The organism is Lacinutrix algicola, assembly GCF_001418085.1.
Lineage (GTDB): Bacteria > Bacteroidota > Bacteroidia > Flavobacteriales > Flavobacteriaceae > Lacinutrix > Lacinutrix algicola.
This window is the reverse complement of record NZ_LIQH01000030.1, coordinates 57672-156324: the sequence shown is the minus strand read 5'-3', so window position 1 is coordinate 156324 and position 98653 is coordinate 57672. Positions and strand designations below refer to the sequence as shown.

The 98653-nt window shown below is 32.0% G+C and carries 90 protein-coding genes and 2 pseudogenes (1 of these 92 running past the window's edge); 35 read left to right on the top strand and 57 right to left on the bottom strand.

What is annotated here, in order from left to right; translation table 11 throughout:
• Together ASC41_RS06195 and ASC41_RS06190 are read right to left on the bottom strand one after the other, a co-directional pair.
• Positions 1 to 4004 (bottom strand): PKD domain-containing protein (locus ASC41_RS06195; RefSeq protein ID WP_055435762.1); only part of this gene is annotated, 4004 nt, incomplete at its 3' end.
• Positions 4005 to 4015: 11 nt separating this feature from the next.
• Positions 4016 to 4486, bottom strand: coding sequence for a hypothetical protein (locus tag ASC41_RS06190; protein ID WP_055435761.1), 471 nt, complete (start codon positions 4484 to 4486; stop codon positions 4016 to 4018).
• A 262-nt stretch (positions 4487 to 4748) separates the two neighbouring features.
• Here ASC41_RS06190 and folE point away from each other — a divergent pair, with 262 nt between their 5' ends.
• The 6 genes from folE to ASC41_RS06160 all read left to right on the top strand — a co-directional run bounded on the left by folE (position 4749) and on the right by ASC41_RS06160 (position 9874).
• Complete coding sequence (gene folE, locus ASC41_RS06185) at positions 4749 to 5426, top strand: GTP cyclohydrolase I FolE (protein WP_055435760.1); 678 nt, start codon at positions 4749 to 4751, stop codon at positions 5424 to 5426.
• Positions 5427 to 5563: 137 nt separating this feature from the next.
• On the top strand, positions 5564 to 7045 hold the full coding sequence (cysS, locus tag ASC41_RS06180) for a cysteine--tRNA ligase (RefSeq protein WP_055435759.1): 1482 nt from the start codon (positions 5564 to 5566) through the stop codon (positions 7043 to 7045).
• Between the two features lie 77 nt (positions 7046 to 7122).
• Positions 7123 to 7344, top strand: a complete 222-nt coding sequence (gene yidD, locus ASC41_RS06175) for a membrane protein insertion efficiency factor YidD (protein ID WP_055435770.1) — start codon at positions 7123 to 7125, stop codon at positions 7342 to 7344.
• A gap of 246 nt (positions 7345 to 7590) precedes the next feature.
• On the top strand, positions 7591 to 8526 hold the full coding sequence (lgt, locus tag ASC41_RS06170; RefSeq protein ID WP_055435758.1) for a prolipoprotein diacylglyceryl transferase: 936 nt from the start codon (positions 7591 to 7593) through the stop codon (positions 8524 to 8526).
• Positions 8526 to 9023: a DUF192 domain-containing protein gene (locus tag ASC41_RS06165; protein WP_055435757.1), complete on the top strand. Its 498-nt coding sequence runs from the start codon at positions 8526 to 8528 to the stop codon at positions 9021 to 9023. The genes lgt and ASC41_RS06165 overlap by 1 nt, the downstream gene beginning before the upstream one ends.
• Positions 9023 to 9874 carry an alpha/beta hydrolase family protein gene (locus ASC41_RS06160; RefSeq protein ID WP_055435756.1) on the top strand — a complete coding sequence of 284 codons (852 nt, stop codon included), beginning with the start codon at positions 9023 to 9025 and terminating at the stop codon, positions 9872 to 9874. Before ASC41_RS06165 ends, ASC41_RS06160 begins: the two co-directional genes overlap by 1 nt.
• Positions 9875 to 10062: 188 nt before the next feature.
• Here the strand turns inward: ASC41_RS06160 and secDF are convergent, their stop codons facing one another.
• The 8 genes from secDF to ASC41_RS06120 all read right to left on the bottom strand — a co-directional run bounded on the left by secDF (position 10063) and on the right by ASC41_RS06120 (position 21907).
• On the bottom strand, positions 10063 to 13086 hold the full coding sequence (gene secDF, locus ASC41_RS06155; protein ID WP_055435755.1) for a protein translocase subunit SecDF: 3024 nt from the start codon (positions 13084 to 13086) through the stop codon (positions 10063 to 10065).
• A gap of 200 nt (positions 13087 to 13286) precedes the next feature.
• Complete coding sequence (locus tag ASC41_RS06150; RefSeq protein ID WP_055435754.1) at positions 13287 to 13886, bottom strand: hypothetical protein; 600 nt, start codon at positions 13884 to 13886, stop codon at positions 13287 to 13289.
• 196 nt (positions 13887 to 14082) lie between these two features.
• Positions 14083 to 15009 (bottom strand): malate dehydrogenase, encoded by a 927-nt coding sequence (locus ASC41_RS06145; RefSeq protein ID WP_055435753.1) that lies wholly within the window; start codon positions 15007 to 15009, stop codon positions 14083 to 14085.
• An 82-nt stretch (positions 15010 to 15091) separates the two neighbouring features.
• Entirely contained in the window at positions 15092 to 16117 is a 1026-nt protein-coding gene (locus ASC41_RS06140) for a DUF6588 family protein (protein WP_055435752.1), read from the bottom strand.
• A gap of 95 nt (positions 16118 to 16212) precedes the next feature.
• Entirely contained in the window at positions 16213 to 18162 is a 1950-nt protein-coding gene (gyrB, locus tag ASC41_RS06135) for a DNA topoisomerase (ATP-hydrolyzing) subunit B (RefSeq protein WP_055435751.1), read from the bottom strand.
• 309 nt (positions 18163 to 18471) lie between these two features.
• Positions 18472 to 19062, bottom strand: a complete 591-nt coding sequence (locus ASC41_RS06130) for a 2OG-Fe(II) oxygenase (protein ID WP_055435750.1) — start codon at positions 19060 to 19062, stop codon at positions 18472 to 18474.
• Between the two features lie 205 nt (positions 19063 to 19267).
• On the bottom strand, positions 19268 to 20932 hold the full coding sequence (asnB, locus tag ASC41_RS06125) for an asparagine synthase B (RefSeq protein ID WP_055435749.1): 1665 nt from the start codon (positions 20930 to 20932) through the stop codon (positions 19268 to 19270).
• A 345-nt stretch (positions 20933 to 21277) separates the two neighbouring features.
• Positions 21278 to 21907 carry a 7-carboxy-7-deazaguanine synthase QueE gene (locus ASC41_RS06120; RefSeq protein WP_055435748.1) on the bottom strand — a complete coding sequence of 210 codons (630 nt, stop codon included), beginning with the start codon at positions 21905 to 21907 and terminating at the stop codon, positions 21278 to 21280.
• A 108-nt stretch (positions 21908 to 22015) separates the two neighbouring features.
• On the opposite strand from ASC41_RS06120, the gene ASC41_RS06115 reads away from it, so the two are divergent.
• The 8 genes from ASC41_RS06115 to ASC41_RS06080 all read left to right on the top strand — a co-directional run bounded on the left by ASC41_RS06115 (position 22016) and on the right by ASC41_RS06080 (position 28620).
• Complete coding sequence (locus ASC41_RS06115; protein ID WP_055435747.1) at positions 22016 to 22714, top strand: hypothetical protein; 699 nt, start codon at positions 22016 to 22018, stop codon at positions 22712 to 22714.
• Positions 22715 to 22812: 98 nt separating this feature from the next.
• A complete protein-coding gene (locus tag ASC41_RS06110) occupies positions 22813 to 24348 on the top strand; it encodes a helicase HerA-like domain-containing protein (RefSeq protein WP_055435746.1) in 1536 nt (511 codons plus the stop codon).
• A 106-nt stretch (positions 24349 to 24454) separates the two neighbouring features.
• Complete coding sequence (locus ASC41_RS06105; protein ID WP_055435745.1) at positions 24455 to 25006, top strand: hypothetical protein; 552 nt, start codon at positions 24455 to 24457, stop codon at positions 25004 to 25006.
• Positions 25007 to 25109: 103 nt separating this feature from the next.
• Positions 25110 to 26084 carry a YitT family protein gene (locus ASC41_RS06100; protein WP_055435744.1) on the top strand — a complete coding sequence of 325 codons (975 nt, stop codon included), beginning with the start codon at positions 25110 to 25112 and terminating at the stop codon, positions 26082 to 26084.
• Between the two features lie 20 nt (positions 26085 to 26104).
• A complete protein-coding gene (locus tag ASC41_RS06095; protein ID WP_055435743.1) occupies positions 26105 to 26470 on the top strand; it encodes a cupin domain-containing protein in 366 nt (121 codons plus the stop codon).
• Positions 26471 to 26522: 52 nt separating this feature from the next.
• The gene (locus ASC41_RS06090) at positions 26523 to 27350 is read left to right on the top strand and encodes an alpha/beta hydrolase (RefSeq protein ID WP_055435742.1); all 828 of its coding nucleotides are present in this window, start codon (positions 26523 to 26525) and stop codon (positions 27348 to 27350) included.
• Between the two features lie 16 nt (positions 27351 to 27366).
• Complete coding sequence (rluF, locus tag ASC41_RS06085) at positions 27367 to 28176, top strand: 23S rRNA pseudouridine(2604) synthase RluF (protein WP_055435741.1); 810 nt, start codon at positions 27367 to 27369, stop codon at positions 28174 to 28176.
• 21 nt (positions 28177 to 28197) lie between these two features.
• Positions 28198 to 28620: a VOC family protein gene (locus ASC41_RS06080; RefSeq protein WP_055435740.1), complete on the top strand. Its 423-nt coding sequence runs from the start codon at positions 28198 to 28200 to the stop codon at positions 28618 to 28620.
• Here the strand turns inward: ASC41_RS06080 and ASC41_RS06075 are convergent.
• From ASC41_RS06075 to ASC41_RS06060, 4 genes are all read right to left on the bottom strand, one after another.
• Complete coding sequence (locus ASC41_RS06075) at positions 28606 to 29331, bottom strand: YwaF family protein (protein WP_152971426.1); 726 nt, start codon at positions 29329 to 29331, stop codon at positions 28606 to 28608. The genes ASC41_RS06080 and ASC41_RS06075 overlap by 15 nt on opposite strands.
• Before the next feature lie 155 nt (positions 29332 to 29486).
• The gene (locus ASC41_RS06070; protein WP_055435739.1) at positions 29487 to 30371 is read right to left on the bottom strand and encodes a bifunctional 5,10-methylenetetrahydrofolate dehydrogenase/5,10-methenyltetrahydrofolate cyclohydrolase; all 885 of its coding nucleotides are present in this window, start codon (positions 30369 to 30371) and stop codon (positions 29487 to 29489) included.
• Positions 30372 to 30438: 67 nt separating this feature from the next.
• Positions 30439 to 31767: a signal recognition particle protein gene (gene ffh / locus ASC41_RS06065; protein ID WP_055435738.1), complete on the bottom strand. Its 1329-nt coding sequence runs from the start codon at positions 31765 to 31767 to the stop codon at positions 30439 to 30441.
• Positions 31768 to 31917: 150 nt separating this feature from the next.
• Complete coding sequence (locus ASC41_RS06060; protein WP_055435737.1) at positions 31918 to 33924, bottom strand: LamG domain-containing protein; 2007 nt, start codon at positions 33922 to 33924, stop codon at positions 31918 to 31920.
• 141 nt (positions 33925 to 34065) lie between these two features.
• Here ASC41_RS06060 and ASC41_RS06055 point away from each other — a divergent pair, with 141 nt between their 5' ends.
• The 8 genes from ASC41_RS06055 to ASC41_RS06020 all read left to right on the top strand — a co-directional run bounded on the left by ASC41_RS06055 (position 34066) and on the right by ASC41_RS06020 (position 43729).
• Positions 34066 to 34581, top strand: a complete 516-nt coding sequence (locus tag ASC41_RS06055; protein ID WP_055435736.1) for an RNA polymerase sigma factor — start codon at positions 34066 to 34068, stop codon at positions 34579 to 34581.
• Between the two features lie 76 nt (positions 34582 to 34657).
• On the top strand, positions 34658 to 35554 hold the full coding sequence (locus ASC41_RS06050; protein WP_055435768.1) for a FecR family protein: 897 nt from the start codon (positions 34658 to 34660) through the stop codon (positions 35552 to 35554).
• A complete protein-coding gene (locus ASC41_RS06045; protein WP_055435735.1) occupies positions 35547 to 37832 on the top strand; it encodes a TonB-dependent receptor plug domain-containing protein in 2286 nt (761 codons plus the stop codon). Before ASC41_RS06050 ends, ASC41_RS06045 begins: the two co-directional genes overlap by 8 nt.
• Before the next feature lie 81 nt (positions 37833 to 37913).
• Complete coding sequence (locus ASC41_RS06040; RefSeq protein WP_055435734.1) at positions 37914 to 38429, top strand: RNA polymerase sigma factor; 516 nt, start codon at positions 37914 to 37916, stop codon at positions 38427 to 38429.
• A gap of 71 nt (positions 38430 to 38500) precedes the next feature.
• Positions 38501 to 39397 carry a FecR family protein gene (locus ASC41_RS06035; RefSeq protein WP_055435733.1) on the top strand — a complete coding sequence of 299 codons (897 nt, stop codon included), beginning with the start codon at positions 38501 to 38503 and terminating at the stop codon, positions 39395 to 39397.
• A gap of 52 nt (positions 39398 to 39449) precedes the next feature.
• Positions 39450 to 41690, top strand: a complete 2241-nt coding sequence (locus tag ASC41_RS06030) for a TonB-dependent receptor plug domain-containing protein (RefSeq protein WP_241489634.1) — start codon at positions 39450 to 39452, stop codon at positions 41688 to 41690.
• Between the two features lie 47 nt (positions 41691 to 41737).
• Complete coding sequence (locus ASC41_RS06025; RefSeq protein ID WP_055435731.1) at positions 41738 to 42904, top strand: M28 family peptidase; 1167 nt, start codon at positions 41738 to 41740, stop codon at positions 42902 to 42904.
• A gap of 126 nt (positions 42905 to 43030) precedes the next feature.
• Positions 43031 to 43729, top strand: coding sequence for a DNA alkylation repair protein (locus ASC41_RS06020; protein ID WP_055435730.1), 699 nt, complete (start codon positions 43031 to 43033; stop codon positions 43727 to 43729).
• A 67-nt stretch (positions 43730 to 43796) separates the two neighbouring features.
• Here the strand turns inward: ASC41_RS06020 and ASC41_RS06015 are convergent, their stop codons facing one another.
• The 36 genes from ASC41_RS06015 to rpsL all read right to left on the bottom strand — a co-directional run bounded on the left by ASC41_RS06015 (position 43797) and on the right by rpsL (position 66292).
• On the bottom strand, positions 43797 to 44711 hold the full coding sequence (locus ASC41_RS06015; RefSeq protein WP_055435729.1) for a dimethylarginine dimethylaminohydrolase family protein: 915 nt from the start codon (positions 44709 to 44711) through the stop codon (positions 43797 to 43799).
• Positions 44712 to 44774: 63 nt separating this feature from the next.
• The gene (locus ASC41_RS06010; RefSeq protein WP_055435728.1) at positions 44775 to 46061 is read right to left on the bottom strand and encodes a citrate synthase; all 1287 of its coding nucleotides are present in this window, start codon (positions 46059 to 46061) and stop codon (positions 44775 to 44777) included.
• A gap of 175 nt (positions 46062 to 46236) precedes the next feature.
• Positions 46237 to 47529 (bottom strand): phosphopyruvate hydratase, encoded by a 1293-nt coding sequence (gene eno / locus ASC41_RS06005; RefSeq protein WP_055435727.1) that lies wholly within the window; start codon positions 47527 to 47529, stop codon positions 46237 to 46239.
• Positions 47530 to 47683: 154 nt separating this feature from the next.
• Complete coding sequence (gene carA / locus ASC41_RS06000) at positions 47684 to 48787, bottom strand: glutamine-hydrolyzing carbamoyl-phosphate synthase small subunit (protein ID WP_055435726.1); 1104 nt, start codon at positions 48785 to 48787, stop codon at positions 47684 to 47686.
• A 97-nt stretch (positions 48788 to 48884) separates the two neighbouring features.
• On the bottom strand, positions 48885 to 49355 hold the full coding sequence (gene rplQ, locus ASC41_RS05995; protein ID WP_055435725.1) for a 50S ribosomal protein L17: 471 nt from the start codon (positions 49353 to 49355) through the stop codon (positions 48885 to 48887).
• Between the two features lie 121 nt (positions 49356 to 49476).
• Complete coding sequence (locus ASC41_RS05990; protein WP_055435724.1) at positions 49477 to 50469, bottom strand: DNA-directed RNA polymerase subunit alpha; 993 nt, start codon at positions 50467 to 50469, stop codon at positions 49477 to 49479.
• Positions 50470 to 50564: 95 nt separating this feature from the next.
• Positions 50565 to 51170, bottom strand: a complete 606-nt coding sequence (gene rpsD / locus ASC41_RS05985; RefSeq protein WP_055435723.1) for a 30S ribosomal protein S4 — start codon at positions 51168 to 51170, stop codon at positions 50565 to 50567.
• Positions 51171 to 51368: 198 nt separating this feature from the next.
• A complete protein-coding gene (gene rpsK, locus ASC41_RS05980; RefSeq protein WP_055435722.1) occupies positions 51369 to 51761 on the bottom strand; it encodes a 30S ribosomal protein S11 in 393 nt (130 codons plus the stop codon).
• Positions 51762 to 51870: 109 nt separating this feature from the next.
• Positions 51871 to 52245, bottom strand: a complete 375-nt coding sequence (gene rpsM, locus ASC41_RS05975; protein ID WP_055435721.1) for a 30S ribosomal protein S13 — start codon at positions 52243 to 52245, stop codon at positions 51871 to 51873.
• 2 nt (positions 52246 to 52247) lie between these two features.
• Positions 52248 to 52364, bottom strand: a complete 117-nt coding sequence (gene ykgO / locus ASC41_RS16595; protein WP_076732133.1) for a type B 50S ribosomal protein L36 — start codon at positions 52362 to 52364, stop codon at positions 52248 to 52250.
• A gap of 5 nt (positions 52365 to 52369) precedes the next feature.
• Positions 52370 to 52585, bottom strand: a complete 216-nt coding sequence (gene infA / locus ASC41_RS05970; RefSeq protein ID WP_007094967.1) for a translation initiation factor IF-1 — start codon at positions 52583 to 52585, stop codon at positions 52370 to 52372.
• A 62-nt stretch (positions 52586 to 52647) separates the two neighbouring features.
• On the bottom strand, positions 52648 to 54003 hold the full coding sequence (secY, locus tag ASC41_RS05965; RefSeq protein WP_055435720.1) for a preprotein translocase subunit SecY: 1356 nt from the start codon (positions 54001 to 54003) through the stop codon (positions 52648 to 52650).
• Between the two features lie 15 nt (positions 54004 to 54018).
• Complete coding sequence (rplO, locus tag ASC41_RS05960; RefSeq protein WP_055435719.1) at positions 54019 to 54471, bottom strand: 50S ribosomal protein L15; 453 nt, start codon at positions 54469 to 54471, stop codon at positions 54019 to 54021.
• 13 nt (positions 54472 to 54484) lie between these two features.
• A complete protein-coding gene (gene rpmD, locus ASC41_RS05955; RefSeq protein WP_055435718.1) occupies positions 54485 to 54667 on the bottom strand; it encodes a 50S ribosomal protein L30 in 183 nt (60 codons plus the stop codon).
• An 11-nt stretch (positions 54668 to 54678) separates the two neighbouring features.
• Positions 54679 to 55203: a 30S ribosomal protein S5 gene (rpsE, locus tag ASC41_RS05950; RefSeq protein ID WP_055435717.1), complete on the bottom strand. Its 525-nt coding sequence runs from the start codon at positions 55201 to 55203 to the stop codon at positions 54679 to 54681.
• 6 nt (positions 55204 to 55209) lie between these two features.
• A complete protein-coding gene (rplR, locus tag ASC41_RS05945; RefSeq protein WP_055435716.1) occupies positions 55210 to 55566 on the bottom strand; it encodes a 50S ribosomal protein L18 in 357 nt (118 codons plus the stop codon).
• Between the two features lie 10 nt (positions 55567 to 55576).
• The gene (gene rplF / locus ASC41_RS05940) at positions 55577 to 56119 is read right to left on the bottom strand and encodes a 50S ribosomal protein L6 (protein WP_055435715.1); all 543 of its coding nucleotides are present in this window, start codon (positions 56117 to 56119) and stop codon (positions 55577 to 55579) included.
• Positions 56120 to 56138: 19 nt separating this feature from the next.
• The gene (rpsH, locus tag ASC41_RS05935) at positions 56139 to 56537 is read right to left on the bottom strand and encodes a 30S ribosomal protein S8 (RefSeq protein WP_055435714.1); all 399 of its coding nucleotides are present in this window, start codon (positions 56535 to 56537) and stop codon (positions 56139 to 56141) included.
• Between the two features lie 60 nt (positions 56538 to 56597).
• The gene (rpsN, locus tag ASC41_RS05930; RefSeq protein WP_055435713.1) at positions 56598 to 56867 is read right to left on the bottom strand and encodes a 30S ribosomal protein S14; all 270 of its coding nucleotides are present in this window, start codon (positions 56865 to 56867) and stop codon (positions 56598 to 56600) included.
• A gap of 3 nt (positions 56868 to 56870) precedes the next feature.
• Complete coding sequence (gene rplE, locus ASC41_RS05925; RefSeq protein WP_055435712.1) at positions 56871 to 57422, bottom strand: 50S ribosomal protein L5; 552 nt, start codon at positions 57420 to 57422, stop codon at positions 56871 to 56873.
• Positions 57423 to 57424: 2 nt separating this feature from the next.
• Positions 57425 to 57736, bottom strand: coding sequence for a 50S ribosomal protein L24 (rplX, locus tag ASC41_RS05920; RefSeq protein ID WP_034061899.1), 312 nt, complete (start codon positions 57734 to 57736; stop codon positions 57425 to 57427).
• Positions 57737 to 57749: 13 nt separating this feature from the next.
• Positions 57750 to 58118 (bottom strand): 50S ribosomal protein L14, encoded by a 369-nt coding sequence (rplN, locus tag ASC41_RS05915; protein ID WP_013869034.1) that lies wholly within the window; start codon positions 58116 to 58118, stop codon positions 57750 to 57752.
• Positions 58119 to 58120: 2 nt separating this feature from the next.
• Positions 58121 to 58378: a 30S ribosomal protein S17 gene (gene rpsQ / locus ASC41_RS05910; protein ID WP_013869035.1), complete on the bottom strand. Its 258-nt coding sequence runs from the start codon at positions 58376 to 58378 to the stop codon at positions 58121 to 58123.
• 12 nt (positions 58379 to 58390) lie between these two features.
• Positions 58391 to 58582 carry a 50S ribosomal protein L29 gene (rpmC, locus tag ASC41_RS05905; protein ID WP_013869036.1) on the bottom strand — a complete coding sequence of 64 codons (192 nt, stop codon included), beginning with the start codon at positions 58580 to 58582 and terminating at the stop codon, positions 58391 to 58393.
• A 13-nt stretch (positions 58583 to 58595) separates the two neighbouring features.
• Positions 58596 to 59015 (bottom strand): 50S ribosomal protein L16, encoded by a 420-nt coding sequence (gene rplP / locus ASC41_RS05900; protein ID WP_055435711.1) that lies wholly within the window; start codon positions 59013 to 59015, stop codon positions 58596 to 58598.
• 20 nt (positions 59016 to 59035) lie between these two features.
• Positions 59036 to 59758 carry a 30S ribosomal protein S3 gene (gene rpsC / locus ASC41_RS05895; RefSeq protein WP_055435710.1) on the bottom strand — a complete coding sequence of 241 codons (723 nt, stop codon included), beginning with the start codon at positions 59756 to 59758 and terminating at the stop codon, positions 59036 to 59038.
• Positions 59759 to 59765: 7 nt separating this feature from the next.
• Entirely contained in the window at positions 59766 to 60173 is a 408-nt protein-coding gene (gene rplV, locus ASC41_RS05890; RefSeq protein WP_055435709.1) for a 50S ribosomal protein L22, read from the bottom strand.
• A 6-nt stretch (positions 60174 to 60179) separates the two neighbouring features.
• A complete protein-coding gene (gene rpsS, locus ASC41_RS05885; RefSeq protein ID WP_055435708.1) occupies positions 60180 to 60458 on the bottom strand; it encodes a 30S ribosomal protein S19 in 279 nt (92 codons plus the stop codon).
• Positions 60459 to 60461: 3 nt separating this feature from the next.
• Complete coding sequence (rplB, locus tag ASC41_RS05880) at positions 60462 to 61286, bottom strand: 50S ribosomal protein L2 (protein ID WP_055435707.1); 825 nt, start codon at positions 61284 to 61286, stop codon at positions 60462 to 60464.
• Between the two features lie 11 nt (positions 61287 to 61297).
• Complete coding sequence (gene rplW / locus ASC41_RS05875; RefSeq protein ID WP_055435706.1) at positions 61298 to 61588, bottom strand: 50S ribosomal protein L23; 291 nt, start codon at positions 61586 to 61588, stop codon at positions 61298 to 61300.
• 8 nt (positions 61589 to 61596) lie between these two features.
• Positions 61597 to 62226, bottom strand: coding sequence for a 50S ribosomal protein L4 (gene rplD, locus ASC41_RS05870; protein WP_055435705.1), 630 nt, complete (start codon positions 62224 to 62226; stop codon positions 61597 to 61599).
• A complete protein-coding gene (gene rplC / locus ASC41_RS05865; RefSeq protein WP_055435704.1) occupies positions 62226 to 62843 on the bottom strand; it encodes a 50S ribosomal protein L3 in 618 nt (205 codons plus the stop codon). The genes rplD and rplC overlap by 1 nt, the downstream gene beginning before the upstream one ends.
• A 124-nt stretch (positions 62844 to 62967) precedes the next feature.
• Positions 62968 to 63273 (bottom strand): 30S ribosomal protein S10, encoded by a 306-nt coding sequence (gene rpsJ, locus ASC41_RS05860; protein WP_007650482.1) that lies wholly within the window; start codon positions 63271 to 63273, stop codon positions 62968 to 62970.
• A 12-nt stretch (positions 63274 to 63285) separates the two neighbouring features.
• Entirely contained in the window at positions 63286 to 65412 is a 2127-nt protein-coding gene (fusA, locus tag ASC41_RS05855; protein WP_055435703.1) for an elongation factor G, read from the bottom strand.
• 6 nt (positions 65413 to 65418) lie between these two features.
• Entirely contained in the window at positions 65419 to 65895 is a 477-nt protein-coding gene (rpsG, locus tag ASC41_RS05850) for a 30S ribosomal protein S7 (protein ID WP_055435702.1), read from the bottom strand.
• Between the two features lie 22 nt (positions 65896 to 65917).
• Complete coding sequence (gene rpsL / locus ASC41_RS05845; protein WP_013869047.1) at positions 65918 to 66292, bottom strand: 30S ribosomal protein S12; 375 nt, start codon at positions 66290 to 66292, stop codon at positions 65918 to 65920.
• 279 nt (positions 66293 to 66571) lie between these two features.
• Between rpsL and ASC41_RS05840 the strand changes: the two genes are divergently transcribed.
• The 8 genes and pseudogenes from ASC41_RS05840 to ASC41_RS05805 form a co-directional block, all read left to right on the top strand.
• The gene (locus ASC41_RS05840; RefSeq protein ID WP_241489633.1) at positions 66572 to 68167 is read left to right on the top strand and encodes a ShlB/FhaC/HecB family hemolysin secretion/activation protein; all 1596 of its coding nucleotides are present in this window, start codon (positions 66572 to 66574) and stop codon (positions 68165 to 68167) included.
• A gap of 117 nt (positions 68168 to 68284) precedes the next feature.
• Positions 68285 to 71371: a SusC/RagA family TonB-linked outer membrane protein gene (locus ASC41_RS05835; RefSeq protein ID WP_055435700.1), complete on the top strand. Its 3087-nt coding sequence runs from the start codon at positions 68285 to 68287 to the stop codon at positions 71369 to 71371.
• Positions 71372 to 71382: 11 nt separating this feature from the next.
• Positions 71383 to 72846 (top strand): SusD/RagB family nutrient-binding outer membrane lipoprotein, encoded by a 1464-nt coding sequence (locus ASC41_RS05830; protein ID WP_055435699.1) that lies wholly within the window; start codon positions 71383 to 71385, stop codon positions 72844 to 72846.
• A gap of 15 nt (positions 72847 to 72861) precedes the next feature.
• Entirely contained in the window at positions 72862 to 73704 is an 843-nt protein-coding gene (locus ASC41_RS05825) for a hypothetical protein (RefSeq protein WP_055435698.1), read from the top strand.
• 11 nt (positions 73705 to 73715) lie between these two features.
• The gene (locus ASC41_RS05820; protein WP_055435697.1) at positions 73716 to 74708 is read left to right on the top strand and encodes a hypothetical protein; all 993 of its coding nucleotides are present in this window, start codon (positions 73716 to 73718) and stop codon (positions 74706 to 74708) included.
• Positions 74709 to 74789: 81 nt separating this feature from the next.
• Positions 74790 to 75523 (top strand): annotated as a pseudogene (gene rlmB / locus ASC41_RS05815) (23S rRNA (guanosine(2251)-2'-O)-methyltransferase RlmB).
• A gap of 172 nt (positions 75524 to 75695) precedes the next feature.
• Positions 75696 to 77321 carry an aryl-sulfate sulfotransferase gene (locus tag ASC41_RS05810; RefSeq protein WP_055435767.1) on the top strand — a complete coding sequence of 542 codons (1626 nt, stop codon included), beginning with the start codon at positions 75696 to 75698 and terminating at the stop codon, positions 77319 to 77321.
• A gap of 4 nt (positions 77322 to 77325) precedes the next feature.
• A pseudogene (locus ASC41_RS05805) lies at positions 77326 to 77569 on the top strand (TrmH family RNA methyltransferase); the annotation flags it as partial.
• A gap of 2 nt (positions 77570 to 77571) precedes the next feature.
• Here ASC41_RS05805 and ASC41_RS05800 read toward each other — a convergent pair.
• A complete protein-coding gene (locus ASC41_RS05800) occupies positions 77572 to 78324 on the bottom strand; it encodes a rhomboid family intramembrane serine protease (RefSeq protein WP_055435766.1) in 753 nt (250 codons plus the stop codon).
• 195 nt (positions 78325 to 78519) lie between these two features.
• On the opposite strand from ASC41_RS05800, the gene ASC41_RS05795 reads away from it, so the two are divergent.
• Positions 78520 to 79797, top strand: coding sequence for a replication-associated recombination protein A (locus ASC41_RS05795; protein ID WP_055435695.1), 1278 nt, complete (start codon positions 78520 to 78522; stop codon positions 79795 to 79797).
• 18 nt (positions 79798 to 79815) lie between these two features.
• Here the strand turns inward: ASC41_RS05795 and ASC41_RS05790 are convergent, their stop codons facing one another.
• From ASC41_RS05790 to radC, 4 genes are all read right to left on the bottom strand, one after another.
• Positions 79816 to 80658: a hypothetical protein gene (locus tag ASC41_RS05790; protein WP_055435694.1), complete on the bottom strand. Its 843-nt coding sequence runs from the start codon at positions 80656 to 80658 to the stop codon at positions 79816 to 79818.
• An 8-nt stretch (positions 80659 to 80666) separates the two neighbouring features.
• On the bottom strand, positions 80667 to 81353 hold the full coding sequence (locus ASC41_RS05785; RefSeq protein WP_055435693.1) for a YjjG family noncanonical pyrimidine nucleotidase: 687 nt from the start codon (positions 81351 to 81353) through the stop codon (positions 80667 to 80669).
• Positions 81343 to 82644 (bottom strand): polysaccharide deacetylase family protein, encoded by a 1302-nt coding sequence (locus ASC41_RS05780; protein ID WP_055435692.1) that lies wholly within the window; start codon positions 82642 to 82644, stop codon positions 81343 to 81345. The genes ASC41_RS05785 and ASC41_RS05780 overlap by 11 nt, the downstream gene beginning before the upstream one ends.
• A 94-nt stretch (positions 82645 to 82738) precedes the next feature.
• Positions 82739 to 83437: a RadC family protein gene (gene radC / locus ASC41_RS05775; RefSeq protein WP_055435691.1), complete on the bottom strand. Its 699-nt coding sequence runs from the start codon at positions 83435 to 83437 to the stop codon at positions 82739 to 82741.
• 157 nt (positions 83438 to 83594) lie between these two features.
• Between radC and ASC41_RS05770 the strand changes: the two genes are divergently transcribed.
• Together ASC41_RS05770 and ASC41_RS05765 are read left to right on the top strand one after the other, a co-directional pair.
• On the top strand, positions 83595 to 84188 hold the full coding sequence (locus ASC41_RS05770; RefSeq protein WP_055435690.1) for an FMN-binding negative transcriptional regulator: 594 nt from the start codon (positions 83595 to 83597) through the stop codon (positions 84186 to 84188).
• 99 nt (positions 84189 to 84287) lie between these two features.
• Entirely contained in the window at positions 84288 to 84848 is a 561-nt protein-coding gene (locus ASC41_RS05765) for a hypothetical protein (protein WP_055435689.1), read from the top strand.
• Between the two features lie 203 nt (positions 84849 to 85051).
• On the opposite strand, the gene ASC41_RS05760 is transcribed toward ASC41_RS05765, so the two are convergent.
• Positions 85052 to 86407 (bottom strand): UDP-N-acetylmuramate--L-alanine ligase, encoded by a 1356-nt coding sequence (locus ASC41_RS05760; RefSeq protein WP_055435688.1) that lies wholly within the window; start codon positions 86405 to 86407, stop codon positions 85052 to 85054.
• A 194-nt stretch (positions 86408 to 86601) separates the two neighbouring features.
• Positions 86602 to 87558: a tetratricopeptide repeat protein gene (locus ASC41_RS05755; RefSeq protein ID WP_055435687.1), complete on the bottom strand. Its 957-nt coding sequence runs from the start codon at positions 87556 to 87558 to the stop codon at positions 86602 to 86604.
• A gap of 174 nt (positions 87559 to 87732) precedes the next feature.
• Here ASC41_RS05755 and ASC41_RS05750 point away from each other — a divergent pair, with 174 nt between their 5' ends.
• Both ASC41_RS05750 and ASC41_RS05745 read left to right on the top strand, forming a co-directional pair.
• Entirely contained in the window at positions 87733 to 93876 is a 6144-nt protein-coding gene (locus tag ASC41_RS05750) for an alpha-2-macroglobulin family protein (protein WP_055435686.1), read from the top strand.
• Positions 93877 to 94087: 211 nt separating this feature from the next.
• Positions 94088 to 98653 carry the 5' portion of an alpha-2-macroglobulin family protein gene (locus tag ASC41_RS05745; RefSeq protein WP_055435685.1) on the top strand. It continues 1908 nt past the right edge of the window, so 4566 of the gene's 6474 nt are visible here — the first part of the coding sequence; the start codon lies at positions 94088 to 94090; its stop codon lies beyond the right edge, outside the window.

Below are 98653 nucleotides of genomic sequence, written 5' to 3'. Positions count from 1 at the left end.
GCTTCTGCATTAGCCTCTGATGTATAATATGTAATAGTATATAATGTAGGATCTAAATCGTTAGTGGCATCTGCATCTAATAGGTTTAGAATTTCTGGCTCTTTGGTTGGTAAATCGAACGTTGAAAAACCATCGGCATTATCATCACAAACTTCTAGCGGTGTTAATACTGCTGCGGTTGTGATTTGTGGTGTTGGGTTTACAATAAGTACCAAGTCTACAAATGTGGCACAGTCGGTTGCTATTGTAGAACTTTCTACACGAATATAAATAGTTTGTGTATTGACTACAATATTGTTATACGGACTTGCTAATGCATTGACATTGTTATCGGCATCAGACATCGTTTCGTGGTAAGTTACTGTAAGTCCTGGTGCACCTCCTGTGATTTCTGCTTCGGTATCCGATAGCATAAACTCGCCAAAGCCATCACTGTCTGGATCACAATATTCTAAATTTGATGGTGTGAAAGCCACTGGTGCTTGTTCTACTACTAAATCTAACGAAGTGGTATCGTAACAACCTGTGTCTGTATTTTGCACGCCCACATAAATAGTTTGCATGTTTGGTACAACGTTAGTATATGGATTTACTAATGGGTTTGCTTGTGCATCGGCATCAGCTTGTGTGAAATAATACGTTACAGCATATGCTGGATTACCACCTGAAATTTCGTTGTTTTTTAGGGTTAAATCTATTTCTGTTATTCCATCTGGTGTACCGTCGTCACAAACTTCTAGTGGTGTTGGTACAACTATGGTTGGTAGTGGATTAATTATAACTGTATTTGAATCAGTTAAAGCACTAGTACAAGTTGTTGTTGGATTATTTATAGACTCTAAAGTCATCGTTTGATCCACAGTTGGAGCTACTATTGTAATAACAGATTCTCCTGCAGCATCAAGTGTAGTTTGTAAAGTTCCTCCTCCATTAATATTATAATCTACAATATTACCAGAAACTCCTATAATAGTAAATACAGCATCTTCACCTATACAAACAGCTGTATTACTCGTAAGTAGTACTGTTGGGTTTGCAAGTACTGTAACGGTTGCAGTATCAGTTAAAATTCCAAAACAAGAAGTAACCGGGTTAGTTACTGTTTCTAATAAAATCGTTTGATCTACAGTTGCAGCTGTAATTATTACAATGGCTTGACCTGTTGCATCTATAGTTACTTGCTCTACAACTCCTCCATTAATAGTATAATCTACAACATCATCTGCAGTACCATTAATAGTAAAAATTGCATCTGTTCCTGAACATATATCTGTATTTGTTGTTAAAGATGTTATAACTGGATTAGCTTCTATAGTTACAGTATTAGTTTCAGTTAAAACACTTGAACATGTAGTAGTTGGATTAACAATAGATTCTAAAGTAATAGTCTGATCAACTGTTGCTCCTGCAACAGTTACCACTCCTTCTCCAGCGGCATCTAATGTTACTTGTAATGTTCCTCCTACATTAATATTATAATCCACAATATTACCAGCATCTCCAGTAATTGTAAATATTACATCTGCTCCAGAACACACACTTGTATTACTTGTTAACACAACTGTTGGATTAGCATTAACTACAACCGTTTCAGTATTTGTTAAAGCAGCAGCACATGTTGTAACTGTATCTACAACAGATTCTAATGTTATTACCTGATCTGCAGTTACCGCTGCAATAGTTATTATCGCTTGCCCAGCTGCATCAAGAGTTACTTGCTGTGTAGCTCCTCCATTTATATTATAATCTACAACATGGTTAGCTGTACCTGTAATTGTAAATATAGCATCCTCGCCAGAACAGATATCAGAATTACTTGTTAAAGACATAACCTCCGGACTTGGGTTTACAATAAGGTCAAATTCTCCTAAAGGATCTGTAGTTACATTAAAACATGTAGCGTCTGCTGTTAATTCCACTCTCACAAAAATAGGTTGTGGATTACTAGTATTATCATATAAACTTACTAAAGCATCTACACCTGCAGCAGCATCTGCAAGAGATGCATAATAAGTTACTGTATAATCTGAAGCTGCTTGAGTTCCTAATATTATTAAGTCTTGAGATTCTAAATCAAAAGGCTCAACACCATCATTAGAAACATCATCACAAAGCACCATATCCAATGCTGGATTGATTACCGGTTGTGCAGTAACGTTTAATGTAAACGAATCTGTTTCAAAACAACCTGAAGTTAAATACTCTATTCTAACAAATATTGTTTGAGGTGCTCCAATTGTAGCCGTTGAAGAATAAGTTGTTGGATTAGTAATTTCATTCGTTGCATTATCTGCATCCGCCTGCGTCTCATAATATGTAATAATTTGGTCTACAGGATCAACTGCTGGTCCATTTATTACATCATCATTTTCTGTTAAATCAAAAATATAAGGTGGAGCTCCTGGATTACATAAAAATAAATTATCAGGTGCTGCTGTTAATATTTCTGGTAACATATTAATACAAACAGTTTCTTCATATTCACATCCAAAATCATCTGTGGTTCTATAAGTATAACAATATTGACCAGCTGTTGGTGGAGCAACAGTAATAGTATTCCCTGCAGTACCAGTTATTGTTGGATCCGCATCCCATCCTTCTGTTACAGTTATTGGTGTAAAAGATAATTCTGGAGGTTGTAAGTTTGGGTCAAATTGTATACTCCAAGAAAAGATAAAACCATTATCTGCTCCTAAATTATCAATAATTTGAATACACCAATCACCATTTAGAGGACTACCTAAAAGTGTATTTAAACTACCTTCTGGCAAATATGTCCCTGGTGTTATAGAGTTATTTGCTGGGTTACTACCTGCATTTATTGTTGGACCATTTTCTAAAGTTACCGTTCCTGCTGTAGAAAAACAATAATCGGCTCCAACTCCTGGTGTATTAGTTCCATCATCATTAGCTCCACCAAGGTAAGTTCCTCCACCTCCTGGATATGCTTTTAGTACTGCTACTGCTCCTAAAGGGCTAATAATATTAATATCTAAATCACCTAAATAAGAATGCTCCATATTAACACATATACCAACAATTTGGTTTATGTCCGTTAACGTTTGAGCAGAATCGTAACAATCTACAGTAACACATGTTGAATAAGAAGCACCATTCCCATCTGGTAAAAATGTTGTCCCACTAACTGGCGGTGTACAATCATTAATAAACTCTGTAGGTGTTACAACACCTGCTATTGTTGTAGTCTCTCCAAAACACAATATACTTTGTGCTGCTTGTGTACCAGTAAAATCTGGTTCTGTACCAACCTGAATAACTTGATTAATTAAATTTGTATTTGAGCAACCTGTTCCGGGCGCCGGATCTGTATTGGAATCTGTAATATTTAAATTCACAATATAAACTCCAGGATTAGGATAAGAAAATGTTGCCGTTTGACCAGCCATAGTATTACCGTCTCCTAAATCCCACTCGTAAGTAGCTCCTGATCCATCTACAGAAAAATTACCACTACCACTAAGTGTAACATCTTCACCTGGACAAACCCAAATGTAACCGTCTCCATTTGGAGCTGGTGTAGAACTATCTAATTGAGAAACTATTGTTTGACAAGGTTCAAAACAAGAAATAGTTGCTGCCCAACCTGTAGTTGTAGCAGCAGCGTCAGAAGTAAACACTATAGTTATACAACCTGTTGCATTATTAGGGGTTGCAGATACAAAACCTGGATTATTTGCTGCTCCTGCTCCAGAATAAGTTCCAAAGTTATTAGCAGTAATATCATCTCCATCATAAAAAGTCATTGTATCACTTCCTGTTTGTGTATTAAATGCTGTAAAATCAAGTTGAACTAGATTTCCAGCAACATCAGGACAGATTGTAAGTGTAAAATTCTCACCATCACCATAGTTTGCTGCTGCTCCTCCAGAATCATATAAAGTACCAGAGCATTGTGTTATTGTTCCTGTTTGCATCAAAACATCTTGAGCCAATGCAACAGTCGAAATAAATAAAAATGTAATTAATAAAGTAAACTTATTCATTGTTGTGTTTTTTATTGGTGTTGAGATAGTATTACGATGAAAAAATTAGTATTCAGAATCCTATAAATTCTTGAGCCTCTACCATGAATCTCAAGATTATATTTTAAAACATTAAAAGTGTTTTTATTATAAGAAGTATCGAAAGCTAATTCTGAATTATAAGCATTAAATAATCCCGCATCAGTTAAAGTTTTATACTTTTCAGTATTACCTACTAATTCTGGCATTTCTCTTATGAGAATTCTATTTCTAAGTAAGTTTTTTAAATCTTTTAATTTTTGTGGTCTATCTAGCACATAAGCATCTAATTTATCTGCGTAAACTTCTTTAAGAAAAGAAAGTTCTTGAGATGTTAATGGTGCCTTAACATTGTCATTATACTTAACCAACTTAAGTGGTTGCATTTTTGATGATTGTGCATTTGCACTAAAGGTGCTAATTGCAAACAATAATGCAAAAGCGTAAAGTAGTTTGAGTTTCATAAATAAATACCGTTTTTAAGATGCTAAAAATAACAAAAAATAATTAACTTTTTGTTAATATTCAATGCTCTAAAATTATAACAACTTAAATATAAAAACTCCTACCTTGTTACACTCATTTTTTTATTACTTATCTTTGCTGAGTTAATAAAATTAAGCTTATACGCTTCAATTCTTATTAAAATAGTATCATTAAAACGAAGCCCTTTTAGTCTACTTTGTTTTAGTGTATTAAATATGACTATAGTTAGAATTTGAACAGATGAAAATTGAGAATACTACAAACAGAAATGACGAGTTAGGAGAAAACCATGTAGGCACATCTACTGATACTCCAATGGCAGCTGATGCTTTTAAGCTTTCGGACAAAGAAAAAATAGAGATAATAAAAGACGATGTTCGTCATATTATGGAAACGTTAGGATTAGACTTAACAGATGATAGCTTAAATGGCACACCAAATCGTGTTGCTAAAATGTTTGTTAATGAAATTTTTGGAGGTCTAGACCCAGAAAAAAAACCAACAGCATCGGTTTTTGATAATAAATATAAGTACGGAGAAATGCTTGTAGAAAAAAACATAACTGTTTACTCTACTTGCGAGCATCACCTATTACCAATTGTTGGTAGAGCACACATTGCTTACATCTCAAACGGTACAGTTGTTGGCTTATCTAAAATGAATAGAATTGTGGATTATTTCTCAAAACGTCCTCAAGTACAAGAACGCTTAACTATACAGGTCGTAAAAGAACTTCAAAAAGTATTAAATACAGACGATGTTGCTTGTGTTATAGATGCTAAGCATTTATGTGTAAACTCTCGTGGTATTCGCGATATTGAAAGTAGTACAGTAACTTCAGAATTTGGTGGACAGTTTAAAAACAAAGAAACTAAACGTGAGTTTTTAGACTACATTAAATTAGAAACTAAATTCTAAAAAGCAAAATAATTAGAACTTCTTTTAAAAGAAAACTATAAAATTATTAGCTTCGACGTCAAAATCTATAACTAATAAATTAACGCATTCGAAAATCACTTTTTAAACAAAGTATTTTCAGCTTTATATTATACAACATGCAACTTTACAAGAATCAGCACATAAAAATCTATAATTCTTTAACCGGAAAAAAAGAACCTTTCGAAACTATTACAGAAGGAAATGTTGGTATGTATGTTTGCGGACCTACAGTTTATAGTAATGTACATCTAGGAAATGTAAGAACATTTATGTCTTTCGATATGGTGTTTCGTTACCTCAAACATTTAGGTTACAAAGTACGCTACGTTAGAAACATTACAGATGCTGGACATTTAGAAAATGATGCAGATGCTGGAGAAGATAAAATCACTAAAAAAGCACGTTTAGAAGAAATTGAACCTATGGAAATTGTACAGCGTTATACTGTCGATTTTCATAACGTATTAAACCAATTCAACTTCTTACCTCCTAGTATCGAACCTACTGCAACTGGTCATATTATAGAACAGATTGAACTTATTAGCACTATTATAGATAACGGTTTTGGTTACGAAGTAAATGGCTCAGTTTATTTCGATGTTCATAAATATAACGAGACTAACAATTACGGTATTTTAAGCAAGCGTAAACTTGAAGATTTAATACATAATACACGTGCTCTGGACGGACAAAGTGATAAAAAAAATCCACAAGATTTTGCCCTTTGGAAAAAAGCAGAGCCTACACATATTATGCGTTGGCCATCGCCTTGGAGCGACGGTTTCCCTGGTTGGCACTTAGAATGTACAGCCATGAGTACAAAATACTTAGGCGAACAATTCGATATTCATGGCGGTGGAATGGATTTAAAATTCCCACATCATGAATGTGAAATAGCACAAAACCAAGCTGCAAAAGGAAAATCGCCTGTAAACTATTGGATGCATGCAAACATGCTAGAACTTAACGGTTCTCGCATGAGTAAATCTACAGGAAACTATATTAACCCTGCCGAATTACTTTCTGGTAAAAACGATATTCTGTCTAAAGCCTACAATCCAAATGTAGTACGCTTTTTCATGATGCAATCTGCATATAGAAGTGTTTTAGATTTAACAGATAATGGATTATTGGCCAGCGAAAAAGGTTTTAATCGCCTAATGAATGCGGTCGATGATTTAGATAATTTAAAAGCTTCAAATACTTCTTCTTTCGATGTTAAAGCATGGAAACAGACTTGTTACGATGCCATGAACGACGATTTTAATACTCCAATTTTAATCGCTAATTTATTCGAAGCCGTAAACCACATCAACGCTATAAAAGAAGGAAGTAAAACCATTTCTAGCGAAGATTTAGAAGTGTTTACAAATGCATTACACACATTTGTTTTCGAACTATTAGGCTTAAACAATGCGAAAGATTCAGCCGAAGGCACAGAAAAACTTTCTGGAGCGGTAGAATTACTTATAAAATTAAGACAAGAAGCTAGAGCGAATAAAGATTTCGCTTTATCTGACCAAATTCGTGATGAGTTAGCCGAAGTTGGTATAACATTAAACGACAGTAGAGAAGGTACAACTTTTTCTACAAATTAGTCCATAACTGTCATTCCTGCGAAGGCAGGAATCCAAAAAAAAAAAAGATTCCTGCCTTCGCAGGAATGACAAATATTGTGAAAAAAATATTAATTGCACCTTTTCTATTTATAATAAAAGTATACCAAACTTTTATATCTCCATTTACGCCAGCAACGTGTAGATACCAACCAACCTGTTCACATTATACCAAAGAAGCTCTAGAAAAACATGGTTTTTTAAAAGGCATGAAATTGAGTATAAAACGTATATTTAGTTGTCATCCTTGGGGAGGCAAAGGTTACGACCCTGTACCTTAAAATTTATTAGGGCGTTTCTTTTAGTCCTTTCAAAAAATTAAAAAACTTATTAAACGAACTAAAAGTCAGGCTCTCAAGGCTCGCTTTTTTTCGAAAATAAAAAAAGAGCTCAAACAAACCTTTCCATCCTTAACGCGCACACCAATGGTTTTGTTTAAAATAAACATTGTGGTTTTGTTAATGATTTGTGATATACTAAAATAAATAGAGCATAAATACTATATTTACAATCACAAAAAACAATCTATGTATTTATTAGAATTCAACTGGAATCCTATAACAGGAATTGATATTATTGGGAATTTCAAAATTCATTTTTACAGCCTAATGTGGGTTTCTGCATTTGTTGTAGGATGGCATATAATGAAACGCATTTTTAACAGAGAAAACGTAAAGATAGAATATCTTGATCCCTTATTTATCTACACTGTTTTAGCAACAATGTTGGGTGCACGTTTAGGTCATGTTATTTTCTATCAACCAGAACTGTTTTCTCAAGATTTCTTTAGCGTTTTCTTACCATTCCATTTTAATCCAAGATTTGAGTTTTCAGGATTTTCAGGACTTGCAAGTCACGGTGCTGCAATAGGTATTATTATTGCTATGTATTTATACCGAAGAAAGTATAATTACAAATCTTTAATGTGGATTTTAGACCGCATTGTAATTCCGGTAGCTTCGGGTGCTGTGTTTATTAGAATTGGAAACTTTATCAATTCTGAAATAGTAGGTAAATTATCTGGAGACTTTCCATTAGGTGTACGTTTTATACAAGAAGAATATACTAAAGGTGAAATTGTAAAATTAACAGGAATAGCAGACTACAAAGAAGCATATCGTGCTGTTTCTAACGACCCAAAATTTATAGACTTATTACAAGCGGTGCCTTATAGACATCCTGCTCAAATGTACGAATCGTTTTGCTACATTTTTGTATTCTTAATTTTATTATATTTCTACTTAAAAACAAACAAAAACAATCAACCAGGTTTCTTATTCGGTCTCTTTTTAGTATTACTATGGACGGTTCGTTTCTTTGTAGAATTTGTAAAAATTGCACAAGTAGATGGACGAGATGATTATATTTGGTTTATGAATACAGGACAAGTACTAAGTATACCATTTATATTAATTGGACTGTACTTTATGTTTATTTACAAACAAAAATCTAACTACAACTAATGAAGACATTTAAAATAGTAATCCTATTATTAAGTTTTAGCTTAACTGTTATAGCTTGTAAAAGCGAACCAAAATCTATTAAGCAAACAGAAGTTACTTTTACTAAAGAAGGTGAACTTACATTATACAAAACTACAGCAGATACAATTATTGCAAAACTAGACATTGAGATTGCGAAGACACCTTTTGAAATTGAAACGGGTTTAATGTATCGCGAATCGATGAAAAAGAACCAAGGTATGTTGTTTGTTTTTGACGAAATTAGAGAACGTAATTTCTATATGAAGAATACGCGTATACCACTTGACCTTATCTTTTTAGATCACAACAAAAAGGTGGTTAGCTTTCAAGAAAATGCACAACCTTTTAATGAAGCCTCTTTACCATCTAATGCTTTAGCACAATTTGTATTAGAGGTTAATGCTGGCTTAGCCGAAGAATGGCTGCTAGAAGTTGGAGATACAATGGATTATTTTGTGTTTAAGATTGAAGAGTAATGGAACAAAAAGTTGTAGAAATAGAACAGTCTAATAAACACTCTGTTTTTACAACTCAATTTACACCAAAAAACTCTAATGCTAAAAGTATTGTAATATCATCTGCTACTGGTGTTTTACAATCTTACTACGGTAATTTTGCTAAATATTTTTGTTCTTTAGGTTTTACCGTTTATACTTTTGATTATTCTGGTATTGGCTTATCTCATGGTAAAACCGTAAAAAACAACACTTCTAACTTATACGATTGGGCTTCTAATCAAGCTTCAATTTTAAGCTTTGTAAAAACAGAAAATCCGGAACATAAGATTACACTAATTACACATAGTATTGGTGGTCAACTTATTGCTTTTAATAAAAATATTAAACTCGTAGATTTTATTATTACTGTTGCTTCGCAATCTGGTTATTGGAATCTTTTTAAGGGTTTAGAAAAACCAAAGATGTTTTTATTCTGGAATGCTATTATTCCAATTACAACTTCTTTAAACGGTTATTTTCCTGCAAGAAAACTAAAGCTTTTCGAAAACCTTCCAAAGCGTGTTGTTTATCAATGGCGTGTTTGGGGAAATAGAAAAAACTACTTTTTAGATACTGCTAAAAAAGAAGATTTACACCTAAACTCCATTACTTGCTCTATTAAAATTTTAAGTTTTCCTAATGATGAATTTGCACCTAAGCAAACGGTAGATTGGCTATCTAAGCTTTTTACTAATGCTAAAGTAGAGCGATTACATTTAGAACCTGAAGTATTAAACGTACCAGATATTGGACATTTTGGTTTTTTTAGAGAACGTTTTAAAACGTCTCTTTGGCTTATGACTAAAGATTGGATTAAAGACAATACTTAGGCTAGCGCGTTAAGGATGGAGCAATTGTTGGAGCTCCTTGAAAAGAGCGACTTGCGAGAGCCTGACCTTGCTTTTCGCAAGGGAACGCCCAAAAGAAAACCATTGAATTCTATTGTACATTTGTTAAAAATAAAAAAAAGCTTCAGTATAAAACTGAAAGGCTTTTTTAATATTATAGAACTTAAGGATTATGCTTGCGCACCTTCTTCTAATTCTTCTTCTTTTACTTTGTCTTTTAATGCATCTGCAGCATCTCCTTTTACTGAATCGAACATAATTGGTGTTGCGATGAATAAAGATGAGTATGTACCTACAACTACACCTACTATTAAAGCAAACATGAAACCTCTAATAGATTCTCCACCAAATATAAAGATGGCTAATAATACTACTAAAGTAGTTAAAGAGGTGTTTAATGTTCTACTTAATGTAGAGCTTAAAGACTTGTCGATTACTTTATCGAAATCCCAATCTGTATGCTCGTTAAAGTACTCACGAATTCTATCGAATACTACAACGGTATCATTTAATGAGTAACCAATTACAGTAAGAATCGCAGCTATAAAGGCTTGATCGATTTCTAATGAGAATGGCATAAACTTGTATGTAATAGAGAATACTCCTAATACGATTAATACATCGTGGAATACTGCTGCTACTGCACCAAGTGAGAATTGCCATCTTTTAAAACGGAATAAGATATAAAGGAATACAACAATTAATGATCCTAAAACAGCCCAGAAAGACTCTTGCTTGATATCATCTGCAATTGTTGGACTTACTTTATACTTCTTCATTAAACCTGCTGTTTTACCTTCTTTATTAGAGATAAAATCTGCATAGCTCATACCATTTAAATGTGGTTGTAAAGCATTAAATAAGATTTCTCTCATTTCATTATCTGCTTCTTCTGATGCTTCGTCAATTCTAAATTTAGTTGTGATTTTCAACTGGTTATCGTCACCAAAAGTTTTAGCGTCTGCACTACCAAAAATCGCTGGATCTGATAATGTAGTACTTATTTCTGAAGAGCTTACTGGCTGATCGAAACGTACTTGGTAAGTTCTACCACCTTTAAAATCTACACCTTGATCTAATCCGTTAGTAAATAATGATGCTAAACTTCCAAGAATTAACACTCCTGAAATGATGTAAGCTAATTTACGTTTCTTTAAAAACTCGATATTGATGTTTCTAAATAAGTTTTTAGTAATCCCTGTTGAGAAGTCTAATTTACCACCTCTGTTAACATACCAATCTACAAGTAATCTTGTAATAAAAATTGCTGTAAATAAAGAAGTACCAATACCTACTAATAAAGTAGTTGCGAAACCTTTAATTGGTCCTGTACCAAATAAGAATAAAATTAAAGCAGTTAAACCCGTTGTAATGTTGGCATCTAAAATAGAAGACAATGCATTACCAAATCCGTCTTTAATAGCAGATTTCTGGTCTTTACCTTTTCCTAACTCTTCTCTAATACGTTCGAAAATAAGTACGTTTGCATCTACAGACATACCTATTGTTAATACAATACCTGCAATTCCAGGTAACGTTAATACAGCTCCTAATCCTGATAAAATACCGAAGATTAATAAAATGTTTAATGCCATTGCAACATCTGCAAATGCACCTGCTTTACCATAGTAGAAAAACATCCATACTAATACTAATGCTAATGCTATTAAAAATGACATTGTACCGCTATCGATAGCTTCTTGACCTAAAGTTGGTCCTACCTCATCACTCTGGATAATACTTGCTCTTGCTGGTAATTTACCTGCACGTAAAACGTTAGATAAATCGATCGCTTCGTTAATTGTAAAGTCTCCTTTAATCTCTGAACGACCACCTGCAATTTTACCACTACTAATTCCTGGTGCTGAATACACAACATCATCTAAAACAATAGCAATATTACTTCCTTCTTTGTATGCACGCTCAGTCATTTCTTCCCAAGTTTTAGATCCAGCAGCATCCATTTGCATGTTTACGACTACATTATTTCCTTGGTCGTAACCTTCTCTTGCATCATCAATACTACCATGTAATGGTGGTACGTTATCTCTATTACCCTCTAAAACGTGTAACGTTGTTACTTCACTATCTTCTTTAGGTTTTTCGAATACAAATCTTACATTCTTTGCAGCAGCTGGACGCATTGCGATAGCTTCTTTAGAATTTAACATTTCTAATACTTTCTTCTGGTCTGTAAGTTTTACTAAACCAGCTCCAGAATAATATCCTGTAGAGTTTACTGCAACTAAATCGTAAAACGGATTAACAACTACTGCTGTTTCGTCTTCTGCTCCAGTTAAATCTCCAATAATATCATCTGCAGTTTCTTCTCCTGCTTCTTGAGTAGTATCTGCTTCAGTATCTACTGCTGCAGTTTCTTGCTTCGCTTTTAAAGCATTGTTTAAGTCGTTAAAGTACTGACCTAAATCTTGTGCTTTGTAACCAAACCAAAATTCTAATTCTGCTGTTCCTGTAATTAATGCTTTTGCACGCTCTACATCTTTAACACCTGGTAATTCAACTAAAATACGTCCAGAAGAACCTAAACGTTGAATGTTTGGAGATGCAACTCCAAATTGGTCAATACGTGTACGTAATACTTGTAATGCAGAGTTTATAGACTCATCTATTTTTTTAGATAATGCGCTTTTTACATCAGCATCACTCATTCCAATTTTAACAGTTCCAGCTTCTACTAAAGAACGTGTTCCAAAAATATCTGGAGATGCTAATTTTTTATCTCCTTTAATAGCATCGAAAGCTACGTAGAAAGACTCAATATAATCATCCTGAGAATTTGTTTGTAAAATATCAGCATCATCTAATGCTTTGTTAAACACAGGATCTTTTGTGTTATTTGCTAATCCTTTTAAGATATCTCTTACAGACACTTGTAAAATTGCTTCTAAACCACCTTTAAGGTCAAGACCCAATTTCATTGCATTGTCTTTAACTTTAGAGTAATCTTCACCTAAAAACACACTTTCTGTTACACCAGAAAGAGAATCAAGATAATTTGCTTCAAACGCTTTACGCTTCTCTTTAAAGTCTTCAACATCTGTACTAAATTTTGCTGCAGCTATTTCTTCTGCATTTTTCTCGATTGCATTGTTTTTAAACGAGAAAGACAATTGGTAAATACTTACCAGTCCAAATAAAACTGCGAACAGCTTTACTAATCCTTTATTTTGCATTGTTTTGTTATTTGCGTCAGTTTTTTATTTCGATTTCTTTAATCGAAGCTGACAATTGTTAGTAATGGTTTTAATATGAATGGATAGTTTTCTGTATCAATTATGAAAACTATAATTTTGAAACAATAACTACAGCCGAAGCTTTACATTACTATTTCAAAAACGTTTATTATTTAGGAAGTTCTATAATACTATTCCTGTTACGAAACTGGTCCAGCTCGACATTCAGGAATTTGGTGAGGAATATTGTTTATTGCAATTGCAATAGTTTTGTTTTGTTTGTAAGCAACTAGTACTTCTATATTTTTTTCGGTTGAAGTAACCTCTGTTGCATAAAGAAATACGTTTGGATTTGAAAATCTGTCGTAATCTTGTTTAAGTTCGAACATTAGCTTTCCACCAGACCCTAAACCTGTATCACTACTTTTGGTGATTTCGAAAACATCGAGATTGTATGTTTGTTCTTTTGGAAAGTCTGACTGATTATCTTCGTGAGAAGCATAGTCGACTGTTAGTGCGGTTGCAGCTAAAGCATCTTTTACGTTAGCAACTGTAATATCACTAAAGTATGAAATTACTAAGCGTCCATTGGATTCCTCGCGAATGTCCACTTTAGAAACACCAATTGTTTTTAATTGCTTTTTTACATTAGCAATAGCAAGCTTAGCTTCGTTTGAAGATATAGTAGTATTAGAAAACTGTAATACAACCTCTTGGTTTGGAATCGTCAAATTCTCTTGACATACACCAAACAAAGCGAGTATTACAATTAAAGTACCAAAATACCATTTCGTCTTCATGCGCCAAATATAAAAAAATTAAGGTTGTATTACTACTGTCTTTGTATAAATATTGTAGCGTTAAATCACTTTAAATCAACTTATAAAGTCTAATAAAAATAAAAAGCCTCACAATTCTATTATTGTGAGGCTTCTTTATGTATTGTTTGAAGTTTGTAAGACTTATAAAATCTTACTGGCTTCTATTATATACTTCTTATAATTCTAATAATCCATTAGTTTTCTTAACACCTTCAGCAGACTCTGCTAATTTTGCTTTTTCAGCATCTGTTAAGCTAATTTCAACAATTTTTTCAATTCCGTTAGCACCTAATACACAAGGTACTCCGATTGCTAAATCACTTAATCCAAATTCTCCTGCTAATAAAGCAGAACAAGGGAATATTTTTTTAGTATCACAAGCAATAGCTTGAACCATTGCAGATACTGCTGCTCCTGGTGCATACCATGCTGATGTTCCTAATAAACCTGTAAGCGTAGCGCCTCCAACCTTAGTATCTTGAACTACTTGTTCCATTCTTTCTTCAGATAAAAATTCAGAAACAACAACACTGTTTCTTACCGCTTTACCTATTAATGGCACCATACCTTTATCGCTATGTCCACCAATTACCATTCCATCTACATCGCTAATAGGTGCTCCTAAAGCTTCAGCTAAACGGTACTTGAAACGTGCAGAATCTAAAGCTCCACCCATACCAATAATTCTTTCTTTTGGTAAACCTGTAGTTTTATGCACTAAATATGTCATTGTATCCATAGGATTAGACACTACAATAATAATTGTATCTGGAGAATGCTTAATTAAGCTAGCAGATACCATTTTTACTATTCCTGCATTAATACCAATAAGCTCTTCACGAGTCATACCTGGTTTTCTAGGAATTCCTGAAGTAATTACACAAACATCAGAACCTGCTGTTTTAGAGTAATCGTTTGTACTTCCTGTTATTTTTGTATCGAAACTGTTTAATGAAGCGGTTTGCATTAAATCCATTGCTTTACCTTCTGCAAAACCTTCTTTAATATCTAAGATTACAACTTCGCTTGCGAAATCTTTAATAGCAATATATTCAGCACAACTTGCACCTACTGCTCCTGCTCCAACTACTGTTACTTTCATTTTAATATATTTTTAGTTTGTGTATAAATTTAAAGTACGAATTTACAAATTTTGCATCAAAAAACGGTTAAAAACTAGACTTTTAAAAGCTGAAATTCATTCCTAATGATGCACTATTAAAATCTGCAATAGTATACGCTGCGTTTAATCCGAAAAAACCTAGGCTTAAATTAGCTCCAACTATTGTTAATACTCCTGTTGTATCCGATTTTATTGAGAATGGATCTTTTATTTCATCAGAATAAACAGTTTGACCTAGAACTTCACCAGAAACACGATATGTTCCTAGTAAATCTGTCGTATTCTTTCCGCTTAAATAACCAACAGAAGCATAAAAATTAATTATTTTTAGTTTTGTGCCAACTATTAATTGGTATAACATTGTATTGGTTTCAGTCTCAATTTGCTGATTTTCTCCATCTACAACTCCTGTATCTGTAAAATCGTAACTACCATCTAAATGCGTATAAGCTATTAATCCAGATATTGATACTGGAAGTACTTTATCTGCTGGTAAAAAAGAGGTAAAATCTTGCTGTATTCCAAAACCATACAATCCTACTTTTACATCTTCTTGATCAACTTTAGGAAAATACCGTCCTTTTATCTGTGTTCCTTTAAAAGGAGAAAAGCTAGCTTGTAGGAATGCTGTTGGGACTAAATTTATGTTTGCAGAACCTATTCCTGTTGGAAGTTCCAACTCGGTTGTTTGCTCCCCAAATATAGGATCATCATATGTTACCTCAACAAAAATAGCCGGATCACTATGTCCTAAAGCCGTAGACACAGGCTTACTTATACTTCCGTCTTGAAAACGTATATTTTCGTAATCATTAGTATCTAATATAAACTGCTTGTCTACATCGTTAATAAAAGTTGCATTACCAATAATTGACAATTCGAAACCAAAACGTTTTGGTGTTTTTGCATTATTAAACCAACCCGTATTTATACCATAAGCCAAAACATCGTTTGCAGGTTTTATATAATTTGAAGAGAAACGCTCTGCATCTGCTACACCAGCAGCTAATAATTGATCTAAATTATCTTGCGCGTTAGTACTTAAAGCCGAAACTAAAGCAACTAGAATTAATCCTATTTTTTTCATTTTAATATATGTTTAGGTTTGGGTTCTACATTTATTAACGCAAAAACACCTTCAATAGTTTTACTGAAGGTGTTTTTTTAGTTTTATATTAAGTGTTATGCATCAATATTTGCATAAACAGCATTCTTTTCTATAAACTCACGACGTGGTGGCACTTCGTCTCCCATTAACATTGAGAATACTCTATCTGCCTCTACTCCGTTATCAATTTGAATTTGACGTAATGTTCTAAACTCAGGATTCATTGTAGTATCCCAAAGCTGAGTTGCATTCATCTCACCAAGACCTTTATAACGTTGTATTTTTGCTCCATCACCATATTCTGCCATAAGTGCTAAACGTGCTTCGTCATCCCAAGCATATTGTTTTTTAGCTCCTTTTTTAACTAAGTATAAAGGTGGTGTTGCGATGTAAATATGTCCATTTTCAATTAACTCCTTCATGTAACGGAAAAAGAAAGTAAGAATTAAAGTTTCAATATGCGAACCATCAATATCGGCATCACACATGATGACTATTTTGTGGTATCTTAATTTTGAAAGGTTTAAGGCTTTACTATCTTCTTCTGTACCTATTGTTACACCTAAAGCAGTAAATATGTTTTTAATCTCTTCGTTTTCAAAAACCTTGTGCTTCATGGCTTTTTCAACATTAAGAATCTTACCACGTAAAGGTAAAATAGCTTGAAATGCTCTATCACGACCTTGCTTTGCAGTACCACCGGCCGAATCTCCCTCGACAAGGTATACTTCACATTTTGCAGGATCTTGCTCAGAACAATCAGATAATTTTCCAGGTAAACCACCTATACTCATTACTGTTTTACGCTGTACCATTTCACGTGCTTTTTGTGCCGCGTGACGTGCTTGAGCTGCTAAGATTACTTTTTGTACAATAATTTTAGCATCGTCTGGATTTTCTTCTAAATAATCAGACAACATTTCTGACACCGATTGACTTACCGCTGCAGAAACTTCTCTGTTTCCTAACTTAGTTTTTGTTTGTCCTTCGAACTGAGGTTCTTGAACTTTTACAGAAATAATAGCTGTTAATCCCTCACGGAAATCGTCTCCAGCAATATCAAACTTTAATTTGTCTAACATTCCAGATTCGTCAGCATACTTCTTTAATGTATGTGTTAAACCACGTCTAAAACCAGAAAGGTGTGTACCACCTTCGTGTGTATTAATGTTGTTTACATAAGAGTGTAAGTTTTCGGCATAACTTGTATTATAAATCATTGCAACCTCAACAGGCACTCCATTTTTTTCACCTTCAAAAGAAATAACATCTTTCATTAAAGGTTCTCTTGATGCATCTAAAAACTTGATAAATTCTTTTAATCCTTCTTCAGAATGAAATGTTTCACCTTCGAAAGAACCATCTTCTTTAGTAAAACGCTTATCAATTAAATGAACCGTAATTCCTTTATTTAAATACGCTAACTCACGCATTCTACTCGCTAGAGTATCGTAGTTATATTCTAAAGTTTGAGTAAAGATTGTAGCATCTGGTCTAAAAGTAACAGTAGTTCCTCTTTTGTCTGTTTCACCAATTGCTTTTACTGGATATAAAGCTTTTCCTTTAGAATACTCTTGTTCCCAAATTTTACCATCTCTATAAACAGTAGCTGTTAAGTGCTCTGATAATGCATTAACACAACTTACACCCACACCGTGAAGTCCACCAGATACTTTATAAGAATCTTTATCAAACTTACCACCTGCACCAATTTTAGTCATTACAACTTCTAGTGCTGAAACGCCTTCTTTTTTGTGTAAATCTACAGGAATACCACGACCATCATCCTCTGTAGTAATCGAGTTATCTTCGTTAATAGTTACTGTAATATTATCACAATGTCCAGCTAAAGCTTCATCAATAGAGTTATCTACAACCTCATATACTAAATGGTGTAATCCACGTACACCAACATCTCCAATATACATTGAAGGACGCATACGTACATGCTCCATACCTTCTAAGGCCTGGATACTATCTGCAGAGTAATTATGCTTATTAAACTCTTCTTTCTTTTCGCTCATATATGTATTATTTTATATTGCTTTATTTAATTTTATTGAAACTGAAAAACTGATTTTTCAGCGACAACCAAATATACGAAAACATTAAGGCCTTACAACGTTGTTTAACGAATTAGCCTATTTTTTATTAACAATTGTTGATTTTGATAAAAGTCGCTTAAATCTCTTAAAAACGTTCTTAAATTTAATTTTGCGTGTTTTTTATTCTTCGTAAAAACAAAAAATCAACAAAATCGCTAAAACATGCGCTATTAAAATCTCGTTTTTGATTACAAATCTCTAAAAGAATCTAATAATTAACATTTAATATTATGATTTTAACCAACCCGTAATACTCATTCTAGAAGTATTAGTGACTAAAACTTCATGCTCAATCTCATTACTTTTAAAGAAAACACATTTAAGATTGTCTGGAGAAATTATATCGATTCCAGTTTCTTGATATAGTTTTAATTCTCCTCCATCCTTAGTCAACCAACCACTATTTAAGTACATGATTATAGAAAAAACACGACTATTATCAGTTTTAAACTGATCTATATGTTTTTTATAAAAAGCACCTTTTTCGTAGAGTGCATAATGAAATTCGTAACTTTTTATTCCGGCAAAGCAAGTTTGATTGAGATACAACACGAATTCGTCTATTAAACTAAAGAATTGCTTCTCATAAATATTATTATCTGCTTTATTCAACCAAAAAATCTTATCTCTTCTTATAGAATTATCGTGATTAAACAAATGAGAATTAGCAATACCTGCTAAACTTAAAGCCTCATTTTCGTAAAGTGATAATAAATTTGATTTTAATTGAAAAGCTAAGTCTTCACTTAAAAAAGCTTTAGATATACCTACACGCTTTTCTAAAAAGCTTGAGATAATTTCCTCGAAGTGCGTTTGCACTAGGTTATTTAAAAAAGAATGTTAAAATTACCATATATTTCATAACACAAGTTATTTAATTACAGCAATTTTGTTAAAAACAAAACCGCTCTATTAGAGCGGTAAATGTATGCTAAAAAACGGTATGCACTTTCGTTTATTGATAGTATTTAATTTATAATAAAATGACAGATTCCATCACTCTTCTTAAAGAACCAAACACGTATTAATATGCTTTATCATGCACATTTGCAATGGCACGACCAGAAGGTTCGTTCATGTTCTTAAATGCCTCATCCCACTCTAAAGCAATAGCTGTACTACAAGCTACACTTGCCTCTTGAGGTACACTTAATGCTGCTGCGTCACTTGGAAAGTGTTCTTCAAAAATTGAACGGTAATAGAATTCTTCTTTATTTTGAGGTGTTTGTATTGGAAACCTATATGCTGCATTCTCCATCTGCTCATCTGTTACTACTGCATCTACAACTTCTTTAAGCGTATCAATCCAGCTATACCCAACACCGTCGCTAAACTGCTCCTTTTGTCTCCAAGCTACACTTTCTGGCAACATGTCTTCAAATGCTTTACGTATAACCCATTTTTCCATGCGTTCTCCGTTAATCATTTTATCTTGAGGATTAATGCGCATTGCAACATCCATAAATTCTTTATCTAGAAATGGCACACGTCCTTCAATTCCCCAAGCAGCTAAACTCTTGTTAGCTCTTAAACAATCGTACATGTGTAATTTATCCAATTTTCTAACCGTTTCTTCATGAAACTCTTTTGCATTTGGCGCTTTATGAAAGTATAAATAACCTCCAAAAATCTCGTCGGCACCTTCACCAGATAAAACCATTTTAATACCCATAGACTTAATAACTCTTGCCATTAAATACATAGGAGTTGAAGAACGAATAGTTGTAATATCATACGTTTCGATGTTATAAATAACATCTTTAATAGCATCTAAACCTTCTTGGATTGTAAATTTTATTTCGTGATGTACAGTTCCAATATGATCTGCAACTTTTTGTGCCGCTGCTAAATCTGGAGAACCTTCTAATCCTACTGCAAATGAATGCGTTTGTGGATACCAAGCCTCTTTTTCGTCTCCAGTCTCAATACGTTTTTGTGCATATTTTTTTGCTATAGCTGATACTACTGAAGAATCTAAACCTCCAGAAAGTAACACTCCATAAGGCACATCGCTCATTAATTGTCTATGCACCGCAGCTTCTAAAGCCTCTTTTATTACTGCAATACTTGTTTCGTTATCTTTAACTGCATCATATTCGCTCCAATCTCTTTTGTACCATTTTACATATTCGCCATCTTTACTAGACATATAATGTCCTGGAGGAAATAATTCTATTTTAGTACAAATACCTTCTAAAGCTTTTAACTCTGAAGCAACATAAAAAGTTCCGTTTTGATCCCATCCTATATATAAAGGAATAATTCCCATATGATCACGAGCAATAAAGTATTCGTCTTTTTCTGTATCGTAAATAGCAAATCCGAAGATTCCATTCATTTCATCTACAAAATCAACTCCTTTTTCTTGGTACAAAGCTAAGATAACTTCGCAATCGCTTTCTGTTTTAAAATCGTACTTGCCTTCAAATTGCTTACGTAATTCTCTGTGGTTATATATTTCTCCATTTGCTGCTAACACTAATTTATTATCAGGACTAAATAGCGGTTGTTTTCCAGAAGCTGGATCTACAATTGCTAAACGCTCATGAGCTAAAATAGCTTTATCGTCACTATAAATTCCGGACCAGTCTGGTCCGCGATGACGAATAGTTTTAGACATTTCTAAAACCTGAGGTCTTAAATCTTCACTTTTTTGTTTAAGGTCGAAAGCACATACAATTCCACACATAACTTATATATTTTAAATTCTTTTATTATTGATTGTCAAGCAAATATTGAATTAATGTTTCATTTATAAAACATATAACAACTAAATGCTTTCATATTAAAACTAAAATTAACATTTTAAATGTTAAATGAAATTATTTCAATTGAATTTTAAGAAAAAAGATTTAAAATTGAAATTCAGAAAACAAATTATTAAGCTATTGCAAGAAACAACAAAGATAAAAGCACTAAAATTCACAAAACACTAAATAAAAAGCATAAAAAAACACGCTTCTTTCAATAAAAAAGTAAGCGTGTTATTTATTATAAATATATAAAGAATCCCTAAAACTAAGGATCTTCTATTTTAAGGAATATTTAAATACTTATGTGTCTGTAGAGAAACTTTCCATTTTGGGTTAGCCATAACATAATCAACAATTAAAGGCACCATTGTATCTCTTTTACTCCATTCTGGTTGCAAATATAAAATGCAATCACCATTTACCTTAGCAGCTTGCTCTTCCGCGAAGCGAAAATCGTCTTTATTAAAAATAATACATTTTAATTCGTTGGCATTATCGTAAACGCCTTGTGTTGGGAGTTTCATCTTTTTTGGAGACAAACAAATCCAATCCCATTGTCCAGACAACTCATAAGCACCCGAAGTTTCAATATGAATACTCATATCTTCAGCTTTTAACTGCTTTGTTAATTCCGTCATGTCCCAAGTTAATGGTTCACCACCTGTAACAACAATAGTTTTACTATATTTTTTTGCGTTTGCAACAATTTGCTCAATTCCTGTAGGAGGATGTAATTGTGCATTCCAACTTTCTTTAACATCGCACCAATGGCAACCAACATCACAACCACCAATTCTTATAAAATAAGCAGCTGTACCTTTATGGAATCCTTCACCTTGTATAGTGTAAAATTCCTCCATTAAAGGCAACATTTTCCCTTGATTTACTAAATCTTGAACTTCTTCCGTCATAGCTTGCAAAGATAGAAATTAAGTTAATCTTTTAAGTCTTTAATTATTCTAATTATTTTTTCTAATTTCGCTTCAATAGTAAAAAATAATTCCCTCAACTAATTCTTAATGAAAAACAATTTTCTGTACCTATTAATAGCATCCTTCCTTTACACATCCTCTATTTATTCACAAGTTGCAATTGGCACAACAAACCCTGACGATGGCTCTGCGCTTCAAGTAGATAGTACAACTGGAGCTTTTGTTCCTCCAAGAATGACTACAGAAGAAATGAACTTAATAACCACTCCTCTAACTGGCTCTTTAGTTTTTAACACTACATTAAATTCTTTATGTGTTTATAAAAACAATAAATGGTCTAGCACATCAAACAACAGTATAATACTAAACAAAAGTTATTCTGCTGGAAATGATGCATTAGAAACTCCAGACAATAACTTTATAAATTTTCCAATTGGAACCGCAGATATTATAACTACAAACTCAAGTATTTATCAAGTTATTAGCAATGGTAAACTTAGAATAAAAGAAGATGGCAATTACCTATTTAGTGCATCACTTTCAACTAGAAACATGCCAAGTGGCAATAAAAAATACATTTTAGCCTTAGAAATTAATGGGAATTTAGTCGCCTATTTATCTAGAGGTTTTTCGAGCTTACCAAGTACTGATTATTGGGGAACTAGTGGAAATGTAATGTATCCTGTATCAGCAAACGACTCTGTTACATTTCGCTATGTATTAAATAATGGAGGAGTTGAGTTAGATGCTAGATTTATAAATTTAGGTATTAGCAAACTTGATTAAACTTTAATTATGCAAATACTTTGAAATCATTTATTTGTAGTTGAAAAATGATATTTTTCTTCTTTATCTTTACTATACTTTTATAAAATTAAACCATCATGAGCAGACAAGACGAATTCTTTAAACACATCACAGACGGAAACACCACCAAAGGAGAATTTATAACCTTAGGCTCAGCAATGTTAGATGGCAAAACCATTAAAGACGCTTTTGTAAAAATACCTTTAAAAACCATGAATCGTCATGGCTTAATTGCTGGAGCTACTGGAACTGGGAAAACAAAAACACTCCAAGTTTTAGCTGAGAATTTAAGTGAAAAAGGTATTCCTGTTTTACTTATGGACATAAAAGGTGACTTAAGTGGATTGGCACAACCAAGTCCTGGTCATGAAAAAATAGACGAACGTCATGCTAAAATTGGTTTAGACTTCGAAGCGAAAGGCTTTCCTGTAGAAGTAATGTCGTTGTCTGAACAAGATGGTGTACGCTTACGTGCTACTGTTATTGAATTTGGTCCAGTTTTACTATCTCGTATTTTAGATTTAACAGATACACAATCTGGTGTTGTTGCAGTAATTTTTAAATATTGTGACGACAATAAACTTCCGCTTTTAGATTTAAAAGATTTCAAAAAAATATTACAATACGCTACTAAAGAAGGAAAAGAAGAATTTTCTGATGAATATGGTAGAATATCAAGTGCTTCTACTGGAGCTATTTTACGTAAAGTTGTTGAAATAGAACAACAAGGAGGAGATTTGTTTTTTGGAGAAAAGAGTTTTGAAGTTGAAGATTTATTAAGAACTACAAGAGACGGCAAAGGTTATATAAACATTATTCGCTTAACAGATGTTCAAGATAAACCAAAACTGTTTTCTACATTTATGTTAAGCCTTTTAGCTGAAATTTATGAAACTATGCCTGAGCAAGGTGATTCTGGAAAACCAGAATTAATTATGTTTATAGACGAAGCCCATTTAATTTTCAATGAAGCCTCTAAAGCATTATTAAGTCAAATAGAAAGTATTGTCAAATTAATACGTAGTAAAGGTGTTGGTTTGTACTTTGTTACTCAAAACCCAACCGATGTTCCTGAAGGAGTATTAAGTCAGCTTGGCTTAAAAATACAACATGCTTTACGTGCTTTTACTGCTAAAGACAGAAAAGCAATTAAACTTGCTGCACAAAACTATCCTGATACAGATTATTATGACACTGCTGAAATTCTAACCTCACTAGGAACAGGAGAAGCATTAGTATCTGCATTAGACGAAAAAGGACGACCTACTCCATTAGCTGCAACTATGATGCGTGCTCCAATGAGCCGTATGGATGTGTTAACTAAAACAGAGTTACAAAATTTACTTGACGACTCTAAACTAGTATTAAAATACAATGAAGAGATAGACAGAGAAAGTGCTTACGAAATGCTTAACAAAAGAATTGACAAAGCAGAAGAAGCAAAAATTAAAGCCGATGCTAAAGAAGAGAGAGAAGAAGCCGCAGCTAAAGCGAAAAAAGCAAGTAGAACGACAACAAGAAGGAAAAGCACAGCACAAAATCCAATTATTAAAGTTTTAACTAGCGCTACTTTTATTAGAAGTGTTTTTGGAATCTTAAAAAAGATGATGTAAAAAAGTAAAGCTAGTTCTGGTACTTACCGAAAACAAATCATACAACCCAAATATAATATTACAAAAAGGTTTCCGTCTTTGCGGAAACAAAAAGCAAATAATACCCATGAAAAAAATAGTTTTTACCCTACTTACAATTTCAATACTAATGACATCTTGCAACACAGAAGTCAACCCATTTTCTATATCTAAGCATAATATTGGCTTATTAACAGATTCTACTCAAGTTAAAGATCTTGAAGCAATTTTCGCAAAAGATTCTATCGTAAAAAAAATAGCAGGAGACGAGTTTTTAGGAAATGTAAATGATATTTTAATATTCGAAAAAGGCGGAAAGAAACTATTAGAATTATCACCAACTGAAGCTTTAGACTCTACTGCAACTATTGGTACCATTAAAGTATTAGATTCTCGTTACAAAACAAAAACCGGTATTACAACTCTTAGCACGTTTGGAGATATTAAAGCAAAACACAAAATATCTAGTATAGAAAACACCTTACGAAATGTTGTGATTTTAGTAAATGAAAACAATACATTTTTCACTATTAGCAAAGAGGAATTACCCGGAGAATTACGTTTCGATATGTCTAAAAAAATTGAAGCAACTCATATTCCTGATACTGCAAAAATTAAATACTTTATGGTTGGTTGGTAATTTAATCTTAAATAGCCTAATGACAATTAAGTTGTTTTTTAGACCAAATAGGTTAAAAACCGAAAAGCTTTATTTTTAAATTAAGACAAAAAACTGCAACGTAATGAATCCACTTTTTTCAAAATTATTAGTAGACGTTGCCCGTAAAAGAATAGAAAAAAAACAACTAAAAAAAGAGACCATAACTCCTCAAGAAATTGGTCCAGTTGTAAACAACATAAAAGTAGAAATAAGTCACGCCATAAAAGAGTCTATTTTTATAATTATTGGCGTTTTTTCTGCTGGATTTGGACTTAAAGGATTTTTACTACCTAATCATTTTATAGATGGTGGAGCTACCGGTATTTCTTTATTAATTCAAAATATAACCTCTTTATCACTTGGCGTTTTATTACTAATAGTTAATATTCCTTTTCTATTATTAGCCACACGAACTATTAATACCAAATTTGCTATAAAAAGCTTTATCGCAATAACTTTTCTAGCCGTTGTGGTGCATTATGTAAATTACCCAACCATAACCGATGACAAGTTATTAATTGCCGTTTTTGGCGGTTTTTTCTTAGGTTTAGGAATTGGTATGGCAATGCGTGGTGGCAGTGTTATTGACGGCACAGAAGTTTTAGCTATTTATTTAAGTAGAAAATTCTCGCTTACCATTGGTGATGTTTTACTATTAATTAATATTGTTATTTTCTCGGTTGGCGCTTATACACTTTCTATTGAAACTGCTTTATATGCTATTTTAACATACTTAGCTGCTGCAAAAACCGTTGACTTTGTAGTAGACGGTGTAGAAGAATATGTTGGTGTTACTATAATTTCTGAACATCACGATGCTTTACAAGACATGATTACAAACAAATTAGGTCGTGCTTGTACTATTTACGCTGGAAAAGGAGGCTATAATACAAAAGAAAAAGGGCATGACAAAGACATTATTTATACTATTGTAACAAGACTAGAGCTTGCAAAACTACACACCGAAATAGACAAGATCGATAAAAGTGCTTTTATAATTATGGGCATTGTAAAAGATTTAAGAGGAGGAATGATAAAGAAAAAACCACTTAAATAGTATTTTAAATTGAAGCCAATATGAAGAACAGAAAATACACTATCCAAAACAGTCCGTTTGTTGTACCAACAACCGATGGCAAAGTTATAGAAGAACATTTTGGACAAGCAACAGACGGCAATAAAGACATTAGTATTGCACATATGATTGCTCCTGCTGGCTGGAGTGAGCCATTTCAAACACCCGAATTCGACGAATATACTTATATAATAAAAGGTAAAAAACAATTTATTATTGATGATGAGGAAATTATTTTAGAAGCCGGTCAATCTATTAAAATAGAAAAAAACACGCGTGTACAGTATTCAAATCCTTTTACCATTGCTTGCGAGTACATTGCTATTTGCACACCTGCTTTCTCAATGGATTTGGTAAATAGAGAGTAACGGTATTTCTTATTAAAACAATTACAATAATTCTAAAAATGATCTAGTATAGATGTCCAATACAATAATAAAAATTATAGGTAACTCTTTAAACGCTATAAGTTATATTTCTCCAAAATATGCTTCGGATAAAGCATTAGATTTATTTGCTACTCCAAGAAAAGGACGCGTTTTAGAGAAACAAAAAGCTTTTTTAGATTCGGCAGAAACACATCAATTAAAACATGAGAATCTTAATATCTTAACATATAATTGGAAAGGTGCAGGTAAAACTATTTTACTCGCTCATGGTTGGGAAAGTAATACACACCGTTGGGAAGTTTTAATTAATCAACTAAAAGCATTAAATTATAATATTATTGCACTTGATGCTCCTGCACATGGCGCTTCTAGCGGAAAACAGTTTAATGCAGTTATGTATTCAGAATGTATTCATCTTGCAGCAGAACATTACAAAGCAGACATAATAATTGGACATTCGGTTGGAGGAATGGCTACAGGTTTTTACCAAAATAAATATCAGAATAAAAATTTAGAAAAACTTATTTTACTTGGAGCTCCATCTGAATTCACAGGCGTATTTAAACGCTATGTAGATATGATGGGTTATAATAAACGTATTGAAAACGGACTAAACAATTTAGTCTTAAAACGTTTTAACAATTTACCGTCTTATTTCTCTTTAGCTAATTTCGCTAAAAACATAGATACTAAAACACTTATTATTCACGATGTTGAGGATAAAATCATCCCATATAATGATGCTGAGATGATTGCAAAAAATCATAAAAATGCTACTTTTATCACTACAAAAGGATATGGACACGGTTTACGAAATGAGATTGTTAACAATCATATTCTAGAATATATCGCTAGTTAAATTGTAACTTTGCATTATGGAAGAAAAACTTACTAGACTTAATAAATACCTCAGCGAAGCAGGTTATTGTTCACGTCGCGAAGCAGATAGACTTATAGATGCAGGACGTGTAACTATTAATGGATCTGTTCCAGAATTAGGAACAAAAGTAACCCAAAACGATGTTGTAGAAGTCGATGGTAAATCGATTACAGAACGTAAAGCAGATTTTGTATATCTCGCTTTTAATAAACCTGTAGGTATTGTTTGCACAACCGATACTCGTGTTGAAAAAGACAATATTATTGATTATATAAAATATCCAAAACGTGTTTTTCCTATTGGTAGATTAGATAAACCGAGTGAAGGTTTAATTTTCCTTACAGACGATGGAGACATTGTAAACAAAATTTTACGTGCAAGTAATAATCATGATAAAGAATATATTGTAACCGTAGACAAACCAATATCGCAAACGTTTATTAAACGTATGGCAGGAGGTATTTATCTTGAAGACCTAGATAAAACAACTAAAAAATGTACGGTTAGAAAAATAGACTCTCATACTTTTAGTATCATTCTAACACAAGGTTTAAACAGACAAATTAGACGTATGTGCGAATATTTAACTTACGAAGTTACCTCGCTTAAACGTACTCGAATTATGAATATTAAGCTTGATGTCCCTGTAGGTGAATACCGTGAATTTACTGCTGATGAATTAAAGACTTTAAACATGCTTTTAGTAGATTCAGACAAGCACTATAAAGAATCTAAACAAGATATCAAGCCTACAGAAACTAAAGAAACAAACAAAATTCATTCTATTAATAGAAGAAAAGAGTAATACTATTTAACGTTATAAATTATGTCACAATTATCGCCATTTCACATTGCTATTCCTGTTCATAATTTAGCTGAATGTCGTGTATTCTATCGCGACATTTTAAACTGTGAAGAAGGTAGAAGTAGTGACCATTGGATAGATTTTAACTTTTTTGGACATCAATTAGTTATCCATTATAAAGAACAATCTTTAGAAGAAACTAAAACCAATACTGTGGATGGTAAACATGTACCTGTTCCGCATTACGGTGTTGTTTTACCTTGGGATAGTTTTCACGCTTTCGCGGAAGACCTAAAACTTAAAAACATTAAGTTTATTATAGAACCATACATTCGTTTTGAAGGCTTAGTTGGAGAACAAGCAACAATGTTTTTTAAGGATCCTGCAGATAATGCTTTAGAGTTTAAAGCCTTTAAAGATAGAAGTCAGTTATTTGCTAAATAGTTTTTTAGCTTTATCAGCAATAAAAAAAGGCAAATAGATAACTAGAAAGTAAGGGATTAAAATCATCTCAACCACTATTAAATACGTTGGCCAATCTCCTAAATAATCTAAAGCAGATGCTGAATTCGGCTTTTTATTTAAATAAGAATAATTAGCATCTAAAAGATAATTAACACAAAAAATAGCAAGCATATACACTTGTATAGCTAAAAAAGACTTAAACATACTCTTCCATGTTGGTCTCATTTTAAAAACAAAAATCGCATAAAAAATAACAACTATTAACCCTAAATGTGCTATCCAATAACGAAAGTAATCTAAACTTGGAAAACCTACCGAAATGTCTGGCGTAATTACACCTTGAGAAGTTCCTGCTATAATCCAAAATAATAAAATTTCGAAAAGCCAATATTTTCTACTATTGGTAAAAAGGAAAATAAAAAGCGCCATAAAGCTACATAGAAACAATGGCAAATCTGTTACTAGATAATAGTTTCCTTTTATAATAAGATTTGCATGAAATACTAAAACTGTTAAAGACACAAAAAGACCTATACCTTTAAAAACAAGCTCTTTTTGCTTATTATTAAATCTGTTTTTAGAGAACCATATTAGAATAGTTGCAAAAACTAAAGCAACTACAATTGGAATAATATGCTGAAGGCTTCCTATTTCTACGGAGCCAATATAATTAAGTTTAGAAAAAATCACGTTACGAATATACTTAATGAATTTTAAAACGATTAATAATAAATTTGAATCACTTCTGGTTGAACTTAAAAAAAAATCGAATTATAACATGAGTTACAATTCGATTTTATATTGAAATAAAAGAAACTATTAAAATGAGTTCTTTTTATAATCTATTAGACGTTTGCTCTGTGACGCTCTCTTGCTAATAATGTATTTTTTAATAACATTGCAATTGTCATAGGTCCTACTCCACCAGGAACTGGTGTAATAAAACTTGCTTTTTTACTTACATTTTCAAAATCTACATCTCCAGTTATTACATAACCTTTTGGATGTGATTCGTCTGGTACACGTGTAATACCAACATCTATAATTACAGCATCATCTTTTACCATTTCTGCTTTTAAGAAATTAGGAACTCCTAATGCCGAAATAATAATATCTGCTTGAGATGTAATTTGTGTAATGTTTTTAGTGTGACTATGTGTTAGTGTTACTGTAGAGTTACCAGGAAATCCTTTTCTTCCCATTAATATGCTCATTGGTCTTCCAACAATATGAGAACGGCCAATAACTACAGTATGTTTTCCTTTGGAATCTACATTATATCTATCTAATAACTCTAAAATACCAAATGGTGTTGCAGGAATAAAAGTAGACATATCTAATGCCATTTTACCAAAATTCATTGGATGGAAACCATCAACATCTTTATCTGGGTTTACAGCCATTAATACTTTTTGAGTATCTATTTGCTCTGGTAAAGGCAATTGAATAATAAAACCATCGATATCATCATTATTATTTAATTCTTCAATTTTATCTAATAATTCAACCTCGCTTGTTGTGTTAGATAAACGCACCATTGTAGACTCGAAACCAACACGCTCGCATGCACGAACTTTACTACCAACGTAAGTTAAACTTGCGCCATCATTACCAACGATAACAGCAGCTAAATGCGGTACTTTTTCGCCATTAGCTTTCATTTTATCAACTTCAGCTTTGATTTCGTTTTTAATATCGTTACTTACTTTTTTACCGTCAAGTATAGTCATTATTGTATTACTTTAATTGGTTGCCTTTATCGAGTATAACTTTATATTATAAATTAAAAAACAGAAATTACTTCATGTTTTTCATTGCATTCATCATTGCTTTTCCTTTTCCACCTTGCATCATCTTCATCATTTTGCTCATTTGGTCGAACTGCTTTAAAAGTTGATTTACTTGTGTTACAGAGGTTCCTGATCCCTTTCCAATTCGCTTTTTACGACTTGCATTAATTACTGAAGGATTAGTTCTTTCTTGAATAGTCATAGAATGAATAATCGCTTCAATATGCTTAAAAGCATCATCGTCTATATCAACATCTTTCATCATTTTTCCTGCTCCAGGAATCATGCCTACAAGATCTTTCATATTACCCATTTTCTTAATCTGCTGAATCTGCTTTAAGAAATCATCAAATCCGAATTGGTTTTTAGCAATTTTCTTCTGTATTTTTCTTGCTTCTTCTTCGTCAAATTGCTCTTGAGCTCTTTCAACTAAAGATACAACATCTCCCATTCCAAGAATACGATCTGCCATACGTGAAGGATAGAAAATATCTATAGCTTCCATTTTCTCACCTGTACCAATAAACTTAATTGGTTTGTTTACTACAGATTTAATAGAAATCGCAGCTCCACCACGAGTATCACCATCTAATTTTGTTAGAATTACACCATCAAAATTTAAGACATCGTTAAAGGCTTTTGCTGTATTTACAGCATCTTGACCTGTCATAGAATCCACTACAAATAGCGTTTCTTGAGGCTCGATAGCTTTATGTATGTTCGATATTTCGGTCATCATGGCTTCATCTACAGCTAAACGACCAGCTGTATCAATAATTACCACATTATGTCCATTTTCCTTTGCATGTGCGATACCTGCTAATGCAATGGCAACTGGATCTGTATTACCTTTATCGCTATAAACATCTACTTTTATTTGATCTCCTACTACATGTAATTGATCTACGGCTGCTGGACGGTAAACATCACAAGCAACTAATAAAGGTTTCTTTGTTTTTTTAGTTTTTAAGAAATTTGCTAATTTTCCAGAAAATGTTGTTTTACCAGAACCTTGTAAACCAGACATTAAAATTACTGTTGGAGTCCCAGAAAGGTTAATACCTGCAGCATCTCCTCCCATAAGCTCGGTTAATTCGTCTTTAACGATTTTAACCATTAATTGCCCTGGTTGTAATGTTGTTAATACATTAGCTCCTAATGCTTTTTCTTTTACGCGATTGGTAAAATCTTTAGCTATTTTAAAGTTAACATCGGCATCTAAAAGTGCACGTCGTACTTCTTTTAAAGTCTCGGCTACATTAACTTCTGTAATGCTTCCATGACCTTTTAGTACGTGTAGCGCTTTATCTAACTTTTCACTTAAATTATTAAACATAATTTTTTCTGTTTTTAAGAAGCACAAAAATAGGAATTTGAAGCTTATTTACGAAGTTTCGGATACAAATAATTCCATAAAAAAAGGTTACTAAATTTAGTAACCTTTCTGTATTGCTAATAATTAACTTAACAAAAAACTATATTTTAACTATAAGCAGTTATAACATTCTCCATTCAAAGTAAATAATGTGTTTACTTCATTTGGGTTAAGTGTTTTTTTATAAACTCTTAAATCGTCTAAATGCCCAACAAAACCTTCTCCTATAATATATGCACTTGCTGGCTGAGAACCAATATTTAAAGTTGAGTTTTCGGTAACATTTCTTTGTATTCCATCTCTATATAGTTTAACGGTGTTATTAGCATCTACTGTTACAACTAGATGATGCCAATCTGTATTTACCCATTCTACATCAACCTCACCATTCCAGTCGTTATCCCAAAGATTAAAATTTGAATTATCAGAAAATAATGGTGTATTTAAATCGTAAACTCCCAACTGAAATCCTTGAGTTGCATTTCCTGGTGACCTAAAGATCATCTCTAAATCTCCAGCATCTGTGTTTTGCATTTTAAACCAAACGCTAATAGAAAAGCTGTCTCCCTGAATAAGTTGATTATCTCCATTTATAGGTATTTCAAATGTATCATTTCCTGTAAATGCCATAGCACACAAAGAGTTCCCGCTTCTATCTTCTATAAATGTATTTGTGATACTTTGTGCATTAAAACCGCTTATTAAATCGTGAGCTTCTTCTGCAAAAGGCATATAAATTATTAAATCGTTTAACAAAACACCTGGATTATCACAACAGTCATTAACAATTAATGTAATTGGATACACCTCATAAGCATCAGGATTTGTAGTTAATCCTACACGAGCATATATCGTTTGTAAATTCACTACTGTATTTATAAAATTACTTGGTGTAGCAATTGAATTCATGTTTGCAACTGCATCCGATTCTGTTACGTGATATGACATCGTAGATATAGCAGGTAAAATACAATTTGGAAAACCTGTAGTTAAATCAAACTCTGCAAAACCATCAACTATATCACCATCGCAAGCACTAATTTCGGCATCTGCATCTTCAAAACAATCAAATGGATTATTTGAATCGCAATCTTGTTCTAAAACCATAGTTTGGTTTCCATTTATCAAAACTAATTCATCATTAGTGCATTCTGCAAAAACCCATGATCCTGTTAAAGGAGCCGAATTAGTATCTATATTCAATATAATCTCTCCGTTTGCAACTTCCAACCACCAATCTCCTCCAAATTGATTATTAAGAACTCCATTTGAAGTAAACTCAGCATCTTCATAACTCGTTAATCCTGAAGGACTAGTTATTGCAATATCCCAAAGACATTCTACAAGCACTAACTCTATAGCATCTTCAGAACATTCAAAATCATCATCATTCCAATCGTAATCATCGTCTTCATCACAATTATCTTCTGCATCTGTAATTGCTGCTTCTAACTCTTGATTACTATTAACAATTACAGTATTACCATTACTTAAAACCATTGTAATAGGAAAATTTAAACTTGCTAAAACACCTCCTTCTATATCGTTAACAAAATTGTATAGTGTTTCATCATCTTCAATAACAACTGTCTCCGTAACTTGAAAATTAGAATTATAAATAGAAACACTTATTGGGTATAGAAAATCTATACATTCTATGTCATCATCATCTTCATTTTCTCCATTACATAACTCTATTTGAGTCTCTAATTCTGCTTGATTATTAATTACTATTTCGGTATAATCATTTAAAGTTACGGTAATAGGAAAAGTAAAAACAATCTCGTCTCCATCATCTGCAAAAGCATCTAAAAGTGTTTCGAGAGTGTTATAATCTGTAGAGCTTTCAATAGTTATAGTTACTCCATTTGCCGCAATTGTTACAGGTAAAACGACTTCTAAACAATTGGCATAATCTAATATATTATCTACAGAACCATCATTAGAGGTTGTTTTACTCATTAAATTAGCTATTGTAGAATTAGCTTCAATAATATCTTCTTCTGGTGGGTTTGTAATCTCTGTCTCTTCCGTTTGACAGGACTGTATTAATGCAAAAATAATAAGCGGTAAAAAAAGGAGCTTTTTAAAATTCATAATTCTTAAAGTTGGTTTCATAATGTTCGATTTTAATTAATGTTTCTTTTTCAAAGCAATTCATTATTAACTTCAATAATAAGACAGGATACTTTTAAAATTCCCTACCCACCAATTAAAAAAAATTATATTTGAGAAAAATAAGCTAACTTTTCCCAACTTATGGACAAAGATCTTTATAAAAATATATGTGAGCAATCGCGCTTTGAAGTCTTTTACAAAAAGCATTCAAAAAACTTACATGATTTTTTGTACTATAAATTTGGTGAGCGCTTAAGTCCACAAGATAAAACACAAGAAGCTTTTATTAAATTATGGGAAAACTGTAAAAAAATAACTCCTGGAAAAGCAAAAAGCTATTTATACACTACTGCAAATAATTTAATGCTCAACGAAGTTGCTCATCAAAAAGTTGTTTTAAAACACACAAAAATAGAACGAACAAACTACTCTAATGAATCTCCAGAGTTTTTAATGGAAGAAGATGAATATAGAAAAAAACTAGAAAAAGCAATTGCGAATTTAACAGAACCTCAACGTATTGCTTTTTTAATGAACAGAACTGAAGGTAAAAGATTCAAAGAGATTGCCGAAATTTTAGACATTAGTACTAAAGCAGTCGAAAAACGTATTTATGGTGCTTTAAAGAAATTACGAAAAGAGATTGATGGTATTTAATACGATATAAATTAAATATTTTTTTACAATGGGTAGGAGATTTTAAAAGTATCCTGTCTTATACATGAAGATTGTTATGGAAAAAGAAGAATTGATAAAAAAATGGTTAGATAAAGACTTGAATCCTCAAGAATTAAAAGCCTTCGAAGCTCTTGAGGATTATCAATCTTTAATTAAGTTGTCTACTTATACAGAAGAGTATAAAGCACCTAGTTTTAATACAGATAAATCTTTTGACATCCTTTCTGAAAAAATTGAGAATAAAAAACAAGCTAACAAAAACTGGTTTAAACCAGTATTAAAAGTTGCTGCTGTTTTGGCTATTTGTCTTGGCTCATACTACTACACAACAACACTTGACACTAAATTTAGTAGTGATTTTGCTCAAAAAGCGAATATAGAATTACCCGACTTATCTTTGGTAAATTTAAACGCATCATCTAAAATCTCTTTTAATAAAAAGGATTGGGACAAAAAAAGAGAAGTAACACTAGATGGAGAAGCCTTTTTTAAAGTAAAAAAAGGAAGCACATTTAATGTAATCACAAATACTGGTAAAGTAACAGTTTTAGGCACACAGTTTAATGTAAAACAGCGCTCTAATTATTTTGAAGTTACCTGTTATGAAGGTTTGGTTGAAGTAACATATAAGGCTACTAAAATTAAACTTAATCGTGGTGAATCCTTTTTATCATTAAACGGAAAAATAAAAAACGACAATACAATTTCTAATGTTAAGCCAGATTGGCTTAATAGCATGAGTACATTTAAAAGCATTCCATTAAGTAATGTATTAAACGAATTTGAGAGACAATACGATATTACTATTGACGCTTCACAAATAGACACTTCTCAAATTTACACAGGAAAATTTACTCACACTGATATCGAAATAGCAATAAAATCGATTACTGAACCAGTACATTTAAATTATATAATAAAGAACAAAACTATTATTTTAACGCTTGAATAAATTTACGCTATTTCTATTTGTTTTTTTTGTTGGTTACTTTTCTGTTTTTTCTCAAAACAAAAGGCAAGCATTAGTTGATGTATTGGACCTTATTGAAAAACAATTTAATATCAACTTTTCTTATGCAGATAAGGATATTAGTGATATTCTAATTATTTATAAAAAAGAAGATAATTTAAAAGCTATTTTAAATTCGTTAGAAAAACAAACCCAACTTAGGTTTAACAAATTAAATAATGAGTTTATTACTATTTCAAAATTAAAAGATAGAGAAAACCACTTTAAGTTTCAAAAACTTGAAGAAGTCGTTATCTCAAACTATTTAACCTCTGGAATCTACAAGAACAATACAGGAAGCATTACCATAAAACCAAAAGAATTTGGCATTTTACCTGGCTTAATAGAACCAGATGTATTGCAAACCATAAAATCCTTACCTGGTGTTTTGAGTGCTGATGAAACTATTTCGAATATTAATATTCGTGGTGGTACACACGATCAAAACTTATTACTTTATGATGGCATAAAAATGTACCAATCTGGTCATTTTTTTGGTTTAATATCGGTTTTTAATCCCTATCTAACAAAAAACGTTTCGGTCTATAAAAATGGAACTAGTGCTAAATATGGCGATGGTGTTTCTAGTGTTATTGATATGCAATTGTCAGACAGTTTAAGTCAAAAATCTAAAGGTGGATTAGGTATTAACTTAATTAATGTTGATGGTTTTACTTCACTCCCATTAAGTGAAAAAACAGAATTACAGGTTGCAGCAAGGCGTTCTGTAACAGATCTTATAAATACACCAACTTACAATGCGTATTTTAAACGTGTCTTTCAAGATTCTGATTTAACAAATAAAGATGATGCTTCTATTTCAAAAAACGAGGACTTTTATTTTTATGATTTATCATTAAAGTTTTTATACGATATTTCTAAAAAAGACAAGCTTCGTTTTAACTTTATAAATATCTACAATGCTTTAAATTACGAAGAACAATCTATTATGAATTCAATAAATGAATCTTCAAAAAGTGAATTAAAACAAAAAAGTTTAGCTTCAGGATTAAGCTACCAACATAACTGGAATAATAAGCTAAGTACGTATGCTCAACTTTATTATTCTAATTACGATTTAGATGCTACAAATTATGACATTTTAAACAACCAACGTTTAATTCAAGAAAACAAAGTTATAGATGCTGGATTTAAACTTGAAACTAACTATAGTCTTAGCAAGTATATTAATTTAAATACTGGGTTTCAATTTTCAGAAATAGGCATTAGCAATTTAGAAGACGTTAACAATCCATTATTTAGACGTTACATTAAGCGTGTTATTCGTAGCTACGCAAGTTATATTGAAACTAATTATTTATCCAAAAATAAAAGCACTTTACTTAAACTAGGAGTTAGAGACAATTATTATAAAAAATTTAATATTCATATTGTAGAACCACGTTTGCATATTAGTCAACAATTTCTGGAACATTTTAGAGTAGAAATTTCAGGTGAATACAAAAGCCAAAGCACATCACAAACTATAGATTTACAAAAGGATTTTTTAGGCATAGAAAAGCGTAGATGGGTCTTAGCAAACAATACTACTATTCCAATTATTAAAAGTAAACAAGTAAGTTTAGGAGTTACCTACAATAAAAACAAATTATTAATAAGTGCCGAAGGCTATATAAAAAAGGTTGATGGAATTACAACTAGAAGTCAAGGTTTTTTAAACCAATATCAATTTATTAATGCTATTGGAAGTTACCAAGTTAAAGGTGTCGATTTTTTAATAAACAAACAATTTAATAATATTTTTAGTACATGGCTAAGCTATAGTTATAGTTCAAATTTATATACTTTTAGTACTTTAAATAAAGGGAAAGAATTCCCAAATAATGTAGACATTAATCACGTTATTAATTTTGCCAGCGCTTACACTTTAAAAGACCTAAAAATAGGCTTAGGATTAAACTGGCACTCAGGAAAGCCATATACCATACCTTTGAAAAACAAGCCTATCTTTGATAACGGAATTAATTACCAATCCCCAAATAGCAGTCGTTTAAATAATTATTTAAGAGTAGATTTCTCAACTACTTATCAGTTTAAGTTAAATAATAACAAAGCTATTATTGGTGCTTCTATTTGGAATATTATTAATAAAAAAAACACACTTGATAGTTATTATTTAATGAATAATGAAACAGTATCTAAAGTCGAAAATACATCACTTGGATTTACACCTAATATTAGTTTCAGACTTAATTTTTAACACACCTTATTTATATAATTGCTAAAAAAATGTGCCATACTATGATTCCTTTTTTTACTTTTAAGAAATTTTAAAACCGTAATGCCTAAAAAATTACATAATAACATTTGTGAAGAACATCTTTTTAATTCTTTATTTAAGAAGCATTCACAGGATCTAAATAACTTTTTGCATTACAAATTTGGCGAACGTTTAAACCCTAAAGACAAGACACAAGAAGCTTTTATTAAGCTGTGGGAAAACTGTAAAAAAGTAACTCCTGAAAAGGCAAAAAGTTTTCTTTTTACAATTGGCAACAATTTAATGTTGAATGAAACCAAACATCAAAAGGTTGTTTTAAAATATCAGCAAACAAAACCAAAACACTATACTAATGAGACTCCAGAATTTGTTTTGGAAGAAAAACAGTATATGAAAAAATTACAAATAGCATTAGCAAACTTAAGTGAAGCACAACGTGTAGCATTTTTAATGAATAGAATTGATGGCAAAAAACATAAAGAAATTGCTGAGGTTTTAGGAATTAGTACAAAAGCTGTAGAAAAACGCATTTATGGTGCTTTAAAAAAGTTACGTAAAGACATTAGTGAACTATAATTTTTATAATAAATTACTTTTAAGGTAGGAGTTTATATACTTATGTTGTTATATAATTGATTACAAATAAAATGGAAAGAGAAGTATTAATAAAGAAATGGTTAAGTAACAACCTAAATTCGCAGGAATTTCAAGCTTTTAAACAGCTAGAAGACTTCAACGAATTAACTAGGCTGAACGCTGCATTACAAGATTTTAAACCTCAAGAACTTGAATCTGATATTGAATTAGAAAGATTAAACATTGCCTTAAAAACAAAATCAAAAAAACAAAATAATTGGTTAAAACCTTTTATGCGTATAGCTGCAATTTTAGCTATTTGTATTGGATCTTACTATTACACTACTACGCTAAACACTAATATAGCAACCGAATTTGCACAAAAAGAAAACATAGTTTTACCCGATGATTCTCAAGTAAAATTAAATGCTAAATCTACTTTAGCTTTTAATAAAAAAAGTTGGGAAGATGCTAGAAATCTTGACCTAAATGGAGAAGCTTATTTTAAAGTTGCCAAAGGCTCTAAATTTACGGTACATACAACGGCTGGAAATATTTCTGTTTTAGGTACTGAATTTAATATTAATAATAGAAATAATCTTTTTGAAGTTATTTGTTATGAGGGTTCTGTAAAAGTAGAACACAACAAAACTAGTCGTATTTTAAAACCCGGAGAAAGTTTTTTAATACTAGACAATAAATTAGTTGAAAGACCAAAAACTGATGATACTAGTCCGTTTTGGATTAACAACGAATCTTCTTTTAAAAGTATGCCTTACGCTCAAGTAATAGCAGAGTTTGAAAGACAATACAATGTCACATTTAGCGTTAATAATATAGACATTAACGAAGTATTTTCAGGTAGTTTTGCACATAATAATTTGGATATTGCATTGCAAGCCATCACTATTCCGCTTAACTTAGCCTATACTAAAAACAACAATAAGATATCGCTAAAGCGTGAGTAAAAAAATTACGTTCACTCTCTTAATTATCCTATTCTTTTTTAGTTTTATTAGTGTGAACTCTCAAACTTTTAAAACTGAAACAATTCCTCTTATAACAGTTTTAAAAGCTTTAGAAAAACGTTTTGACATTAGATTTACCTATGCAGACAAAACTACAGAAGGTGTAAAAATCACAGAACCTTCAACACTACTCTCTTACAATGATGCCATAACTTACCTAAGAACAAACACTAATTTAAACTTTAAAATTATAAACAGTCGTTTTGTTGCCATTGCTCCTAGTAAAAAAAGAACAAGACCAATAGAAGCGCTTGAAGAGGTGCAACTAAATACTTATTTAACAACAGGTATTACTAAAACAAAAACTGGAGAAGTTGTTTTAAATCCAGATGAGTTTGGTATTCTTCCTGGCTTAATAGAAGCTGATGTATTGCAAACCGTACAAGCTTTGCCGGGTGTTTTAAGTATAAACGAATCGGTTTCCAACCTTAATGTTCGAGGTGGCACTCACGATCAAAACTTAATTCTTTGGGATGGTATAAAAATGTATCAATCTGGTCATTTCTTCGGCTTAATTTCTGCTTTTAATCCTAACTTAATTTCTAATGTAGTTATATCTAAAAATGGTACAAGTGCTTTATACGGCGATGGTGTTTCTAGTACAATAGATATGCGTTTGGATACTAATACAAATAAAGAAAGTTCCTATGGCTTGGGTTTAAATTTAATTCAAGCCGATGCATTTACAAAGTTAAAATTACAAGACAATATGGAATTACAGTTATCTGCAAGACGTTCGATTACAGATGCTGTAAATACTCCAACTTATCAGCAGTATTTTGATCGTATCTTTCAGGATTCGGACATTAATAATACTTCTGAAGGCAATAAAAACTCAACCTCTAACGAAAATTTTTATTTTTACGATATAAGTGCAAAGTTACTACATGACCTTTCATCTAAAGATAAATTAAGACTTAGCTTTACTACAGTTTTTAATACATTAGATTATCTAGAAAACAGCACTACAACTGCTTTAATTAGCGGAATTACGCAACGAAATCTTGCCGCTGGATTAAACTATAATAGGCAATGGAGTTCGTTTTTAAGTAGTGAAGTACAACTAAACTTGTCTGACTACAAACTAAATGCTACTAATTTTGATATAGAAAACAACCAACGTTTACTACAAAATAATGCTGTTAAAGATTATGGTATAACACTTCAACTTAAACTAGATTTTAACGAACGCTTACGTTGGACTAATGGTTACCAATATTCTCAAGTAAGCGTCACCAATTTAGAGGAAATAAACGATCCAGAATATAGAAGTGAGATGGAGCATGAGGTTAGTACACATTCCACTTTTAGTGAATTTACTTTTTCTTCTTATAACAATAGAACACATTTAAAAATTGGTACTAGAAGTAATTATTATAAGCCTTTTAATGTATTATTACTAGAACCACGCTTAAGTTTTAATCATAAATTTCTAAAACATTTTAAAGTTGAATTACTAGGTGAGTTTAAAAGCCAAGTAACGTCACAAGTAATAGACCGTCAAAACGATTTTTTAGGCATAGAAAAACGCCGTTGGGTGTTAGCAAATAATACTACCCTACCAATTATAGAAAGTAAACAAACTTCTATTGGCTTACATTACAATAAAAACAAGCTTTTGGTAAGTGCAGAAGCGTTTATAAAACATGTAGATGGTATAACTACAAAAAGTCAAGGTTTTCAAAACCAATATCAAAACATTAATGCCATTGGGAATTATGAAACTAAAGGCATCGATTTTTTAATTAACAAGCAATTTAATGCTTTTAGCTCTTGGCTAAGCTACTCTTTAAGTAATAACGATTATTCATTTTCAACACTAAACAATGCGCAAGCCTTTGCCAATAACACTGCTGTTTCTCATGCTTTAACTTTTGCAGGTACTTACACTGTTAATAATTTAAAACTAGCATTAGGTTTTAATTGGAATTCCGGAAAACCCACTACTACCCCTAATGATGTTCAGCCAATTTTTGATAATAACATTAACTATAATACTGCTAATAAAACTAATTTAGATGATTATTTTAGAACTGATTTTTCTGGAACTTATAATTTAAATTTAGCTAGAAATACGAAAGCTGAAATAGGTTTTTCAATCTGGAATATACTTAACCGAAAGAATACACTTAACAGCTACTACATTTTAAACGAAGATGAATCTATATCTAAAATTGAAAACAAGTCGCTTGGCTTTACTCCTAATTTGAGTTTTAGAGTTCGTTTTAAATAACATACATTTGTTTATATGCATCAAACTTTTTATAAAAATCAACAATAATGAAACAAGTACTACAAACTTTAGTAATCCTTTTTACTTTTAGTATTTCTTCTTTAAGTGCCCAAACATATAACTCGTATTATAACTCTATTGTTACAGATGTTTCTTCTTCTAACATATTGGCAGATTTAATAACATTCGAAAATTTTGGAGTTAAAGAAGCTGGATCTACTGCAATTGGTAATACCCAAAGTTGGATTAAAACAAGATATCAAGACTTAGGTTATACAGATATAGTTGAGCAACCTTTTAGTTACGGAGGCAATACAACTAATAACATTATTATTACCAAAATAGGCTCTGTATACCCAAATACCTTTCTTATAATAGATGCACATTACGATACTATAAACGGACCTGGAACAAATGATAATGGAAGTGGTACAGTACTAATTATGGAAATAGCCAGACTATTAAAAAATGTAAACACAGAGTATTCTCTAAAATTCATTCATTTTAGTGGTGAAGAAGTTGGTTTAATAGGAAGTAATTATTATGTAAATAATACAGTAATACCAGATAATTTAGATATTTCTCTTGTACTTAATATCGATGAAGTTGGAGGCGTTAATGGCTTAATAAACAATACTATTGTTTGCGAAAACGATCAAGATAATACACCAAGCGCTAACAATGCTGCTTCTGTAGTCTCTACTACTATTATGGCTAATTGCTTTAGCTTATATTCTAATTTAGCCACCGAGATTTCTTATGCTTATGCATCAGACTATGTTCCTTTTCAAAATAATGGAGAAATAATTACTGGTCTTTATGAAAAAAATGAAACTCCACACGCTCATACTAGTTCAGATACTTTAGCGAATATGGATGTTAACTATCTTTTTGAAGTTACCAAAGGCGCATTAGGTACTGCTTTAGAGTTTGCTATTGGCATCAATAGTCTAGATGTTACTACTTTTAGCTCAAACAGTACTATTAGTTTTTACCCCAATCCTTCTTCTGGGATATTTAACATTAAATTAAACGATAATATCGTTGAAAATTTTGAGCTAATAATCTTAGATATATTAGGGAAAGAAGTTTACAAATCTAAAATAAACAACCAAATAGAAACTATAGATTTAAGTTTTTTAAATAAAGGTGTTTATTTAGCTTCTCTAAAAAATGATAAGGCTAGAATTACAAAAAAGTTAGTAATTCAATAAAACTAAAAACACGTTTTATCAAAAAATGATATAGTTTACATCACACTTTTAGATCTATACCTTTCTTTGTATCTTAATTAAAGATTCTGTTTTGTAAACAATTACATCTCTAAACTTCAAATTTCAATGACTTACAATAAAATTATTGAACGTCTCTACAGCCTAAAAGATACTGATAAAGTAATCTTTAAAGAGCAAAAATTTGGAGTGATTTCAATTAATTCTTTAGGTATTTATCATAAAGATTTAAAGATTATCGCCAAAGATATTGGAAAAAACAACGAACTTGCATTACAACTTTTTGATAGCGGAATCTACGAAGCACGACTATTATGTAGTAAAATGTATAACCCAAAAGATGTTACAGTACCGTTAATGGAAAAATGGGTTAAAACATTCGAAAACTGGGAGATTTGCGACAGCTTCTGTATGGGCCTTTTCTCTAAAAGCGAATTTGCTATTCTTAAAATAATAGAGTGGACTGAAAGAGTTCCTGAATTTGAAAAAAGAGCAGGATTTACAATCTTAGCTTCTTATTGCATGGCTAATAAAACAGGTGAAAACGAATTATTTGAACCCTTTTTTCAAATAATAAAAAGTGAAGCAAACGATGAAAGACTGTATGTTAAAAAAGCTGTAAACTGGGCATTACGAAACATTGGAAAACGCAATATAGACTTGAATAAAAGAGCTATAAATACTGCTCAAGAAATACTAATGTTTAATAGTAAATCGGCACAATGGATTGCAAGAAATGCATTGTCTGAATTAAAAAAAGAAAACATTAGAATGTCTGACTATCCTAGAAGGATATATCGCAAATAAAAAATACGTGAAGTCAAATTACTAACAACACGTATTATTTAAATTTTCCTTATTCTATAAAACTTATTTAATCTCTAATTAACGGCATAGTACTACATCTAAGCAATCCTTCTTGTTTAGATATTTCTGCATAAGGTACTTCTTCTACTGTGAAACCATTATCACGCAACCAACTATTTAATCTTGTGAAGTTTTTTTCAGAAACAATAACATCTTCAGAAATTGAAAAAATATTACTGTTCATATTATACATTTCTTCTTTAGAAATAATAAAACAATTTTCTTTTCCGAAGTAATTTAACAGCCACTCATACTCTTCTTCCTCAAGAAAACCTTCTTTGTGTAAAATAGCTTTATTTGTACCAATTGGCTGAAAACAGCAATCTAAATGCAGTGCATTATCTCTTGGATTGGTTTGTGATTTTTTTAAGTTAAAAGACTTAACTTTTTTATGTGGGAATGTTTTTTCTAGAAACTCAACACCTTGTCGATTGGTTCGTGCAACAATATAATCTGCATAATCTGCTTCTCTATAGGTACCTACAAAAATATAATCGTTCCAAAGCATAACATCGCCACCTTCTATATGTACTTCTTCTGACGGCCTAACAACCTTCTCTGGATTTACTTGATCTATTACATATTGAATAGCATCTAGTTCATTCTCACGCTCTGGTAATATATTTGCTTTTACAAAGACATCGTCGATTACAAAAGCGATATCTCTAGCAAAAATTTGATTACAATTTTCAATTAATTCTGGTCTATAAACCTTAATATCATACTTTTTAAAAATAGTAGCGACTGCTTCCATTTCTTTAACCATATCTGCTTCCACGGGATAAGTTCCTGCTTTAATATGAAGAGCAGATTTTGGATCGTAAGCTTCATCTAAACTTGGTGTTGGACCATTACTTACAGCAGTACCTAGAACAACAGCTCTAAGGCGTGATGTTTCGTTTTTAACATTGAGTTTTAACATGATTGTGGTATATAAAAAAGCTCCATAATTTCTTATGAAGCTTAATATGAAATTTATTAAATATTATCTTTTTTCAATAGTTTTGAAATCTCTAAGATTTTCACCAATATAAACTTGTCTTGGACGACCTATTGGTTCTTTACGCGCACGCATTTCTTTCCATTGTGCAATCCAACCTGGTAAACGACCTAAAGCAAACATTACAGTAAACATTTCTACAGGAATTCCCATAGATCTATATATAATACCTGAGTAGAAATCTACGTTTGGATATAATTTACGTTTTACAAAATACTCATCACTTAATGCTTCAGAAGCTAAACCTTTTGCAATATCAAGTACTGGATCTTCAACACCTAAATCTGCTAATACATCGTCTGCAGCAACTTTAATAATTTTTGCACGAGGATCAAAGTTTTTATAAACTCTATGTCCAAAGCCCATTAAACGGAAAGGATCTTCTTTGTCTTTAGCCTTAGCCATAAACTTTTTAGTATCTCCTCCATCTTCTTTAATAGCTTCTAACATCTCTAATACTGCTTGGTTTGCTCCACCATGTAAAGGTCCCCAAAGTGCAGAAATACCAGAAGATATAGATGCAAATAATCCTGTGTGTGCAGAACCTACTATTCTTACTGTAGAAGTAGAACAGTTTTGCTCGTGATCTGCATGTAAGATTAATAACTTATCTAATGCGTTTACTAAAATTTCGTTTTGTTTATAATCTTCATTAGGCTTAGAGAACATCATTTTTAAAATGTTTTCTACGTAACCTAAAGAACTATCACCGTAATTTAATGGTAATCCTTTTTTCTTACGCATAGTCCAAGCGACTAATACAGGAAATTTACCCATTATTTTACAAACAGTCTTGTACATCTCTTCTTCAGAATCTACATTTACTGAAGATGGATTAAAGGCTGTTAAAGCACTTGTTAAAGAAGACAACACTCCCATTGGGTGAGCCGACTTTGGAAAAGCGTCTATTATTTTTTTAATATCGTCATCTACTACAGATTGTTCTTTGATATCTGCATTAAATTTATCTAATTGTTCTTGAGTTGGTAATTCTCCAAAAATTAACAAGTAAGCTACTTCTAAAAAATCTGCTTTCTCTGCTAATTCTTCAATAGAATATCCTCTATATCTTAAAATCCCTTCTTCTCCATTTAAAAAAGTGATTGCACTTTCACAGGCTCCTGTATTTTTATATCCAGGATCTATAGTTGTTACACCACCTGTTACAGCTCTAAGAGTTTTAATATCTATTGCAACTTCATTTTCTGTTCCTACTAATAAAGGAAACTCATGCTTTTTTCCGTCGATTTCTAACGTAGCAGTTTTTGACATATTTTTATTGAATTTTTACTTGTTTATGCGGAATGCTAATTTACAAAATAAGTCGGAATTTTTAAAGCTTATTTACAAGGATTTAACAATTAAGATATTGATAAAATTTATTGTATAAAAAAAGCCTTTTAGTAAGTAACTAAAAGGCTCTAAATTTTAAATCGATAATTAATGTTTATCCTATTTTAAATGCATTCATTTTAGGGTAGTAAGCTACTTCTCCTAATTCTTCTTCAATACGCAATAGTTGATTGTATTTTGCCATACGGTCACTACGTGAAGCAGATCCTGTTTTAATTTGTCCGCAATTTAATGCTACCGCTAAATCGGCTATAGTATTATCTTCTGTTTCACCAGATCTATGAGACATTACAGAAGTATAACCTGCATTATGCGCCATATTTACTGCTGCAATCGTTTCAGTTAAAGTTCCAATTTGGTTTACTTTAATTAAAATAGAGTTTGCAATATCCTTTTTTATTCCTTTTGATAAACGCTCAACATTAGTTACATATAAATCGTCTCCAACTAACTGTACTTTATCTCCAATTTGCTCTGTTAAGTATTTCCAACCATCCCAATCGTTTTCATCCATACCATCTTCTATAGAAATAATTGGATAATTACGAGATAATTCAGCTAAATAATCTGCTTGCTCTTTACTAGATCTAACTTTACCTGTTTCACCTTCAAATTTAGAATAATCATATTTTCCGTCTACATAAAATTCTGCTGCTGCACAATCTAATGCAATCATTACATCGTCTCCTAAAGTATAACCAGCATTATCAACAGCCTTTTTAATGGTATCTAATGCATCTTCAGTTCCTCCTTCTAAGTTAGGTGCAAAACCACCTTCGTCTCCTACTGCAGTGCTTAACCCTCTATCGTGTAATACTTTTTTAAGGTTATGAAAGATTTCTGTTCCCATTTGTAATGCATGAGAAAAACTTTCTGCTTTAACGGGCATAACCATGAATTCTTGAAATGCAATTGGTGCATCACTATGAGAACCACCATTAATTATATTCATCATTGGTACAGGAAGCGTGTTAGCACTTACACCACCAACATAACGATATAATGGCATTCCTATTTCTGCTGCTGCTGCTTTAGCAACCGCTAAAGAAACTCCTAAAATAGCGTTTGCTCCCAACTTAGATTTGTTTGGAGTACCATCTATTTCACACATTAAAGTGTCGATATAATTTTGTTCGAATACATTTACTCCTAAAAGCTCTTCAGCTAAAATAGAATTTACATTATCTACTGCTTTAGTAACTCCTTTTCCCATGAATTTATCTCCTCCATCACGTAACTCTACAGCTTCATGTTCTCCTGTTGATGCTCCCGATGGTACTGCTGCTCTTCCTACAAAACCATTCTCTGTTTCTACATCTACTTCTACTGTTGGATTTCCTCTTGAATCGAAAATTTGTCTTGCGTGAACATTGATAATTATACTCATAATTGGTGTTTTAATTTTTTGTTTTACCTCTAAATTTACGGTTTAATTTTGTCTCGTTTATACTATTTATATCAGAATTAAATAAAAATTCCTCTATAACGTTTTAGTAAAATAAAATAAGCAACAGAAAATACATTCTATTGCTTATTTAATATTAGTTTTTTTGAATATTCTTTATAAATTCATCAAATAAATATGAAGAATCATGTGGTCCTGGACTTGCTTCTGGGTGATATTGAACTGAAAACACATTTTTAGATTTCATTTTTATACCAGCAACAGTATTATCATTTAAGTGCACATGAGTAATTTCAACATCGCTATGTGCTTCTGTTTCCTCTCTATTAATTGCAAAACCATGGTTTTGAGATGTGATTTCACCTTTTCCTGTAATTAGATTTTTTACCGGATGGTTTATACCTCTATGCCCATTGTGCATTTTATAAGTTGAAATACCATTTGCTAATGCTATTACTTGATGTCCTAAACAAATACCAAATAATGGTAAATCTCTTTTTATAATTTCCTTTGCTACTCCTTGTGCTTCTATTAATGGTTCTGGATCTCCAGGACCATTTGATAAGAAATAACCATTAGGCTTAAAAGCTTCTAAATCTTCGAATTTAGAATTATAAGGAAAGACCTTTACATAAGCACCTCTCTTAACTAAATTTCGTAAGATGTTCTTTTTTATACCAATATCTAAAGCTGATATTCTAATCGAAGCATTTTCATCACCAATAGTATATGGCTCTTTAGTAGATACTTTAGATGCCAATTCTAAACCATTCATGTTTGGAGTATCAGCTAGTTGCTTTTTAAGGGCATCTATATTGTCTACATCTGTAGAAATTACAGCATTCATTGCTCCGTTATCACGAATATAAGCAACAAGAGCTCTAGTGTCTACATCTGAAATTGCTAAGAGATTATTTGTGTTTAAAAAATCTTCTAAAGAACCATCAGCAGCATCTCGTGAAAAATCATAACTAAAATTTTTACAAATTAAGCCAGCAATTTTTACAGAATCTGATTCTACCTCTTCATTATTTACACCATAGTTACCAATATGTGCATTGGTAGTAACCATTAATTGCCCATAATAAGATGGGTCTGTGAATATCTCTTGATAACCTGTCATTCCAGTGTTAAAGCATACTTCACCAAATGCACTACCCTCTTTACCTACAGCTTTACCATGAAAAATGGTTCCATCTGCTAATAAGATTAATGCCTTTTTTAATTTTTGATATTTCATTTGTATAGTAGTTGTGTCAAAAAGTTTAGCAAAATTGCATAAAAAAAAGGATAAACTAAAATAGTTTATCCTTTTTATATTAAATGCTTATTAACATTTATTCTTCTTCTTCATTAGTTGCTTTAGTCTCAACTGGAGCAGCTGTTGCTTTTCCACCACGACGGCTTCTACGAGTAGTTTTCTTAGCTTTCATATCTGCATTATAGATTTCATTATAATCTACAAGCTCAATCATTGCCATGTCAGCGTTATCACCTAAACGATTACCTAACTTGATAATTCTAGTGTATCCACCTGGACGATCTCCAATTTTAGCTGCTACATCTCTAAATAATTCTGTAACAGCTTCTTTTTGACGCAATTTAGAAAACACTAAACGACGGTTATGTGTCGTATCGTTTTTAGATTTAGTTATCATTGGTTCAACAAAACCTTTTAAAGCTTTTGCTTTAGCAACTGTTGTGTTAATACGTTTGTGTTCTATTAAAGAACAAGCCATATTAGCTAACATTGCTTTTCTGTGAGCCGTTTGACGACCTAAATGGTTTACTTTTTTTCCGTGTCTCATGACATTTGTTTTATCATCTTGCTACTAAACTCAATTATCGAGGAGCAAAATATGATTAATTATTTATTGTGTTGATTAAATTTAGAGTGTGATTATTATATAATAATCACACTCTAAATACTTAATCTTTATCTAATTTGTATTTTGATAAGTCCATTCCGAAATTTAAACCTTTTACATTTACAAGCTCTTCTAGCTCTGTTAAAGATTTTTTACCGAAGTTACGGAACTTCATTAAATCATTTTTGTTAAAAGATACTAAGTCTCCCAATGTATCAACCTCTGCAGCCTTTAAACAGTTAAGTGCACGTACAGATAAATCCATATCTACTAACTTTGTTTTAAGTAACTGTCTCATGTGAAGAGATTCTTCATCATAAGTTTCAGTTTGTGCGATTTCATCAGCTTCTAATGTAATACGCTCATCAGAGAATAACATGAAGTGGTGAATTAACGTTTTTGCTGCTTCAGTTAAAGCATCTTGAGGTGTTATAGAGCCATCAGATTGGATTTCGAAAACTAATTTTTCGTAATCTGTCTTTTGCTCTACACGATAATTCTCAATGCTATATTTAACATTTTTTATTGGTGTATAAATTGAATCTATAAAGATTGTTCCAATTGGTGCTGAAGCTTTTTTATTTTCTTCTGCAGGAACATAACCTCTTCCTTTTTCAATTGTAATTTCCATTGTAACATTTACTTTAGGATCTAAATTACAGATAACTAAATCTGAATTTAACACTTGAAATCCTGAAATGAATTTTTGAAAATCACCTGCTGTAATTTTATCTTGACCTGAAATAGATATAGAAACAGACTCGTTATCTACATCTTCAATTTGACGCTTAAAACGCATTTGTTTTAAGTTCAAAATAATTTCAGTTACATCTTCCACTACACCAGCAATTGCTGAAAATTCGTGATCAACGCCTTCTATTCTAATAGATGTAATTGCAAAACCTTCTAAAGAAGATAATAAAACTCTTCTTAGAGCATTTCCTACTGTTAGTCCGTAACCTGGTTCTAGTGGTCTGAATTCGAATTTACCTTCGAAATCAGTAGAATCAATCATGATTACTTTATCGGGCTTTTGAAAATTAAATACTGCCATGTTTTTTCTTCGTTTTAATTGTTATTTAGTTGCGCGATTTAAAAGTTTGAAGATCACTTAAAAATCCTTTGGCTAAATACCAATATGATTATTTATTATTTAGAGTATAATTCAACGATGAATTGCTCATTAATGTTTTCAGGGATTTGGATTCTAGCAGGAACAGAAACGTAAGTTCCTTCCTTTGTAGCGCTATTCCATGTAATCCATTCGTAAACATTACTTGTATTTGATAATGATCTTTCGATAGTTTCAAGAGATTTAGACTTTTCTCTTACAGCTACAATATCACCAGCTTTTAATTGGTAAGAAGGCACATTTACCAACTCTCCATTTACAGTAATATGTCTGTGAGATACTAATTGTCTACCTGCACTTCTTGTAGGAGCAACACCCATTCTAAACACTACGTTATCTAATCTAGACTCACATAACTGTAATAAAACCTCACCTGTAATTCCAGGAGATGCAGTTGCTTTTTTAAACATATTTCTGAATTGCTTCTCTAATACACCATAAGTATATTTAGCTTTTTGCTTTTCCATTAATTGGATTGCATATTCAGATTTTTTACCACGACGACGTGCGTTTCCATGTTGTCCTGGTGGGTAATTTCTTTTTTCGAAGGCTTTATCATCTCCGAATATAGCTTCACCAAATTTACGAGCTATTTTAGTTTTAGGACCAGTATATCTTGCCATTTTAAATTGTTTTTTTGAGAGTGCTTGGTGAATTAAGGTCTAAATCTTATCCTTCGACTAGCGTTGATCTCTCGTTGATACTTGTTAATAATATTTTTTCAGTTCGCAAATTTACACAAAAAAATTAACATCAACTATGTAAATAGTTGATATTAATTTATCTGATTTGCGTACTAGTATTACGTTTATAAAACGTAATTATACTCTTCTACGTTTTGGAGGACGACATCCATTATGTGGTAATGGTGTAACATCAATAATTTCTGTTACTTCAATACCTGCATTATGAATAGAACGGATAGCAGATTCTCTACCATTTCCTGGACCTTTTACGTAAACTTTTACTTTCTTTAAACCAGCTTCTTTAGCTACAGCAGATGCATCTTCTGCACATAGTTGAGCTGCATAAGGTGTGTTCTTTTTAGAACCTCTAAATCCCATTTTACCAGCAGATGACCATGAAATCACGTCACCTTTCTTGTTTGTTAATGAGATAATAATGTTGTTAAAAGAAGCAGTAATGTGTGCTTCTCCAACAGATTCAACTATAACTTTACGTTTTTTAGTTGCTTTTGCATTTGTCTTTGCCATATTTCTATAGTTCTAAGTAGTTAGTTGATAGTCGCTAGAATCCTAAACCTAAATAATTTCAAACAGATTCTTTCCAACGTCTAAACACTAAAGACCAAATTTCTAATTATTATTTAGTTGCTTTCTTCTTGTTAGCAACAGTTTTTCTTCTACCTTTTCTGGTTCTAGAGTTGTTTTTAGTACGTTGACCTCTTAAAGGTAAACCAGCTCTATGACGTATACCTCTGTAACATCCAATATCCATTAATCGCTTAATGTTTAACTGTGTCTCAGAACGTAACTCGCCTTCAATTGTAAATGTTCCAACAGCATCACGAATGGCTGCTATTTGATCATCGTCCCAATCTTGAACTTTAATACTTTCGTCTACTTTAGCTGTTGCTAAAATTTCTTGTGATCTGCTTCTACCTACTCCGTAGATATAAGTTAATGAGATCACTCCTCTTTTGTTTTTTGGTATATCTACACCTGCAATTCTAGCCATAATTATCCTTGTCTTTGTTTGAATCTAGGATTCTTTTTGTTAATGACATAAAGTCTACCTTTTCTACGTACGATTTTACAATCTACGCTTCTCTTTTTAACTGATGCTCTTACTTTCATCGTAATTAGTATCTATAAGTTATGCGAGCCTTAGTTAAATCATAAGGACTCATTTCTAATTTCACTTTATCACCTGGTAACAACTTAATATAATGCATACGCATTTTACCAGATATGTGTGCTGTCACAATGTGACCGTTTTCTAATTCTACACGAAACATTGCATTTGATAATGCTTCTATAATCGTTCCGTCTTGCTCTATTGCTGCTTGTTTTGCCATATATATTTTTTTTAGTCATCTATTTGCAAATATCTTGCTTAGATTTCTAAACCTTATTTACATTAAGCTACTGCTTTTCTGTTTTTACCAGTTTTCATTAAGCCGTCATAGTGTCTATTTAACAAATAAGAATTCACTTGTTGCATAGTATCAATTGCTACTCCAACCATAATTAATAATGATGTTCCACCAAAAAATAATGCCCAACCAGATTGTACTCCCATTAACTTGAAAACAAATGCTGGGAATATAGCTATTAAAGCTAAAAATATTGAACCTGGTAAGGTTATTTGAGACATAATCTTGTCTAAATATTCAGATGTTTCAGATCCTGGACGTATACCCGGTATAAAACCACCACTACGTTTTAAATCATCTGCCATCTTATTTGTTGGTACAGTAATCGCAGTATAAAAATATGTAAATATTATAATTAACAAAGCAAATACAACATTATACCATAATCCAAACATATCAGAGAAATTTGCAACCATCCATTGTCCAGTTGTAGTTTCTTTTAATAAAGATGAACCTCCAATTAATCCTGGAACAAACATAATAGCTTGTGCAAAAATAATTGGCATTACTCCAGAAGCGTTAAGCTTTAATGGAATAAATTGTCTAGCTCCTCCAAATACATTTTTCTCATATCCACCTGTAGCAGATCTTCTAGCATACTGAACCGCTATTTTTCTTACAGCCATTACTAATAATATAGATCCTGCTATGATAGCAAACCAAATTAATATTTCAAAAAGAATCATCATAGCACCATTACCAGTAGTAAATCTAGCACTCATGTTCTGTAAGAATGACTTTGGTAATGTAGCAATAATTCCTACCATAATTAATAAAGAGATTCCATTACCAATACCTTTATCGGTAATTTTTTCTCCTAACCACATTGCAAAAATACAACCTGTTACTAATATTACTATAGATGAAAAGTAGAATACGCCACCTTGACCTAACAAGAATGCAGAATCTGGAATACCAAACATTGGACCTAAACTTGCTAGATAACCAGGTGCTTGTACTAAACAAATACCAATGGTTAGCCATCTTGTAATTTGAGTTATTTTCTTCTGTCCACTTGCTCCTTCTTTTTGAAGTTTCTGTAAATAAGGAATAGCTATTCCCATTAACTGAACTACAATAGAAGCAGAAATGTATGGCATAATACCTAAAGCAAAGACCGATGCATTTGCAAAAGCTCCTCCTGTAAAGGCATTTAATAAACCAAATATACCTCCACCATCAGCTTTACCTTGAAGGCTTGCTAATTGTGAAGCGTCTATTCCTGGTAAAACAACTTGTGCACCAAAACGATAAACTAATAATAAACCTAAAGTAAATATGATTCGGTTTCTTAGTTCTTCGATTTTCCAAACATTCTTTATCGTTTCTATAAATTTCATATTCTTTAGTAGGTCTTATAAAGTTGCAGCTTCTCCTCCTGCAGCTTCAATAGCAGCTTTTGCAGTAGCAGTAAATTTATGTGCAGTTACAGTTAACTTAGTTTTTAACTCTCCTCTTCCTAAGATTTTTACTAGCTCATTTTTACCAGCTAAACCTAAAGAAACAATTGTTTCAAAATCTAAAGTATCCTTAATTTTCTTGTCATCAACTAATTGTTGTAAAGTATCTAAGTTAATACCTTGATGCTCTTTACGGTTGATATTTGTAAAACCAAACTTAGGTACACGTCTTTGAAGTGGCATTTGACCACCTTCAAAACCAACCTTCTTAGAATAACCAGAACGAGATTTTGCTCCTTTGTGACCACGTGTAGCAGTACCACCTTTTCCAGAACCTTGTCCTCTACCAATTCTTTTTCCTTGGTTTTTTACTGAACCTTCTGCAGGTTTTAAATTACTTAAATTCATTTTTCAGTATATGTTATTTAGCTCCTTCTACAGAAACTAAGTGATTAACTTTTCTAATCATTCCTAGTATATTAGGAGTGTCTTCGTGCTCTATAGTTTGTCCCACCTTCTTTAATCCTAAAGCTAACAATGTTAGCTTTTGTCTTTTAGTACGGTTGATCGCGCTCTTAACTTTCGTTACTTTTATCTTTGCCATTTCTGTAAATATTAACCGTTAAAAACTTTCTCTAAAGATATACCTCTTTCACGAGCAATAGTTTGAGCGCTTCTTAATTGCAATAATGCATCAAAAGTAGCTTTTACTACGTTATGTGGATTAGAAGATCCTTGAGATTTAGATAATACATCGTGAACTCCAACTGCTTCTAATACAGCTCTTACAGCTCCACCAGCAATTACTCCTGTACCAGGAGCTGCAGGGATGATGTTTACTCGTCCTCCACCGTATTTACCTTTTTGTTCGTGAGGTAAAGTTCCATTAATAATAGGAATACGCACAAGGTTCTTTTTAGCATCTTCAATAGCTTTTGCAATAGCACTTGCTACATCTTTAGACTTTCCTAAACCATGACCTACTACACCTGCTTCATCACCAACCACAACGATTGCTGAAAAACCAAATGCTCTACCACCTTTTGTTACTTTAGTAACTCTTTGCACACCAATTAAACGATCTTTAAGATCTAACCCACTTGGTTTTACTAACTCTGCGCTTCTGTATTTTTTATACATAATTTCTTAGAATTTAAGTCCTGCTTCTCTAGCTCCTTCAGCTAATGATTTTACTCTACCATGATATAAATAACCACCTCTATCAAAAGCGATAGTATTTATTCCTGCTTTAATTGCTTTTTCGGCTACTGACTTCCCTACTAATGTAGCGGCATCACTTTTGTTACCTTTTACAGAACTAATATCTTTATCTCTTGAAGATGAAGCTGCTAAAGTTTTACCAGTAACATCATCAACAACTTGAGCATAAATTTCTTTATTACTTCTAAAAACAGCTAATCTAGGTCTAGCTTCTGTACCAGAAACAACCTTACGAATTCTGTTTTTAATCCTTAGTCTTTTTTCGTTTTTTGTTAACTTCATAACTTAATTATTATGCTGATTTACCAGCTTTTCTTCTTAGTATTTCACCTACAAACTTAACTCCTTTACCTTTATAAGGCTCAGGTGGTCTAAATCCGCGAATTTTAGCAGCTACTTGTCCAACAAGTTGTTTGTCATGAGATGTTAACTTAATGATTGGATTTTTACCTTTATCTGAAACTGTTTCCACTTTCACTTCTGGTGCAACACTTAATACAATGTTGTGAGAAAAACCTAAAGCTAACTCTAATCTGTTACCTTGGTTACTTGCTCTATATCCTACTCCTACTAGCTCAAGCTCTTTTGTCCATCCTTTAGAAACACCATCAATCATGTTATTGATAAGTGATCTATATAAACCGTGCTTTGCTTTACTTTCCTTATTGTCAGAAGAACGTGTTACTAACACCTTTCCTTCTTCAATTTTAACTTCTACAGTGTTATAAGATTGAGTTAATTCTCCTAACTTACCTTTTACTGTAATAACGTTATCTTTTACATCTATAGTAACTCCTTCTGGAATTGCCACTGGATTATTTCCTATTCTTGACATCTCTTTCTTGTTTTATAGATTAGTAAACGTAACATAAAACTTCACCACCAACATTCTCACGTTCAGCTTGCTTTCCTGTCATTACTCCGTGAGAAGTAGAAACAATTGCAATACCCAAACCATTAAGAATACGAGGCAGTTCTGTTGAACTAGAATACTTACGTAAACCAGGCTTACTGATTCTTTGTAACTTTCTAATTACTGGTTCTTTAGTTTCTTTATTGTACTTAAGGGCAATTTTAATTGTTCCTTGTACTGAAGAATCATCGAACTTGTAACTTAAAATATACCCTTGATCGAATAATATTTTAGTTATGTCCTTTTTTAAATTTGATGCAGGAATTTCCACTACTCTATGGTTAGCACGCACTGCGTTTCTAACTCTTGTAAGGAAATCTGCAATTGGATCTGTATACATATATATTAATTTGCGGAATTGGTTTTCACAATATCGTGAACCTTAGACCAATTTAAAATTTTACCAACTTGCTTTTCTAACTCCAGGTATTAAACCTTGGTTAGCCATTTCTCTAAATGTAACACGAGAAACACCAAAGGTACGCATATAACCTTTTGGTCTACCTGTTAATTTACATCTATTGTGCATACGAACTGGAGATGCATTTTTAGGTAACTTTTGTAATGCTTCATAATCGCCAGCTGCTTTTAAAGCTTTACGTTTCTCAGCATACTTTGCTACTGTTTTAGCTCTTTTCACCTCGCGGGCTTTCATTGATTCTTTAGCCATAACTTAGTTTTTTTGAAAAGGTAAACCTAATTCAGTTAATAATGATTTTGCTTCTTTATCAGTGTCAGCAGAAGTCACAAATGTAATATCCATACCAGAAATTCTATTGATTTTATCAATATCTAATTCTGGGAATATTATTTGTTCAGTAATTCCTAAATTGTAATTACCTCTTCCATCAAAACCTTTAGCTTTAATCCCACCGAAATCTCTAACACGTGGTAAAGCAGAAGTTACTAAACGGTCTAAAAATTCGTACATTCTTTCTCCTCTTAACGTAACCATAGCACCAATTGGCATACCTTTACGTAATTTGAAAGCTGCAACATCCTTTTTAGACAATGTAGCTATTGCTTTCTGTCCTGTTATAGTTGTTAACTCGTCTAATGCGTAGTCAACTAATTTTTTATCTGCAACTGCAGCACCTACTCCTCTAGATAATACTATCTTTTTAAGTTTAGGTACTTGCATTACATTACTATAACCAAATTCTTCTGTAAGAGCTGCAACTACTTTGCTTTTATACTCTTCTTTAAGTCTAGGTGAATATGCCATAACTATATTACTTCGTTTGATTTTTTTGAAAATCTTACTTTCTTTCCGTCTTCCATTCTATATCCTATTCTTGTAGCTTCTCCTTTAGAAGTTAACAATGATAGGTTTGAAATTTGGATAGGAGCTTCTTTTTCAACGATTCCTCCTTGAGGACTTTGTGCACTTGGTTTAGTATGTTTCTTTACCATGTTCACGCCCTCAACGATCGCCTTGTTCTTATCGGCTAATACTTTTTGTACTTTCCCTTCTGATCCTTTATGATCTCCAGCAATTACTTTTACAGTATCTCCAGATTTTATTTTAAGCTTTGTCATCTTTATAAATGTCTTAAAGCACTTCTGGTGCTAATGATACAATTTTCATGAATTGTTTATCACGAAGTTCTCTAGCAACAGGTCCAAATACACGTGTTCCTCTCATTTCACCCGTTGGGTTTAAAAGTACACAAGCATTGTCATCAAATCTAATATAAGATCCATCTGGACGTCTTACTTCTTTTTTAGTACGTACAACTACTGCTGTAGAGACTGCCTTTTTCTTAATGTTTCCATTAGGAGTTGCATCTTTTACAGAAACAACAACTTTATCACCTACAGAAGCATATCTTCTTTTAGTACCTCCTAAAACGCGGATTACTAAAACCTCTTTAGCTCCAGTGTTATCTGCTACTTTTATTCTTGATTCTTGTTGTACCATAATTACTTCGCTCTTTCAATTATTTCAACTAATCTCCAACATTTAGATTTAGATAAAGGTCTTGTTTCCATGATCTTTACTGTATCTCCAATGTTACAGTCGTTTGTTTCGTCGTGTGCTACGTATTTTTTCGTTTTTAAAACGAATTTTCCGTACATAGGATGCTTAACTTTTTTTACTTCGGCAACAACGATTGATTTCATCATTTTGTTACTAGTAACTACTCCTATACGTTCTTTTCTTAAGTTTCTTTTTTCCATCTTTCAGCAGAATTATTGTAATTCTCTTTTAGTTAATTCCGTTGCCAATCTTGCTACATCTCTTCTTACAGAACGTAATTGGATTGGGTTATCTAAAGGAGATATTGCATGTGCCATTTTTAGGTCTGAATAACTCTTCTTTGTTTCACTAAGTTTCTCTTGTAACTCAGCTACAGATAATTCTTTAATTTCTGATTGTTTCATAATATCAAATAAATTATGCTTCGTAATCTCTAGCGATTAAAAACTTTGTTTTTACAGGTAATTTTTGTGCTGCTAAACGTAATGCTTCTTTTGCAACGTCTAATGGCACACCTCCTATTTCAAAAAGGACTCTACCTGGTTTTACTACTGCTGCCCAATATTCTACGGCACCCTTACCTTTACCCATACGTACTTCAAGAGGTTTCTTTGTAATTGGCTTGTCTGGAAATATTTTAATCCAAAGTTGCCCTTCTCTTTTCATGTGACGTGTAGCTGCAATACGTGCTGCTTCTATTTGACGCGAAGTTAAAAAGTTCGAGTCTAGTGATTTTATTCCAAAAGTTCCGTTTGATAGTTGGTGCCCTCTTCCGGCATTACCTTTCATACGTCCTTTTTGTTGCTTACGAAATTTTGTTCTTTTAGGCTGTAACATTTTTCTTGTTCTTTAAAAAATTACTTTCTACGACGAGATTGATTCTTATTATCTCTTCCGCCTCGTCCACCTTTTCCTTGCTTCTTAGATAATCCAACAAGAGGAGAAAGTTCTCTTTTACCATATACTTCACCTTTCATGATCCATACTTTAACACCCAATCTACCATAAGTAGTATGTGCCTCAACTAAAGCATAATCAATATCGGCTCTAAACGTAGATAAAGGTATACGTCCATCTTTGTAGTGTTCAGAACGTGCCATTTCAGCTCCATTTAAACGACCACTAATTTGGATTTTAATCCCTTCAGCGTTCATACGCATAGTAGCAGCAATAGCCATCTTAATTGCACGTCTGTATGAAATTCTATTTTCAATTTGACGAGCGATACTTGTTCCTACTAAAAATGCATCTAATTCAGGTCTTTTAATCTCAAAGATATTGATCTGAACTTCTTTACCTGTAATTTTCTTAAGTTCTTCTTTTAACTTGTCTACCTCTTGACCACCTTTTCCGATAATAATACCAGGTCTAGCAGTTGTGATAGTAACGGTTACAAGTTTTAAAGTTCTCTCGATTATTACTCTACTTACACTAGCTTTAGATAAACGTGCGTGAACATACTCTCTGATTTTATAATCTTCAGCAAGTTTGTCTCCATAATCGTTACCTCCGTACCAGTTAGATTCCCATCCTCTGATAATTCCTAAGCGATTTCCGATTGGATTTGTCTTTTGTCCCATATCTATCTTAGCTTTGTGTATTATTGTTAGCTCCAACTACGATTGTTACGTGGTTAGAACGCTTTCTTATTCTGTGTGCACGACCTTGAGGCGCTGGACGTAATCTTTTTAACATAGATCCTCCGTCAACTCTAATCTCTTTAACGAAAAGCTCAGCTTCTTCTATAGATGCATCTTCGTTTTTAGCTTGCCAGTTTGCAATTGCAGATACTAACAATGTCTCTAAACGTTTTGATGCTTCTTTAGAACTAAACTTTAATATGTTAAGTGCTTTTTCCACGCGTTCACCTCTTACTAAATCGGCTACTAAACGCATTTTTCTCGGTGATGTAGGACAGTTATTAAGTTTAGCAAAAGCAATTTGCTTTTTACCTTCCTTAATAGCGTCTGCCATTTGTTTTTTACGACTTCCCATAGCTTACTACTTTTTACCTTTATTTTTAGCACCAGCGTGACCTCTAAAAGATCTTGTTGGTGAAAATTCTCCTAATTTATGACCTACCATGTTCTCAGTAACATATACTGGAACAAATTGACGTCCATTATGTACTGCTATTGTTTGACCAACAAAATCTGGAGTAATCATACTTGCTCTTGACCAAGTTTTGATTACTGTTTTTTTGTTGTTCTCAACGTTAGTAGCAACTTTTCTCTCTAATTTATAATGAACGTAAGGTCCTTTTTTTAATGATCTTGCCATGTCTTATTTTTTTCTACGTTCGATTATATATTTATTACTTGCTTTAGTTTTAGAACGAGTTCTAAATCCTTTAGCAGGTATACCGTTTCTTGAACGTGGATGTCCTCCAGAAGATTTACCTTCACCACCACCCATTGGGTGATCGACTGGATTCATTACAACTGGTCTAGTTCTTGGCCTTCTACCTAACCATCTTGATCTACCTGCTTTACCTGAAACTAACAATTGGTGATCTGAATTAGATACTACTCCAATTGTAGCCATACAAGTAACCAAGATTAATCTTGTTTCACCTGAAGGTAATTTTACAGTTGCAAATCTACCATCCCTTGCCATTAATTGAGCAAATGCACCAGCACTACGAGCCATAACAGCTCCTTGACCTGGACGTAACTCTATACAAGAAATGATTGTACCTAATGGTATGTTTGCTAAAGGCATTGCATTTCCAATTTCTGGGTCTACATTTTCACCTGAAACAATAGTTTGTCCAACTTGTAAACCATTTTGAGCAATGATATAAGTTTTCTCACCATCTTGGTAATTTAATAATGCGATAAACGCTGTACGGTTAGGATCATATTGAATTGAAGCAACTTCAGCAGGAATACCCGCTTTAGTTCTCTTGAAATCGATAATACGATACCTTTTCTTATGACCACCACCTTTGTAGCGCATAGTCATACGACCTTGACTGTTTCTACCACCTGAACGTTTTTTCGGAGCTAATAAACTTTTCTCCGGCTTATCAGTTGTAATGGCGTCAAATCCATTTACAACTCTAAATCGCTGTCCTGGTGTGATTGGTTTTAATTTTCTTACTGACATTTGTCTTTTAATTACATGTTAGTGTATAAATCAATTATCTCACCTTCCGCCAGTTGTACTATCGCTTTTTTCTTTGCGTTAGTTTTACCATGTTGAATACCAGTTTTTGTAAACTTAGTACTTCTATCTGGACGGACATTTATAGTGCGAACTTTTTCAACAGAAACTCCATAAGCAGCTTCCACTGCTTTTTTAATTTCTACCTTGTTCGCCTTTGTTTTCACGAAGAAACTGAAACAGTTGTTTAATTCACTGTTTGCAGTAGCTTTTTCTGTGATTATAGGTTTAATTAAGATACTCATTTTGTTTCTTATTTACTTAGATTCGTTACAATTCCTTCTAAAGCTCCTTCTAAAAGCACAACTCGATTTGCATTTAAAATCTTGTAAGTACTTAATTCTGAAGACATTACTACTTCAGAGCCTTTTAAATTGCGTGACGACAAATATACATTATTATTCGTAGCACCCAACACAAAGAGTGTTTTTTTGTTTTGTAAGTCTAAAGCTTTCAAAATATTAGTGAAATTTTTAGTCTTTGGAGAATCAAAACTGAAGTCTTCTAAAACAACAATTGCTTCTTCACTTGCCTTAATACTAAAAGCTGATTTACGAGCTAATCTCTTAAGGTTTTTATTAAGTTTGATTGAATAACTTCTAGGTCTTGGTCCGAACATACGTCCACCTCCTCTAAAAACACCAGACTTAATAGAACCTGCACGTGCTGTACCTGTTCCCTTTTGTTTTTTAATCTTACGTGTTGATCCAGTAATCTCAGCTCTTTCTTTAGATTTGTGAGTACCTTGTCTTTGGTTTGCTAAATATTGTTTAACATCCAAGTACACTGCATGATTATTAGGCTCAATAGCAAAAACATCGCTAGAAAGGTCTGCCTTTCTACCTGTTTCTTTTCCGTTTATATCTAAAACTGCTACTTTCATTATTTTCTAATAATTACATAAGCGTTTTTATGGCCAGGAACACATCCTTTTACCACAAGTAGATTCTTTTCAGTAACTACCTTTAAAACTCTTAAATTTTGAACTTTTATAGTGTCTCCACCCATTCTTCCTGCCATCTTCATTCCTTTGAAAACTCTTGCTGGATAAGATGCAGCTCCAATAGATCCTGGCGCTCTTAAACGGTTATGTTGACCGTGAGTAGCTTGACCTACACCACCGAAACCATGACGTTTTACAACACCTTGAAATCCTTTACCTTTTGATGTTCCTGCAACATCAACAAATTCACCTTCTTTAAAGTGATCTACAGTGATTGCATCACCTAATTTGTACTCCTCATCAAAATCTTGAAATTCTACGATTTTGCGTTTTACAGAAGTTCCTGCTTTTTTCACGTGACCTAAGTCCGCTTTAGTAGCACTTTTTTCTGTCGCGTCATCGAAACCAAGTTGAATAGCTGTGTAGCCGTCAACCTCTTCAGTTCTGACTTGGGTAACGATACATGGTCCAGCTTCGATTACTGTACATGGAATGTTTTTTCCATTTTCATCGAAGATGCTGGTCATACCGATTTTTTTTCCAATTAACCCAGACATAATTATTATTTATTTGTTATTATTATATATTAAAAAACATTCAAGGCCGAAAATACGTTTCAGCCTTGAATTGTATTTTTCCGTTTTTCCTTCGCACGCAGCTTAGGACATGTAAAGTTTAAACTTAAACTTTGATTTCTACTTCAACACCACTTGGCAACTCTAATTTCATTAGAGCATCAATAGTTTTAGAAGATGAAGAGTAAATATCCAATAATCTCTTATAAGAGCTTAATTGAAATTGTTCTCTTGACTTCTTATTAACGTGAGGTGAACGTAATACAGTGAAAATTTTCTTGTGTGTTGGTAATGGAATAGGTCCAGTTACTACAGCTCCAGTACTCTTTACTGTTTTTACAATCTTATCAGCAGACTTGTCTACTAAGTTATGATCGTAAGACTTTAATTTTATTCTAATTTTTTGACTCATTTTCTTAACTTTTTAAGATTGTTCTCCTTTAGCTGCTTTAATCACTTCTTCAGATACATTTGAAGGTGTTTGAGCATAGTGTGAAAATTCCATTGTTGATGTTGCACGACCAGAAGATAATGTTCTTAATGTTGTTACATAACCAAACATTTCCGATAATGGCACACTAGCTTTTATTGTCTTAGCGCCAGCACGGTCACCCATACCTTCCATCATACCTCTTCTTCTATTTAAATCTCCAACGATGTCACCCATATTTTCTTCTGGAGTAATAACTTCTAGCTTCATAATAGGTTCCATGATTACAGCTTTAGCAGCTTTAGCACAGTTTTTAAATCCTAATTTAGCAGCTAATTCGAAAGATAACTGATCTGAATCCACATCATGATATGAACCATCTCTTAATGTTACTTTCATAGCATCAACTTCAAAACCTGCTAAAGGTCCGTTTACCATTGCCATTTTAAATCCTTTCTCAATTGAAGGAATAAATTCTTTAGGAACATTACCACCTTTAATAACAGATTCAAATTGAAGACCAACAACACCTTCATCAGCCGGTTCTACCGTAAATACGATATCAGCAAACTTACCACGACCACCAGATTGCTTTTTGTAAACTTCTCTATGATCAGCAGATTGCGTAATAGCTTCTTTATATTCAACTTGAGGTTGACCTTGATTTACTTCAACATTAAACTCACGTCTTAAACGGTCTACAATAACATCAAGGTGAAGTTCACCCATCCCTGAAATAATAGTTTGTCCAGAAGCTTCGTCAGAACGCACAGTAAACGTAGGATCCTCTTCAGCTAATTTAGCTAAGCCAATACCCAATTTATCAACATCTGCCTTAGTCTTAGGCTCAACAGCAATACCAATTACTGGATCTGGAAAATCCATAGATTCCAATACAATAGGATGCGCTTGATCTGAAAGTGTATCTCCTGTTTTAATAGATTTAAATCCAACAGCAGCTCCAATATCTCCAGCTTCTATATAATCAATTGCATTTTGCTTATTAGCATGCATTTGATAGATACGAGAGATACGTTCTTTTTTACCAGAACGATTGTTTAAAACGTAAGAACCAGCATCTAAACGACCTGAATAAGCTCTAAAGAAAGCTAAACGTCCTACGAAAGGATCAGTAGCAATTTTAAACGCTAAAGCAGCAAAAGGCTCTTTTACACTTGGCTTACGAATTTCTTCTTTATCTGTATCTGGGTTCACACCAACAATACCTTCCTTGTCCATTGGAGAAGGCAAGTAACGACATACAGCATCTAACAAGAACTGAACACCTTTGTTTTTAAACGCAGAACCACAAATCATTGGAATAATTGCCATATCCATTACAGCAGCTCTAAGTGCTTTATGCACTTCTTCTTCTGTAATAGAATCTTCATCTTCCATAAATTTCTCTAAAAGATTCTCATCATAACTTGCTACTTCTTCAATTAAAAGTGCACGATATTTACGAGCTTCTTCTTTCATATCCTCAGGGATTTCGATAACATCGAAAGTTGCTCCTTGAGTTTCATCGTGCCATACTATAGCACGGTTTTTTACTAAGTCAATAATACCTTTAAAATCCTCTTCGTCACCAATGTTTAAAACGATTGGCACCGCGTTAGATTTCAACATATCTTTTACTTGTTGACAAACTCCTAAAAAGTCTGATCCTTGACGGTCCATTTTATTAACGAAACCAATTCTTGGAACTTTATAGTTATCTGCTAATCTCCAGTTAGTTTCAGATTGAGGCTCAACACCATCAACTGCACTAAATAAAAACACTAAACCATCTAACACACGTAAAGACCTATTTACCTCTACAGTAAAATCTACGTGACCAGGAGTATCAATAATGTTGAAATGATAATCCTTAGTATCTGGAGTAGGCTCTGCATTTTCTAATGGAAACTTCCATGTACAAGTTGTAGCGGCAGATGTGATAGTAATACCACGCTCTTGCTCTTGCTCCATCCAGTCCATTGTAGCAGCACCATCATGTACTTCACCAATTTTATGTGAAACTCCTGTATAATAAAGAACACGCTCTGTTGTTGTTGTTTTACCAGCATCAATATGAGCAGCAATTCCTATATTTCTTGTGAATTTTAAATCTCTTGCCATTTCTTATTAAAATCTAAAGTGAGAGAATGCTTTATTTGCTTCAGCCATTTTATGAGTATCAACTCTTTTCTTAACCGCTGCTCCTTCTTCTTTAGCTGCTGCTAAAACCTCAGATGCTAAACGTTGTGCCATAGACTTTTCGTTTCTTTTTCTTGAATAGCTAATTAGCCATTTCATTGCTGTAGAAACCTTACGATCTGCACGTATAGGATTTGGAATTTGAAATGTTGCTCCACCAACTCTACGACTACGTACTTCTACGTGAGGCATAACGTTAGACAATGCTTCTTTCCAAATCTCCAAAGCTGTTTTTTCTTCGTCTGTTTTCTTAGACTCTACGATATCAATTGCATCGTAAAATACTTTGAACGCTACTGACTTTTTACCATCCCACATCATCATGTTTACAAAACGAGTCACTAACTGATCGTTAAAACGAGGATCTGGCAAAAGCGGTCTTTTTTTCGCTGCTCTTTTTCTCATGTCTTCTTAAAGTTTTTTAAAATTACTTCTTAGGGCGTTTAGCACCATACTTAGATCTACGTTGCGTACGACCATCGACACCTGCGGTATCTAATGCTCCACGTACAATGTGGTATCTAACTCCTGGTAAATCTTTTACCCTTCCACCTCTAACCAATACTATCGAGTGCTCTTGTAGATTGTGTCCTTCTCCACCAATGTATGCATTAACCTCGTTACCGTTTGTTAAACGAACCCTTGCTACCTTACGCATTGCTGAGTTAGGTTTTTTCGGAGTCGTCGTGTAAACACGAGTACACACACCACGTCTTTGCGGACAAGAATCTAAAGCAGCCGATTTACTCTTCTTGGTTATTTTGGCTCTTCCTTTTCTTACTAATTGTGAAATTGTTGGCATATATCTTATATATATAAATTTAATTGACCTCTTTTAAGAGGGCTGCAAATGTAGAAATTAATTTTTGAATTTCAAACCCTAATTGATTAATTTTCAATACTTTTTTAAATTTCTCAATTTAGATATATTATATGTTTAGTTTTTCCGTTAGATTTACGCTATACAAAACAGTTTTAAATCGTGCACAAATACACCACCTTAATAATATTATTTTACTGTTTTTTTTATTCTGAACTGTTTGCTCAAAATTTAAATCTAAGAATTATTGGATCTACTAGTTTGGAAACTGAAATCATTGATGATTTTGACTACAATAAAAACCACATTGACTTTAACTCTATTTCTAATGAGATAGATTCAATCCATCAACTAATAATTAAAAATGGATATATTGAAAGTACTCACTCTGCAAACACAAAAATAAACGATAGTACATTTCAAATAAAATTTGAACTAAATTCTAAATATGAAAATATTACAATAGAATATAATGCCTCAGAAATAAACAAAAACATAATAAATTCTATTTCTAAAAAAAAACAAGAAAACCATTTCACAATACCATTCCTAAACATTCAAGAAACACTTGAGCTTATTAATACAAAATTAGCTAATAATGGTTTTCCATTCACTAAAATTAAATTATCAGAAATAACCATAAAAAACAAAAAGACTTTAGCAGCGACACTAATTATTGAAAAAGACAAGAAAAAACGAAGTTTAGATAAAATCATTATTAAAGGGTATAGAAAATTTCCATCATCATATTTAAAAAGATTTCTAAAGATAAAACCAGAAAAAACATTCAATATTCAAACAATAAAAAACAAGTTAAATACATTAGGTAATGTACGTTTTGCTCAACAAACCAAAGAACCCGAAATTTTATTCACAAAAGATTCGACGTCCTTATATATATACTTACAAAAAAAGCAAAGTAATACTTTTGATGGTTTTTTAGGATTTAACACCAATGAAGAAACAAACAAAATCGATTTTAATGGCTATATAAACCTAGAGTTAAACAACAATCTTAATTATGGAGAAACTTTCAACCTACTATACAAAAGTGACGAAAGTGAACAAAAGAATTTCGAGGCAACAATAAATATGCCTTATATATTTTCAACTCCAATTGGCACTGAATTTACTTTAAAAATCTTAAAAAGAGACAGCTCTTTTACATCTGTCAATCAAAAAGCAAATATATTTTATCAATTAAATTCAAAAAACAAAGTTTTCTTAGGATTAGAAAGCACTGAATCTAGTAACCTGTTAACAGAAGAAGTTAATATTGAGATACAAGATTATAAAACGAACTTTTATAACCTAAAATACGTTTTTGAAAATAGGAAAAACTTAAACTCGTTATTTCAAACTAAGAGTTTTTTAGCATTAGAACTAGCTATTGGAAAACGTAAAACAAAAACAAATAACGAGAAACAAAAAAAGCTAGAAATTGATGCCTTTCACAGCTTTTACTTAAATAATAAAAACAGTCTTTACACAAGACTAAAAGCTTGCTTACTAAACTCTAACACTTATCTAGAAAATGAACTCTTTAGTTTTGGTGGCATAAACTCAATAAGAGGTTTTCAAGAAAACAGCATCTTAGCGAATAAATATCTAGTATTTAATACAGAATACAGGTACCACTTAAGCAATAACATATATGCACACACAATATTAGACTTCTCTAATTTTGAAAACAAAATATCTAATACAAAAGAAAATCTATATGGTTTTGGCTTTGGGTTTGGAATGAACACAAAGGCGGGATTACTAAAATTTAATTTCGCAAATGGAAAAACAGAAGCACAAAACTTCAAGTTTTCAAACAGCAAAATTCACATCAGTTTAGTATCGATTTTTTAGTTTTATCTCTTAAAAAATTCTTTTTTTTGAAAAAAAATGAAATTTTAACCATTAATTATTGTTTTATTAACTTTTTATTATGATTTTTGACACAGACTAATTCAAATAAAATATAAAATGAAAACAAAGTTTAGTGGAATTTTAACGCTATTACTAGCGTTTGTTGTGCAACTCACGTTCGCACAAGGAAAAACTATTTCAGGTACCATCTCCGATGGAGACAATCTACCGTTACCTGGAGTAAATGTTCTTGTTAAAGGTACTAGTAATGGTACTACAACAGATTTTGACGGTAAATATTCAATTTCAGCAAATACAGGAGATGTACTTGTATTCTCTTATGTTGGTAACACAGTTGAAGAAACAGTAGGTGCAGAAAGCAATATCAGCTTCATTATGCAAGAAAATGCATTAGAAGAAGTTGTAATTACTGCATTAGGTATTAAGAGAAAGCCAGATGAAATTACAACATCTAATAAGGTTGTAAAAGCTGAGGTGCTTACTCAAGCAGAAAATCCAAATGTAATTTCTAGTTTAACTGGAAAAGTTTCTGGTTTACAAATTAGCCAAACTAACACGGGTGCTAACTCTTCTACCTCTATTACTTTAAGAGGTATACGTTCTTTAACAGGAAACAACGAAGCGCTTATTGTTATTGATAACGCCGTTTCTTCTGCAGGTTTATTACAAGCATTAGATCCTAAATTAATTGAATCTGTAAACGTAATAAAAGGTGCAAACGGTGCAGCTTTATACGGACAACAAGGTGGTAACGGTGTAATTATTGTTACAACTAAAAAAGGTTCAGATAGAGGAAGTGACAAATTTAAAGTTACTGTATCATCTTCTGTACAATTAGAAGATGTCGCTTTCATTCCAGAAAGACAGACTACTTATGGTCAAGGATGGAATGGTTTACAGTATGTTTATGAGAATGGTGCTTGGGGACCAGCTTATGATGGAAGTTCACAGCCAGTAGGTTTACCTAATGCAGATGGAACTTTTAATAACTTTGTATACGAAGGAAATAATGATAACATTAAAGACTTCTTTCAAACTGGTACTACTTTTCAAAATAGTGTAAGTTTTTCTGGTGGTAACTTAGATGAAGGTTATATTAACTTTTTTGGAAGTGATCAAAGAACTGAGTTTATTGTTGAAAATGATGAACTTAAAAGAAACACTTTTAACTTAAAAGCAGGAAAGAAATTAGGTAAATTAACTGTTGGAGGTTCTGTAACTTACACTACTTCTAATACGCAAATTGCTATGAATGCAGGAGCAGATGGTGATGCTACGTTATACGAAGCTTTATTAGAAACTCCTACTAACGTTCAACTTGGTGCTTACAATGGTACTAACGAAGGGCACTGGAATGGATATTACTTAAATCCAACATGGGTACAAAACAATGCTAGATCATTTGCTAGAGAAGATCGTTTTAACTCAACTATTGAATTAAGTTATGAACTTAATGACAACATTAATTTCGTATATAGAGGTAACGTTAGTACAGCGGCTAGAAATTCTTCTTCTTATACAAATGCTTACAATGACCCTACTTACATCGAAGACATTACTGGATTCGCTCGTAACGTACAATCAACCTATGCTGTTGGAGAAAACAGATTCAGAAATATTTATTCTGATATATTAGTAAACTTCGATTACATGTTAACTGATGATATTTCATTTAAAGCAAATGTTGGTAATAACATTACAGATAATTTATTCTTTACTCAAAGTTCTTCTGTTACAGATTTAACAATAGCAGGATTATACAATCTTTCTAACGGTTCTTCTACACCTATTACTACTAACAGTGAAAGTAGATCAAGAGGTATTGGTGTATTTGCTAACTTAGATTTTGGATATAAAGATTTTCTTTACGTAAATATTACTGGTAGAAATGACTGGACATCTGTATTAGCTAAAGAAAACAGATCTTTCTTTTACCCAAGTGCTGGTTTATCTTTCATCCCAACAAAAGCTTTTGATGGTTTAAAAGGTGATGTATTAAATTACGCAAAAATTAGTTTAAGTGCTGTAAAAGTTGGTACTGCTGATGTTGCTGCATACCAAACAAATGCAACATATGTACAAGCTAGCGGTTTCCCATTCAATGGTCAAAACTCTTTTATACAGTCTACATCTGAAACTGATCCTTTATTACAGAATCAATTCATTAATTCTCAAGAAGCAAACATTAACTTAGGGTTCTTTAATAACCGTATTACATTAGATGGTTCTTACTATAATTCTAAAAACACAAATCAAATCTTAGGAACAGATCCTTCTTATACTTCAGGACTTACTAATGCAACAATAAACATTGGTGAGACAACTACTGATGGTTACGAGATTGATTTAGGATTTACACCTATTAAATCTAAAGTTAAAGGTGGATTAAATTGGGATGTTAATGTTTCTTATGCTACTAACAAAACTATTGTAGATAAGATTACAGATCAAACAGGTAGATTATCTGTAGCATCTAATGCTGATATTGGATTCTTCGCAATCGAAGGAGAAGAGTTTCCTTTAATTTACGGTACAGGATATGATAGAGATAGCCAAGGAAGAGTAATAATTAATTCTAATGGAAATCCTCAAAAAGCTTCAGAATTTGTTGAATTAGGTAAAACAACTCCTGATTATATCTTAGGATTAAATACAAGTATTAATTATAAAGGTTTCAACTTATCTGCAGTAATGGATTATAGAACTGGTCACCAATTTTATAGTGCAACTAAAGCAGAACTTGCGAGAAGTGGTTATTTACAAGAATCAGTAGAAAGCGGAAGAGGGCCATTTATTTTCCCTAACTCTGTAATCGAAACTACTCCAGGAACTTATGTTGCTAACACAACTGTTCCAACAGGAGGAACATCTTATGCTGATTACGTTACATATTATACTGAGCAGTACTATACAACAACTGAAAACTTTATCGTTGATGCAACTGCATTTAAAGTAAGAGAGCTTTCATTATCTTATGCTTTCCCTCAGAATTACTTAAAGAATACGTTTTTAGAAGAACTTAAATTTGGTATCACAGCTAGAAACCCTTTCGTGAAATTAGCTGAAGGAAACGAAGGTTTCGCTGATCCAGAATCTTCTACTGTAGCTACAGGAGGATTCGCTGCAATTGGGCAATATCCTTCTACTAAATTCTACGGGTTTAACGTAAACTTAACATTTTAAAAAAAAGAAAAATGAAAAAACATATTAGTAAATTTATAATAGCATTGGGCTTTATCACAGTATTTTCTTGTGGTGAAGAGTACCTTGACATAAATGACAGTCCAAATTCTGCTACAGCAAGTGTTGTAACTCCGGACTTGATTTTAGCTGGCGCATTAAAACGTGCATACGATGGTCATTCAGCTACAACTAATCAGCTGGGTAACGTATTTATGTACAACTGGGGAGCGAACATTAACTCTTTCTCTAGTGGATTTGTAACTGAATATTCTTTAGATATAGACAATACTTTTTATTCTACTGTATGGGATAATACCTACATTAGACTTGCAAATTTCCAAAACATTATTACTAATGAGGATCCTGCATATAGCAACCATAAAGCAATCGCTTTAATTGCAAAGACTTTCTACATGCAATACATAGTAGATTTATATGGTGATGCACCATATTCTCAAGCTTGGCTAGGTGGAGCTAATTTATATCCTGCTTATGACGATGATTTAACTATCTACCGTAGTTTATATAGTAATTTAGAAGAAGCAATCACTTTAATTAATGCTAGTACAGGAAGTAATCCTGGGAATGCAGATATCGTTTTTGGTGGTGATATGGCACAATGGGAACGTTTTGCAAACACTTTAAAATTAAGGTTATTAGTAAGAGAATCTGATGCAACTTCTGCTGATTCTCAAACTTATGTAGCTTCTAAAATGGCAACATTAAATTCAGTTGAGTTCTTAACTACTGATGTTACAATTAACCCTGGATATGAAGCTACTACAGATAAGCAAAATCCTTTCTGGGATAGATTCTTTACAACAGATGGTATAGCTACAACTACAAGACAATTTGTTGTTGCAGGTGATTATGCTATGAAGTATTTAAATGGATCTTTAACTGGTGTATCTGACTCTAGAAGAGAAAGACTTTATGCACCAGCTTCAGATGGTAGTTACAGTGGTGTTATACAAGGAGCTGTAAGTTCTGACCCAACTACTCCTTCTGCACTTTCTATATTAGGCCCTGGAATTATAATATCTGCTAGTCAAGATGGTTACATGATGACTGCTTCTGAAAGTTATTTCTTACAGTCTGAAGCTGCTCTTAACTTAAGTTTAACTGGAGATCCAAAAGCTCTATTTGAATCAGGTGTTGAAGCTTCATTCACTTTATTAGGTGCAGACATAGGAAACTATCTTGCTTCTAACCAAGGTTGGGATGCTAGCACTAATAAACTTGAAACTATCATGACGCAAAAATGGTTAGCTACAAATGGATTAAATGCTATTGAATCTTACATCGATTACACTAGAACAGGTTACCCTGTAATTCCATTAGCAACTACTGCTCAACAAAGTACAAAACCTTTTAGACTACTTTATCCTAGTTCTGAATTAATTGGTAATTCGCAAAATGTTCCATCGCAAAATACTAATTCAGCATATACAACTAAGGTATTTTGGAACGAATAAAAAAAAAGAAAAATTATGAAAACAAGTAAAAAAATTTTTAGTCTAATCCTTTTTGCATTAATTGGATTAGTATCGGTATCGTGCTCAGAAGATGATGAATCAACTTATCTTTACGCTGGAGAAGGAGACTACATCTATGGTTTCCAAGAGCCATCTACTAGATTTAGCTACTTCGAAGATTTAGGAACTATAACTAGAGATATTCCAGTTATCTTTTTAGGAGGTAATGATGGTTCAACACCTGCTAACGGAGTTGTTATCACTTATGAGATAAATGAAGCTTTAAGTACTGCTGTTGAAGGAAATGAATTTGATTTCTTAGACACAAGTGGTTCTTTTACAATACCAGCAGGAGGTTTGTTTACAAACTTTCAATTAGCTGTTAACACTGGAAACTTTAGTCCTACAGAAGCAACTACTTTAGTTATTGATTTAATGCAAACATCTACTGCAGGTACAACTGTATCTGATTTAAATAGAACAGTAACTGTTTCTTTTATTGGATGTCAATCTGAATTAGATTCTAGTAGTTACGGTGTTGTAGTAACAAGAGATGACAATTCTGTATACAATCATGGTACTGAAACTTTATTTTCTCCATCTGTTAATACATTTGTAACAACAACTACTGGTCTTTGGCCAGCAGGTGATTATACAGCAACTCAAGGTTTTACTTTTGTTGATGTATGTGGTGTTTTAACTGTTGAACCTCAAGGTCTTTTTGAAGGAGCTTATAGTAATCAAGTATATACAGAAAACCCTGGTAGTGTTGATGCAAGTGGTAACTTTACAATTACTTACGCAGTAACTTTCGACGGAGAGCCTACATATTATACTGCAGTATATACTAAACTATAAAAAATAAAACTATGAAAATAATAAATAAAATTTTATGTCTATGTGTTGTCATAGCGTCATTTAATTCTTGTGACGATTATGATGGTACAGATCAAATTGCAGACAATAGACCAACAGCAACGGCAACAACAACTCCTTTAGTTCTTGTTGAAGGCGAAGCTGGACAAATGGTAACAATTACAATTGATAAGCCAACTACAGCTGATAGTGAATTTAGAGTAGAATTAGTTAGTGATTCTGCACTTGATGAACTTGATTCAGATTTAGAGCATATTGATTCTTTTGATTCTCCAGCAAATGGTTTTCAAGCAATTATACCTGCTTTACAAACTTCTGTAACTTTTGAAATATCTGCTTTACAAGATAATATTTCTGAAGGAGTAGAAAACAAAACGTTAAGAATTGTTGCTAACAGAGGTCAATTTGCTTCTGTTGTTAATGATGCTATAACTATTCCTGTTACTATAACTAGTGTAAGTAATTTTACTATGACATTTGGTTGGGATAATGGTCCTGTAAATTTATTTGGAACTGACTATGATGTTTGTGCAAATACTGATATGGATATTTACTTAGCTACTGCTGCAGGATTTGACATCGCTAACCCATGGCCAAATGAGATTGGTCTTTTTGATGCTGCTACAGGAGCTTGCCCTGAGCAAATAGTATTAACTGAAGGACAATTAGCTGATGGAGATTATATCATCTTTACCGATTTATATGAAAACGGTTTTGCTGGTTTTGGTAGTACTACATCTTTTGCTGTAACTGCATCTTTTGCTAAAGAAGATCTTTTATCTGCGGAAATAGTTCAAGACGCATCTCAAGCTTTTAATGCAGATAGTGCTGCAGCAAGTTTTAATGGTGTTGTTGCTAAGCTTAATATTAATGCTGGTATTTATACACTTTCAGATTATAACGATGTTGTTATTGCTTCTGGAAGGTCTAGCAGATCAACTGTTGAAAGACCTGCATATATTACTACTCATAAAAATAGCCTATAATTTATATTTTATAAATTTATACAAGTAATTATTTTAAAGAGCCTGATTTATATCAGGCTCTTTTTTTATACCTTTACACCAATGAAAGATAATACACAAATATTTGGTTTAAGAGCTGTTATTGAAGCTATAAACGCAAACGAAACAATAGATAAAGTTTTTTTACAAAAAGGACTAAAAGGAGAGCTGTTTTCAGAATTAGAAGGTCTTTTAAGACGAAAAGGAATTAACTCGTCTTACGTACCTGTAGAAAAACTTAACAGATTAACAAAAAATAACCACCAAGGTGTTGTTGCACAAATTTCTGCAATAGAATTTCACGACTTAGATACTTTAGTAGAGAAAACCATTGAAAGTGGTGTTACTCCCCTATTTCTTCTATTAGATCAAATTAGTGATGTTAGAAATTTTGGAGCTATAATTAGAACCGCAGAATGTACAGGAGTACATGGTATAATTATTCAAAAAAAGGTGGAGCACCAGTTAATGGAGATACTATAAAAACAAGTGCAGGTGCTGTATTTAAAGTGCCAATTTGTAAAGTTGACCATATTAAAGATGCCATGTTTCATATGCAATCTTGTGGCATAAAAGTAGTAGCAGCTACAGAAAAAACAGACGACACTATTTTTGATGTTTCTTTTAAAGAGCCTTGTGCTATTATTATGGGTAGTGAAGGTCGTGGTATAAATCCTTCGGTATTAAAACTTGTAGATGCTAAAGCTAAATTACCTTTACTTGGTGAAATAGAATCACTTAACGTTTCAGTTGCTTGTGGTGCTTTTTTATATGAAGCGGTGAGACAACGTTTATAATTTTAATATTTATTTTCTTTATATCTGTAATTTATTATCCAATTATTAGACAAAAGATTAAATAGTGAGAGAGTCTTACTTTTTTTTGAAGTATAAACAAAAAGGCAGATAATAGAAAACGAATAAAAACCCAACTTTCGAGGTTATTCCTGCTTAATTGTAAAAGATGGTTATGAAAAATTTATTAATATTTATAATTTGTTTACTTGCTAGTCATTCTAGTTCAAGCCAAAATACTGTGGGTACATTGTTAAATACCGATGCCGCATACAATGCCTATACACTATTTGCGCCAACAACATCAAACCAGACTTATTTAATAAATAATTGTGGCCAAATAATTAACCAATGGACTAGTAACTTTTTACCTGGTGCTTCTGTTTATCTTTTAGAAAATGGCAATCTATTACGGACGGCTAAAATTACTAATTCTGATATTAGTTTGGGGGGTTTGGGTGGTAAAATAGAATTATTTGATTGGGACAATAATCTACTATGGGAATATACATATTCATCACCTTTAATGTCACAACATCATGATATATATCCTTTACCAAATGGTAATATATTAATGTTAGCAGTAACTACTCTTACTAACTCTGAAGCTATTCAAGCAGGAAGAAATCCATCAAGGATCCCTGAAAACAAACTATATAACGAACAAATATTAGAACTCCAACCAATAGATAACACAGAAGCTAATATTGTTTGGGAATGGAATATTAAAGATCATCTTGTACAAGATTTTGATTTTAATAAAGATAATTTCGGTTCTGTAAAAAACAGTCCACAATTACTCGATATTAATTTTTTGAATAACGGTAATGGAGAAGCTAATTGGTTACATTTTAACTCTATTCAATATAATGAAAGTCTTGACCAAATAATAATGAGTTCTAGACATTTAAGTGAGATATATATAATTGATCACTCTACAACTACTGCAGAAGCTGCTACTCATTCTGGTGGTATTTATGCTAAAGGTGGAGATTTTTTATACCGTTGGGGAAACCCAAAAGCCTACAACTGTGGTACAGATGATGATCAAAAACTATTTTCTCAACATTATCCACATTGGATTCCTGATGGACTTAATGATGCAGGCAAAATAATGATTTTTAATAATGGTAATACATTAGGCTATTCTTCTGTAGATATAATTAATCCTGATCAATCTTCTCCCGGAGTCTATTATTTTGATTCGGTAAATGGTTATTCTCCATTAGATCAAGAATGGCAATATCAAGCGCCTAATCAAACTAATTTCTTTTCGGAACTTATGTCTAGTGGTCAAAGACTACAAAACGGAAATACTTTAATTTGTGATGCAGATTCTGGATATTTTTTTGAGATTGATTCCGATAGGAATATAGTTTGGGAATATATTAATCCTGATAGTACAATAGAAATATTGACACAAGGAGACACGCCGTCAAATAATTTAGTATTCCGTGCCATTAAATATTCTCTAGATTATCCGGCATTTATTGGAAGAGACTTAACTCCTGGTACCACAATAGAAGCAAATTCAAACTTATTCTGTAATATCCTTAATGTTGTAGATTACGCATTAAAGGAATCACAAATTAAAATTCATCCCAATCCTGTTTTAGATTACTTTACCATTGAGGCTTTAAAAGAAATTAAAAAAGTAGAGATTTACACAATATCAGGTCAATTATTAAAAGTAATTGATAATACAAATACAGTAAATATCGAAGATTTATCGTCAGGAATTTACTTAATTAAAATTAATACTGATGATGGATCTATTACAAGAAAAATAATTAAAAACTAAATAGTTTATGCAATCTTGTGGCATAAAAGTAGTAGCAGCTACAGAAAAAACAGACGATACTATTTTTGATGTTTCTTTTAAAGAGCCTTGTGCTATTATTATGGGTAGTGAAGGCCGTAGTATTAATCCATCGGTATTAAAACTTGTTGATGCTAAAGCTAAATTACCAATACTTGGCGAAATAGAATCTTTAAACGTTTCTGTTGCTTGTGGTACTTTTATATGAAGCCGTTAGACAACGTTTATAATTTTAATCCTTATTTTCTTTAAATATGTAATTTATATCTGAAATCTCACTCGAAATTTCAGATGTTTCAGAGAACCATTCATTCTCGGGAGGTAATTCTATAAAGTTTCCGCTTTCATCAAAATACTTTAAGAATTCATCTTCTTCTTCATTGTAGTTGGGTTCTTCCCATTTGTAACGCTTTACTTTTACTATTTCTTTTCTAAAAATTAAAGCGAAAACTAATCCTGCTATTAAACCAGCAGTATGTCCTTCCCAAGATATTTGTTCGTCTATTGGAAAAGCATACATAAACATACTGCCATAAATAAAGACTACAACTAATGATAGAGCAATTAGCTTATAATGTCGAGCAAAAATGCCTTTAAAAAAGTTAAAACTGAATAGCACATAAATTAAGCCACTTGCTCCTATATGATAAGATGGCCTACCTATTACCCAAGTTATAAAGCCAGAGAGTAGGATTCCATAGATTACCACCTTAAATGCGATGGGTCTATAAAAATAAAATAGTACTGATGACAACACAAACAAAGGAACAGTATTGGAGTATAAATGTTTAATACCCGAATGAATAAATGGACTAAACAAAATACCTTGCAATCCTTTTAAAGTTTGTGGATAAACGCCATACTTATTAAAACGCAAGCCAAACCGAATTTCGATTGCAAACACCAGCCAAATTAAAAGAACAAATAATAGTGGATACAAAAGTGTATCTAACGAAAAAGTAAAAGGTTGATGTTGTTTTTTCATGTTTGAATAAATATAGCAATTTATAATCCAATTGTTAAAAATTGTAACAATGTCAGTTGCGTGAAGGATGGAACGGTTTGTTTGAAATCCTTTTGCTTTTTTGGCAAAAGATTGAGTAGTGAGAGCCTGACTTTTTTTGTGAAGTATGAGCAAAAAAGGCACGCCATAAAACAAAAAAAAGATTAATTTTACTTTATGAATATTCCTTTAGCAGAAAGATTAAGACCTAAAACACTAGAAGATTACGTAAGCCAAGCACATTTGGTTGGTGAAAACGGAACACTTACTAAGCAAATTAATTTAGGCATGATTGCCTCGATGATTTTTTGGGGACCTCCAGGAATAGGAAAAACAACGCTTGCTAATATTATTGCAGAAACATCTGGCAGACCTTTTTATACATTAAGTGCAATTAGTTCTGGAGTTAAAGATGTGCGCGATGTAATAGAAAAAGCAAAACAAAGCGGTGGTTTATTTACTACTAAAAACCCAATACTTTTTATAGATGAAATTCACAGATTTAGCAAATCTCAACAAGATTCTCTTTTACAAGCTGTAGAAAAAGGATGGGTTACTTTAATTGGTGCAACAACCGAAAATCCTAGTTTTGAGGTTATTCCTGCTTTATTGTCACGCTGTCAGGTTTATATTCTTAAACCGTTTGAGAAAAACGATTTAGAGGTGCTTTTAAAACGTGCTATAGAAACTGACACAGAAATATCTAAGAAAAGCATAAAGCTTAAAGAAACCGATGCTTTACTAAGACTATCTGGAGGTGATGCAAGAAAATTATTAAATATTTTTGAGCTTATTGTAAATTCTGAAGCTTCTAACAAAGTAACAATTACTAATGAATTGGTTTTGGATAAGGTACAAAACAACACTGTGCGTTACGATAAAACTGGAGAGCAACATTATGATATTGTTTCGGCGTTTATAAAATCTATTCGTGGTAGCGACCCAAATGCTGCTGTATATTATTTAGCACGAATGGTAGAAGGAGGAGAAGACGTAAAATTTATTGCTAGACGTTTACTTATTTTAGCGAGTGAGGATATTGGTAATGCAAATCCTACGGCATTAGTAATGGCAAATACAACATTTCAAGCTGTTACGACTATTGGCTATCCTGAATCTCGTATAATATTGAGCCAATGTGCAACATATTTAGCATGTTCTCCTAAAAGTAATGCTGCGTATATGGCTATTGGTAATGCACAACAATTAGTTAAACAAACCGGAGATTTATCGGTACCACTAGCTATGCGTAATGCACCAACCAAACTTATGAAAGAGATAGGTTATGGTGAAGATTATAAATATTCTCATGATTATGAGAACAACTTTGCCTCTCAAGAATTTTTACCTAAAGAGATCGTGAACACTAAATTTTATAATCCAGGTGATAATGCTAGAGAAAATGCGCAACGCGATTTTTTAAAATCGCGTTGGAAAGAAAAGTATGGTTATTAATTTAAAATTTTAGAAAAACTAAAACTTAATGTTTACAATTTTAGTTTGCAGTTTAGTATTCTCGTAATATTCTAATATCCAGTTTGCATCTAGTTTATATAATATTGCATTTTTACCTTCAACTAAATAAACATTAGACATTCCAGTTTCTTTAATAATGTAAACCACTTTTGGTGTACTATCTACTAGTTGAAAACCATTTTGTGTTTTTTGTGCGTATAAAACGTTTACTCTCTTTAAAGTATTTGGAGATTGAGAAACAGAAACCGTTTCTTTGACTTTAGCCACTACTTCATCCTTAACTTTAGATTCTTTAACGGCTACTTCCTTTTCGTTTTTTAGGTTTTCTATTTCTTCTTTTAATATCTTAATTTCCTCCTGCTCTTCTGCTACATCTTGCGTGCTACTAGTTAATAAAATTACATTTTCTGGATTATAACTATAATTAGCGCTTTCAATACTTTTAAATGCTTTTCTTAAGGCTTGGTTATAAGCGATTTTATAATTTTTATCTCTAGATTCTCCTTCTGAACTTGTATAAACAACCTGATTTTTGCAGTTTTTTAATTGCACAACTAACTTCGTTTTAAACATAGTCGACTCTTTTAATAAATCTGCTTTTAAGCCAAGGCAGTTATTTTTTCCATAATCGCTTGGTAAAACTTCATCTTCCATTAAGGTTTCGAAATTATATTTTTCGAATAAAAATTTTGTTAAAGAATTTAATCTATACTGATCTGCTTCTTTTAAAAAATCGAACTTATTTGGAATAACAATATATTTATAATCGTTTAAGCTTTGCTGTGCAGATACTGATGTAAAAACGACTAAAGCTAGTAAAATTAAAACTGTTTTTTTCATAATAATATTTATAAGTATTTCTTTAATTCTAGTAAGTGATTGACTTCTTTTATTTCGTTTTCTAAATCTACCTTATGGTAATTATAACAAATAGCATCTAAACCAATATTTAATGCTCCAAGAATATCGGCTTCGTAATTATCTCCAATCATTATACCTCTCTCTTTAGAGATATTAGCCATTTTTAAAGCATGATTAAAGACTTTAGGATTTGGTTTTTTAACACCAACGGTTTCAGAACTTGTAACAGTATCAAAATAGTGTGCTATTTTAGATTTTTCTAATTTTACTTGTTGCACTGCTTCAAATCCATTTGTAATAATATGCAATTTATATTTCGACTTTAAATAGTCTAATATTTCAATTGTACCATCGAAAACATGATTGTATGTTGTTAAGTTGTCTATATAATCTATAGATAATTGATGTATAATATCATCCTGAACAACCATTTTTAATGCATCGAAAGAATCTTTAAGTCTTCCATATCGCAAATTACCTTTAGAGACTTTCTCATCTCTATACATTTTCCAATATTTTAAATTTATTGGTTGGTAAACTTCTGAAAAACGATCTAAATCCACAACAACATTGTTTTTTCTAAAAATAATTTCAAACGTTAAAGCGGAGTTTTTATCGAAGTCCCAAAGTGTATGGTCCAAATCGAAAAAGACATCTGTAATTTTAGTTTTCATTTGTAGAATCTAGTATAATATTAAAAAGTTCCTTGTAGGCTTTCCATATAGGATAAGCACCAAAGGTATAATTATGAAACACAGAAACAAACTCACCATTAACATTTTTAACCTCTTTAATTATTCTGTTAAGGTGCATTTTCTTATCTAAAGTAGACTGGTATTTTAATAATGCGTTATCAAGAACATGATATGTATTTATACGTAATGGTGTTTGAATTTCGTAATCTAAATCGTAGAAAAAGAAAGGTGTACATGTTCCAGCACGAAAACCAATATGGTTAATATAACCCATTGTAAAATCTTCTGGAATTTCTAATTCTACTAGATTCCTATAAGATTCCGGTAAGTTTAATTTTGAAAAAGATTGTCTAGATGCGCATAAATCTTGGTTAATTATCGCTTCCATTCTCAACTTTTCGGTTTTAAGAATTGAAATATTATTTAAAGCAAAATAAGAAGCTTTTAGTCCTATTCTAGAGTAGTCTCCTACTTCCTTTATTAGAGAAATAAATTTACTTTTTTGAGCATTAATATTCTTATCATAAGTAGATAAATCACCAATTAAAAAGAAAAACACAAACTTATCTTTAACTTGTTTCTGCTTATTAATGATATACTTGAAGGTATCAAAAGGATCGTGTTTAAAACCAAAAATCACAGAATAGCGTTTATAAATGTTTTTTAATCTCAAACGAAATAAATCACTAAACGTACCACCAATAGTACGCATAATCCCTTTTAATTTATAATTATATGCCATTGGCACATCTATTACTGGTGTAATTTTATACTGTCGCTCTGGAAATAAAAATTCTGGGAATTGTAATTCTAATGCTTTTCTAAATTTAAACGCCCAAATATCTACAACTGGTTGTCTTAAAAAACCATTATTAAAAGCCAAACTTTCTTCTGCCGTAAAACGACCAAACTCGTCTTTTACGTGCGGTAAATATTCTTCGTAACGGCTTAATAAATAAAATGATGCTGCAAAAACATCGAATGGTAAAGCGCTTTGCTCTCCATTAGCAAAAAAACATTTGGTTTCCTCCCAATCGCTTACCTTAATTTCAACATCGCTTAAACCTTGCTCGAAAAGCAACTCTTGAGAACGAATAAAAAACTCGTTACCTAAAGGTTGTCTTGAATAAGACATTTTTAAACTGTCGTGCGCTATAAAATCTTCTACAGTGGCAGTAAAACTCACAGGTATACCTAAAATTCGCGTACATATTTGCTTAAACGTGTAACGTAGTCTTGGTGTAATTTTATGAGTGTAAACTAATAGCATAGGTTATGGCAAATTCCAAAAGTTAAAAATACCAAATTCCAATTGTAATCTTCAATAATCAAGAAATGTTTCGAGAATTTATTAGAATTTATTTTTAAAGTATGTTTTCATCTGCAAAGCTAAAATAAGCGCTTTCTGTAATAATTAAATGATCCAGCACTTTAATATCTAAACTTTGGCCTGCCATTTTTAACTTTAAAGTAAGATCTTTATCGGCTTGACTTGGTTTTAAAGTTCCTGATGGATGGTTATGTGATAATATAATACCAACTGCTCCAACTTCTAAAGCTATTTTAAGTGCCAAACGCACATCTACCAAAGTGCCTGTAATACCTCCTTTGCTTAATTGGTTTTTCTGGATAACTTTATTAGAATTGTTTAAATAAACAATCCAAAATTCTTCGTGTGGTAACTCACCAATTAATGGTTGCATAAGTTCAAAAACCGATTTACTAGACGTTATCTTTTTACGCTCTAAAGCCTCTCCTCCTCTTCTACGTCTTCCCAACTCTAAAGCAGCAACAATAGAAATGGCTTTTGCTTCACCAATACCTTTAAATTCCATAAGTTGTTTAATGGATAGCTTACCAAGTTCGCTTAGATTATTATCTGCGCTAGCCAAAATACGTTTGCATAAACCAACGGCACTTTCCTCTCTGTTTCCAGAACCTATTAATATGGCAACCAACTCGGCATCGCTTAACGTTGCTTTGCCTTTATCTCTTAGTTTTTCTCTAGGTTGATCGTCTTGAGACCAGTTTTTTATAGAGAATGAAGCTGCTTTATCTGTCATTTAGTAAATCTACATTTTTTTAACGACTTTATAATGAAGCACTTTCACCTCAACACTATTAATTTATAAGTTGGTTTAATTGTTGTAAATTTCAGTTTATTAGATTGATTAACTATAAATAAAAAGATTCCTGCCTTCACAGGAATGACAAAACATATTGAAATATCCACCAAAACACCATCAAGACAACGATAGAAATCACATTATTGAAGTGATTAAAACCTATCCATTAGCAACGCTTATTTCTGTTAAAGACAATGAGCCTATAATTACACATTTGCCTTTAATTTTAAAGGATAACAAATTGGTGGGGCACATAGATATTTACAATCCACAAACCGAATTATTAAAAGGCAATAACGATGTAACAATATTGTTTTACGGTCCGCAATGTTATATTTCACCTAGTATTTATAGTACTACACAATTGCCAACCTGGAACTATATTCGAGTACACCTAAAAGGTAAAGTAAGTGCTATAGAAAGTACAGAGGCTTTAAAAGCATCGCTTATAGATATGACCAAATTTTTAGAAGCACCCGACCATAAATATGTTTTGGATGGAGATAACCCAAGATTAGATGCCAACCTCAACTATATAAAACTATTTGAGATTGAAATTGAGTCTTGGGAAGGAAAATTTAAGCTGTCTCAAGACAAGCATCCAAAGGACATTAAAAACGCTAGAGCGGAATTACTTCGAGCTAACCAAGAGAGTGTTAAGGTGTTTTTAGATGGTGTTTTTGAATAATTAAACACTTGACTTTGTCAAAAAAATAGTCGAACTTCGTTTAACGTATGATATAAAACATTGAAACGCTTTTATATCAACGAAACATTACCTGTAATTATGAAAAACTTAATCTTCCTATTATTAATCCTCATTTATTCTCAAAATTGCAGCGCTCAGAAAAGTAAAAAAACTATTTATTTGGATGAAAAGAACAAGGAAATCTCTAAGGAGAAATTCAAATCTATTGATAAAAACAAACTCTATATAATAAAATCAAAATCAGATAATCAAAGGATTAAAAAAATAATCTATAAAGAAAACTATAGTAAATTAGATTCCAACCAGCTAAATCAAGTGTATTCTGCTTTAAAGAAAATAATTGGTTCAGATTTTAATCCTAATAAAAATACATTGATTCATCTTTTTGATGAAAACAATAAGCATTTAGAAAAAGTTCTTGAAAATGAAAGATATTGGAGTTGGATATATGCTCATTCCGATAAAATTCAGTCTTACGTATTTGGGTCTAAGGATTCAGAGATTAAAGAAGATATAACAAAAAGTGTGTTTTTTGACAAATATGATTTAATAAAAAACCTATTTATTACTAACAAAGATTTCAAAATAAACCATGTTTTCATAGAACCTAACGGAAAGATTATTGTCTTTTATGGTTAATATGATATTTTATATATTTTGGATTCTTCAATTTAATTCTAAAGTTAAACTACAGGTAACGTGTATTGTTCATTACTATAACAATGAATTAAATGGAAAATCCTGCGGATTTTCCTCTGGTTCGTTCCATTTTTACTAACTTAGTTACCTAAACACGCAACGAAAGCCACACACAAAGCCGTTAAACGAACCTTCCAAAAACCTTACCCAACCAAATCTTTTACAGCATCAAAATCCAATCCACCATAATTACCAGAACTCATTAATAATAAAGCTTTATCATCAAAATTCTGAGAGAATAAAAAGTCTTTAAATTCCTCTGGATTAGTATAGATAATTAAATCGTCGCGCTCGAAAGCATTCGCTATTTGTTCTTTTGTAACTTCTTCAAGCTTTTTAATTTCTACTGCATGAGGAGAATAAAAAACAACGGCAACATCGGCAGCATCAAGAGCTCCTTTGTATTCTTTTAAAAACTCAGCATTTAAACTACTATAAGTGTGTAATTCTAAACAGGCTACTAAAGTTCTATTTGCATATTGTTCTTTTACAGCATTTGTAGTCGCTTCTACTTTACTTGGTGAGTGCGCAAAATCTTTATAAGCGACACTATTTTTGCTTTCTGCTATTTTCTCTAAACGTTTACTTGCGCCTTTAAAAGTCGAAATTGCTTCGTAGAAATCGTCTTCATCAATTCCCATATGTTGGCAAATCCATTTTGCTCCTGCAAGATTGTTTAAATTATGCTTTCCAAAAACCTCTATTGGTAATGGACCTTCTGGTGTTTCTAATAATGTTTCTCCGTTTTCAACAGTATATTCTGGAGTTTGGTAAGCAATTTTTCTAATTTGATTCTCGCTTGCCTCCACTACTCTTTTAACCTCAGCATCTTCTTCGTTATAATTAATGCTTCCGCCTTGTACTATAGAATCTACAAAAACACTAAACTGCTCTACATAGTTTTCGTACGTTGGAAACACATTAATATGATCCCACGCAATACCACTTAACAAAGCTATATTTGGTTTATATAAATGAAATTTTGGTCTTCTATCTATTGGCGAACTTAAATATTCGTCTCCTTCAAGCACAATAAAATCGTTCTCTTCGGTTAGTTTCACCATAACATCAAAACCTTCCAATTGTGCACCTACCATATAATCGACATCGCGATCATGATAATGCATAACATGTAAAATCATAGAAGTAATAGTTGTTTTACCATGACTTCCACCAATTACTACTCTGGTTTTATGTTTAGACTGCTCGTATAAAAACTCTGGGTAACTATAAATTTTTAAGCCAAGTTCTTGAGCTTTTAATAGCTCTGGGTTATCTTTTTTAGCATGCATTCCTAAAACAATAGCATCTAAATTAGAAGTTATTTTTTCTGGAAACCATCCAAAAGCTTCAGGCAACAAATCTTTGGCTTCTAATCTTGATTTTGAAGGCTCAAAAATAGTATCGTCGCTTCCTGTTACTTGGTATCCTTTATTATGTAATGCTAGTGCCAGGTTGTGCATTGCGCTACCCCCAATGGCTATAAAATGTACGTTCATGTTTTTATTTTGAAGTATTCAAAGATAGTAATTGATAGCTGATTTTTGAAGTGATTTTTATAGTTGTTTTATATATGAAATAAAAATATGCTTTCCCATACCACTTGTTATTCGGAAGAAAGAATGAATGAAGAATCTTTAATCACTTAAGCAAAGAGATTCTTCGTTTCGTTCTTAATATATAAATAGAAAGCTTATAAACTCTCAATCGCTTCCTTAAACGCCTTAAAAATGTCAATTTTAGGCAAACTAACAATCGCTTTATCTATCCAAACTGTTGCCTGTTCTTTATCTTTTTTATGCTTGTAAATTTGTGCTAACCTGTAATATGCCCATGCTTTTGGCACACCATCTTTAGCACTATAATTTTTTATATAAACCTTAAGGCAAAACTCACCTTTTTCTAACTGTACATTATAATCTGCACACACCTTCCCTATTTGGTAATGCATCGCATTGCGTTGATGTTTTAAATGTGCGGCCTCAAGATTGTTAATTGCCTCAGTAGATTTCCCTTCTTTTTCGTAAAGTTTTGTTAGTTTATCATAACAAGTAATAGAACCGCCTTCTTCAATGGCCTTTTTATAAAATTTTTCGGCTAATTCTGGTTCGTTATCGTATTCGTAAATATAACCTTTAGCTAAATAACCATCTACTTTAGATAGGTTTTCTAGCTCGTTAGCATACTTAAAACTTTTGCTTTTACTACCACCAATTATACCTGGCAATTGCATGTATAATTCTACTAACGCCCAACGTGCATCTATATGTTTAGGATCAAGTTCTGCCGCTTTTAAAAAAGCACTTTTTACATCACCTATAATCCCTAAGGCTTTTATTTTACTAATTACTAAAGCTTTCATACCTAAAGCACCGCCATATTTATAATGAAAATTGGCTTCGTTTGGTTTTGCCACTACTAGCTTTTTGTAATACACAATAGCATTGTCCCACTTTTCTTGATGTCCGTAAGCATCACCTAGTAATTCGGTAGCCTTAATGTCATCAGGATTTGCTTCTAAATAAGATATCAAACTTTTTTCAGCTTTGGTAAATTGCTTATTATTCAGCATTGCTTCAGCTTCTAAAACAGAAGTTTGCCCTAATAAAATTAGAGGTAAAAAGAATAATACTAGCAAGGTGTTTTTCATAATTTATAAGTTAGCGCTAAAATAATAATCTATTGGTATTGTTTTTGATTTCCTCAACGAAAATAAAAGCTTTACTTTTAATAACGCTTAGTTTACTCACTGAAACGTCTATGTCACACATTTAGTGTTTTCTTAATAAGACTTCGTAATTATATTGCCTTAAAAATGTATAAAATGAACAAATTAGTTTCCATATTAATGATTATTCTTTTTGCCAATACTTCTTTCTCTCAAACCAATAACTATTCCAATTTATGGACCGACGTTGAGAATTTTGAAATTGAAGGTTTGCCAAAATCTGCATTAAAAGCTTTAGAAAAAATTGAAACTAAGGCAAAAGCCGAAAACAATTCGCCGCAACTTATTAAAATAATGCTTTTTAAAAGCAAGTTTATGCTTACGCTTGAAGAAGATGCGCAACTTAGTATTATTAATGCTTTTAAAGCTGAAATAAATAGAACTAACGCACCAACTAAAAATGTGTTAGAGAATATTTTGGCAACATTATACTGGCAATATTTTCAGCAAAACAGATGGAAATTTTACAACCGTACAAAAACTAATGAAAAAGTAGACACCGAAGATTTTAGAACTTGGGATTTAGAAACACTTTTTGAAGAAATACATATAAGCTACAAAAATTCTTTAGACAACGGATTGATTTTGCAACAAACCGATTTAAAAGATTTCGATGTTTTACTAAATAAAAATGAAGGTTCTAAAATTTACAGACCAACACTTTTCGATTTTTTAGCGCACAATGCACTTAAATTCTATAATCATAACGAAAGTAGAATTACAAGACCTGCCTATAAATTTATTATAAACGATGCTAGTTATTTATCGGCTTCAAATGAATATGCTAATTTAAACATCGTTTCTAAAGACTCATCTTCTCTACAATTAAATGCTTTAAAATTATATAAAGAGCTTATAAAATTTCATTTAAAAGACAAAGAACCTTATGCTTTAGCAGCAGTCAACATAGAGCGTTTAACTAATGTAAAACAGCATATTACAATTAATAATAAAGATGCTGTTTTTATAAATGCGCTTAAAGCGGAAATTAAAAACCACAAAACCCACGAAGTATCTGCTTTATACAGCTATCAATTAGCCTCTATTTACAATGCTCAAGGCAATGCTTACAATAGCAGAACCAATACTGAAGCACGTTGGAAAATTAAAGAAGCGATTGCTATTTGTGATGCCGCAATTATAAAGTTCCCAAAAAGTAAAGGTGCCCAACAATGTGCTGTATTAAAACAGCACATGGAAAACCCAACGTTACAAGTTACTACGGAAAGTATACTTCCTACTCAAACCGAAGCAAGACTTTTAATAACTTATAAAGCTTTAGATGCTATTAATCTTGCCGTTTATAAGCTTACAGAGAAACAATATAAAACGTTCACAAAAATATATAGAGATAACGAACAGCAAGACTTTATTAAAAAATTAGATACCGAAATGCATTGGGATGCAAAACTTAAAAATGAAAAAGATTTCCAAACGCATACCACAGAAATTTCGTTACCTAAATTAAACAACGGTCGTTATATAATAACTGCAAACACCAAAACTTTAAAAGAAAATTTTAAAGCACATACATTAGTACAGTTTACCAATATTGCAATGTTGGAACATGACGATTCTCAAAAAAAACATCTACAATTTATTAATAGAAACAACGGAGAACCTATTGCTAATGCTAATGTAGAATTACATTACAATTATGGAAACGAAGAAATAGAAACTGTTAACACGACTACCAATTCTAAAGGTAAATTAACCATTAGTAAAACGCGCAAAAGAAGAAATACTGTTAATGTAAAAATTATAGCTTCGGGAGACGTCGCCTACTACAATAATCTATATATAAACAATTATTATAGAGATAGAAATAGAGATGAAAAACCAAGATATAATACTTTTGTATTTACAGATAGAAGTATTTACAGACCTGGACAAACAGTCTTTTTTAAAGGTATTACAATGAAAACGGAGGACAATAAGTCTCATGTTATTGTAAACCAAAATATAAAAGCGATCCTTACTAATGTTAATGGAGAAACCGTTAAAGCACTCGAATTAAAAACTAACGATTATGGATCTGTTGCCGGAGAGTTTATTTTACCAGATAGCGGATTAACAGGTAACTTTGCTATTCGTTTACAAGGCAATAACTCACATAGTGGTTATGCAAATATTTCGGTTGAAGAATATAAACGTCCTAAATTCGAAACCAATTTTAAACCTATTACCGAAACCGTAAAAGTTAACGACAGCGTAAAAGTTATAGGCGAAGCTTTAGCTTTTGCAGGTGCGACTATTAGCGATGCAAAAGTTGTGTATCGTGTAAAACGAAATGTGCAATATCCACGATGGTATTATTGGAGACAACCTAACAATACTGTAGATCAAGGTCAGGAAATTACACAAGGTGAAACCACAACAGACGCTTCTGGAAATTACGAGATTACTTTTAAAGCCATTCCAGACGAAAGTGTGGATAAAACAAGTTTACCCATTTTTAAATACGAAATTACTGCAGATGTTACAGATATTAATGGAGAAACAAGAAGCACTACAACCATTGTAAATGTTGGCTATCATGCCTTGACTGCTACCATTGGAATTGAAAACAGTTTAGACAAAACCATTAAAGACCATAAAATAACAATAGATACTAAAAACCTAAATGGTGAATTTGTTCCTGCAAAAGGTACGCTTAAAGTTTACAAATTATTAGCATCAAATAACGTGTTACGACCAAGACCTTGGAATGCGCCAGATTATCAAAATTTTACAGAAACCGAATTTAAACAACGTTTCCCTCACGAAGCTTATACAAACGAACACCAGCCCGAAAACTGGAAAAAAGGAGCGCTTGTTTTCGATAAAAAATTCGATACCGAAAAGTCTAAAACATTAGATTTAGGAAACATTAAAAAATGGAATTCGGGTGAATACATTATACTACTAGAAACCAAAGATAAATTTGGACAAGCAGTAAAAGACGAAGCAAAAACAAGAGCGTTTAGCGAGAAAGACCAACTATTGGCAGACAACCAATTATTCCAGATTACAACAAACAAAGAGACTTACACTACTAGTGATACCGTAGAGTTAACATTAGCAACTGCTGCAGATAATATTTGGGTTACTGTAGACGTAGAAAAGGAACATAAAATTATTAATACATACATCGTAAAATTAAACAGAAACAAGAAGTCTATTCGTATTCCTGTAACACCAAAAGATCTTGGTGGCTTTGCAATACATTACAGTTTTGCTGCTTTTAATAGTTTTCATACTAATACGGTTAAAATAAATGTTCCATATCCTAAAACCGATTTAGAAATTGAAACGCTAAGCTTTAGAGACAAACTACAACCTGGAACAGACGAAACTTGGAAATTTAAAATTAAAGGACCAAAAGGAGATAAAGTTGCTGCTGAACTTCTAGCAAGTATGTACGATGCTTCTTTAGATGAATTTAAACCTCATAACTGGAGTTTTAATCCTATTTATCGTTATACCTACTACTCTAGTTTTAGACGTAATGCAAATAAGAGTTTTGGTAGTACAGGGTTTAATATTAATAGAAATGTTTCTTTTAAGAACTATACACCAACTCAGCAATATGATCAATTGAATTCGTTTGGGCTGACTTTAAGTGGTCGAAATAATCTTATAAGATCATTAAGAGGAAGAGTTGCTGGAATTCAAGTTGTTGATGACGAAATTATGATGGAAGAGGTTGTGGTTATGAATAATAAAAAGATGTCTGCTCCAGTAATGGCAATGAATATGAATGAGCCCGAAGAAGATATCGCTTTTATGTCAAATGATAAACTCGCAAATGACGAATCATGGAATCCAAAAAATGATGATGGTGAATACAATGAAAACAAAAAAACAGATTTCAGTGATGTAACAATCCGTAAAAACCTTCAAGAAACCGCATTTTTCTTTCCGCAATTACAAACAGATGAAAAAGGAGAAATAAGCTTCAGTTTTACAACACCAGAAGCTTTAACCAAATGGAAATTGCAATTATTAGCACATACTAAAACTTTAAAAAACGCAACAACATCGCTTACAACAGTAACCCAAAAAGAATTAATGGTGTTGCCAAACGTGCCACGTTTTTTACGTCAAGGCGATCAAATTAAAATCTCTACTAAAATTTCTAATCTAACAGACAAAGAGTTAAAAGGTGTTGCTGTGCTTCAATTGTTTGATGCTTTAACAGGTGAATCCATAGATAACGCATTATCAAATTCATATAACGAACTTGGTTTTACTGTAGATGCAAAAGGCAACACAAGCGTTAGTTGGAATTTAGATGTAACAGATAATGTACAAGCTATTCAATATAAAATAATTGCTAAGTCTGGTAATTATAGTGATGGTGAACAAAACGCATTACCTGTTTTAACCAATAGAATGTTAGTAACAGAAAGTTTACCACTATGGATTCGCAGTAATCAAACCAAAACATTCACCTTAGATAAGTTAAAGACTAACACCTCAACGACGCTTAAAAACCATAAACTAACTTTAGAAATGACGAGTAATCCAGCTTGGTACGCAGTACAAGCCTTGCCTTATTTAATGGAATATCCTTATGAATGTAACGAGCAAACCTTCTCGCGTTTTTATGCGAATGCCTTGGCAAGCCATATTGCAAATTCGAATCCTAGAATTCAGGCCGTTTTTAACCAATGGAAAAACACAGATGCTTTATTAAGCAACTTAGAAAAGAACCAAGAATTAAAATCTATTTTAATACAGGAAACACCATGGTTAAGAGATGCGCAAAGTGAAACCGAACAGAAAAAACGTATTGCATTGTTATTCGATTTAAACAAAATGAATAACGAATTATCTAAAGCTAAAAAGAAACTAAAGCAAAATCAAATGTCTAGTGGTGCATGGTCTTGGTTTGGCAATTATCGTGCGAATAGATATATCACTCAACATATTATTACTGGTTTTGGGCATCTTAAAAAGCTTGATGTTACGTCGAGTCCTTCGACTGCGCTCAGGATAAACTCCGACGAGACGTCTAAAATGATTGATAAGGCTTTAAGATATCTTGATGCAGAATTTATTAAAGAATACAAAGACATTAGAAAATACGACAAAGATGCAGACTTAAATGTAGACCGTTTAAGTTATACACAATTGCACTATTTGTATATGCGAAGCTTCTTCCCAGAGAATAAGCCAAGTAAAGAAGTACGTGAAATTATGGATTATTACCATTCTCAAATTAAAACGTATTGGTTAAAAAGACCATTATATGCAAAAGGCATGATGGCGTTGGTTACTTATAGAAATAAAGACGAAGTAACGACAGCTAAAATTTTAAACGCGTTAAAAGAAACAAGTATTACAAGCGAAGAATTAGGCATGTATTGGAAATCAAATACAAATTCTTGGCATTGGTATCAAGCACCAATTGAAACACAAGCATTAATGATTGAAGCATTCTATGAAGCAGGAACTACCATTCAAAACGAAGCAAAAAATACAAGCACAATAGACGAGCTTAAAATCTGGTTACTAAAAAACAAGCAAACTAACCGTTGGAAAACCACGAAAGCAACTACTGATGCTGTTTATGCTTTATTACTTCAAGGTAGCGATTGGTTAAGTGTTACAGATATGGTTGAAGTTGTTATTGGTAACAAACCTATAGAACCTTCTAAATTGGAGGCTGTAAAAGTAGAAGCTGGAACTGGTTATTATAAAATAGCTTGGAATGGATCTGAGATTACACCAGAAATGGCTGATGTGAAAATCATTAAAAAAGGAAATGGTATTGCTTGGGGAAGTTTATACTGGCAATATTTCGAGGACTTAGATAAAATAACTTCAGCTGAAACACCGTTAAAACTAAAGAAAAAACTCTTCAAAAAAACAAATACAGATAAAGGTGAAGTAATAACAGATATTACAAAAGACACAAAACTTGAAATTGGAGATTTAGTAAGAGTGCGTATAGAATTACGAAGTGATCGTGCTATGGAATTTGTACACATGAAAGATATGAGAGCAGCAGGCTTAGAACCTGTAAATGTTATTTCTAAATATAAATACCAAGATGGTTTAGGGTATTACGAAGCAACAAAAGATGCATCAACAAATTTCTTTTTCGATTATTTACCAAAAGGTATTTATGTTTTTGAATACGATTTACGTGTAAGCAATGCAGGAAATATGAGTAATGGTATTACAACTATCCAGAGTATGTATGCTCCAGAGTTTAGTAGTCATAGTGAAGGTACTCGTATTACTGTAGATTAACATTCCTTTGAAAAAAGGAACCTCATAAATTAAAAATTATTTTATATCATTCCTGCGAAGGCAGGAATCTATAACTTTGAGTTTCTGTTTTTATAAAAAACAGAAACTCATCCAAAAAAACCTTTCACTCAATGAAAACCACGTTTCACTAATTTTTCATTTTTTTTAATGTAAAATAAACGCTCTTTACATTATAAATAAACTAACTATTATGACCACTAAAAAATTACTACTCTACATAAGTTTATTCTTAACCATAAATGTTTTTGCTCAAGACAACAACAAACTTTGGGAAAAAGTAGAAGCTTCAGAGATTAAAGGAGAAACAAAAACTGCAATTAAGTTTGTTGACAAAATTTATAAAAAAGCTAAAAAAAATAACGATAGTAAGAATGTTATTAAAAGCTTTATCTACAAGTCTAAATTCAACCTTATACTTCTTGAGAATAGTGAAGACCAATTTATTGTAGATATCCAGAATGAAATTAAAAACAACACACTTCCCGCAAAAGCAATTTTACAAAATATTTATGCTAAATATCTTTTAGAGTTCTACAATAAAAATATATATAAGTTTAAAAACAGAACACCTGTGATTGATAAAGGAAATGATATCAATACTTGGGATTTACAAAGTATTAAACTTGAAATACACAAACAGTTTCAAAATTCAATCTCTAATGTTGAGCTTTTAAAAGCTGTAGATATAAAAAATTACATCCACATCTTAAAAGGAGAAAACAATGCTTTAAAATACAGACCGACTTTGTACGATTTCCTGGTAAATGATGCTATTAATTTCTATACATCACATACTAAACAAAGTTTAAAACAAGAAAATAAAAATACGCTTTCTAAATACATTGTAAATTCTAAAGTATTTACAAAACTCAATCTTTCTATAGATCAAGAATTCTCTTATAAACAAACTTTAAAACTATATCAAGATCTAGAAAAATTTCATTTAAAGAAAAAAAACTACGCAGCATTATTTGATATCTTAATACGAAGATTAGAATTCCTATCGAACGATAATAACACTTACAATTATAATATCGCTACAAATATAAATAGTCCAATATTTGATGTCATTAATAATACAATAGAGAGTAATAAATCACATCCAGAAACAACAATGCTTAGCTTTTACATAGCTAACTATTATTTTACTATAGCTAGTAATCGAGTATATAACAACCTCGTAAACACTAAAAACCTTAAAGCTGAAGCTTTAAAAATATGTGATGAAATAATTGAAAAATTTCCAACTTCAGAAGGTGCAATTAAATGTAAAATATTAAAACGTAGCATAGAAAGTAAGTTTTTAGCATTTGAAACTAGTAACATTTCTTCAGCTAAAAAACCTGCTTTAGCAAAGGTTACTTATTCTAATACAGATTCTTTATTTTTAAGTGTTTATAAAGTGCCTTTTAACTTATTAAACAAAAGTAATCCACATTTTAAAGATTATTTTAAAAGAAATAGATTTGATTACGACTCGATAATTTTTAAAACTATTCAAACTAAAACAACTTACTTAGAGCAACACTATTTGGTAGATTCTAAGGACGACTATTTAAAACATTCAGCTGAAGTATTGATTCCTAAATTAGAAAACGGTAACTATATACTAGTGTTTTCTAATACAAAGAACATTGCTTCAAAAGCTGACTATTCTTATCAAACTACAGCAAGATCAAATCTGTTTTTTACAATAACCGATTTAAACGATAAACACGAATTTAAAGTTACAGATAGAGAAGCTGGATTACCTATAAACAATGCAAGTATTAGTATTTCATCTTTAAACAAAAATTATGCGATAGAGAAAACCACGAATAAAAATGGTCTTGCGTTAGAACTAAAAGTAGAAAATATTAATCGTAATTTAATAGGGTTAATTAGCCATAAAGGTGATAGCCTTATTGTTGAAAGAATTTACCTTTCAGATAAAGACAATAAGAATCAAGAATGGAATGCAGCAGGAAAATTAGTATTGGACAGACAGATATACAGACCAGGTCAAGACGTTCATTTTAAAGGTTATTTATTTCAATCTAAAAACGGCAAACGTAGTGTTGTAAAAAACACTTTTTGTAGTATTCTTATTTCAGATTCTAAAGACAATGAACTAAAAGAGTTTAGACTAAAAACTAATGAATTTGGTAGTGTAAGTGGCACCTATAAATTACCTAAAGACATTGTTACTGGTGAATTTAATATAGAACTAGATGAAGATTATGACTACGAGGAAGACGAGCATCCTTTTTGGGATGCCATTGATGATTTTGAATATGTAGATAAATATTTTATTGTTGAAGAGTATAAGCGTCCAAAATTTGAAATTAAATTTGATGAGATAAAAGAAAATTACAAACTCTCAGACTCCGTTTTTATTCAAGGAAAAGCAAATTCTTTTTTTAATAGTAAAATATCTAATGCAAAAGTTAAATATAGCGTTAGCGATAATGACAACTATAAAAATTCAGTTTTTGCAACAGGAGAAGTTAAAACAAATAATGATGGAGAATTTACCATTCCGTTTTTATCTAAAACTATTAACAACACACGTAATATAAAACACAAGTACAGTATAGAAGTAGATATTACTGATACTAATGGTGAAACTGTTAGTTCTAAAAAAGAAGTATTTATAGGAAACTATAATTTAGTGTTTAATGTAATTACACCATATAGTCTTTCTAATAATACTAGTAAACCTATTAAACTAGTATCTAAAAATTTAAACAACAGTTACCTTCCATCTTCTGGTGAGCTAAAAATTTATAAAATAAACGAACCATACTCTCAAGTTTTTAAAAGAAAATGGCAAGCAACAGAATTTCAATTAATAGAAAAAGATAGTTTCAATCAATACTTCCCATACTTAAAGTACAATCCAAAATCATTTAAATTTCAAGAACAAGTTTACGAAACAAGCTTTAAAACAAACGATTCGCTAGAATTAGAATTAAATACTAATTCTTGGAGCTCTGGAAGGTATAGTATTGAAGGCTTTGCTGTAAATCAAGATAAAGATACAGTAAAAGTAAATAAGAAGTTTAGTTACAAAAACACAAATGAAGAAGATAATTACACTTTGTTTAATTATAAAGTTATTAATCTCGATTTCATAAAAGATGGAAAAGCCATTATAAAATTAAATTCTGCATTTAATAGTGTTGCTATTTCTGCTCGTGTGTTTCATAAAGGGAAAGAAATTATACACAAAAATATAATTTTAAATAAGGAAACAACATTTAATATTCCCATAACTAAAGATAGCCAAGGAGAGTTTAATGTAGTACTTAGCACAAACAAATTTGGTTTATTTGAAACAAAAAAATTCAGCCTTAACGTTACTGAAACTAATGATGCTTTCGAAATTGAAACATTATCTTTTAGAAACAAACTTATTCCAGACGCCAAAGAAGAATGGAGCTTTAAAATTAAGGCTTTGGATAAAGACGTAGAAGTTTTGGCTTCTATGTATGATGAGGCTTTAGATGAGTTTCTTAAAAAAAGTAATGATTATGATGAAAGTGAATTTAAAACAAATTGGGATTCAAGATTTGAGTTAGACCGTAATTATAGTCATTATGATACACCAGACATTAAGAGTTTTGATAGTAATGTCATTTTTAAAGGTAGTAACAACACTCATTTTTTTTATAGACCATTGCCAACTAAATATTTAGAACTTAATTATTTTGGTTTAAATTTTAGAAACTTTAAATATTTCAATAACAAATATTTAAATCGCATAAAAAACAAACCTAGACATAATACTCTAAATTTAGGAAACATATCTGGTGTTATTTTAGACAATGACGGATTGCCATTACCAGGTGTAAACGTACTAGTAAAAGGTACAACTAGAGGCTCAACTTCAGATTTTGATGGGTTTTACTCAATTTCTGCAAAAGCAGATGAAACATTAGTTTTTTCTTATGTAGGTAATACTGTTGAAAGAAAAGTTATAAAAGACACTAGTATTAATCTTGTAATGCATGAAAATGCGTTAGAAGAAGTTCTTATAACTGCATTAGGTATAAAAAGAGAGAAAGTATATCCAAGTTATAATATTACTTATAACTCTGTTAGTGATTTTAATGATGATTTAGCTAGAAAATTAAGAACACTTCCTGGTGTATCAAATATCTCTAGACGAATGAGTTCTGTTACTTCTAGCACAAGAATAGTATTACGTGGCAATCGTTCTTTATCTGGAAACAAACAAGCTTTAATTGTTGTGGATGGAGTAATTGTAGATAGTAATACTTTAACTAATATTGATCCTAATAATATTAGTGGAGTTAATGTACTAAAAGGTGCAGCAGGTTCAGCACTTTATGGTAGCCAAGGTAGTAATGGTGTAATTGTAATATCTACATTATTTGGAAGTGAAATAATTGAAACTCCTCTAGGCAAAACAATACAAGATATTTCGGTACCAAATCTAGAAAAAATAGACATCAGACAAAACTTAAAAGAGACAGCTTTTTTCTTTCCGCATTTAAAAACAGATAGTAAAAATGAAATTTCTGTAAGTTTTAAGGCGCCTCAAGCTTTAACACGATGGAAATTTCAATTACTTGCACATACCAAGAACCTAGAATATGGTTATAAAAAACATAGCGTAATTACACAAAAAAAATTAGTTGTAACACCAAATTTACCACGATTTTTAAGACAAGGTGACACCATTAAATGGTCTTCTAAAATAACGAACTTATCTACTAAATTAATTAATGGAAACGCTTATTTAGAGTTATAC

Coding starts and splice junctions, on each gene's coding strand:
- ASC41_RS06190 (WP_055435761.1), bottom strand. CDS start 4,486: ATGAAACTCAAACTACTTTACGCTTTTGCATTATTGTTTGCAATTAGC.
- folE (WP_055435760.1), top strand. CDS start 4,749: ATGAAAATTGAGAATACTACAAACAGAAATGACGAGTTAGGAGAAAAC.
- cysS (WP_055435759.1), top strand. CDS start 5,564: ATGCAACTTTACAAGAATCAGCACATAAAAATCTATAATTCTTTAACC.
- lgt (WP_055435758.1), top strand. CDS start 7,591: ATGTATTTATTAGAATTCAACTGGAATCCTATAACAGGAATTGATATT.
- ASC41_RS06165 (WP_055435757.1), top strand. CDS start 8,526: ATGAAGACATTTAAAATAGTAATCCTATTATTAAGTTTTAGCTTAACT.
- ASC41_RS06160 (WP_055435756.1), top strand. CDS start 9,023: ATGGAACAAAAAGTTGTAGAAATAGAACAGTCTAATAAACACTCTGTT.
- secDF (WP_055435755.1), bottom strand. CDS start 13,086: ATGCAAAATAAAGGATTAGTAAAGCTGTTCGCAGTTTTATTTGGACTG.
- ASC41_RS06150 (WP_055435754.1), bottom strand. CDS start 13,886: ATGAAGACGAAATGGTATTTTGGTACTTTAATTGTAATACTCGCTTTG.
- ASC41_RS06145 (WP_055435753.1), bottom strand. CDS start 15,009: ATGAAAGTAACAGTAGTTGGAGCAGGAGCAGTAGGTGCAAGTTGTGCT.
- ASC41_RS06140 (WP_055435752.1), bottom strand. CDS start 16,117: ATGAAAAAAATAGGATTAATTCTAGTTGCTTTAGTTTCGGCTTTAAGT.
- gyrB (WP_055435751.1), bottom strand. CDS start 18,162: ATGAGCGAAAAGAAAGAAGAGTTTAATAAGCATAATTACTCTGCAGAT.
- asnB (WP_055435749.1), bottom strand. CDS start 20,932: ATGTGTGGAATTGTATGTGCTTTCGACCTTAAACAAAAAAGTGAAGAT.
- ASC41_RS06120 (WP_055435748.1), bottom strand. CDS start 21,907: ATGACGGAAGAAGTTCAAGATTTAGTAAATCAAGGGAAAATGTTGCCT.
- ASC41_RS06115 (WP_055435747.1), top strand. CDS start 22,016: ATGAAAAACAATTTTCTGTACCTATTAATAGCATCCTTCCTTTACACA.
- ASC41_RS06110 (WP_055435746.1), top strand. CDS start 22,813: ATGAGCAGACAAGACGAATTCTTTAAACACATCACAGACGGAAACACC.
- ASC41_RS06105 (WP_055435745.1), top strand. CDS start 24,455: ATGAAAAAAATAGTTTTTACCCTACTTACAATTTCAATACTAATGACA.
- ASC41_RS06100 (WP_055435744.1), top strand. CDS start 25,110: ATGAATCCACTTTTTTCAAAATTATTAGTAGACGTTGCCCGTAAAAGA.
- ASC41_RS06095 (WP_055435743.1), top strand. CDS start 26,105: ATGAAGAACAGAAAATACACTATCCAAAACAGTCCGTTTGTTGTACCA.
- ASC41_RS06090 (WP_055435742.1), top strand. CDS start 26,523: ATGTCCAATACAATAATAAAAATTATAGGTAACTCTTTAAACGCTATA.
- rluF (WP_055435741.1), top strand. CDS start 27,367: ATGGAAGAAAAACTTACTAGACTTAATAAATACCTCAGCGAAGCAGGT.
- ASC41_RS06080 (WP_055435740.1), top strand. CDS start 28,198: ATGTCACAATTATCGCCATTTCACATTGCTATTCCTGTTCATAATTTA.
- ASC41_RS06070 (WP_055435739.1), bottom strand. CDS start 30,371: ATGACTATACTTGACGGTAAAAAAGTAAGTAACGATATTAAAAACGAA.
- ffh (WP_055435738.1), bottom strand. CDS start 31,767: ATGTTTAATAATTTAAGTGAAAAGTTAGATAAAGCGCTACACGTACTA.
- ASC41_RS06060 (WP_055435737.1), bottom strand. CDS start 33,924: ATGAAACCAACTTTAAGAATTATGAATTTTAAAAAGCTCCTTTTTTTA.
- ASC41_RS06055 (WP_055435736.1), top strand. CDS start 34,066: ATGGACAAAGATCTTTATAAAAATATATGTGAGCAATCGCGCTTTGAA.
- ASC41_RS06050 (WP_055435768.1), top strand. CDS start 34,658: ATGGAAAAAGAAGAATTGATAAAAAAATGGTTAGATAAAGACTTGAAT.
- ASC41_RS06040 (WP_055435734.1), top strand. CDS start 37,914: ATGCCTAAAAAATTACATAATAACATTTGTGAAGAACATCTTTTTAAT.
- ASC41_RS06035 (WP_055435733.1), top strand. CDS start 38,501: ATGGAAAGAGAAGTATTAATAAAGAAATGGTTAAGTAACAACCTAAAT.
- ASC41_RS06025 (WP_055435731.1), top strand. CDS start 41,738: ATGAAACAAGTACTACAAACTTTAGTAATCCTTTTTACTTTTAGTATT.
- ASC41_RS06020 (WP_055435730.1), top strand. CDS start 43,031: ATGACTTACAATAAAATTATTGAACGTCTCTACAGCCTAAAAGATACT.
- ASC41_RS06015 (WP_055435729.1), bottom strand. CDS start 44,711: ATGTTAAAACTCAATGTTAAAAACGAAACATCACGCCTTAGAGCTGTT.
- ASC41_RS06010 (WP_055435728.1), bottom strand. CDS start 46,061: ATGTCAAAAACTGCTACGTTAGAAATCGACGGAAAAAAGCATGAGTTT.
- eno (WP_055435727.1), bottom strand. CDS start 47,529: ATGAGTATAATTATCAATGTTCACGCAAGACAAATTTTCGATTCAAGA.
- carA (WP_055435726.1), bottom strand. CDS start 48,787: ATGAAATATCAAAAATTAAAAAAGGCATTAATCTTATTAGCAGATGGA.
- rplQ (WP_055435725.1), bottom strand. CDS start 49,355: ATGAGACACGGAAAAAAAGTAAACCATTTAGGTCGTCAAACGGCTCAC.
- ASC41_RS05990 (WP_055435724.1), bottom strand. CDS start 50,469: ATGGCAGTATTTAATTTTCAAAAGCCCGATAAAGTAATCATGATTGAT.
- rpsD (WP_055435723.1), bottom strand. CDS start 51,170: ATGGCAAGATATACTGGTCCTAAAACTAAAATAGCTCGTAAATTTGGT.
- rpsK (WP_055435722.1), bottom strand. CDS start 51,761: ATGGCAAAGACAAATGCAAAAGCAACTAAAAAACGTAAAGTTATAGTT.
- rpsM (WP_055435721.1), bottom strand. CDS start 52,245: ATGGCTAGAATTGCAGGTGTAGATATACCAAAAAACAAAAGAGGAGTG.
- ykgO (WP_076732133.1), bottom strand. CDS start 52,364: ATGAAAGTAAGAGCATCAGTTAAAAAGAGAAGCGTAGATTGTAAAATC.
- infA (WP_007094967.1), bottom strand. CDS start 52,585: ATGGCAAAACAAGCAGCAATAGAGCAAGACGGAACGATTATAGAAGCA.
- secY (WP_055435720.1), bottom strand. CDS start 54,003: ATGAAATTTATAGAAACGATAAAGAATGTTTGGAAAATCGAAGAACTA.
- rplO (WP_055435719.1), bottom strand. CDS start 54,471: ATGAATTTAAGTAATTTAAAACCTGCAGAAGGTTCAGTAAAAAACCAA.
- rpmD (WP_055435718.1), bottom strand. CDS start 54,667: ATGGCAAAGATAAAAGTAACGAAAGTTAAGAGCGCGATCAACCGTACT.
- rpsE (WP_055435717.1), bottom strand. CDS start 55,203: ATGTATAAAAAATACAGAAGCGCAGAGTTAGTAAAACCAAGTGGGTTA.
- rplR (WP_055435716.1), bottom strand. CDS start 55,566: ATGAAGTTAACAAAAAACGAAAAAAGACTAAGGATTAAAAACAGAATT.
- rplF (WP_055435715.1), bottom strand. CDS start 56,119: ATGTCAAGAATAGGAAATAATCCAGTGGCAATTCCAGAAGGAGTTACT.
- rpsH (WP_055435714.1), bottom strand. CDS start 56,537: ATGTATACAGATCCAATTGCAGATTTCCTTACAAGAGTTAGAAACGCA.
- rpsN (WP_055435713.1), bottom strand. CDS start 56,867: ATGGCTAAAGAATCAATGAAAGCCCGCGAGGTGAAAAGAGCTAAAACA.
- rplE (WP_055435712.1), bottom strand. CDS start 57,422: ATGGCATATTCACCTAGACTTAAAGAAGAGTATAAAAGCAAAGTAGTT.
- rplX (WP_034061899.1), bottom strand. CDS start 57,736: ATGACAAAGCTTAAAATAAAATCTGGAGATACTGTAAAAGTAATTGCT.
- rplN (WP_013869034.1), bottom strand. CDS start 58,118: ATGGTACAACAAGAATCAAGAATAAAAGTAGCAGATAACACTGGAGCT.
- rpsQ (WP_013869035.1), bottom strand. CDS start 58,378: ATGGAAAAAAGAAACTTAAGAAAAGAACGTATAGGAGTAGTTACTAGT.
- rpmC (WP_013869036.1), bottom strand. CDS start 58,582: ATGAAACAATCAGAAATTAAAGAATTATCTGTAGCTGAGTTACAAGAG.
- rplP (WP_055435711.1), bottom strand. CDS start 59,015: ATGTTACAGCCTAAAAGAACAAAATTTCGTAAGCAACAAAAAGGACGT.
- rpsC (WP_055435710.1), bottom strand. CDS start 59,758: ATGGGACAAAAGACAAATCCAATCGGAAATCGCTTAGGAATTATCAGA.
- rplV (WP_055435709.1), bottom strand. CDS start 60,173: ATGGGAAGTCGTAAAAAACAAATGGCAGACGCTATTAAGGAAGGTAAA.
- rpsS (WP_055435708.1), bottom strand. CDS start 60,458: ATGGCAAGATCATTAAAAAAAGGACCTTACGTTCATTATAAATTAGAG.
- rplB (WP_055435707.1), bottom strand. CDS start 61,286: ATGTCAGTAAGAAAATTAAAACCAATCACACCAGGACAGCGATTTAGA.
- rplW (WP_055435706.1), bottom strand. CDS start 61,588: ATGAGTATCTTAATTAAACCTATAATCACAGAAAAAGCTACTGCAAAC.
- rplD (WP_055435705.1), bottom strand. CDS start 62,226: ATGAAAGTAGCAGTTTTAGATATAAACGGAAAAGAAACAGGTAGAAAG.
- rplC (WP_055435704.1), bottom strand. CDS start 62,843: ATGTCTGGGTTAATTGGAAAAAAAATCGGTATGACCAGCATCTTCGAT.
- rpsJ (WP_007650482.1), bottom strand. CDS start 63,273: ATGAGTCAAAAAATTAGAATAAAATTAAAGTCTTACGATCATAACTTA.
- fusA (WP_055435703.1), bottom strand. CDS start 65,412: ATGGCAAGAGATTTAAAATTCACAAGAAATATAGGAATTGCTGCTCAT.
- rpsG (WP_055435702.1), bottom strand. CDS start 65,895: ATGAGAAAAAGAGCAGCGAAAAAAAGACCGCTTTTGCCAGATCCTCGT.
- rpsL (WP_013869047.1), bottom strand. CDS start 66,292: ATGCCAACAATTTCACAATTAGTAAGAAAAGGAAGAGCCAAAATAACC.
- ASC41_RS05835 (WP_055435700.1), top strand. CDS start 68,285: ATGAAAACAAAGTTTAGTGGAATTTTAACGCTATTACTAGCGTTTGTT.
- ASC41_RS05830 (WP_055435699.1), top strand. CDS start 71,383: ATGAAAAAACATATTAGTAAATTTATAATAGCATTGGGCTTTATCACA.
- ASC41_RS05825 (WP_055435698.1), top strand. CDS start 72,862: ATGAAAACAAGTAAAAAAATTTTTAGTCTAATCCTTTTTGCATTAATT.
- ASC41_RS05820 (WP_055435697.1), top strand. CDS start 73,716: ATGAAAATAATAAATAAAATTTTATGTCTATGTGTTGTCATAGCGTCA.
- ASC41_RS05810 (WP_055435767.1), top strand. CDS start 75,696: ATGAAAAATTTATTAATATTTATAATTTGTTTACTTGCTAGTCATTCT.
- ASC41_RS05800 (WP_055435766.1), bottom strand. CDS start 78,324: ATGAAAAAACAACATCAACCTTTTACTTTTTCGTTAGATACACTTTTG.
- ASC41_RS05795 (WP_055435695.1), top strand. CDS start 78,520: ATGAATATTCCTTTAGCAGAAAGATTAAGACCTAAAACACTAGAAGAT.
- ASC41_RS05790 (WP_055435694.1), bottom strand. CDS start 80,658: ATGAAAAAAACAGTTTTAATTTTACTAGCTTTAGTCGTTTTTACATCA.
- ASC41_RS05785 (WP_055435693.1), bottom strand. CDS start 81,353: ATGAAAACTAAAATTACAGATGTCTTTTTCGATTTGGACCATACACTT.
- ASC41_RS05780 (WP_055435692.1), bottom strand. CDS start 82,644: ATGCTATTAGTTTACACTCATAAAATTACACCAAGACTACGTTACACG.
- radC (WP_055435691.1), bottom strand. CDS start 83,437: ATGACAGATAAAGCAGCTTCATTCTCTATAAAAAACTGGTCTCAAGAC.
- ASC41_RS05765 (WP_055435689.1), top strand. CDS start 84,288: ATGAAAAACTTAATCTTCCTATTATTAATCCTCATTTATTCTCAAAAT.
- ASC41_RS05760 (WP_055435688.1), bottom strand. CDS start 86,407: ATGAACGTACATTTTATAGCCATTGGGGGTAGCGCAATGCACAACCTG.
- ASC41_RS05755 (WP_055435687.1), bottom strand. CDS start 87,558: ATGAAAAACACCTTGCTAGTATTATTCTTTTTACCTCTAATTTTATTA.
- ASC41_RS05750 (WP_055435686.1), top strand. CDS start 87,733: ATGAACAAATTAGTTTCCATATTAATGATTATTCTTTTTGCCAATACT.